Below are 111,161 nucleotides of genomic sequence, written 5' to 3'. Positions count from 1 at the left end.
CCGCCCTGGTCCGGCGGGTTTTCTTTTTTCTGAAATGGAGACATCTCCCATGCCCAGCACGAATCCTCGCAGCTACGACGCCGCCCCTGCACGCAAGGTCGCCTTTATCGGCCTGGGCGTGATGGGATACCCAATGGCCGGCCACCTCGCCCTGGCGGGCCATGCCGTGACCGTCTACAACCGCACCGCCACCAAATCAGCGGCCTGGTGCGAAGAGTTTGCCGGCACCTCGGCGCCGCGCCATGCGCCAACGCCCCGCGAAGCGGCCCAGGGTGCGGACATCGTCTTTTGCTGCGTGGGCAACGACGATGACCTGCGCTCGGTCACGCTGGGGGCCGATGGGGCGTTCGCCGGCATGCAACCCGGCTCGGTTTTTGTCGACCACACGACGGCATCGGCGGAAGTGGCGCGCGAGCTGTCCGGCGCCGCGCGCACGCTGGGCCTGCAGTTCATCGATGCGCCGGTGTCGGGCGGCCAGGCGGGCGCGCAAAACGGTCAGCTCACCGTGATGTGCGGTGGCGAGGCCGCCACCTTCGACAGCGTCAAATCCACGGCGCTGGCGTTCTCGCGGGCCTTCACCCGCGTCGGCGACAGCGGGTCGGGCCAGTTGGCCAAGATGGTCAACCAGATCTGCATCGCCGGCATCGTCCAGGGCCTGGCGGAGGCCATTGCCTTCGGCCAGCATGCCGGTTTGGACATGCCGCTGGTGCTGGACGTGATCGGCAAGGGCGCCGCACAAAGCTGGCAGATGGACAACCGGGGCAAGACGATGGTCGAAGGCCGTTTCGACTTCGGCTTTGCGGTCGACTGGATGCGCAAGGACCTCGGTCTGGTGCTGGATGAATCGCGCCGCAACGGTGCACGTGTGCCGGTCACAGCCTTGGTGGACCAGTTCTATGCGGATGTGCAGCAGCACGGCGGCAGCCGCTGGGACACTTCCAGCCTGATTACCCGCCTGGGTCGCAAGAAGTCGGCATAGAAAGCCGCAGCCAGGAGCCTTGATGGGGCCCCTGTCAACGCGCTGGAAACTTTGAAAAGCTTGTGAGGACCGCGTCTCGGCGTGGCCCACTCGTTTGGCAGGCTTATCGGATCGGCGTATCGGGCGAGGCGTCCGTCGTCACGGGTGCAGGCCGTTGCTGGGCAAAGCCCCGTTCCAGATCCTGCTGCGTGATGATTTCAAACACGCGCACCACCTTGCGCACGCCGTTCACGCCGCGGGCGATGTCGGAAGCGCGGTCCGCCTCGCGCTGCGTGACGCGCCCCATGAGGTACACCGTCTCGCGCTCGGTGACCACTTTGTAGGCACTGGCGAAAAGATCCTTGGCATCGACGAAACTCGCACGCACCTTGCCGGTGATGAGCGTGTCGTTGGACCGCTGCGTGAGCGAACTGGCGCCCATCACGCCCAGGTCGTTGACGACGGAGCGCACATTTTCGACCGCCAGAACGGCTTGCTCGATCTTCTCCTTGTCCTGCACGGTAGGCACTTCACCGGTCAGCAGGACCTGGCGGTTGTAGCTGGTAACGTTGACATGCACACGGTCGCCGAACGTGTCGCGGATGCGGTTGGCTGCACGCAACTCGATGCCCTCGTCTTCCACCTGAATGCCGGTCGTGCGGCGGTCCGAGGCCATCATGCTGCCCATCACGGCCGCGCCCCCCACCACGAGCGGGGCGCAGGCAGACAGGCCTGCGCTCAAAGCCCCGAGGGCCAGCAAAGTGCACGTCAGGCGCGTGAAGCGTGTCATAGGGAATGTCATAGCGGTATCTCCTGTTCACCAAGTAATTGGGCATCCACGCCGTCGCACAGGCAATGCAGGACGAGCGAGTGCACCTCCCGTACGCGTGCTGCGCGGTCGTGAGGAACGGCAATCAAGACGTCGGTTTCGCGCAGCATGCTCGCCAGCCGGCCCCCGCTGCGCCCTGTCAGGGACACCACGGTCATATCCCGTTCATGCGCCGCGTCGCAAGCAGACAGCAGTGAAAGATCATTGCCGCTTTCTGTCAAAGCCAGCAACACGTCACCGGCCTGCCCCAGCGCGCGGATCTGGCGCGCCAATGCGTCGATGTCAGGGCCTTCAAGACCGCCGGGTGTCCAGATCGCGTCCGGAGCCAATGCCATGGCAGCGAGCTCGGGACGCTCCCGCTCGAAGCCTGCCACGCACAGCGCGGCGAACTGCTGCGCCTGCGCCGCCGCCGGACCGCTGCCGCAAGCGAGCACCTTGCCACCGCTGGTGACGCAAGCCAGAACGGCTTGCACCGCGGAAGCGATGGGATGGCTCAGGGTTTGCGCGGACTGGTATTTGAGGTCGGCGCTGTCAATGAAATGCTGTTGGATGCGTTGCTCGAGCATGAGGCGCCGATGATACCTGCGGGGTCGGCGTCCTTTCGCTCAAGCATTGGAGGCATGCGTAAAACACTGCATCCGTGCGATGCATTGCCTGGCAAGTGCTATTGGGCTTCAAAGGCGCCGCGCAACCATTGCACGGACTCGCCTTCTACCAAGACGGCATCGAAGCGGCACGGCGGCGGCGCCGGCAGGCGCATCAAATAGCAACGCGCCGCGAACACGATCCTCTGCTGCTTGACTCGCCCGATGCTGGCGCCCGCGCCGCCGAAGGCTTTGCTGCCCCTGCTGCGAACTTCCACGAACACCATCGTCCCGTCGCGATCCTGGACGATCAGGTCGATCTCCCCGCCCCCTCGCCCCGGCGTTCGATAATTGCGTTCGACCAGCCGCAGTCCAGCGGCTTGCAAGTGGGCCAAGGCGCGGTCTTCGGCGGCGTTGCCGACCGCAAGCGTCGTGGCTGCCGGTTTTTTTCCAAGGAATTCCATTGAGCGCCTCTTTCGCATCAGCCCTGAACGCCGCACGCGACGCGGCAGCTGCGCAGCATTATCCGCAAGGGGCTTTGTACATCGTGGCGACCCCCATCGGCAATCTGGCCGACATCACGCTGCGGGCGCTGCACGTGCTGCAACTCGCCGACACCATCGCCTGCGAAGACACCCGCCACACCCAGTCATTGCTGCGCGCCTATGGCGTTGATAAAACCAGCAGCCAGTTGCTGGCAGTGCATCAACATAACGAGGCAGAAGCATCGCAAGCAGTCATCGAGCGACTGCGCGCGGGGCAGCGAGTGGCTTACGCCAGTGATGCGGGAACTCCTGGCGTCAGCGATCCAGGCGCCCGGCTCGTGACGGCCGTGCATGCTGCTGGACTTCGGGCCGTGCCCCTGCCAGGGGCCAGCAGCGTGACCGCAGCTTTGAGCGCTGCGGGCGCGGTGGCCATCGACGCCGAAGGCTTTGTGTTTGCTGGATTTCTCCCCACCAAAAGCGGCGAGCGTTCTGTGGCGGTGCAGAAACTGTCGACGGAAAGCCGATGCGTCATTTTGCTGGAGGCACCGCACCGCATTGCCGAATTGGCGCAGACCCTCGCGATACTGGGAGACCGCCAAGTCACTCTTGCGCGCGAGATCACCAAACAGTTCGAGGAAATCGCCACCGTTGCCGCACATGCATTGTCTGCATGGCTGGCCGAAGGGCCGCAACGAACTCGTGGCGAGTTCGTCGTTTTGCTACACCCACAGATGGCCCAGCATGACGACGGCGATAGCCTTCGAATCTTGAAATTGCTGATGCAGGAGCTGCCGCTCAAAACGGCTGTGAGATTGGCAGCGGAGATCACGGGCGCGTCGCGCAACACCCTTTATGAATCTGCCCTAGCCTGGAAGCAAGAAAACGGATCAGCGAATTAACGCAGCAAATGAAGAGGTATGCGTTATCCGAAATGAAAGAACCTCAAGGGCTTCTCATTCAAGCCACGGTGTAGGCCAATCCAGAGGCCACTCCACCAAACAGATCGCCTTCGATCTGGGGAACTTCGGGGAAAGCGGCTTTCAGCGCTGAGCGCAGTGGGCGCAATGCGGAAGAACCACCGGTGAGATAGATGGCATCCACACCATTCGCATCCAGACCTGCCGTGGCCAAGCATTCGCGGGCACAGTCGACAATCTGATGCAGAGGTCCATCCAACTGCACCGCCAGCACATCCGGAGACAGGGAAGCTTGCAGCCCCGATTCCAGCCACTCCAGCGTGATCGGCTCAACCGAGTCTTTTTGTGAGACAGCGATCTTTGCCTGCTCCACTGCGTTAGCCAGACGATGTCCCCAGCGCTCGTTAAGGACCTCCATAAGACGGTCATGCAAGCGCAAGTCCAGATAATCATTGCGCAACGCCTGGGCTTCGCGCAATGCCTTGGCGCCGTACAACCACTGAATCAAGTGCCATGTCGACAGATCAAAAAACACGCGGCTCGGCACCTCGCGTCCACTCGGTCCGATGTGCCGCAATCCGAGGAGAGGCATGACCTGGGAACGGCTCAGCCGTTGATCGAAATCAGTGCCTCCAAGGTGCACCCCTGATGTCGCAAGAATGTCTGAACTCCGATCCACTTTGAGAGCTCGCTCTGGGCTCAAGCGGACGATGGTGAAATCCGAGGTACCGCCACCAATGTCCACCACGAGCACCAACGCTTCCCGCGTGATTCGTTGCTCATGGTCCAAGGCCGCCGCAATGGGTTCCAGTTGAAAAGAGACATTGGTGAAGCCGGCATCCATTGCAGCTTGGCGCAAAGCATCTTCCGCCTGCGCATCACGTGCCTCATCGCCGTCCACAAAATGTACTGGTCTCCCCAGGACGACACGGTCAGGCATGCCGCCCAACGCTTGCCTGGCCTGACCTGCCAGAGTCCGCAGGAACAACGCAATGATGTCTTGGTAGCTCACCATGCTCTGATGAACTGCCGTCTTGTCTTGGAGCAATGCGCTGCCCAGCAAGCTCTTCAACGACCGCATCAACCGGCCTTCCGTACCCGAGAGATATTGGGCTATTGCATCGCGACCGATATGCGTTCGATGGTCTTCCGCGTTGAAGAACAAGGCTGTAGGCAATGTGGTCGCGGCCCCCTCCAGAGGTAATAGCTGCACAGTAGCACGGCCTCGCCGCAGCGCCATTGCCGAATTGGACGTGCCGAAATCAATACCTAAAGTGGTTTCGTCTGAGGATGCCATCGCGTATAGAAAGAAGGACGCATCCAGTCACCCAAAATCAGGTGAGAAGCAGGCGTGAATTGAACAAGAATGCGGGCAATGCGCCAATATCGCGAGTTCAGCGGTGAACCACTCTGCGAAACAAGCATTGCACCCGCTCAGTGAATATGGGACAACGAACATACGTCGTTCAAACAAGAATAGGCCTGCCAAATGACTTTCGCAAAAACAAAAAAGCCCACTGGTTAGTGGGCTTTTTTGACGGCTGCTAAGCCATGTTGGTTGCGCGAGGAGGATTTGAACCTCCGACCTTTGGGTTATGAGCCCAACGAGCTACCAGACTGCTCCATCGCGCGGCAAGAGATGAATTATATACTACTTTTAAGCTTCTGTAGAAACGTTTGCGGTTTCTGCCGATTTTTCTGCACGTTCCACCAATTCAACAAAGGCCATAGGAGCGTTATCACCCACACGGAAGCCCATCTTCAGAATGCGGGTGTAACCACCTGGACGTGCTTTAAAGCGGGGGCCCAGCACATTGAAAAGCTTGGTCACGCTGTCCCGGTCACGCAGACGATCAAACGCCAGACGGCGATTGGCCAGGGTATCTTCCTTGGCCAGCGTGATCATCGGCTCGACCACACGGCGAAGTTCCTTAGCCTTGGGCAAAGTGGTTTTGATGGCCTCATGCTCGATGAGCGAGTTCATCATGTTTTGCAGCATCGCAAGACGATGCGAGCTGGTGCGATTGAGTTTACGAAGTCCGTGTCCGTGACGCATGGTGCTTTCCTTATGAATAATTAAATCGGGCAGCCGTATCAGGTACTGCCCAAGGCACTGTTCCCCCAGGGAACCAAAAATTATAACTTAGCGCTTGTCGAGGCCCGCTGGCGGCCAGTTCTCAAGCTTCATACCCAAAGTCAAGCCGCGAGAGGCCAGAACTTCCTTAATCTCATTGAGCGACTTCCGGCCGAGGTTAGGAGTCTTGAGCAACTCGTTCTCCGTCCGCTGGATCAAATCACCGATGTAATAGATGTTCTCGGCCTTCAAGCAATTGGCGGAACGTACCGTCAATTCCAGCTCGTCCACTGGACGCAGCAAAATAGGATCGAACGTCGCATTGCCGCGAGGGCCGGCAGGTGCATCGAAAGCGGCAAGCTCGCCACCTTCCAATTGCGCGAATACGGCCAACTGCTCCACCAATATCTTGGCAGAGGCACGAACTGCATCTTCCGCCGTAATGGCACCATTGGTCTCGATTTCCACAACCAGCTTGTCGAGATCAGTCCGTTGCTCCACACGAGCACTTTCAACGGTATAGCTCACACGCTTCACAGGTGAAAACGAAGCATCCAAAACAATACGGCCGATAGACTTGGTCGACTCGTCCGCATACCGGCGGAGATTGCCTGGCACATAGCCGCGACCTTTTTCCACCTTGATCTGCATGTCCAGTTTTCCGCCTTGCGACAAATGCGCAATCACGTGGTCTGGATTGACGATCTCCACATCATGTGGCGTCTGGATGTCGCGAGCAGTTACGACGCCTTCGCCATCTTTGCGCAGACTCAGTGTGACTTCGTCCCGGTTGTGGAGCTTGAACACCACACCCTTGAGGTTTAACAGAATATTGACGACATCCTCTTGCACGCCATCAATCGACGAGTACTCATGCAACACACCTGCGATCGTGACTTCCGTTGCTGCATAACCCACCATGGACGAAAGCAGAACACGGCGAATGGCGTTGCCAAGCGTGTGGCCGTAACCCCGCTCAAATGGCTCTAGTGCCACCTTGGCACGATTGTGTCCAAGCTGTTCGACATTGATTGCCTTGGGTTTCAGCAAATTGGTTTGCATTCAGACTTCCTCTCAATACCCCCAGCTCGTTACACCGGTAAGGCTGGTGAAGCGCCTATACCGCGATGCCTCGCGGTATAGGAACAATTTTCTCGAACGTGCGCTAAAAATTAGCGCGAATAGAGTTCAACGATCAGGGATTCGTTGATGTCGGCACCGAATTCGTCGCGATCCGGCACCTTCTTGAACACGCCTTCTGCCTTGTCGGCATTGACCTCAACCCAAGCGGGCATGCCGACTTGTTGAGCCAATTGCAGCGCTTCAATCACACGGCCTTGCTTTTTGGACTTTTCACGCACAGCCACCACATCACCGGTCTTGACGAGGTACGAAGCGATGTTGACCGAATGGCCATTCACCGTGATTGCCTTGTGCGAAACCAATTGGCGCGCTTCTGCCCGGGTAGATCCAAAGCCCATGCGGTACACCACATTGTCTAGCCGGGACTCCAGCAGAAACAACAGATTGGCGCCAGTGTTGCCCTTGCGGCGGTCAGCAGCTTCGAAGTAACGACGGAACTGCTTTTCCAACACGCCATACATGCGCTTGACCTTCTGCTTTTCGCGCAGTTGCAGGCCGTAATCGGACGTGCGAGCACCGGAAGTGCGGCCGTGCTGGCCAGGCTTGGAATCGAACTTGGACTTGTCAGCGATAGAACGACGTGCGCTCTTCAAAAACAGGTCGGTACCTTCACGGCGGGAAAGTTTGGCCTTGGGGCCGAGGTAACGTGCCACTTGAGCTTCCTTGTGTCATCTGCCGCAAAAAAATTGCGGGAGCCATCAATGCGCTAGGCTATCGATGGCGGTGGGCTTCAATAAAAAATTAGATACGACGACGCTTTTGAGGGCGGCAACCATTGTGGGGAACCGGCGTCACATCGGAGATCGACGTGATACGGATGCCCAGTGCGCCCAACGCGCGCACCGAAGATTCGCGGCCAGGACCAGGGCCCTTGATTTCCACATCCAGGTTCTTGATGCCTTGTTCGATGGCAGCACGGCCAGCGACTTCGGAAGCCACCTGGGCAGCAAAGGGAGTCGACTTGCGCGAACCCTTGAAGCCCTGACCACCCGACGAAGCCCACGACAACGCATTGCCTTGGCGATCCGTGATGGTAATGATCGTGTTGTTGAAGGATGCATGCACGTGTGCAATACCGTCCGACACATTCTTACGAACCTTTTTGCGAACACGCTGCGAGGCGTTATTGGCAGGAGATTTAGCCATAGTGATCTCTCAATCTCTTTATTTCTTCAGAGCCGCTGCGCCCTTGCGCGGACCCTTGCGGGTACGGGCATTGGTGCGCGTACGCTGACCGCGCATGGGTAAACCACGACGGTGACGGAAACCGCGATAGCACCCGATGTCCATCAATCGCTTGATGTTCATCGTGGTTTCGCGACGCAGGTCACCCTCTATGGTGAACTGTGCGATTTGATCGCGAATTTTTTCCAGATCGGCATCCGTCAGATCCTTGATCTTCTTGGAATACTCGATACCGGTTGCTTCGCAGATCTTGCGAGCGCGAGTGCGACCAATGCCAAAAATGGCGGTCAAGCCGATTTCAGCATGCTGATGCGGCGGAATGTTGATGCCAGCGATACGTGCCATATGCGTCCTCTAATACTTTCAATCAACCTTGGCGCTGCTTATGGCGCATGTCCGTGCAGATCACGCGCACCACACCCTTGCGGCGGATGATCTTGCAGTTGCGGCAGATTTTTTTGACCGAAGCCGAAACTCTCATTTCATTCTCCTAAAACTCGTCTGTTCGTCCCGGCCACTGCGCGGAACACAAATTGCGCCCGCGATAAATCGAAGGGCATCAATAAACCGTATTCACCCAGGCCAACCCGCCACTATAGCGCATTCGCCAGGATTCCACTTGTCGAATGTCAGCTTCCAGGTGTTGCCTTGAAGTTGGCCTTCTTGAGCAAAGACTCATACTGCTGGGACATCATGTAGTTCTGCACTTGAGCCATGAAGTCCATGGTGACCACCACGATGATCAACAAAGAGGTACCGCCAAAATAAAACGGTACGTTGTACTTCAGGATCATGAACTCTGGGAGCAAACACACAAAAGTGATGTACACAGCTCCTGCGAGTGTCAAGCGAACCAAGATCTTGTCGATGTAGCGAGCCGTTTGTTCTCCAGGACGAATCCCAGGGATAAAGGCCCCGCTTTTCTTCAGATTGTCTGCAGTCTCCCGGCTGTTAAACACGAGGGCTGTGTAGAAAAAACAGAAGAAAACGATCGCCGCAGCATAGAACATCACATAGATCGGCTGTCCTGGCGTCAAAGCACCGGAAATGTCGCGCAGCCATCGCATCGACTCGCCCGCACTGAACCAGTTCACTACCGTTGCAGGCAGCAAAATGATCGAGGAGGCAAAAATTGGCGGTATCACACCTGCCATGTTGAGCTTCAACGGCAGATGGGACGACTGGCCACCATATACCTTGTTGCCCACTTGGCGCCTTGCGTAATTCACAAGGATCTTGCGCTGCCCACGTTCGACGAACACCACAAAGTAGGTCACTGCGGCCACAACCAGCACGATAAAAATCGCTGCCAAGATGCTCATGGCACCTGTACGCACCAACTCCAGCAATCCACCAATCGAACTAGGCAAACCTGCAGCGATGCCTGCAAAGATCAGGATGGAAATCCCATTGCCCAGCCCCCGTTCCGTGATTTGCTCACCGAGCCACATCAAGAACATAGTGCCTGCAGTAAGACTCACCACCGCCGTCATGCGAAAGCCAAAACCGGGGCTTAACACCAAGCCTGCCGAACTTTCCAGTGCCACTGCAATGCCCAGCGACTGAAAGAGTGCAAGTCCTAGCGTTCCATAACGCGTGTATTGCGTGATCTTGCGCCGCCCAGCTTCGCCTTCCTTCTTCAACTGCTCGAACGTCGGGATGACATAGGTCATCAGCTGCATGATGATCGATGCCGATATGTAAGGCATGATCCCCAGAGCGAACACTGTGAAGCGCGAGAGTGCTCCACCCGAGAACATATTGAACAGATTCAGAATGCCGCCTTGCTGGCCACTGAACAACTGTTGCAGTTGCGCCGGATCAATGCCCGGCACAGGAATGTGCGCTCCGATGCGGTACACGACCAACGCAAGCAGCAGAAAAACCAGCCGGCGACGCAAATCGCCGAACTTCCCGGTCTTCGCAATTTGAGCTGCGTTAGTAGCCACGAATGCGTTCCTTCAGGACCAAATCAGGCGAGGCTGCCGCCGGCAGCTTCGATGGCCGCCTTGGCGCCCGCCGTCGCACCGATACCAGTCAATTTGACGGACTTGCTCAGTTCGCCGCTCTTGATGATCTTCACGACCTTCACGAGTTGACCCACCAAACCGGCGCTTTTCAGCGTCAGCAGGTCGACCTCAGCGAGATCCAACTGATTCAGCGCTGTCAATGTCACTTCTGCGTTGAACTTCAGCAGATGAGACTTGAAACCCCGCTTGGGCAAACGACGTTGCAAAGGCATTTGACCGCCTTCGAAGCCCACCTTGTGGTATCCACCCGAACGCGATTTCTGGCCTTTGTGACCGCGACCTGCGGTCTTGCCCAAACCAGAACCAATGCCGCGACCGACACGGCGCTTGGCGTGCTTGGCTCCGTCTGCGGGCTTGATGCTATTGAGTTCCATCATCAATCTCTCAGAGGACTTTGACCAGATAACTGATCTTGTTAATCATGCCGCGCACTTCGGGGCTATCCTGCAGTTCGCTGATGCTGTTCAGCTTGCGCAGGCCCAGACCGCGAACGGTCGCGCGATGCGATTCCTTGGTGCCGATAGGGCTGCGCACCAGTTGAATCTTGACGGTTTGTTGCGTAGTCATTTGATCAACTCCGTTCAGGCGAAGATGTCTTCGACCGACTTGCCGCGCTTGGCTGCCACGTCCGAAGGGGTCGTGGAATGAACCAATGCGTCGAAGGTGGCGCGAACCATGTTGTACGGATTCGAAGAACCATGGCTCTTAGCCACGATGTCCGTGATTCCCAGCACTTCGAATACAGCGCGCATAGGGCCGCCGGCGATGATGCCGGTACCCTTGGGGGCGGGCGCCATCATAACGTGGGCTGCACCATGGTGACCCGTCACTTGATGGTGGATGGTGCCGTTCTTGAGCGACACCTTCACCAGGTTGCGACGTGCTTCTTCCATGGCTTTCTGCACGGCTGCAGGCACTTCTTTCGACTTGCCCTTGCCCATGCCGACGCGTCCATCACCGTCGCCTACCACAGTCAGTGCAGCGAAACCGAGAATACGGCCACCCTTCACGACTTTGGTCACGCGGTTCACCGCGATCATTTTTTCGCGCAGACCGTCGTCTTGACCTTCGCTCTGCACTTTGGGTTGAAATTTAGCCATTTTGTACTTCGCTCCGCTTAGAACTGCAGACCTGCTTCACGTGCAGCGTCGGCAAGAGCCTTGACGCGGCCGTGATAGGCGAAACCTGCACGATCGAATGCAACCTTTTCAACGCCAGCAGCCTTCGCCTTTTCAGCGATGCGCTTGCCGATGGCCTGAGCGGCGGCGGCATTGCCACCCTTGCCCGAACCGCCGAGCGTCTTGCGCACTTCGGCCTCTGCCGTGGATGCACTGGCCAGCACCTTGCTGCCGTCGCCGGAAATCACGCTGGCATAGATATGAAGATTCGTGCGATTCACCGTCAAACGTGCCACGCCTTGCTGCGCAATGCGAATGCGGGTTTGGCGCGAACGACGAAGACGCTGCTCTTTCTTGGTCAACATGTTGCAGCTCCTTATTTCTTCTTGGTCTCTTTGATCGTGACTTTTTCGTCCGAATAACGGATGCCCTTGCCTTTGTAGGGCTCTGGCGGACGAACAGCACGGATCTCAGCGGCCAATTGGCCGACGCGCTGGCGGTCGGCACCCTTGATCACGATTTCGGTCGGGGTCGGAGTTGCAACCGTGATGCCTGCAGGCATTTCGAAATTCACGGGGTGCGAATAACCGACGTTCAGGTTGAGCTTGGCACCTGCAGCCTGGGCCTTGTAACCCACGCCAATCAGGTTCAGCTTCTTTTCGAAGCCCTTGCTAACGCCCACCACCATGTTGTTGACCAACTGGCGGATCGTGCCGCTCATGGCATTCGCTTCGCGAGACTCGTTGACAGGCTCAAAACTGAGCTTGCCATCCTTGTTGGTAACCTTCACCAGTGCGCTTTGGGTCAAGAACAGCGTGCCGCCCGTACCCTTTACACTGATTTGGTCGTCCTTGATGGACACATCCACACCTGCGGGGATGGTCACCGGCATTTTTCCTACACGGGACATTCAGTTTCTCCTCAATGCCACGTTTAAGCGACGTAGCAAAGCACTTCGCCGCCGACACCGGTAGCGCGCGCTTTGCGATCGGTCATCACGCCCTTGGGAGTCGTGACAATTGCCACACCCAGACCGTTCATGACTTGCGGGATGGAATCACGGCCCTTGTACACGCGCAGACCTGGACGGCTGACACGCTCGATACGCTCGATCACCGGACGACCGGCGTAGTACTTCAGTGCGATTTCAAGTTCGGACTTGCCGGCTTCGGTCTTGACCTGGAAGCCGTCGATATAACCCTCGTCCTTCAGCACTTGTGCGATGGCGATCTTCACTTTGGAAGATGGAACCAGCACAGTAGCCTTGGACACCATTTGCGCGTTGCGAATGCGGGTCAGCAAGTCAGCGATGGGATCACTCATGCTCATGTTGTATCTCTCCTGCCTGCTTACCAGCTGGCCTTGGTGACACCGGGGATGTCGCCAGCGAAAGCCAGTTCACGGATCTTTGCGCGAGCCAGACCGAATTGACGGAACGTGCCACGTGGGCGACCGGTGATTTCGCAACGGTTGCGCTGACGCGTCGGGTTGGCATTGCGTGGGAGCTTTTGCAGACCCAAACGGGCTGCTTCACGCTCTTCATCGCTGCGCTTCATGTCACTGGCGATCGCCTTAAATTCCGCATACTTCACTGCGTACTTGGCGGCCAATTTTTCGCGCTTCAGTTCGCGCTGGATCAAAGCTACTTTAGCCATACGCTGCCTCAGTTCTTGAACGGGAAACGGAAACCAGCGAGAAGCGCCTTGGCTTCTTCGTCGCTCTTCGCCGTCGTGGTGATGCTGATGTTGAGACCGCGCAAGGCATCCACCTTGTCGTACTCGATTTCAGGGAAAATGATCTGTTCCTTGACACCGATGTTGTAGTTGCCACGGCCATCGAAGGCGCGGCCAGAAATACCACGGAAGTCACGAACGCGGGGCAGTGCCACGGTCACGAAACGGTCCAGGAATTCATACATCTGAACGCCGCGCAGCGTGACCATGCAACCGATGGCCTGGCCTTCGCGGATCTTGAAACCGGCGATGGCCTTCTTGGCCTTCGTCACCACAGGCTTTTGGCCGGCGATCTTGGTCAGGTCAGCGACGGCGTTGTCCATCACCTTCTTGTCCGACACGGCTTCGCTCACGCCCATGTTCAAGGTGATCTTCGTCAGACGCGGAACTTGCATCGGCGAGGTGTAACCGAACTGCTTGGCGAGTTCGGGCGCGATTTTTTCGCGGTAGTGTTGTTGCAGTCGTGCCATGTTGACTCCTTAGGCCGCCTTGATTTCCGAGCCGCTGGACTTGAACACGCGAACGCGCGAACCATCCGCTTGCACCTTGATGCCCACGCGATCAGCCTTGCCGGTAGCCGCATTGAAGATGGCCACGTTGGACTGATGGATCGGCATGGCCTTTTCAACGATACCGCCCGTCGTACCCTTCATGGGGTTCGGCTTGACGTGCTTCTTGACCAGGTTGATACCGTCGATGACGAGATAGGAGTCATCCTTGCGCAGCGACACCGTGCCGCGCTTGCCCTTGTCGCGCCCGGTGAGCACAACGATTTCATCGCCCTTGCGAATCTTGTTCATGGCGCGTCCTCAGAGAACTTCAGGAGCCAGGGACACGATCTTCATGAACTTCTCGGTACGCAGTTCACGCGTCACGGGTCCAAAGATGCGAGTGCCGATCGGCTCCAGCTTTGCATTGAGCAACACTGCTGCGTTGCCATCGAATTTGACGAGCGAACCGTCCCCACGGCGAATACCCTTCGCCGTACGAACGACCACTGCGCTATAGACCTCGCCTTTTTTGACGCGGCCACGCGGAGCGGCTTCTTTGATGCTCACCTTGATGATGTCGCCGACACTGGCGTAGCGACGCTTGGAACCACCCAGCACCTTGATGCACAGGACGGACTTCGCGCCGGTGTTGTCAGCAACGTCTAACCGAGATTCTGTCTGGATCATTTCAATATTCCCAACTTGCACCAGCAGGATTGACAGCCCCAGAGAACGTCTCAAGGGCCGAAGATCAGCCAGTCAGTCTTGGGCCCGTCGTCCATGCCGCAAACCATTTGCAGCACTTCCCGCTGGGCAGAAACCTCGCGCTTGAAACGCGAAGCCCACGATTTTGTCAAAAAAGGAAACGTGCGTCAAGCGCTTCAGAACGGGACCGTCAAATACTGGGCCGCGAGCGCCTGAAATACCGCGAGCTGGGGATCGATATCCAGCTCTTCGTGAAGAATCTCCGCCACGCGGGGGGCCAGACGGGCGGCCAGCGCCGCGTCGAGAAAGAGCAGGCGGCTGCGCCGTGCCAGCACATCTTCCACGGTGCGCGCGTATTCGTAGCGGGCCGCGAATCGCACCATGCCTTCAGTGAGGCCCTCCGCCAGAACCGCATCGCTCCCCGGCAGGCTTGCGATGAATGAGGCCTCGCTGCCATAGGAGTGGAGCCCCTGCGCGGCGCTGATGCGATGCTGCACTGCCGCTTGCGGCGAGCCCACCAACGGAAGCCGGCGCGTGACGCCATTCGGACGCTCCGGCAGCAGCCCGGCAGTGAAGCATTTTTGCAACACATCTTCGGCCATGGCCCGGTAGGTGGTCCACTTTCCGCCGGTCACGGTGACCAGTCCGCTGGCGCTGGCGATCACGGTGTGCTCGCGGCTGATGCTTTTCGTGTTGTCTCCATCGTCATCCTGCGGCTTGACCAGCGGGCGAAGGCCCACCCAGATGCTGCGCACATCGGATGCGGCCGGGGCGCGTGTCAGGTACCGGGCGGATTCGCTGAGGATGAACGCCACCTCTTCCTTGAACGGAAGCGGCTCCCGCGCCAGGTCCTGCCGGGGACTGTCAGTCGTTCCGAGGATGACCTTGCCGAGCCACGGCACGGCAAAAAGCACCCGTCCGTCGGCCGTCTTGGGCACCATGAGGGCATGGTCGGAGGGCAGGAACTCCCGGTCGACCACGATGTGCACGCCCTGGCTGGGAGCCACGATGGCTTTCGCGGGGCGCCCCAGTGCGGCAGCGTCCTGCTGGCGGAAAGCGTCCACCCAGACACCCGTCGCATTGACCACGCACTTCGCCTGCACGGCGTAGGTGTTGCCGGTTTCCCGGTCTTCGCAGACGAGGCCGCAGACCTTGCCCGCTTCGTGCACCAGTTCACGGGCGGAACAGTAATTGACGAGCAGTGCGCCGCGCTGAGCGGCCGTGCGGGCCAGCGCGAGCGCCAGCCGGGCATCGTCGAATTGCCCGTCCCAGTACTTGACCCCGCCTTTGAGCCCTTCCTTGCGCGCCGTGGGCAGCAGCCGCAACGTGCTCTCGCGGCCTAGGAATTCGGTAGCGCCCAGGCCGGCCTTGCCAGCCAGAACGTCGTAGGCCTTCAGTCCCATGCCGTAGAACGGCGTCTCCCAGTAGCGGTAGGACGGCATCACGAAAGGCAGCGGCTGCGCCAGGTGGGGAGCGTTGTTCAGCAGCGTGGTGCGTTCGTGCAGCGCTTCACGCACCAGGGAAATGTTGCCCTGGGCCAGATAGCGCACGCCGCCGTGCACGAGCTTGGTCGCGCGGGAAGACGTGCCCTTGGCAAAATCGTGCGACTCGACCAGGACCACGCTGAAACCCCTTGCGGCGGCGTCCAGCGCCACACCCAGCCCCGTTGCGCCCCCCCCGATGACCACGAGGTCGTAGAGACGGGGTTCGGCCAGCCGAGCCAGCAATTCGGAACGCTTGGTGTACAGGGGAGGGGTCACGGTATTCATGGGGTCGATTGTCCATGCGTCGCGGAAAAACCGAGGGTTAACCCTTGATCTGCCGCAAAAACAAATCCGCCCAGGCCCTTGAAGACAAGGACGAGGGCGGGCGGTGGGCGAATCAGGCCAGCGGTGCGTGGGCGCCGGCCCATCCTGCCGCGTCAGCGCACCTTGCCGTCCTTCCAGGCCTGCAGCAGGCGGTCGTAGGCAATGGTTTCGCCCTTCGGCTTTTCATTGGCCAGCTTGGCCCACGGAGCGGCCTTGTCGCTCAGCCACTTGGCAGGGTCGCCCTTGGGGTTGAGCTTCGGAGCGCAATGGGCCATGCCGGCACGCTCCAGGCGGGCCATGACCTGGTCCATCTCGTCGGCCAGCGTGTCCATGGCGCCCTGCGGGGTCTTTTCACCCGTGACGGCCTGGGCCACGTTCTTCCACCACAGCTGCGCCAGCTTGGGGTAGTCGGGCACGTTGGTGCCGGTGGGCGACCATGCCACTCGGGCCGGGCTGCGGTAGAACTCGACCAGGCCGCCGAGCTTCGGCGCCATGTCGGTCATGGCCTTGGACTGGATGTCGCTCTCGCGGATCGGGGTCAGGCCCACGATGGTCTTCTTGAGCGAGACGGTCTTGGCGGTCACGAACTGGGCATAGAGCCAGGCCGCAGCCGTCTTGTTGGCGTCATGGCCGCTGAAGAACGACCACGAGCCCACGTCCTGGTAGCCGTTTTGCATGCCGGGCTTCCAGTACGGGCCGTTGGGGCCCGGGGCCATGCGCCACTTGGGCGTGCCGTCGGCGTTCACCACGGGCAGGCCGGGCTTGACCATGTCGGCCGTGAAGGCGGTGTACCAGAAGATCTGCTGGGCGATCTGGCCTTGCGCGGGCACGGGGCCGGATTCGCCGAAGGTCATGCCCATGGCTTCCTTGGGCGCGTACTTCTTCATCCAGTCGACGTACTTGGTCAGGGCATAGACCGCTGCCGGCGAGTTGGTCGCGCCGCCGCGGGAGACCGAGGCGCCCACGGGCGTGCACTTGTCGTCCGCCACGCGGATGCCCCATTCGTCGATCGGCAGGCCGTTGGGCGTGCCGATGTCGGCCGCGCCGGCCATGGACAGCCAGGCGTCGGTGAAGCGCCAGCCCAGGGACGGGTCTTTCTTGCCGTAGTCCATGTGGCCGTAGATGGCCTTGCCGTCGATGGTCTTCACGTCGTTGCTGAAGAACTCGGCGATGTCTTCGTAGGCGCTCCAGTTGAGCGGCACGCCCAGGTCGTAGCCGTACTTGGCCTTGAACTTGTCCTTCAGGTCCTTGCGTTCGAACAGGTCGGCGCGGAACCAGTACAGGTTGGCGAACTGCTGGTCGGGCAGCTGGTAGAGCTTGCCATCGGGCGCCGTGGTGAACTTGGTGCCGATGAAGTCCTTGAGGTCCAGCCCGGGGTTGGTGAACTCTTTGCCCGCACCCGACATGTAGTCGGTCAGGTTCATCATCTTGCCGTAGCGGTAGTGCGTGCCGATCAGGTCGGAGTCGCTGATCCAGCCGTCATAGATCGACTTGCCGGACTGCATCGAGGTCTGCAGCTTCTCGACCACGTCGCCTTCCTGGATGAGGTCGTGCTTGACCTTGATGCCCGTGATTTCCTCGAAGGCCTTGGCCAGGGTCTTGGATTCGTACTCGTGGGTCGTGAGCGTTTCAGACACCACCGAGATTTCCTTCACGCCCTTGGCCTGAAGCTTCTTGGCCGCTTCGATGAACCACTTCATCTCGTCCAGCTGCTTGTCCTTTGCGAGCGTGGACGGCTGGAATTCGCTGTCCACCCACTTCTTGGCTTCCGCCTCGCCGGCCATGGCGTTGCCCGCCAGGACCGCGACGGCCAGTGCCAGTGCCGAATACCGCATCTTCATAGTGCTTGTCTCCTGATAATCAGTTGAATCGACTCCCCTATGCATTCCAGCGACTGCCGGGCCGGGGGATGAGTCGGGCCGGCAGCAGAGAAAAAACCGTGGACTGGCGCGTGGGCCCCGTCCGGACTTCGTCAACCCTTGCGCAGGATGAGCACCAGCAGCGCCATCGACAGCACGAAGCTGATCCAGATCGATGGCTCGGCCGACAGCGAGAACCACTGCACCAGATGGCCGCTGATGCCCACGAAGATCAGGTTCACGTAGGCGGCGGTCAGCAACCCGATGAACAGGCGGTCGCCGCGCGTCGTCGCCAGCGGCAGAAAACCCTTGCGCATGACCGTGGGGGACTTCACTTCCCACACCGCCATGCCGGCCAGCATCAGCACGATGCAGACAAAGAACACGGCCACCGGGGTGGTCCAGGCCATCCACTCAAACATGGGCACCTCCCTGCGCGGCTTCGGCACGTCCCGCCAGGGTGACGCAGCCGGTTACCGGGCGAAGCGCGTTCGACGGCTGGCGCCGGCCCCGGAAGGCACGCGCAATCTGCAAAAAATGGGTCTGGTTCATCGCTCTGCCCTCTCTCATGTCAGACGCGGCCCATCGCGAAACCCTTCGCGATGTAGTGCCGCACGAACCAGATCACGATGGCGCCCGGCACGATGGTGAGCACGCCGGCCGCGGCCAGCGTCGCCCAGTCCATGCCGGAGGCGCTCACCGTGCGCGTCATCGTCGCCACGATGGGCTTGGCGTTCACGCTGGTGAGCGTGCGCGCCAGCAGCAGTTCGACCCAGCTGAACATGAAGCAGAAGAACGCCGCCACGCCCACGCCGGCCTTGATCAGCGGCAGGAAGATGGTGAGGAAAAAGCGCGGAAAGCCGTAGCCGTCGATGTACGCCGTCTCGTCGATCTCGCGCGGGATGCCGCTCATGAAGCCTTCCAGAATCCACACCGCCAGCGGCACGTTGAACAGCAGGTGGGCCAGCGCCACGGCGATGTGCGTGTCCATCAGCCCCACGGTGGTGTAGAGCTGGAAGAACGGCAGCAGGAACACGGCGGGCGGCGTCATGCGGTTGGTCAGCAGCCAGAAGAACACGTGCTTGTCGCCCATGAACTGGTAGCGCGAGAACGCATAGGCCGCCGGCAGCGCCACGGTGAGCGAGATCACCGTGTTCATGGCCACGTAGATCAGGCTGTTGATGTAGCCCGAGTACCAGGATTCGTCGGTGAAGATGGTCCTGTAATTGGCCCAGGTGAACTCCTGCGGCCAGAAGGTGAACGTGGACAGGATCTCGGCGTTGGTCTTGAAGCTCATGTTGACCATCCAGTAGATGGGCAGCAGGGCGAAGACCAGATAGGCCAGCAGGAAGATCGTCCGCTTGCGGAACCGGCGCTCAGGCATGATTGCTATCTTTTTCATAGCTACACGCCTTAGTAATGCATGTGCTGGAGGCAGATTTGATCATTGATGCATTCATGTTCAGTGCTCCACCTCGGGCTGTTGGGTGCCCACGCGCTGCATCCAGTTGTAGAGGATGAAGCACAGCAGCAGGATGATGAAGAAGTAGATGAGCGAGAAGGCCGCCGCGGGCCCCAGGTCGAACTGGCCCACGGCCTTGGTCGTGAGGTACTGGCTCAGGAACGTGGTGGCATTGCCCGGGCCGCCGCCGGTCAGCACGAAGGGTTCCGTGTAGATCATGAAGCTGTCCATGAAGCGCAGCAGCACGGCGATCATCAGCACGCCGCGCATCTTGGGCAGCTGGATGTAGCGGAACACCGCGAACTTGCTGGCGCCGTCGATGCGCGCGGCCTGGTAGTACGCATCGGGAATCGACCGCAGGCCGGCGAAGGCCAGCAGCGCGACCAGCGGCGTCCAGTGCCACACGTCCATCAGCAGCACGGTGAGCCAGGCGTGCGTGGCGTTGCCGGTGTAGCTGTATTCGATGCCCAGCTGCTGCAGCACGCGGCCCATCAGCCCGATGTCCGCCCGCCCGTAGATCTGCCAGATCGTGCCGACGACGTTCCACGGAATCAGCAGCGACAGCGCCACCACCACCAGCACGGCGGACGACCTCCAGCCCTGCGCGGGCATGGACAGCGCCAGCGCGATGCCCAGCGGAATCTCCACCAGCAGCACCGCCAGCGAGAAGGTGATCTGCCGCAGCAGCGCCGCGTGCAGTTCTTCGTCGCGCATCACGGCGGCGAACCACTCGGTGCCGACGAACACGCGCCGCTCGGGCGAAATGATGTCCTGCACCGAATAGTTCACCACCGTCATCAGCGGCAGGATGGCCGAGAAGGCCACGCACAGAATCACCGGCAGGATGAGGAACCAGGCTTTCTGGTTCACGGGCTTGGTCGTCGTGCTCATTGGATGCCTTCGTGCTCTGCACTGCGCAGCGGATCGCTGCCGGGGCGCCGGACGGCGTGCGTCGATGCGGCGGTCATGGCAGCAGTGCCTCGTTCTGGTAGTAGCAGGTGTGGTCGCCCACCACCTGCAGCCACACGGTGTCGCCCGGTGCGGGCAGCTGCGCTTCGGGCACGAACCGGGCCTTCAGCGTGTGCTCGCCCACGCGGGCGGTCAGCATCTGGTAGGTGCCGATGTCCTGCACCTGCGTGACGGCGACGGGCACGGCGCCGGGCTGGCCGGCTGCGGCAAGCCCCAGGTACTCGGGCCGGATGCCGATCTGCAGCACGCCTTCGGGCAGCGCCCGGGGCAGCGCGCCGAGCGCATGGCCCGCCACCTGCAACTGGCCGCCAGCGGCTTGCGCAGGCAGAAAGTTCATGCCGGGCGAGCCGATGAAGTGGCCGACGAAGACGTGCTCCGGCCGCTCGAACAGCGCATCGGCCGAGCCCACCTGCACCGCGCGGCCCCGCGTCATCACCACCACCTGCTCGGCGAACGTGAGCGCCTCGACCTGGTCGTGCGTGACGTAGATCAGCGTGAGCTTGAGCTCGTGGTGGATCTGCTTGAGCTTGCGGCGCAGCTGCCATTTGAGGTGCGGGTCGATCACGGTGAGCGGCTCGTCGAACAGCACCGCCGCCACGTCGGAGCGCACCAGCCCGCGGCCGAGCGAGATCTTCTGCTTGGCATCGGCCGACAGGCCGGCCGCGCGCTGGTCGAGCTGGCCGCTCATCTCCAGCATCTCGGCGATCACGCCGACGCGCTGCTTGATCTGCGCCTCGGGCACCTTGCGGTTCTTGAGCGGAAAGGCCAGGTTCTCGGCGACGGTCATGGTGTCGTAGATCACCGGGAACTGAAACACCTGGGCGATGTTGCGCTCCTGAGGCGTGGCGCGCGTCACGTCGCGGCCGTCGAACAGCACGGTGCCGTGCGAGGGCACCAGCAGGCCCGACATGATGTTGAGCATGGTGGTCTTGCCACAGCCCGAGGGGCCGAGCAGCGCATAGGCGCCGCCGTCCTCGAACTCCATCTTGAGCGGCAGCAGGGCGTAGTCGCCGTCCTGCTGCGGGTTCGGCTTGTACGAATGCGCCAGATCCAGGCTGATGCGTGCCATGTCAACGCCCTCCCTGGCGCACGGGCGCTCGGGCCAGCAGGCCGTCGGCGCCGAAAACGTAGATCTGCTGCGGGTCCAGGTGCAGCGTGATCGGCGCGCCCAGCTCGAAGTGGTGCACACCGGTGAGCTGCGCCACCAGGCTGCCGACCGGCGTGGCCGCATGCACGAAGGTGTCGGAGCCGGAGATTTCCGCCAGCTCCACCGTGCCCGAAAAGGCCAGGTCACCCGGGCGAGGCTGCACGCGCAGGGCACTGGCGCGCACGCCCACGGTCAAGCCGGCTGCAGGCAGGCCCGGCGGCAGAGGCACCGCCAGCAGCGGGCCGCCGGGCACCTGAACGCCCTGCACGCCATCGGCAGACGCCGCGCTGGCGGGCAGCAGGTTCATGGGCGGGTCGCTGAACGCGCGGGCGACCTCCAGCGAGCACGGCGCATGAAAGACCTGCGCGGTCGGGCCGTATTGCAGCAGCCGCCCTTCGGACAGCACGGCGGTGTAGCCGCCCAGCAGCAGCGCCTCGGCCGGCTCGGTGGTGGCGTACACCACGGTGGACTGGCCGGCGGCGAACAGCTGCGTCAGCTCGTCGCGCAGTTCTTCTCGCAGCTTGTAGTCCAGGTTGACCAGGGGTTCGTCCAGCAGCATCAGCGGCGCGCCCTTGGCCAGCGCCCGGGCCAGCGCCACGCGCTGCTGCTGGCCGCCCGACAGCTCGGCCGGATAGCGATCGAGGAACATGTCGATGTGCAGGCGGGCGGCGATCTCGCGCACCCGGGCGTCGATGTTCTTCTCGCCCCGCAGCTTCAGCGGCGACGCGATGTTGGCCGCCACCTTCATCGAGGGGTAGTTGATGAACTGCTGGTACACCATGGCCACGTTGCGCTCGCGCACGGGCATGCCCGTCACGTCCGCCCCGTCCACCCGCACCCGGCCTTCGGTGGGCGTGTCCAGCCCGGCCATGATGCGCATCAGGCTGGTCTTGCCGGCCTGGGTGGCGCCCAGCAGCACGGTGACCGCGCCGCTTTGCAGCGCCAGGTCCATGTCATGCAGCCAGGTCTGAGCCCCTACCCGCTTGTTGATGCTCTCAAGTGCCAGCTGCATGCAGCTACCCCATTTCCATGACCGAGCCGGGCGCAGCGCGTCCGGCCGAATCTTCGTTGTTCGATTGCGATCATTCTTGTTGTTTTGTGATCGTTTTTAATCAAGGTTTACCCTTGTTTGATTCGTTTTCGTTCGCTTGGAATCAGGAACACTCACGCTCGTCCGCGCTGGTTCGGTGTCCGAAAGCCCGGCGCAGGCGAAGGCGAAGGCGATTGCGAAAAAGAGCCATGCCGGCACGGCATCGGCCCGGCGGGATTCCGGGTTTTCCCCTGTGTCGCAAACGCCCTGCTCGGTATTCACACCCTTTACCGCTTGAAACATTGCCCCTAGTCTCGGCCTTCATTCACGAGCGCTGGCGGTGTCGGCGGCGCTCCTATCCAACTTCGTATCTGGGAAATGTCATGAAGAAAATGCGCGTGCTGTCGGTGGCCGTTCTTGCTTGTATCTCGTCGGTCGCCATGGCACAAAGCACGTCGGGCATGGCCGGCAGCAGCAGCCTCAACATGTACGGCATCGTGGACCTGGGCGTCAGCCACGTGACCGGCGGCCCCGGCGGCAACCAGACCCGGCTGATCAGCGGCAACATGGAAGGCTCGCGCCTGGGCTTCAAGGGCAACGAAGACCTGGGCGGTGGCTACCGCGCGATCTTCACCATGGAAGCACGGATCGAGGCCGATACCGGCGACACCAGCAACCGCCCCGTGTCCCTGGGCAAGCTGCCAGACCGGCTGAGCACCGCGACCTCGCTGGGCCTACCGGCGGCCCTGCAGCCCGCAGTGACCGCCGTGGCCAATCAGATCGGCGCCAACATCGGCGTCAACCTGAACAAAACCTTCTTCGACCGCCAGATCTTCAGCGGCCTGGTGACCCCGTTCGGCGCCTTCACGTTCGGCCGCCAGTACACGCCCGGCTACCTGGCCACCGGCAACTTCGATGCGATGAGGACCGAGTCCAGCCTGTCCCTGGGCCAACTGGTGGCGATTCCGAACTCGTTCGACATCCGGGTCAGCAACTCGATCCAGTACGCCCTGCAAAAAGACGGCCTCACCGCCACGGCCATGTACGCCGCCGGCGAGGTGGCGGGCAAGCCGAGCGCGCGGCGCCTGCTGGGCATCATGGCGATCTACAAGGGCAACGGCTATTCGTTAGGCGGCGGCTACAACACCCGCAACAACGAACTGGGCGAAAAATCGCTCACCACCGGCGTCCTGGGTGCCACGCTGGACATCGGCCCAGGCACGCTGTCCGGCCAGTACGCCGTCATCAAGGACGATCACCCGAGCGACCTGTCCACCATCGCAACGAACCTGTCGGCCAACCCGGCCACGGCGCCGGTGGCGGGCCTGGTGCAGAACGCGTTCATCCAGGGCTTCAAGCAGGACGCGCGCCTGTTCCAGGTCGGCTACCGCATCACCAGCGGCGTGCACATGGTGACCGTGGCCTACAACAACATGAACGACAAGCGCCCGTTCAATGCCGACCGCTACTCCTACGGCGCGGCCTACACGTACGCGCTGTCCAAGCGCACCGACGTGAGCGCCGTGCTGACGCACCTGGAAAACAAGAACACCTCGCAGGACTTCCTGGGCGGCAACGGCTTCATCGGCGGCGTGGCGGCAGCCCCCGGCAAGGACGTCAACAGCGTGGCCGTGTCGATTCGCCACCGGTTCTGAACCCTGCGACCTGCGACCTGCGCGAACTTCAGCCAGGAATCCCCCGCAAGGGGGATTTTTTTCGTCCCGGCTTTACCGATAGGGGGCATTGCCCGGTTCGATCCGGATCGAGGCTGTTGCTTTGCGCTCGTTTCCCATCAAGGTTTACCCTGGAGCCGTTCGTTTTGGTTCGCTTTAAAGTCAGGCCCTGACCTTTTGCGCGCCCCGCGCAGCCATGCATGTCCAATTCGCGTCGCCGCCAGAACCTTCAGTGAACACCAATCCCCGCCAACTGCGCCTGCTCGAAGAGGTGCGCACCCGCCAATCCACCACGGTAGAACATCTGGCCGACACGCTGGGCGTGACGCTGCAGACCGTGCGGCGCGACGTGCAGCGGCTGACCGAACAGGGCTTGGTGCGGCGGTTCCACGGGGGCGTGCGGGTGCCGACCTCGACCGTCGAGAACCTCGGGCACACGCAGCGCGAAACGCTGCATGCCGACGGCAAGGCCCGCATCGCGCGAGCCGTTGCCGCCCAGGTGCCCAATGACTGCTCGCTGATCCTGAACATCGGCACCACCACCGAAGCCATCGCCCGCGCGCTGATGCACCACCGCGGCCTGCGCGTGATCACCAACAACCTGAACGTGGCCGCCATCCTGAGCGGCAAGCCCGACTTCGAAGTCATCGTGGCCGGCGGCGTGGTGCGCTCTCGCGACCGCGGCATCGTGGGCGAAGCGGCGGTGGACTTCATCCGGCAGTTCAAGGTGGACATCGCGCTCATCGGCATCTCGGGCATCGAGCCCGACGGCTCGCTGCGCGATTTCGACCTGCGCGAGGTGAAGGTGGCGCAGACCATCATCCGGCACTCGCGCGAGGTCTGGCTGGCCGCCGATGCCAGCAAATTCAATCGCCCGGCGATGGTGGAAGTGGCCACGCTGCCGCAGATCGGCCGGCTGTTCACCGACGCGCCGCCGCCCGAACCCTTCCCGGCCCTGCTGGCCGACGCCCAGGTGCAATGCACCGTGGCGGAATGAACCGCGCCCCGCACGGCCCCACAGAACCTTCGCACCATGACCTACCTGCTCGCCCTCGACCAAGGCACCTCCAGTTCCCGCAGCATCGTGTTCGACGAGCGCGGCCACATCGTCGCCCAGGCGCAGCTGGAGCTGCCCCAGATCTACCCGCAGCCCGGCTGGGTCGAGCACGATCCGCGCGAGATCTGGCGCACCCAGCTGGCCACCGCGCGGCAGGCGCTGGCCCAGGCGAATCTGAAGGCCAGCGACGTGCGGGCGCTGGGCATCACCAACCAGCGCGAGACCACGGTGCTGTGGAACCGGCGCACCGGCGAGCCCGTGCACCACGCCATCGTCTGGCAGGACCGCCGTGCCGAGCCGCTGTGCGCCGAGCTGCGCGAGCGCGGCCTGGCCGACACCATCCAGGCCAAGACCGGCCTGCTGATCGACGCGTATTTCTCGGGCACCAAGCTGCGCTGGCTGCTGGACCACGTGCCCGGCGCGCGCGCCCAGGCCGAGCGCGGCGAGCTGGCTTTCGGCACCGTGGACAGCTGGCTCATCTGGCAGCTCACGCAGGGGCAGGTGCACGTGACCGACGTGAGCAACGCCGCGCGCACCATGCTGTTCAATGTGCGCACCAACCAGTGGGACGACGAGCTGCTGGAGCTGCTGCAGATCCCCCGTGCGCTCACGCCCGAGGTGCGGCCCTCCAGCGCCCACTTCGGCGACACGCACCCCGAGCTGCTGGGCAGCGCGCTGCCCATCGGCGGCGTGGCCGGCGACCAGCAGAGCGCGCTGTTCGGCCAGGCCTGCTTCAAGGCCGGCATGGCCAAGAACACCTACGGCACCGGCTGCTTCATGCTGATGCACACCGGGCAGAAGTTCCAGACCTCCACCAACGGCCTGCTCACCACCAGCGCGGCCCAGATCGGCACGGCGCCGCCCGGCGCGGCATCGCTCAGCCTGGCCGGCAGCACGCCCGAATTCGCCATGGAAGGCAGCGTGTTCGTCGGCGGCGCCGTGGTGCAGTGGCTGCGCGACGGGCTGCGCGCCATCTCCGCCAGCAACGAAGTGCAGTCGCTCGCCGAAAGCGTGCCCGATTCGGGCGGCGTGATGATGGTGCCGGCCTTCACCGGCCTGGGCGCGCCCTACTGGAAGCCCGACGCACGCGGCACCATCACCGGCCTCACGCGCGGCACCACGCTCGCCCACATCGCGCGGGCGGCGCTGGAGAGCATCGCCTACCAGAGCGCCGCGCTGCTGCAGGCCATGAGCCGCGACGCCGTGGCCGCCGGCGGGGCGCCGGTGAGCGAGCTGCGCGTGGACGGCGGCGCCTGCGTGAACGATCTGCTGATGCAGTTCCAGGCCGACCTGCTGGGCATTCCCGTGGTGCGGCCCGCGGTGATCGAAACCACCGCGCTGGGCGCGGCCTACCTGGCCGGCCTGTCCAGCGGCGTGTACCGCAGCACCGACGAACTGTCCGACCTGTGGCGGGCCGAGCGCCGCTTCATGCCCACGCTGGGCGCCCCCCGCACCCGCGAACTCATGGCGCGCTGGGAGCACGCCGTGCGGCAGGCCTCGCTCGACTGAAGGCAGCGCCGCAACTGCACTGGCCGCGTTCGCGGCATGCCGCCGGCGTGGAAGTCCCCCGGCGCGCGCCCGGCTGAAGGCTCCGCGCCATCCGGCGCAGGCCGTGCGCGTCAATTTCGGCCAGGGCTCCAATGCTTCGCATGCGCCCGGATGCCCGGCCACTCCTCTTCCTAGGATAGAGCCCGATAGCGAAAGCTATCCATGCTCGCGCCGCGTTGTCCAATGCGGCTCGTTTCTCTACGCCGGGCTCATCCGGCACAACATCCTCTCGGGCTAGGAGCCACCAATGGGCGCTATCAAAAACCTGCAATTTAAACCCACCAACCTGACGGGCGGAGTCAGTTCCCTGCCCGCGAACCGCAGCCAGGCAGGGCGCGAAGCCAGCGCCACGCTGGCCGGCCACATGCGCTCCAGCGGTCAGGACACGGTGAACATGAACGACCTGATGAAGCTGGCCCGCAACGAGGACGGCAAGACGCCTACCAATGTCTCGGATGCCGCCAGCTTCATGGTGTCAAACCCCAAGCTGTTCTCTGCGCTGGAGTCGCGCGACGACGCGGCGGGCACGCGCGACGGCATCGCCAGCGTGGACAGCTTCGATCGCGCCGCCAACGGCGCCTTCGACGACATGCTGAACGAGAAACCCCAGATGTCTCCCCAGATGCTGGCCAAGTTGGGCGTTAAGACCATGCCGGACCACGAGGTCAAGGAAACCCTGAACACGTTCCGCGCCGGCAGCCCCGACAAGCAACTCACCCCGCAGACTTTGTACCAGCTGTCGCAAAGCCCCGCGCCCGACGCGCCGCCCGCGCTGGCAGAGGCAGCCAGCCGCGCACTGCAGAACCCCAAACTGCTGCAGGAACTGGGCTTGAACGATGGCCCCGGCGCACCGCGCAAAACGCCGGAGCCCTCTTCGGCAGCGTTCGACATGAGCAAGGCCCCAGCCAACTTGAAACCCGCCGCCTGAGCCAGGCCGCGAGGCCACGGCACGCTACCATCCTGGTGACCCAGGCCGCGAAGCTCCCACAGGGAGCTTTCTTCGTTGTGAGGCCGGCTTTCCAACCAATGCACGCCATGACCTCAGACACCCACGCCTTCACCCCTTCCGAGCAGTCCGCCATCGCCTTCATCGGAGGGGGCAACATGGCCAGCGCCATCATCGGCGGGCTGATCCGCCAGGGCATGCGGCCCGGGCAGATCGAAGTGGTCGAGCCCTGGGCCGAGGCCCGCTCCGCCCTGCTGTCGCAGCACGGCATCGCCGCGCACGAAACGGCCGGCCCCGCGCTGGCACGGGCCGGCACCGTGGTGTGGGCCGTCAAGCCGCAGACCTTCAAGGAAGCCGCCCAGCCCGTGCGCGCCCACACCGGCGCCGCCGTGCACCTGAGCGTGGCGGCCGGCATCCGTTCGGACAGCATCGCGCAGTGGCTGGGCAGCGAGCGCATCGTGCGCGCCATGCCCAACACGCCCGCGCTGATCGGCAAGGGCATGACGGCGCTGTACGCCCGACCGCAGGTGACCCAGGCCGAGCGGGCCTCGATCGAGCGGGTGATCGCGACGACCGGAGAATTCCTGTGGGTGGAGAACGAGCCGCAGCTCGATGCCGTCACCGCCCTCTCGGGCTCGGGCCCGGCCTATGTCTTTCGGTTCCTGGAAGCGATGACCGAAGCCGGCGCCGCCATGGGCCTGAGCCGTGACCAGGCGCACCAGCTGGCGGTGGCCACCTTCGCCGGAGCGTCCGAACTGGCCCGCCGCTCGGACGAGCCGCCCGAAGTGCTGCGCCAGCGCGTGACCTCCAAGGGCGGCACCACCTACGCCGCGCTGCAGTCGATGGAGCAGGGCGAAGTGCCCCAGCGCTTCATGCGCGCCCTGGAAGCGGCGCGTTCGCGGGCGCGGGAACTGGGCGACGAGTTCGGCGCCTGAGCGCCAGCGCGGGTGGGCGCCACGCTGGATTCAAGCCAAAATGCCCTCCAGCACAATAAGTACTAGGGCATAGTGCTACAAAATAAATAGCAATCTACCGCAGCGCGTAACCCACGGCGATGCCAGCGAACAGCGTGAACCCGATCCAGTGGTTCTCACGGAAGGCCCGAAAGCACCCTTCGCGCGTGCGGTGGCGAATCAACGCGAAGTGCCACGCCACCTGGGCCAGCACGGCGCCGACCGCCAGGTAAAACGCCACGCCCAGCCCCAGCGGCGCCAGCGAGATGCCCCAGAAGGCCACCAGCAGCAGGTAGAACGCCAGGATGGCCGCCACGTCGAAGCGGCCCAGGGTGATGGCCGAGGTCTTCATGCCGATCTTCAGGTCGTCGTCGCGGTCCACCATGGCGTATTCGGTGTCGTAGGCCAGCACCCAGAACAGGTTGCCCAGCACCAGCCACAGCGCCAGCCAGGGCACCTCGCCGCGCACGGCGGTGAACGCCATCGGAATCCCCATGCTGAACGCCACGCCCAGCACCGCCTGCGGCATGGAAAAGAACCGCTTGGTGAACGGGTAGAGCACCGTCACCGCCAGCGCCGGCACCGACCAGGCGATGGTCACGGCGTTGGTGGTGAGCACCAGCGCGAAAGCCACCAGCGCCAGCACCGCGCCCACGGCCAGCGCCTCGCGCGGGGAGACGGCGCCGCTCGTCACCGGCCGCTGCGCCGTGCGCTTGACGTGCCGGTCGAACCGGCGATCGGCCACGTCGTTCACGCAGCAGCCCGCGCTGCGCATGAGGACCGTGCCCAGCGTGAAAACAATCAGCAGGTGCCAGCCGGGAAACCCGCCCGCCGCGACCCACAGCGCCGACAGCGTGGGCCACAGCAGCAGCAGCCACCCCGCGGGGCGGCTCCAGCGGATCAGATCGAGGTAGAGCGACAGGCGCGATGGCGTCGGGGCGGAGAGCTGCATGGCGCTGAAAAAATGGGGGAAGGAACGTAAAAAAGAAGGCGCGGGGGCGCAGAGAAACGAAAACGCCCGCACGGGTGGGCGGGCGCTGGGCGGACCGGGCCATGTGAGGCCCGGCCGGCTTACTCTTCCAGGAGCGAGCGCAGCATCCAGGCGGTCTGCTCGTGCACCGTCAGGCGCTGGGTCAGCAGGTCGGCCGTGGGTTCGTCGCTCGCCTTGTCGGCCACGGGGAACAGTTCGCGCGCCGTGCGGGCAACGGCCTCATGGCCTTCGACCAGGATGCGCACCATCTCGAGTGCGTGGGGCGGCTCGGTCGGCGCGTCGGGCAGCGACGTGAGCTTGCCGAACTGGGCATAAGAGCCGGGCGCCGAATGGCCCAGCGAGCGGATGCGCTCGGCCACCGGGTCCACGGCGTTCCACAGTTCGGTGTACTGCCCCATGAACATGGTGTGCAGCGTGTTGAACATGGGGCCCGTCACGTTCCAGTGGAAGTTGTGGGTGGTGAGGTACAGCGTGTAGGTGTCGGCCAGCAGGCGCGACAGGCCTTGCGCGATGGCCGCGCGGTCCTTGTCGCTGATGCCGATGTTGATGCGCGGTGCGCCCACGGCGCCGGCGCGGGCGAGAGGGGTCTTGGGGGTTTTGGCCATGGAGAACTCCTTCGGGTGCTGAACTGAACAATGCGTTGCCGCTGTGTTTGCCGGCCCGGCGCGGCCCCGCCGTGAGAGCGGGGCCCGGGCGTCCGGGCGCCCGAAACACTTTAGCGCATGCGCCGCGGCGGGGCGCCGCTCGGGGTCACTGCATCTGCGGCAGGTTGCCGATGCGCACCAGCATCTCGGTGAACATCTGCATGTCGGCGTCCAGGTCGGCCACTTCCTTGAATTCCTTGGCGTTGTGGGCGGTGTACTTCTTGCCCGGCATGGCGGGGCCGAAGTTGATCGCGTTGGGCATCAGCTTGGCCGTCGTGCTGCCGGCCGTGGGCACGGGCTTGGCTTCGAGGCCGGTGGTGTCGCCGAAGGTGTTGAGCAGCGTGGACAGCCACGCGCCCTTGGGATCGCGCGCCATCCATTCGCCCTGGCTGTGGTCCACCTCGACCGCCACGCCCGCCTGTGCGCCCCACGACTGGATGCGCGCCGCCGTGGCCTTCGTCAGCACCTCGGCCGTGCTGCCGCGCGGCATGCGCACGTTCACCAGCACATCGACCTTGCCGTCCTTCTCGCGCACCAGATTGGGCGACATCGTGAGCGGGCCCATGAAGTCGTCGCTGTACGCCAGGCCCATCGTGCGGCCCAGGTAATCGGTGCCGTACAGGTCGGCGATGTAGCGCACGGCGCTGGCGTAGCCGTTGGCGGCCAGCGGCACGCCCGATTCCTGCAGGAACAGCGCCAGGCGCGGCAGCGGGTTCACGCCCTCTTCGGGGCGCGAGCCGTGGGCCGAGGTGCCGGTCACCTTCACGTTCACGGCAGCGGTGTCCTGCACGATATCGATGGTGAAAGGGCCGCCCTGGGCCGCGTACTTGGCGATGAACGCCTCGCGGGCGGCGCCCAGGCGCTGCGCGGCGCCGGCCAGATCGCCGCCCGAAAGGCGCGCGGTGGCGGTCTGCGGCACGGCGTTGGCCGAAGCGGCGCCCATCATCGCGGCGATGGTCACGGCACCGGCCGGCGCAGCGGTGGCGGCGGCCAACGGGAACGAGGCGCGCAGCGCGCCGGAGCCCTTTTCGGCGACCACGGCGGGGTACTTGCTGTCCAGCACGATGTTGTAGTCGGGCAGCGGTGTCTTGGCGCGGTAGTACTTCATCGCGTCGCCGCCCGTTTCCTCGGTCGTCTCGACCATCAGGCGAATGGTGCGGGCCATCGGCAGGCCGCTGTCCTTGACCGCCTTCATGGCGTACAGCACGGCGGCAATCGAGCCCTTGTCGTCGATGGCGCCGCGCCCGTACAGGTTGCCGCCCACCCGCGTGAGCTTGAACGGGTCCAGGCGCGTGCCGTCGTCCAGCACCCATTCGTCGGCCACCACGGGCACCACGTCGGCGTGCGTGAGGATTCCGAACTCTTGCGTGCCCGTGCCGGGCAGCTTCACCTCGAAAATGCGGTTGTCCACATTGCGGTACTGCAGGCCGAAGTCCTTGGCCATGCCCTCGACCAGCGTGCCGAAGGCGATGATGGATTTGTCCTCATGCGGCGGCACCTTGTCCGAGCGCACCGTGGGAATCGCCACCATCTTGGCCGTCGTGTCGATCACCGCCGTGTGGTGGTGCAGGCGGTTGTACAGGCCCAGCAGGCGGCTGATGTTCACCAGATCGTCGCCCGCCAGCGCGGCCTTGGACTCATAGGCCTTCACGCTGGGCTGCAGCGACGGGTAGGTGCGCACGGCGCGCTCCAGGAACGCGCTGAAATCGCCGCTGGGCGCGCCCGTCTCGGCGACCACCAGGCGGTCCAGATCGGGTTTCTTGAACGTGCCCGCCAAGGGCGCGGAATCGGTCGGCGCGGTCATGCTGGTGCAGGCGGAAAGGCCCAGCGCCAGGCAGGCCGCCATCAAAAGCTTCTTCATGGGATGTCCTTGGATTGCGGAGAGCGCGGCGCCGGGCACGGGCAGCATGTGGCGCAGCCCGGGCACGGAACGGGTGGAGGATGCCCACCGGCCGCGCGCGGGGCGAGTGTAGCCCTGCGCCGGGGCGTTTTGGTGAACGCGGCGCGGCACGGCCCCACCCAGGCAGCGTCCCCTGCAGCCTTTATGAAAAAAGCCGCGGCGTCAGGACAGGCGCGTCACGCCCGGCAGTTCGCAGGCATACACCGCGTTGCGCAGCGCCGCGATGGCCTCGTAGCGGGTGAAGCTGCGGCGCCAGGCGAGCACCACGCGGCGCGTCGGCGGCGGGCTGCCGTCTTCTTCCTGGATGGGCAGGTAGCGGATGTGCGTGTCATCGCTCTTTCTGCGGCGCGAGCCGGTGTGCAGCGCATCGCGCGGCACCGACAGGCGAGGCACCAGCGTCACGCCCATGCCGGCCGACACCATGTGCTTGATCGTCTCCAGCGACGAGCCTTCGAACGTGCGCCGGATGCCCTCGGCATTGCTCGCATAGCGCGCGAACTCGGGGCAGACTTCGAGCACATGGTCGCGAAAGCAATGGCCCGCGCCCAGCAGCAGCATGGTCTCGCTCTTGAGCTGCGCGGCGGAAATGGATTTCTGTTCGGCCAGCGCGTGGCTGCTGGGCACGGCCGCCATGAAGGGCTCGTCGTACAGCTGCGCCATCGCCAGGCCCGTGTCGGGGAACGGCTCGGCCATGATCGCGCAGTCGATCTCGCCCGTGCGCAGCATCTCCAGCAGCTTGACGGTGAAGTTCTCCTGCAGCATGAGCGGCATCTGCGGCGTGCGCGCGATGGCTTGGCGCACCAGTTCGGGCAGCAGGTAGGGGCCGATCGTGTAGATCACGCCCAGGGTGAGCGCACCGGCCAGCGGGTCCTTGCCGCGCTTGGCGATCTCCTTGATGGCGGCGGCCTGCTCCAGCACGCTCTGCGCCTGGCGCACGATCTCGTCGCCCAGCGAGGTCACCGACACCTCGCCCGCGCTGCGTTCGAAGAGCTTGACCTCCAGCTCGTCTTCCAGCTTCTTGATGGCCACCGACAGCGTGGGCTGCGACACATAGCAGGCATCGGCCGCGCGGCCGAAGTGCTTCTCCCGGGCCACAGCGACGATGTATTTGAGTTCCGTGAGGGTCATTGTTGGATGCGGATTGGCGAACGCGACATTGTGCGCTGAGATGAAACCCCTATCGGCGACCTGCGGCCGACGAGTTCCATCGGGTGGAAGAAACTTTACCCAGGGTTCACATTGGGTTGCGGGCCGGGCGGGGGCACCAGGACGTGTATTTCACGCCCGCGAAAACGCTGCAGGCCGAGACATGCGTTTTGTGCGACCAGGCGCTTGCCAGTGCCTTCATCGCGCTTTCCTTCATGACCGAATAGCCCCCATGCCCTAGAAAATCATGGCTGCTTTGCTATTAAAAATATAGTGCGCAAAATGTGCCTGATCAAACCTTGGCTGCAGCGAGCCGTCGGCTCAGTGGATGGATTCCGTCTTTGTTTGAAGTCCGGGACATTCGTACTTCACAGCCGCGCATTGCGATGGAAATTGCTGCTGGCTCGGTTGCGCCATCAGTCAAAGTGATTTGCCGCATAAACAGGCTTTGTTGCACAAGCCCGAAACAGGCCGAGAGAACCCCAACCCCAACCCCAGACGCAGCTACGCCATGGCAGGCACAGCCACCGTGGTCGGGCACCCCAGTTGCGTGAAGCGGTTGAGCAGCGCCACCCGCACGTGCAACTTCTGTGACCTGACGCTCGAACGTGCGTGCCATTACCCGCTCTCCCAGGCGCTTGAAGCAATGCATCTTGGTCTCCACCAGGCTTCTTCGGTGGTAGCCGCTGCACTTCTTGCAAAGGCTCCCCCCCAGCCTCTGGCAGGCCCGCAGGGCTTCGTTGCGCACCGCCGCTCCCATCGGAGTCTCTTTCCACGGCTTGCCGTTCTTGCGCGGCGGTGTCGGTGACCTCGATGGCACGTATCTCCAGTGTCTTGGCATCGATGCCCAGATGCACCTTGCGCCACTGCCTGCGGTACTCGGCGCCGTGTTTCTTGCGTTTGCATTCACCTTCGCCCAGGAACTTGATCCCGGTGCTGTCCACCAGCAGGTCCAGGGCCGTGCTGCTGCGCCGGTAAGGCAGCCGCACCTGCAGCGTCTTCTGGCGACGGCTGAGGGTGCTGAAGTCGGGTACCCGCCAGTCCATGCCTGCCAGGCGCAGCAAGCCCTGCACCAACCCCAGGCTCTGGCGCAGGGCCAGACCGAACAGGCACTCGATGCTCAGGCAAAACTCAATCGCCGCATCGCCGAAGATGGGCTGGCGACCGCGTTTGCCACTGGCCGGCGCGTACCACTGCATGTCCTTGTCCAGCCAGATCGTCAGCGATCCTCTCGCTTTGAGCGCGGCGTCGTACGCCGCCCAGTTCGTTGTCTTTTAGCGCTGCTTGGCGCCCCTTGGGTTCACTCATCGGCATAGGCTAACCGTTCGACTGGCCGTGTTTGTGCAACAAAGCCCATCCAAGTAGTTATCGCCCCTTTAGTGCTTACCTCTATCTTAAAAAGCCTAAAACAGTAGCTCACCCAATCTGAGTCGAAGAATCCAAGTCATGACCATTCGACTTCAAATTAATAACACATCCTTCGTAGCCATAAACAATCAGACCGTCTTCAACCTGCTCAAACTCTAGAATTCCTTCCATCGTTTCATCAGACGTATGCACAAGGATTTCAATGCGGGTGCCAGGAGCAATTTGAAACTGCTCCGCCCAAGGCTCCAAAAATATCCTTACATCTTTACCAGAGCTATTGACATAGATTAATTTTTGCACCAGTCTCATAAATCACCTCATTAACTCAAAAATTCTATCCATAAGCTGCGCTCTATTTTGAGCAGTGACATTATTCGCATTGCGAGAAAATTCATTGGCATAAAAATTACGCCATTGAATAGCCATATCCCTGGTCAATCCTTGCGCCTGCATTTGGCCAACCACTCCGCCATTGATAGATTCGATCCGGGTCAACGCGCCTTGTGGACCGCTTCCCCATCCAATCAATTCTCTGCCAAACTGCGACTTGGTTATGCCACTCGGTATTGCAGGGGCGACTATTTTTGCAATAGAAGGATTAGTTATGCCTTTAATCATTCCGGGCCCAACGCAAATACTCGGCCCGCCGCCCGTGGAAATACATCCCCCATCATCCACACGGGGCTGCTGAAACATCGGCGAGCAACTTGACCCGTTGTCCAGCAACGGAGAGTCTCCATACCCTCCACCCGGCATCACGCTCGCCAATCCAGAAGGATCGACGAGATTCGTCGGCGTGCCACCTGCATAAAGGTAGCGATTCCACCCCCCTCCAGCCCAATCGGATCGGCCTGGATGTACCGCCCACCTTCCCGGTCGTAGTACCGGTTCAGGTTGTACGCCAGCCCCGTCTCTTCATCCCACACCTACCCCGGATACTGCAGGTCGAAATTCACCGCTTCGCTGTAGTTTTAGCGCCCTGCCCGCTCTGCACGTAGCCCGTCGCCCCGGTTATCTTGGAGGCTCATAGTTACCATTTAACCACCAAACTTCAGACTGCATGTCCTTTGGAATATCATCCTCCGGCTCTAATCCCATCTGCTCAATAGTTTCAAACCAAACATCTCGCAAAGAAGCTGGTAATTTTTTTCCGCACCACGGGCAAAACGTCATTAGCTGATAACTTCCTCCATTCCCATATAAAATTCCATACTCCCTAAATTTCGAAACAAACTCCAAACTCAAATCCCCCGAAAGCACATGACTTTTCATGCTCTCGCAACAGTGCTGAAAATTCTTTATCATTTTATAAACCCTTAAGAAGTCGCCCAGCAACGGCAGGCTTGTGCATTTCACCATTCATAGGATTCATTGAACCCAAATGACCTCCAGATCGGTTGTAAACCTCAATATCACCGTGAGTATGATCCCACTGGTAATATTGTTTATTTTTTCCAGTCTCTCCATTGGTACGAATATTATTTCGATAATTATTCATGCCATTCCAAATGGGGCTTTCACTGGGGGATTCACAAAATTTACTAACGCGGGATGTAGATGGTAATTTCGGAGTTGTCATCCGGCCACCGCCACCTACTCCGCCACCATTGCCCTCAAGCGGCATCAGGTCCAAAGGATCACGGATTCTTCTGACCAGTCCGTCCGGATCAACATAAGACAGCGGATCAGCATCCACATAAAGAAACCGATTCCACCCCCCATCCAGCCCAATCGGATCGGCCTGGATGTAACGCACTCCCTCCCGGTCCTAGTACCGATTCAGGTTGTACGCAAGTCCCGTCTCGTCATCCCACACCTGCCCCGGATACCGCAGGTCGAACTTCACCGCCTTTACATAATTGACGCTGCATTAATTGATATTCAGATTTTCTGGCTAGTATTTTTTGATCGGCTTTTCAAGCAATTAATACTTCCGCGATCACCTATAACTATTACCCCCTGCTCACCATTATCCATTGGACCAAAAAACCTAAGAAAAAAAGCTGCGCAATTGACGGCACAATCGAGAATTGCATCTGGAATATTACCTCCGGGCAAACACTCCCAGCCATTAGATAGGGCAGCCTTGATTTCATCAACTCCTACGCCCTCATCAACAACAATTACCCATGATGTGCATCGCTCCAAGATTTCACACCTCAAAAGCCATTCGTTGTTTTTTATGGGTGCAACTCCATAATATTTAACCCGATTATCGTCAACAACGCCCCACTCTACCCCCTCTTTTGGGCGTTGCTCGATGCCAGATAAACTCCAAAATTTTTTGTAGTTAGCAATTCTGGAATTCGGTTGCCATGCATCATGACCGGAAATAAAAAAGCAATTCTTATGCGGCCAAACCTCTTTAATCAAGAGGCAAACGGAAAATAATGCCAAATATTTATCGAGCTTTGATGCTGAAAGCTCCCCCCCAACAAGCCCCCTGATTTCCAACCTCGACAATATCGAGCAATTCCAGCCGGACTTTTCAAAATCTATTATCATAATCAATAATCAAAGTGGCGGCCACACATATCATTGAAGTGCGCGCCTCTATTTTGCGGATTATTAACTCCGAAATTATGTCCGCCAGCATCGTCTCTTATATTAATGGTTTTCATTTTCCCATCTGAAGAAGGAATTTCAAACTCATACTCACGTCCAGGTTGAGGGTTGCCCTTCTTGTTAAGGTTCGGTCTAACTGCCAATGGCTGCTGACTCGTAGGAACCCCATTAAGCCGCTTGGCTTCATTAAAAGCCCCGCTTCTTCCACTTCCCGGGGGCGAGAAGTTGGCAGGTCGCGTCCCACCACTTCCACCGCTGCTTAATCCCGCTCCACCATTGCCTTCAAGCGGCATCAGGTCCAAAGGATCACGGATTCTTCTGACCAGTCCGTCCGGATCAACATAAGACAGCGGATCAGCATCCACATACAAGAACCGATTCCATCCCCCCTCCAGCCCAATCGGATCGGCCTGGATGTACCGCCCACCTTCCCGGTCGTAGTACCGGTTCAGGTTGTACGCCAGTCCCGTCTCTTCATCCCACACCTGCCCCGGATACCGCAGGTCGAACTTCACCGCTTCGCTATAGCTGGTGGCACCTTGCCCGCTCTGCGCATAGCCGGTCGCCCCGGTCGTCGGGTTCGCCTCTCCGAACCCCGTGATCAGCCATTGCCACACGACCTGCCCCTGCGTGTTGGTCAGGCGCCGGGGCGTGTTCAGGTGGTCCGCATCGATGGCATACAGCCTGCCATTGATCTGCGCCGCCACCGGCATCGGCCCGCTGGCCGTGGGCAGGTAGATGACCTCCGTGCTGTCCATCTCCCCAGCTGGTGCTGCGCTGTTGCCGCTCCTGCGATTGCCGTACTGGCCCAGCACGGTGCTGCCGATGCCGTCTTCCGCATACACGGTCTGCTGCGTGATGGCGGGGTTGTTCGCCCCGGACAGCCTCGCATCGCTCTTGAACACCCGCTGGCCCAGGGCGTTGTACGTGTAGCTCACGGCCAGTGCGTTCGCCGGGTCGGCATTCAGCCCGGCCTTGGCGATGCGGCCGTCGCTGCCGTAGTGCAGGTAGTTGTCGCCCTTTCTGGTGAGCGAGCCGGTGGCGTCATGGCTGTAGGCCACGGTGCTGGTCTGCGCACTGCCGCTGGCGGGCTGGAACGTCTGCGTGTAGTTCTGCAGCCGGTTGCTGCCGCTGACGGCGACGTAGTTGCGCTTGAGCGTGGCCATGCCCGCCGCCGTGGTGCTGGTGTAGTAGCTCTGGCTGCGGTTGCCGTTGGCGTCCCACGCGTAGCCGCTGGTGTTGGCGCCCAGGGTGTCGCTCAACGCGCTGCCCGTGGGTAGCGTGAGGCCGGCTGGCGCGCTGTGGGCGCTGGCGGTGAGCCGGCCCGTGGCGTCGTAGGTGTTGGCGCTGGTGATCACGGCCTGCTGCGCGCCCGTGGCGCCCCGCAGGGCGTGCCGCTGCTGCACCTGGGCCAGTCGCCCGGCGCTGTCCCAGGCCAGTTGCGGCAGCAGCCGGCTGGCGGCCAGCTGGCCCGCCACGGTGTAGCTGCGCTGCTCCGCCAGGCCGGGCGCGGGCCCGAACGCCGGCCACCTCCAGCCGGTGGGCTGGCCCAGCGGGTTCCAGGTGATGGCGGTGAGCAGCGGCTGGCCGTTCCATTGCAGCCCGGTGAGCTGGCCCGTGGCGTCGTACTGGTATTGCAGCTTCTTGCCGCTCGCGTAGGTGAGGCTGGCGATCTGCCCGGCTCCGCCATTGCGGGCGCCGTCCGGCCCTGCCGGCACATAGGCCTGGGCCAGGGTGCGGCTGTCGCCCCCGTTGGCACTGCCCAGCACCTGGGTGCGGGCGGTGGCCCGGCCCAGCGGGTCGCGCTGCCAGCGCGTGGTGACGCCCGCGTCCTGGATTTCGCTCAAGGCCCCGATGCTGGCCTGCGGCGTGCCGGGGGCGTTGTAGCTGGCACCCGTGAGGTCATATTTCCACACGCTTTGCCTGCCGTCCTTGAAGAGGATGCGCGTCAAGCGCCCGCCTGCGTCCCGCGTGAGCGCGGTGGTGCGGGCGAGCGCATCGCTCACCTGCGTGGGGCGGCCCAGCGCGTCGTATTGCACGTTCACCGCGCCGCTGTCGGCCGAGGTCTCCCGCGTGGCGTTGCCCCGGATGTCGTTGGCATACGCGGTGGCCACGCCAGCAAAATCCTTGGCGCCCTGCACCGCGCCCAGGCCGTCGTAGGTCAGCGAGGCGACCTTGCCCAGGGGGTCGGTGATTTCCGCGACGCGGCCCAGGGGGTCGGTGGCGTACCGGTAGCGCTGGCCCAGGGCGTTCTCGGCGGTGAGGTGCTCGCCGTTGGGGCCGTAGGCGTAGCGGTCCACCTGGTTGCCCGCCTTGACGGTCTCCAGCTGGTTGGCGGCGTTGATGCCCCGCTCCTGGCGCCACACGGTCTGGCCCGTGGCGTCTTTGACTTCCTGCAGGATGACGTTGTTGAACAGGTCGTACCCATAGCTGCCCGAGGCGCCCCGGTTGTCCTTCCACGAGGCCAGCCGGTGCGCGCCGTCGTAGGCGTAGTCGATCTGGTAGCCGTCCGGCTGCGTCGTGCGCGACAGCTTGCCGATGGCGTTGTACTCGTAGTTCCAGCGGAGCTCCAGCGCGCTGGCGTAGTTGAGCAGGCCCCAGGGGTTGCGGCCATAGGTGTACTGGATTTCCAGGCCGTTGGGCAGGCGCTTGCCCACCAGGCGGCCATCGCTGTAGCTGTGGTTGGTGCGCCGCCCGAACGGGTCGGTGGATTCGAACACCAGGGGCGTGTCGCTGTGGTAGGTGTAGGTGCGCCGCACGCCCAGGGCATCGGTTTCTGCGGTGACCAGGCCACCCTTGTATTCCCATCGGCGCACGGCGGCCTTGGCCGCGCCGTCGGGCAGGCTGGCGTCGTACACCCGCTCGGTGAGGACGTTGCCGTCCGCGTCGTAGGTGTATTCGGTGACGCGGCTGCCATCGGTGACCTTGACGGGCAGGCGGTAGGCGGGGTGCCACTGCGTGGCGATCCGGCGCTCCTGCGCGGTGCCCTTGGCGTGGGTGGCCAGCAGGGGCAGCTGGCGGTCGTTGTCCCATTCGTAGGTGGTCTGGCGGCCAGCGAAGTCCACTTCCGCCGTGACGAGGCCGGCGGCGTTCTGCACCCGGCGGTTGATCGCGCGGTAGGCCAGCCCCGGCGCCGACGAGGCGCTGGTGACGGCCAGCGCCTTGTTCTGCACGGTGTAGCCGTACCGGCGGCTCTGGCCCAGCGGGTCTTTGACGCCCACCTGGCCGGAGGCGATGTCGGTGTAGTCGAACTGGTGCGCCAGCGCGTCGCCCGCATGCGCGGCCCGGAGCGTGCGGCCCAGCGCGTCGTAGCTGAACTGGGCGAAGCGGTTGCCGTCCTCATCGACGATGGCGGTCAGCAGAAACGGGTTGCCGCTGTCTTCGTACAGGTAGGTCTTCTGGTACTTGTCCTGCAGGCGGGACCACACCAGCCGGTCGCCCACGCCTTCCTGGTAGCTGTACTGGTAGGTGGTGGTTTTGTAGTCGGGGGTGATGATCTGCTCGATCTGCCGCTGGCCCCAGACGAGGGTGAGGGTCTCGCCGAAGGCATTGGTGATGGTGGTCAGGCGCCCGTAGGTGTACCCGTAGGTGGTGACCCAGCCGTTGCGCGCCTTTCGGCTCAGGAGCTTGCCCGCGCTGTCGAAGGTGAGCACGGAGTCGTCGCTGGCGTTGCGAAAGCGCCACAGACCATCGGCCTGGGACAGGGTGTCGCTGCGCTGATCGCCCACCCAGTCCTGCTGGGCGCCTGCGCGCTGAAAGCCCCGTTCCTCGCCGTTGCCGAAGATGACGGTCGCAACGCCTTCGGACACCCGCAGGCTGATGGCGTGGTTGTGGCCCCACTGGCGGCCGAAGCCCCGGCTGGCGCGGGCGGCGTCCAGTGCCCAGTGGCTGCGGTAGATGCGCACGAAGTCCAGGCTGCCGCCCCACGGGTCCTGGTGGTCCACGATCTCCTGGAAGTTCTCGCCGGTGGCGGGAATGACGGGGTCGCCCACGCACATGCCGTCCTGCCCGCCCGGAAAGGCGGAGACGCCCCGGTAGCCGTCGCCGGGCGGCGGCACCGGGGGCGGTGGCGGCGGCAGGGGCGGTGGGGGTGGGGGAGGAGGTGGCGGCGGCGGGGGTGGGGGCGGGGGCGGTGGTGGCGGATCGGGGTCGATCCATTGCTTGGGGCCGCACCAGCCGCTGGTTTCCGAATCGCGGACATCCCCGCGTTCCGCGCCCAGGCACACGCAGGAGAATTTGTCGGTGGCGATGTCGTATTTGGGCCGGCTTTCGGTCCAGCCCGCCGGGTTGTAGAGGTATTCGGGGTGCTCGTTCTTGGGCCGGTTGCAGATGGGCGCGATGCCGGGGCCAAATCCCTCCACATGCTCGCAAGGATCGGGGCCCAGGGAAGGAATCCCTGTACAGAAATTGCGCCCATAGCTGGACCGCGCGCAAAACTGGGTCGGCCCATATTCGGCTGGCAACGCGCCGCACACGCCCGCCACCGTGCTGGACAGGACCGTGTATCGCATCACCGGCGCCAGCGGGGCCTCTTCGTCGATGCCATACCCAAACGGCTTGCTTCTGTCGATCTCCCCTGCCTCTGCCACGCCCCAATAACCCATGGCCTGCAATGCAATGCAGGCGGCCCATACGAACCTCATGAATCCCCCTCCCCGTTTGATGTTGAGTTACGAATCCTATCGACTTTCCAGAAACTCGCCTATTCAGATACAGAGAGTTACACCACATCGGGGATGCATCGAAAATGCCTCCCGTCTTTTTTCGTTCACGCCTTCAGATAATCCGACTTGCCCCCGAGCCAGCGCATCACATGCCGCTCGGCCAGGGCCGGAAACCGGTCCAGCATGTGCGGCGCCAGCTCCCGCGCCCATTCCAGCAGCACCGTGTCGGTGGCCAGGTCGGCAAAGCGCAGCAGCGGTGCGCCGGACTGGCGGGCGCCCAGGAACTCGCCGGGGCCGCGGATGTCCAGGTCGCGGCGGGCGATCTCGAAGCCGTCGCTGGTCTCGGCCATGGCCTTCAAGCGCTCGCGGGCGGTCTCGCCCAGGCGGCCGCTGTCGTTGGTGGAATACAGCAGCACGCAGGCCGACGCCGCCGCGCCCCGCCCCACGCGCCCGCGCAGCTGGTGCAGCTGCGACAGGCCGAACCGCTCGGAGTGCTCGATGACCATGAGCGAGGCGTTGGGCACGTCCACGCCCACTTCGATCACGGTGGTGCTGACCAGCACGCCCGTCTCGCCGCTGGTGAACTGGGCCATGACGGCTTTTTTCTCGGCGCTCGGCATGCGCGAGTGCAGCAGGCCGACCTTGACCGGGGGATGCCCCCGCGCCAGATCGCCTTGCAGCGCCTCGCTCAGATCGGCATGGGTGGCGGTGGCGTTGGACAGGTCCAGCGCCTCGCTTTCCTCGATCAACGGGCACACCCAGTACACCTGCCGGCCCGAGGCGACCTGGGCGGCGATGCGCTCGATGACTTCGTCCTTGCGGCTGTCGGCGATGAGCTTGGTGACGATGGGGGTGCGCCCCGGAGGCAGTTCGTCGATGGTGGACACATCCAGGTCGGCGTAGTAGCTCATGGCCAGGGTGCGCGGGATGGGCGTGGCGCTCATCATGAGCATGTGCGGCTCCATGCCCTGCCCTTCGAGCTTTTGCCGCAGCGCCAGTCGCTGCGCCACGCCGAAGCGGTGCTGCTCGTCGATCACGGCCAGGGCCAGGCACTGAAAGCGCACCTGTTCCTGGATCACCGCGTGGGTGCCGACGACCAGCGCGGCCTCGCCGCCTTCCACCAGGGCGAGCATGGCGGCGCGCTCCTTCTTCTTTTGTCCGCCGACGAGCCAGGCCACGCGCTTGCCGCGTGCGGCCAGCAGCGGCTCCAGCCAGCCGACGAGCTTGGCGAAGTGCTGCTCGGCCAGGATTTCGGTGGGCGCCATCAGCGCGCACTGCCAGCCGGCGTCGATGCACACGGCGGCGGCCAGCGCGGCCACCACGGTCTTGCCGGAGCCCACATCGCCCTGCAGCAACCGGTGCATGGGCACGGGCCGGGCGAGGTCTCGGGCGATCTCTTGCCCCACGCGGCGCTGGGCGCCCGTGAGCCCGAAGGGCAGAACGGCCAGCAGTTGCTCGGCCAGGGTCAGGCCGCCGCTCTCCGGTGCCGGCGCCTGCAGCACCGGGGCGCGCAGCCGGGCCCGTTCGCGCTTGGATTGCTGCTGCGACAGTTGCTGGGCCAGCAACTCCTCGGCCTTGAGCCGCTGCCAGGCGGGATGGCTGTGGTCCTGCAGCGTGGCGATGGCGACATCGGGCGTGGGATGGTGCAAAAAAGTGAGCGCCTGCCGCAGATTCCACAACGGCTCCAGGCCGTTTTGACCATACGCCCGGCCCACCGGCGGCTCCACGCCGGGCGGCAGCGTCTCGGACAGCTCCACGCGCTGCAGGGCGCCCACGATGGCGCGGCGCAGGTAGGCCTGGGGCAGTTGCGCCATGGTCGGGTACACGGGGGTGAGCGCGGCCGGCAGATCGCCAGTGGCCGTGCGAAAGGCCGGGTGCAGCATCTGGCGCCCCCAGAAGCCGCCCTTGACCTCTCCCCGGATGCGCAGGCGGGCGCCCACGGCCAGGGTTTTCTGGTGCGAGGGATAGAAGCTGAAGAACCGCAGTTCGCAAGTGCCGGTGCCGTCGTCCACCTGCACGAGCAGTTGGCGGCGGGGGCGCAATTGAACTTCGCTGGAGACGACGGTGGCCTCGATCTGCACGGTGTCGCCGTCGCGCACGTTGCGCAGGGGGGTGATGCGCGTTTCGTCCTCGTAGCGCAGCGGCAGGTGCAGGGCCAGGTCGATGTCGCGCACCAGCCCCATTTTCTGCAGGGCTTTCTGGGCGGGGCTGGGCGCCGGGCGGGCGGGCGCAGCACCGGCGCGCCCGGGCGCGGCCGCGCTCGCGGCAACCGCCCGGGCAGTGGCGGCGGCGCTACGGTCGGTCATGGCAAAGGGGAGCGGGCGCGAACATTGCGCAAAAGGGAAGGACCGGCATGGGCAGAAAAGGCTAACATGCCAGCGCCGTCGTTCGGCGGTTTTTGCGGACGCCCCAGCGTTACCACCGGTCCCATGCTCAAGCGAATCAGCGTCCAACATCTTGCCCTGGGCATGTACCTGCATCAGTTCTGCGGTTCGTGGATGGACCACCCTTTCTGGCGCACGGGCTTCGTGCTGCAGGACCCCGCTGATCTGGCACGCATCCACGGCACCGCCATCGCCGAGGTCTGGATCGACGTTTCCAAGGGGCTGGACGTGGCCTCCGACGTGGCCACCACGTCGCCCGAAGAGGCCGAGGCACGGCTGGATACCGACTTCAGCGAGTTGCAGGAGATGCCGGACCTGAAGATTGCGCCCGCCCCGGCGTCCGCCCCGTCCCCGCGCATCCGTTCGCTCGCCCCGACCTTGATGGCCGAAGAATTGGGCCATGCGGCCTCGATCTGCAACCATGCCCGCCAGGCGGTCTCGTCGATGTTCCACGAGGCGCGCATGGGCCGCGCCGTGGATTCGAGCGATGCGCGCAGCCTGGTGCAGGAGATTTCCGATTCGATCACGCGCCACCCCTCCGCCCTCATCAGCCTGGCGCGGCTGAAGACGGCCGACGACTACACCTACATGCATTCGGTGGCGGTGTGCGCGCTCATGGTGGCCCTGGGCCGCCAGATCGGCCTCGATAGCGCGCGCATCCGCACCTCCGGCCTGGCGGGGCTGATGCACGACATCGGCAAGGCGGCGATTCCGCTGGCGGTGCTGAACAAGCCCGGCCAGCTCACCGACGAGGAGTTCGACATCGTGCGCGGCCACTCCGAGCACGGCTATCGCATGCTGCTGGAATGCGGTGGCGGCGTGGAGGACGAGGTGCTCGACGCCTGCCTGCACCACCATGAAAAGATGGACGGCTCGGGTTACCCGCACCGCCTGCCGGCCGAGCAGATCAGCCTGACCGCCCGCATGGCGTCGATCTGCGACGTGTACGACGCCGTCACGTCCGACCGCCCGTACAAGCGCGGCTGGGACCCGGCCGAATCGCTGCGGCGCATGGCCGAGTGGACCAATGGGCACTTCGACCCGCGCCTGTTCCAGGCCTTCGTGAAGAGCATCGGCATCTACCCCGTGGGCTCGCTCGTGCGGCTGACCTCGGGGCGCATCGGCGTGGTGATGGAGCAGGCCGCCTCGCTCGTGTCGCCGCGCGTGAAGGTGTTCTTCTCCACCAAGTCGGACCTGCGCATTCCGCCCGAAATCGTCGATCTGGCCCAGCCCGGCTGCCCGGAGAAGATCGTGGGCCGCGAGGATCCCGACAAATGGCGCTTTCCGGACCTGAACGAGCTGTGGACGGGCATGGCGTCGGTGCCGCGCTGAGGCCTCGCGCCACACTGCCGCTCGTACGGTCGCCCATCCGTCGCCCATAACTCCGCCTGCAACCCCGCCTGTACCGCCCATGCCGAAGATGCCCGGGGCCAGCAACGATTGCGCCCGCGCCGTGCGCACCTACGCGATGGTGGAGCGCTCCAGCCACCTCGATTTCGACATCCGCGACCAGAGCGGCCGCGCCCCGCTCACGCAGCCGCACAAACACGAGTATTTCCAGATCCAGGTCAACCTGGCGGGCAGCACGCAGCACCAGATCGGCGGCGTGACGCGGCCCTTCACCGCGCGAACCCTGAGCTTCGTGCTGCCGCACCGCATGCACTGGGTGCCGCACCCGCCGGGCACGCGCTGGCTGTGGTGGTGAACTTCAGCCAGCGCTTCCTGTGGCCCGCGCTGGCCGTGGACCCGCTCGACCTGGAAGACGTGCCACTGGCGCTGGCGCCCTTTCAGTTCCAGGAACACCTGGACTTCACCTTCGACGAAAGCGGCTTCGAGGCCGTCAAGGCGCTGCTGGACAACCTGCAGCGCGAGAACGCGAGGTGATCGCGTTCCTGCGGCTGCACAGTTGGTACCAGCCGCAGCGATCGGCGCTTCGGCCCGCCAGGGCGGTCGCGGGCGCACCCCGCCCCAGGGGCCATGGGACAATCGCGGGCTGTTTTTGATCGTTCTTTTCTTGGAACGGGCTCGTCCGGCCCTCAAGCACCATGTCCCCCAGCCCTCGCGTTTTCACGCTCAGCGATTTCGACTTCACGCTGCCCCCGCAGCTCATCGCCCAACACCCCGCCCCCGAACGCAGCGCCTCGCGCCTGCTCGACGGCCGCAGCACCGAGCCGGCCGACCGGGTCTTTCGCGACCTGCCCGGCCTGCTGCGCGCGGGCGACCTGCTGGTGTTCAACGACACGCGCGTGGTCAAGGCCCGCGTGTTCGGCGAAAAGGCCAGCGGCGGCAAGCTGGAGCTGCTGATCGAGCGCGTGCTGACGGGCAACGAGGTGGTGGCGCACATGAAGGTGAGCAAGAAGCCCCTGCCCGGCGCCGTGGTGCACCTGGCGGGCGGGCTGGCCGGTGGCGGCTTCGACGCCACGCTGCTGTCGCGCTGGCCCGAGGACGATGGCCCGCTGTTTCGCTTCGCGCTGCGCGGCCCCGCCGGCGAGACGCCCTACGACCTGATGGAGCGGCACGGCCACCTGCCGCTGCCGCCCTACATCGAGCGCCAGCAGGAAGGCGGCGACGACCCCGATGCGGCCGAGGATGCGCAGCGCTACCAGACCGTCTTCGCCCGAACCCCCGGCGCCGTGGCCGCGCCCACGGCGGCGCTGCACTTCGATGCGGGCGTGCTGGCCGACCTGGAGGCCCGGGGCGTGGAGCGCGCCAGCGTCACGCTGCACGTGGGCGCCGGCACCTTCCAGCCCGTCAAGACCGAGAACCTGGCCGAGCACCAGATGCACAGCGAGTGGTACGAGGTGCCCCTGGCCACGCTGGCTGCGCTGGAGCGCTGCCGCCAGCGCGGCGGCCGCGTGGTGGCCGTGGGCACGACGACCGTGCGCACGCTGGAATCGTGGGCGCTGAGCGGCCAGGCCACGGGCGACACGCGGATCTTCATCACCCCCGGTTTCGGCTTTCGGGTGGTGGACGTGCTGGTCACCAACTTCCACCTGCCCAAGAGCACGCTGATGATGCTGGTGAGCGCCTTCGCGGGCTACGAGCACGTGATGGGCCTGTACCGCCATGCCATCGCGCAGGGCTACCGCTTCTTCAGCTACGGCGACGCCATGCTGCTGCAGCGGCCCCAGCCGCCTCGGTAACCCCGCAAAACATCCAGCCGACCGAGCGCCAGCCGAGCGCCCACCGCGCGCCCCGTCCCATGGAACCGCCGCCGGACACGCACACACCGTCCCTTCATTCCTTGCGAAGCCGCAATGCAGCCCTGGCGGGCATCGGCTTGACGGTGGCGGCCTGCGCGTGCTTCGCGGTGCTCGACGCCACGACCAAGTGGGTCAGCACGGCGGTGCCGCTTTTCATGGCGCTGTGGCTGCGCTACCTGTTCCAGGCCGTGCTGACAACGGCGTTCGTGCTGCAGCGCGAAGGCGTGGCGGTGCTGCGCACGCGGCAGCCGCGCTTCCAGGCGCTGCGCGCGGTGTTGTTCGCGGCCACGAGCCTGTTCGGCTTCATCAGCATCCAGCACTTTCCGCTGGCGGAGTTCACGGCCATCGTGGCGACCACGCCGCTGTGCGTCACCCTGGTGGCGGCGCTGTGGCTGCAGCAGCGCGTGAGCGCACCGCGCTGGGTGCTGGTGGCGATGGGGCTGGCGGGCACGCTGGCCATCATCCGCCCCGGGGGCGAGGCCTTCACCTGGGCCATGCTGTGGCCGCTGTGCCTGCTGGCCACCGGCACGGGCTACCAGGTCATCAGCAGCAAGATGGCCGGCCAGGAAAGCCCCGCCACCACGCAGCTCTACACCGGCTGGCTGGCCGCTGCGCTGGTGTCCGCGGGCGTGCCGTTCGTGTGGACCTCCATCGCGGACCCGTGGCTGTGGGCCGGGATGTTCGCCATGGGCCTGTCCAGCGCGGTGGGGCACATGCTGTTGCTGCAGGCGTATGCGCGCACCACGCCCGTCACCATCGCGCCGTTTCTCTACAGCCAGATCGGCTTCGCCATGCTGGCCGGATGGCTGGCGTACCGGCACGTGCCGGACCTGTGGTCGCTGGCGGGCATCGCGGCCATCGCGCTGAGCGGGGCCGCGAGCGCTTGGCTCACCGTTCGCGAAACCCGCTGAACCGGGTCAAAGCGCATTGAATCGGCGGCTTCAAGCCTTTCGTGCCACTGCCGCCGTATCCATTGCCTTCAGTGCTATTGATTCAATAGCAAATCAAAAGGCGACCGCGTGCCCGTCCTTGCGCGAGTCCGAGCCTGCGATGTAGATGCCGCCTTCGCGCAGCACGAGCTGCGCGCCGCCGAACGCGAACACGCCCTGGCCCGTTTCCACGGTGACCTCGTGCCCGCGCGCGCGCAGCTCGGCCAGCACGGCGGGATCGAACCCCGGCTCCACGGCCACGCCCTTGCCGCCCGTGACGCGCCAGCGCGGCGCATCGGCGGCGGCCTGCGGGTTCTGGCCATAACGCAGCACGCGCAGGGCCATCTGCACATGGCCCTGCGACTGCATAGGGCCGCCCATCACCCCGAAGGCCATGCGCGGCGTACCGTCGGCATGCATGGCGAAGGCCGGAATGATGGTGTGCGACGGGCGCTTGCGCGGCGCCACTTCGTTGGCGTGGCCCGGCACGGTGCTGAAGCCATGCCCCCGGTTCTGCAGGCTGATGCCGGTGCCCGGCACCACCACGCCCGAACCGAAGCCCATGTAGTTGGACTGGATGAACGAGACCATCATCCCCGACGCATCGGCCGCGGCCAGGTACACCGTGCCCCCGCGGCGCGGCGCGCCATGGCCGGGGTCGCCCGCACGCGCGGGGTCGATGCTGCGGGCGCGTTCCAGCAGGTAGGCCGGGTCCAGCAGATCCTGGGGCGCAATGCGCATGGCGTCGATGTCGGCGTTGTGTTCGTACAGGTCGGCCAGCGCGAGCTTCATGGCCTCGATGCTGGCGTGCACCGTCTCCACGTCGTCCACGGGCCGCGCGCCGATGTTCACGGCATCGAGCATGCCGAGCGCGATGAGCGCGGCGATGCCCTGGCCGTTGGGCGGAATTTCATGGATGACCGCATCGCCGAAGGGCTGGCTCACCGTGCCCACCCAGTCGGCCCGGTGGGCGGCCAGGTCGTCTTCGGTCATGGCGCCGCCGTGGGCCTTCGAATGGGCGGCCATCTGCTGCGCGAGGGTGCCGCGGTAGAAGGCTTCGCCCTCGGTCTCGGCGATCAGCTCCAGCGTGTTGGCATGCGCATCGCTTCGGAAGATCTCGCCGGCCTGCGGCGCGCGGCCGCCGGGCATGAAGCATTCGGCAAAGCCCGGCTGCGCCCCCAGCTTGGCCGCGCCCAGGCCCCACAGCGTCGCGATGATGGGCGAGACGGGAAAGCCGCCCCGCGCGTACTCGATGGCGGGCTGCGCCAGCTGCGCGAACGGCAGCTTGCCCAGACGCCGCGACAGCGCGACCCAGGCCGACACCGCGCCGGGCACGGTCACGGCGTTCCAGCCCATTTCGGGAATGCCGCCGCGCTGCGCGAAATAGTCGGGCGTCCACGCGGCCGGCGAGCGGCCCGATGCATTGAGGCCATGCAGCTCCTTGCCGTCCCACACGATGGCGAAGCCGTCGCTGCCGATGCCGCAGCCGGTGGGCTCGACCACCGTCAGCGCCATGGCCGTGGCGATGGCGGCATCGACCGCGTTGCCGCCCGCCATCAGCATGCACAGGCCGGCCTGGGCGGCCAGCGGCTGCGAGGCGGAGACCATGTTGCGGCCCATGACCGGGCTGCGCTGGGAGGCATACGGCTGGCCCCAGTCGAGGGAGCGGGCGTTCGGTGGGGTGGCGGTGGTGCTTGGGCCGGTCATGGTGTGTCTCCTTGTGGCTTGATCGTTCAAAAGGCTTGAAAGCGAAGGCCGCTCATTGTTCCAGGGTGATCTTGCGCTGGCGGATCACGGCGGCCCAGCGGGCGCTGTCGGCCTGCACCATCGCGGAGAACTGCGCCGGCGTGCTGGGCGCTGCAGGCTCCACGCCCAGCTTGGCCAGGCTGGCGATCACGTCCGGGGCCTGCATGGCTTTCGCGAACGCCTGGTGGATGCGATCCACCAGTGCGGGCGGCGCGCCGGCGGGCGCGTACACACCGAACCAGGTCACCGACGAATAGCCCGGCAGGCCGGATTCGGCCAGCGTGGGCAGTTCGGGCGCGAGGGCGCTGCGCTGCTCGCTGGTCACGGCCAGGGCCCGCAGGCGGCCGCTCTTCACATGGGGCATGCCGGTGGGAATGGAGTCGAACAGCACGTGCACCTGCCCCGTCGCCAGGTCGGCAATCGACTGGGCCGTGCCCTTGTAGGGCACGTGCGTCATCTCGATGCCGGCCTGCGAGCTGAAGGCTGCCGCGTTCAAATGCACGATGGTGCCGTTGCCGCTGCTGGCGTAGTTGAGCTGGCCCGGGTGGGCCTTGGCGTAGGCGATCAGCTGCGCGACCGACTTCACCGGCAGCGAGGGCGTGACCAGCAGCACGCTGGCGGCGTCCGCCACATGGGCCACGGGCGTGAAGTCCTTGCGCGCGTCGTAGGCCAGGCGCGGCATGAGGTGGGGCGAGATCGCGTGGGTGCTGCTGGTGGTCAGCAGCAGCGTGTAGCCGTCGGCAGGGGCCTTGGCGGCTTCGGCCGCGCCGATGGTGCCGCCGGCGCCCGGGCGGTTGTCCACCACCATCTGCTGGCCGAGGTCCTGCGACACCCGCTGGGTGACCACCCGGGCCACCAGGTCGGTGGCCCCGCTGGCCGGAAAGGGCACGATCACGCGAACCGGGTGATTGGGCCAGGCCTGCGCCCGCGCACCCGCAGCCAGGGCCGCCAACGACAAGCCTACGAACAAACAGCGGCCGACATTCACCCATCGCATGGAAATCCTCCGGTTCAGTGGCGCACACCGCCACAAAAGGGTCATCTTAGGAATCCACGCTCTGGCTGACCACCAGCAAATCGGCAAACCCCCTTGCCAGGACGGCAAAGCAGACCATACTTTGCAGCTTGCCCGGCAAACCCGGCTCGCCCCGAACGCCTCCTGGTTTCTTTCCCTTTTTCCTGTTTTTCCCCATGCGCGCCCACTTTCTGCAAGACACCGCGCTGCGCTACTTTCTCGAAGTGGCGCAGTGCGGTTCGCTGACCGAAGCCTCGGCGCGCCTGCACGTGGCCGCCTCGGCCCTGAGCCGGCAGATCGCCGGGCTGGAAGCGCAACTGGGCACGCCGCTGTTCGAGCGCCACCCGCGCGGCATGGTGCCGACGGCGGCGGGCGAGATCCTCGCCACGCATGCGCGGCGCACCGGGCTGGACGCCGAGCGCGCGCTGGGCGAGATCGGCTCGTTGCTGGGGCTGCGCGCCGGACAGGTGCGGCTCGCCACCTCGGACGCCTTCGCCAACGAGCTCGTTCCCCGGCTGTGCGTGGCGTGTTCGTGGCGCACGGTGGCGGCGTGTCGGTGTCCAGCGAGATCGCCACGCGCGACGGCGCCGCGGCGGGCGCCATCGTGGCGCGGCCTCTGAGCGACCCGGGCATGGACCTGCGCGACATCGAAGTGCAGACCCTCGCCGGCCGAGCCCTGCCCGTGGCTGCGCAGGCCTTTCTGGAAAGGCCGAAGGAGCAGCTGCCGCAGTCGTAACGGCTGCTCATGGCGGGCGGAGGGGCGGGCGGAGGGATCAAAGGCCGGCCATGCGAAGCTGCATCGCTTTCAGCACCTCGGCGTCCAGCACGCCCCGGTGCACGCTGTGCAGGGCGTTGTTCAGCAGCTCCCAGGTCGGCCCCTTGCCGCGCTGATCGGCGGTCTTCACATGGAAGGCGTCCAAAGCGTCGAAGGACACGGAGCGGCAAGCCTTTGCCGTGATCGGTGCCCTGGCATGCAAATGCGCGTACAGCGCAGGCGCAGGCCGGCCATCCGCAAGCTTGCCCGTGTCGAGCTTCACTTCGAACAGGGTGCCATGCCGGTCGTCGGGATCGCCCAGCGAAGGCAGTTTCCGAGGAGCGCCGACCAGCACGCCGGGTTCTTGCCCCGGCCCTTTCGCGTCCATCGCCATGTTCAACAAGTGCGAGACATGCTTCAGATCCGGGTACGGGAAAGTCTTGATCAGATCCACCCCGATGGCGTCGATGGACCGGTGCAGGCCATCGATCGCTGCGATGCGCTCATCCAGCGCCTGGAGCGTCTGTGCCACCGATGCCGCCTCCGCAACGCCCGCCGCCGCCAGCTGCTCGCGCCGCGCCCGCCACTGGCCCCGTTCGCCGAACCATCCATCGAGCACCTGCCGCATCTGCCGCGCGGCGCTCAGCGGTTCGCTGCGCTGCTCCATCGCGGCGCCGAGCACCGAAATGTCCTTGTGCAGCGACTCGCCCAGTGCCAGCAGATCGCCAGGCGCCTGCAGTCTGCCCGGCTTTGGCGCGGGGAATGCCTTCAAACGCTCTTGCGCCAGTTCCAGCACGGCGGTCTGGCGCGAGGACAGCGCCGGGCCAGCAGGGACCGGGCGTGCCCCCTGTGCCGCCTTGCTGCGCCCGGAGGACTTGCGGGCCTTGCCCGCCCCGGAGCGCTTGGGCTGCGGCGCAGAGGCCAAGGCCACGGACTCATCCGGCACGGGTGGATCCCGCGAATCGTCGAGGGGCAGCGCGGCGGCATCGCGCCCCGTCGACTGCCCCAGGAACGTGGTGCCTTCCAATAGCTTTCCGGTGGCGTGGGAGACCTTGGGCGCCTGCAGCACCGCATCGCACTGCTGGGCCAGCGCACCGATGGCCACCACCAACTGCCTGGCGAATTCGAGAACTTCGGGCTGCGACGAACCGGTTGCGCCATCGAAATGGCGGCTCGCGAGCACGATGAAGGCGTCGGCGTGTTCGCGCAACAGCAAAGCACCGTTTTCCAGGCGGCTTGCCAGTACTTCCTGCCGGGGAACGCGAGCGTCCTGCAGCAGATCAATCGCCGTGCCGTCCGACAGGTTCGCCCCACAGGTCAGCAGCGCGACGATCTCTCGCAGGATCTCCGTGCCGTTCATGCCTTCTGCAACCACCATGCGATTGCCCAGTGTCCAGATCTGCTCCTTGTGCAGATCGAACGCCTTCATCCGCAGCTTCGTGAGCATGAGCACGGAGTCTTTCAAGACCCCGATCAGACCCGGCCAGGCTTTGAGATGCGCTGGGTTGCCCAGTTTTTCGACCACTTCGGAAGTGGCTCGGAGGCAAGGCTGTATTGCCTGGATGGCGAGCTCGACCTGGCCGAGGTAGGCATGCAGGTCCCGGTCCAGGGCCGGCAGGTCCACCGGCTCCGATTGCGCCTGTAACATGCGCTGCGAAAGCGCTTTACCCTCCTGGACCGGCAATGGGGGAAGACCGTCCACCCATCCGATGGCCAGCGCCGCGCGCTTTTGGTAAAGGTTCACGAAAGACTTTCGTCCGTCTTCGCTGGTCCGCTGAAGTTCGGTCAGATCACCGAACGCGGCAATGCCGCGATCCGCCCATTGAAAAGCCGTCAACAGCGTCCGCTGCCGGTTATCGGCCGTGATGAGGCCCCGCGCGCACAGCGCATCGAAGGCCTCGAAATAAGCCATTGCGTCGTCGACGATTTTTCCGGCGGCGATGGCGGCCTGCTTTTTTTCCCACTTGTCGATCCGCTGTTGCTGCACCGGCGTCGGTGTCCGCTGCACGGGCAACGGCGCACGGGGCGCAGGCGATCCCGAACTCGCGGCAGCGTTGCTGGCCCGGGGAGCGAGGTGCTCCATCCATCCGCTGGATGCGCCCGCCGAAATGCCGCCGTGCCGCGAGGCGGCGGCAGACGGCTCGGCAGCAGGGCTCTGATGCCCTGCCGCACGGTGCGCCCCTGGCGCCCGATGTGTTCTTGCGGATGGCACGCATTCGCCGGACATGGCCTACCCTTCGAATTCGGTGTGACCAGGCTGCACGGCTCAGCCCTTCATGCTCTTTTGCAGATCCATCAGCACCTGATCCGTCAAAGCGCCACGGTGGACCGGTCCCAGCAGGGCGGCATTGAGGGCTTCCCATTTGGGGCCCAACGCACGCTGTTGGGCGGTCTTGACATGCACCGCGGCCAAATCGCCGGGGGCAATGTTGGCGATGGCATCGGTGCCGACCACGTTCTTGGTATGGAAGTGCACATACAGCGGCGCTGCGGGCTGCCCGTTCGCCAAAGGCTTCACGGCAAGGCGCACTTCGAACACCGTACCGTGATCGTCGTCCGGATCGCCTTTGGACTGCAGCTTCCTGACCGCCCCCTCCGGCATGGCCTCGCCCGAGTTCAGCAGCATCGACACATGGCTCGCCCCCGGAAGGGCGTATTGCTTCACGAGATCGATCTCCAACGCCTGGACCTGATCGTGCAGGGCCTGCACCTGCTCAGCGCGCTGGGCCACCTCGTTTCGCAGCTCGACCGTCTTCGGGTCCAGCCCCGCGCCATTCAGCGCGTTGAGCTGCGCGCTTCGCAGCGCCCAGCCGCCGGGTTGGCCAAACCAGCCCGCCAAAGCGCGCCGCATCATCTGGGCGGCGTTGACGGGATCGGTGCCGTCGTCCAGCGCCGCGCGAATTTCCGAGGTGTCCCGGTTGACTTGGGCCCCCAAGGCGAAGAAGTCGAACTTCGCTGCGGGCTGCGCCGATGGCGGCTTGCGAAATTGTTTGACGCGTGTTTCCGCCAGCTCGATGCGCACCTGCTGCTCCAGCGACAAAGCCACTTTCCCCGTCGGCGCGGACAAGGCTGCTGGCGCCGATTGCGAGGCTCTTGCATTTCTGCGGGATTTGCGGGGGGGCCTGGGGCCCGCCGTCTGAGCAGCCGGTTCGGAAGCCGATGCTTCCTGCGCCTGAACGGCTGGCTCGTCCTGCTCGATCGGCTCCTCCTGCAATGTCGTTTCCTGGCCTTCCACCGTCAGGCCATGGATGCGCTCCGCCATCTGCGGTGAAAGCTTTTTCGCCTTCATCACCTCGCCGAGTTCGTCGGCCAGCATTCGGATGCTGGCGGCCAATTCCAGCGCCGCCCTGCCGACTGGCGATGCCGCCAGATCCTGGTCAGGCGGCAAATGCCGGGTCATCTGCGTGAGGTGATCATGCGTGTGGCGCTCCAGCACCTTCACGTAGTTTTGCAGCCATGCCTCCTGGCGGGGAAGGGGGCCGACGCGAGCATCCTGCAACAAGTCCACCACGCGGCGCATGCGCAAGACATCGCCGACGAACCCCTTCTGCATTTTCAGCGTCTGTTCGCTCATGCTTCCGGCATCGTCGGCCTGCGTCAACACGATGACGCTCAGCATCACCCGATCCACGTGCGAGTCGATGGCGATGAGCCGGGCCTTGGCCGTGCCCATCACCGCGACCTTGAGCGTCGTCGCAGCGTCGAGCGTCGAATCGAACGCCTCTCGCTTGCCGAGGGATTCCATGGTTTCCGCCAGGGCTTTGGCACAGGGCTCCAACTCTTCGAGTTGTGCCCTCGATTGCTCGACATAGCCGCCGAATGCCGCCTGGAGACGCGCTGCGTCGGGGTGGAACACAAGCTCCTGCACCAATTGTTCGACGTCGGATTTCGGCGTGGTCATGACCATCCGGTAGGCAGACAGCGCCCGTTGCTGCTGGATGAACATCGGGATGCGTGGCCCCGCTTTGTGCAGTTGGGCCATCGTCAGTTTCCCCAGCGCCTCCATGGCCGGCTCGGCTTTGCCGAAAGCGATGGATGACGTCCTGCGCATCGCCGGAGCATGCGTCTCCAGCGACATGCGATCTGAGAGGTCGTTGTAGTTCTGAAGATATTGAACCGCCTGGTCGATGGTCTCAGCCGCCGCCTGGGCTGCGGGTGACGGGCGCGACAAAGCCGTTTCCACGCCACTGCGCCGCTCGGGCGCGTTGGCACGGGGGCGCTGTGCAGCAGCACAGGAAGAGCCACCCGCCTCTGCCCCGCCACGCGGGCGCAAGGTGTCCGAAGGCCCGCCCTGATGGACGGCGGAACCGCGCTGCCGCGCGGCCGATGTGCCGTCCGGGCCTGCCGCCCCCCGCGAGGGCGGTGTCGTGGCAGGATGGGACGGTGCCCCTGCGGCTCGGCCGCGATGGTTCACATTTCCGGAGGGCATGGAAAACCTTGACGAAGTAAATCTACAGTCTGAAGGATGGCTGCAGCACTGCGGAAAGGCTTTCAAAATCCGAACCGGCTCGGGGCCTGGCGAAGCGCAATGTCGAAAGTGCAAAGTGCAAAGTGCAAAGTGCAAAGTGCAAAGTGCAAAGTGGACCACCCTCCACCCATCGGCACGAACCTCACACGCTCTTCGTGCTGGGCTGCGGACAAGCCGCAGCCGTCTTCGCTGCGGCTATTTCCCGGCGTGCTGCTGGCGAAACTCCCGAGCCTTCCCGAAGTGCCCGCAACCGATGAACGGCACCGGTGGCCGCAGGGCGGACAGTGGCGACGGGTGGTTCGCCGTGAGCACCAGATGGCCCCGGTCGCCCGGAATCCACGCGCGCTTGGACTGGGCGTGCGAGCCCCACAGCATGAAGACGACCGGCCGGTCGCCCTCGGCCACGTGGCGGATCACCGCGTCGGTGAGCTCTTCCCAGCCCTTGCCGGAGTGGCTGGCGGCCTGGCCCTCTTCGACGGTCAGGCATGTGTTGAGCAGCAGCACACCGCTCTTGGCCCACTTGACCAGGCTGCCGCCCGGCTCGGGCCAGGCGGGAAAGGGCGTGTCCAGGTCGCGCTGCATCTCCTTGAAGATGTTGCGCAGCGAAGGAGGCAGCTGCACGCCGGGCGCCACGGAAAACGCCAGCCCCTCGGCCTGCCCCCGGCCGTGGTAGGGGTCCTGCCCGAGAATGACCACGCGCACTTGGTCGGGCGGGGTCAGCTCCAGCGCGCGCAGCGGCCGGGGCGGGAAGATGGCAGCGCCCGCTGCCAGCTGTGCCTGCAGAAAAGCCAGCAGCGCCTGCCCGCGCGGGCCGGCGAAAAAAGCATCCACCAGCGGCTGCCAACCGCCGGCCACGGGCCAGTCGGCGGGGTCTGCGCTCTGCAGCTGGGTGGGTTGCGTTGCGGAATCATTCATGGTCAAAACGGCCTCCAGAGCAATATCATCTAGGGCATATAGCTATTAAATTAATAGCAATCGAACCTGTCAGGCAAACAGCTTGGCCAACGCCTCGCCCGGCTCCGGCGCCCGCATGAAGGCTTCGCCGACGAGAAAGGCATTCACGCCCGCGTCACGCATCTGCCGCACGTCGGCGGGCGACGAAATACCCGATTCGGTGACCAGCAAGCGATCGGCCGGCACGTTCTTTTGCAGCGCCAGCGTGGTGGACAGCAACACCTCGAAGGTGCGCAGGTCGCGGTTGTTGATGCCCACCAGCGGCGTCTTCAGGCGCAATGCGCGGTCCAGTTCGGCCCCGTCGTGCACCTCCACCAGCACCGCCATGTCCAGGCTGCGGGCGATGGCTTCGAACTCGGCCATCTGGGCGTCGTCCAGGCAGGCGGCGATCAGCAAGATGGCATCGGCGCCCATGGCCCGCGATTCGTAGATCTGGTAGGCGTCCACCATGAAATCCTTGCGCAGCACGGGCAGCGGGCAGCTGGCCCGCGCCTGCTTGAGGTAGTCCGGCTCGCCCTGGAAGAACTGCCGGTCGGTCAGCACCGACAGGCACGCGGCGCTCACCTTGCCGTCGCCCTCGGCGTAGCTCTGGGCGATGTCGGCGGGAATGAAGTCCGCGCGCAGCACGCCCTTGGACGGGCTGGCCTTCTTGACCTCGGCGATCACCGCCGCCTGGCCCTTGGCTATTTTCGCGCGCAGGGCCCCTGCGAAATCGCGCGTGAGCACACGGCTTTCCGCGTCCGTGCGCATGGCGGCCAGCGGCGTTTTCTTTTGCGCCGCGGCGATTTCCTCGCGCTTGACGGCAATGATCTTGTTCAGGATGTCGGACATGGTCTGGTGCCTTTTCCGGGCTCTTCGGAGCCCCGTTTTCTGACGTTAACTCAACGAATGGGGACAGGTGCCGCACTTGGCATGGCAGTGCCCGACGGCGTGGGGGCCTTCAACCGGCTGCCAGCGCGTGTGTGCGCGCAACCAGCTGATCCAGCTTGGCCAGTGCCGCGCCGCTGGCGATCGCGGTCCGGGCAAGGACGATGCCATCGGCGATGGAGTCGGCCACGTTGGCCGCATAGAGGGCGGCGCCGGCGTTCAGGCAGACGATGTCCTGCGCGGGGCCGGGCTGGCCGCGCAGCACGCCCAGCAGGACATCGCGCGACTGCTCGGGGGTTTCGACCTTCAGGGTGCGATTGCTGGCCATGGCCAGGCCGAAATCCTCGGGGTGGATCTCGTATTCGGTGATCTCGCCCTTCTTCAACTCGCCCACCAGCGTGGCGGCGCCCAGGCTGACCTCGTCCATGCCGTCGCGGCCATAGACGACCACGGCATGCTCGGCGCCCAGGCGCTGCAGCGCGCGCACCTGAATGCCCACCAGGTCGGGATGGAACACGCCCATCAGGATGTTGGGTGCGCCGGCCGGGTTGGTGAGGGGGCCGAGGATGTTGAAGATCGTGCGCACGCCCATCTCCTTGCGCACGGGCGCCACGTTCTTCATGGCGGGGTGGTGGTTGGGTGCGAACATGAAGCCGATGCCCACCTCGGCGATGCAGCGCGCGATGGCCTCGGGCGGCAGGTTGATGTGTACGCCCAGCGACTCCATCACGTCGGCGCTGCCGCTCTTGCTGGAGACGCCCCGTCCGCCATGCTTGGCCGTCTTGGCGCCCGCCGCGGCGGCCACGAACATGGCGCAGGTGGAGATGTTGAAGGTGTTGGCGCCGTCACCGCCAGTGCCCACGATGTCCACCATGTGCGTGGTGTCCGGCACGTGGACCTTGTTGGAGAACTCGCGCATGACCTGCGCGGCGGCGGCGATCTCGCCGATGGTTTCCTTCTTGACGCGCAGGCCGGTCACGATGGCGGCGGTCATCAAGGGCGAGAGCTCGCCGCGCATGATGAGGCGCATCAGGTGCAGCATCTCGTCGTGGAAGATTTCGCGGTGCTCGATGGTGCGCTGCAGCGCTTGCTGGGGGGTGATGGTCATGCCGTGGTCTCGAATGAAGGGCTCGAAAAGGGAGTAGGCGAAAAGGCGGTGCGTGCTCTTTGGCGCCGCCTCAGGCACCGGGCCGTTCGGAGAGCGCGAGCCGGATGCCGAAGCCGATGAACATGGCACCCGCCACGCGGTCGAGCCATTGCATGCTCTTTTGGACCATGCCGCCACGGCGCGCCATCCAGCCCGCAGCGAGCGCCCAGCCGGCGTTGACGGGAATGGCGTTCACATTGAACAGCACGCCCAGCAGCACGAAGGCGAGCGCCTTGTTCTGCATGTCCGGCGCGATGAACTGGGGCACGAACGCCAGAAAGAAGATCGCGGCCTTGGGGTTGAGCACATTGGTCCAGAACCCGCCGAGAAAGACCCTCTTCAACGGCGCATGCACCGCAGGCGCGGCCCGCGCGGCCGCCAGTGCGGCGCCGCTGCCGGTGTCGCCGGACGCCTTGGCAAACAGCATGCGCACGCCCATCCACACCAGGTAGGCCGCGCCCAGCCACTTGAGCGCGGTGAATGCCGTGGCGGATGCGGCGAGCAAAGCGCCCACGCCCACGGCCGCCGCGGCGATGTGCACGAAGCACCCCGCCGTGATCCCTAAGCCCGCCACGATGCCGGCGCGCACGCCGGACTTCAGGGCGTTGGTGACGATGTAGAGCACGTCCGGCCCGGGAGTGAGGTTGAGCAGCCAGCCAGCGGCGATGAACACGAGGAGCTGGTGCGTATCGATCATGGCCGTGCCTGCAGGAAGTTGCGCAGCATGGCGTGGCCGTGCTCGGTCAGGATGCTTTCGGGGTGGAACTGCACGCCTTCGATGTCCAGCGTCTTGTGGCGCACCCCCATGATCTCGCCGTCGTCGGTCCAGGCCGTCACCTCCAGCTCGTCGGGGCAAGTGGCCCGCTCGATCGACAGAGAGTGGTAGCGGTTCACGGTGAACTGCTCGGGCAGGCCGGCGAACACGCCCTTGCGGGTAGTGGTGATGACACTGGTCTTGCCGTGCATCAGTTCCTGCGCCCGCACGATGGTACCGCCGAACGCCGCGCCGATGGCCTGGTGGCCCAGGCACACGCCCAGGATGGGCAGCTTGCCGGCGAAGTGGCGGATGGCGGCCACCGAGATGCCGGCTTCGGCCGGAGAGCACGGGCCGGGGGAGATCACGAGCCGGTCGGGGGCGCGCTCGGCAATGCCCTCCAGCGTGATCTCATCGTTTCTGAACACCTCGACTTCGGCGCCCAGCTCTCCGAAGTACTGGACGATGTTGTAGGTGAAGCTGTCGTAGTTGTCGACCATCAGCAGCATGGCTTGAACCTCTTGAATGCATGGGGTGCCTGCCCGGCCCCCGTTGGGAATGTCCGCCCCGGTGCACGGGCCGCCTGTCCGGGCAGGCTCGTGGCTGCCCGGGGCAGCGAGGAGAAACTGGGTGGGATGCGCGCCGCCTGGGCGCAGCAGGGAGTCAGTTCGCAGGCTTGCGCCAACGAAGGTCAAGGAGTGCCGCCAGGCAGGGACGCGGATGAGGCATGGCGGCGATTATCACCTGACCGCATGCCCTCCCCGCCCGTGTTCAGCGGGCCGTCGGCGCTGGCTCCGCATGGCCGCGCTGGCACGCCCGGCCATGGCGGCGGCAGATGCCGCATCAAGGGCACATCGGTCTCAGCGGCCGGCGCCGCTTCGCATAGCCGCAATCCGCATCGCATGACAAACCTTTACACGGGGTTCACACGCGGAAAGTCGGAACCTCCGCGTTGGGTCCTGCAACCGCCCCTTTTTCCTGAGAAGGCCGTTTGCCGTCCAGTGCTTTTTTCATCAACTGCAAAGGGGTCAATCCATGGGTGCGATCAAAAATGCCTTCAAGTCAATCGTGAAGGGCATCGAAAAGGCGGTCCAGGGCGTAGGGCAACTGGCCAAGGGCCTTGCCACGCTCGATCTGAAAGGGGCCGCAGCGGGCCTCAAGAAAATCGGGGAGGCCGGCGGGGATCTGGCACGTGGGGTCATCAACCTCACGCCAGCGGCCATGGCGGCCAACACGTTACTGGACGGGGCCCTCGACAAAGTGCTCAAGAAAGCGCAAAGCGTCGTTAAGAACGTGGTGGACACCGCCGTGGACAGCGTGGAGGGCGGCCTGTCCAATATCAAGAAAGGCGCCATCGGCTTTGCCAAAGGCATCGCCAAGGGCAACCTGGCACAGGCCATGAACGGCATCAAAGACCTGGCCCTTGGCGCGATGGAAACCGCCTCCAACTTCGGGCCTGGCGGCATCGCCAAGAACGTGGCGCGGCTGGCGGTGGACGCCACCATCGATCTGGCCACGCAAGAGGTCACCAAAGTGGCCGCCAAGGCCCTGGACCCCAATGGCACGTCCATGCTGGGCGGACTGGCGGTGGACACCATCGGCGCGGCGACCAGCGGCGGGCTCGGCGCTTCGCGCGCAGGCCGTTTCGCAGACGGCGAGAGCTTTCGCAAGGTGCCCGGCGACATGCCCGACGCCCCGCGCGGCGCCACGCGCCAGAACGGCGACGACATGGGCGGGCCGCAATCGCCGGCCACGCGCCAAGGCACTGACGGCATCTCCGACACCAGCCTGACCAGCACCCGCCGGGATGCGGACGAGCTGATCGAAAGCCGGCCGACCGGCTTCCGCCAGGGCGCACGGGATGCGGCAGAATCCGCCGCCCGCGATGCCGTGGACACGGTCATCCAGAGCGCCATCGACAAGCTGATCCTCAGCATCCAGCAGGCGCTCGACCCCAACGGCAACTCGGCCGTGGTGGGCACCGGCACGAACCTGCTGGGTGACGCGGCGCGCGACGCCGCGAGCACCGGCGTGCAGACCCGCGGACGCCGCAGTTCCGACACGCCGGGACCGACCAGCCAGGGCCCGAACGGCAGCAACGGCCCGCAAGGCGTACAGCCGCAGCAAACCCGCCGCGAAGCCATCAAGGAGTCGGTGCAGAACTCGGCGTACAACGCCATCGACATGGCAATCCAGGCAGCGGTACAGGCCGCCCTGTTCACGCTGATCCCCAAGCTGGGCCTGAACCAGAACAACGCGCTGGCAGCACTCGGCCAAGGCGTGCTGGAAGACACGCTGTCCAACGTGAGCAGCCCGCGCAACGCCACGGGCGCGCGTTCCGGCGGCAAGCAGATGGCCATGGACCTCAAGCAAGGCCTGCAAAGCTCGATCCAGGACAAGCTGATGGGCGTGGCGGATCAGGCCATCCAGAACATCGTGGGTCAAGCGCTCTCCAATGCGCTGCAGCCCCTGGGCAACTCGCCTTTGACCCAAGGCCAAGGTGGCAGCGGTTTTGGGGCAGGCTCCGGCAACCCGCTGGGCAGCCTGGGCGCAGGCTCCGGCAACCCGCTGGGCAGCCTGGGCGCAGGCTCCGGCAACCCGCTGGGCAGCCTGGGTGCAGGCTCCAGCAACCCGCTGGGCAGCCTGGGCGCAGGCTCCGGCAACCCGCTGGGCAGCCTGGGTGCAGGCTCCGGCAACCCGCTGGGCAGCCTGGGCGCAGGCTCCGGCAACCCGCTGAGTAGCTTGCGCGAAGGCATCCAGAGCACCATGCAATCCGTCGTCAACGACGTGATCGGCGGGGTGATCCAATCGGTCGTGGACACCGCCACCAAGGGCGCTGCGGCGGGCCTGTTCCCGGAAAAGGGTGCGCTCAAGCTGCCTTCGATGCAAAACAGCCTGCCGATCGATGCCTCGGGCCTCGGCCTGGACAAGGTCGCGGGCAAGCTGCCGATGGGTGGGGGCAGCGTGTCGATCGACCTGCACATGCACATCCGCGCCTGACGCGCTTCACAACCCCTCACTCTTTTGAAAAGGCAATGACCATGGACGACTCCAATGTTCACGAAGATCCCATCGCAGCCTTGGCCGTCTCCCTGGTCAACGCCATTCGCGAGAACCAGCTGGACGAGGCGGAAACGATGCTCGAAGAGCTGAATGCGCTGAGCCCGGACACCGAGGAGCACCTGATTTTTCCGGTGCTCATCGCGATCCAGCGCGGCTACACGCAGGAAGCTCTGCAGTACCTCAACTCGCTGGGCGAGGACACCGCGCCGGAACTGAAGGCCCTGTGCCTGAACATCATGGGCGACCCGACCTGGCACTACCATGCGCAAAGCTGCCTGGAAAGCGAAGACGAGCACGTGCGCAAATCCATGCGGGAGCTGCTGCAGCTGGAGCCCGAGATGGCTGGCGAGCACGCCTGAGAGCCAGGCCATGCTGAGACTCTCCCCAAAAGCCGACCTGGGCGTCTTCTACGACGCGGATTCGGACCGCTACCGGGCCGGATCCGCCAAGGATTACACGCAAACGGTGACCCGCGACGCCTTTACCGCGTTCTATGCCGACTGCCCCTCCATCGGCTTCGAAGCCGATGGCGCGCCGATCGGCGGCATCCTGTTCGATGGCGAACAGGCCCACATCGCTGTGCTGCCGCGCTACCACGGCCTCTGGGCGCTGCTGCTCAAGCCAGCGCTGCAGTGGCTGTTTTCGCTCAAGGCCGAAATTCTGGTCGCCGTCGAAAGCGACAACCACCGTTGCCTGCGCTTCATGGAGCGGCACGGCTGGCAGCGCGTCGAAGCGCAGGGCGACGACATCATTTACCGGATCACGGCGCAGGGCGGCCTGCGCAAGACCGAATACCCAATTGCGGCCAACCGCAGCGCGCTGGCTGCGGGGCTGCCGGCCCCCTTTCTCACCGGAGCATCGCCATGCCTTCACCCTCATTGAGAGCCGCCACGCCACCGCCGCAGGCATGGGGCGCCGGCGCCCACCGAATCGTGCCCAACGGCGGCGTGGGCGTTCGCCTTCGTCTGGTGTCCATGGTGCAGCCACCCATCTTCCTGGACGACGGGTTTCCTCGATCTTCCGGGCTCTGGGTGTCCAGCAACCTGTTGCTGCCCGGCTGCGAAAGCGCATTGACCCAGCGCCACATGGCCTTGCAGGGTCTGCTGGTGCGGCTGGAAACGCTGGCGGGCGAGGAAGGCCGCTCGCTGAACCGCGCGCTGCGGCTGCTCTCGGACAACCAGCTGTCGCAGGTGCATGCCAACAGCGCCGACTTCGAACGCCTGCGCCTGCCTGCCGCTGCAGCGGGCGACACCGCCCACGGCAGCGCGGCGATCGCCTGCATCGACGAGGAACGCGAGTGGCTGCTGGTGGACGCGCAGCAAGGCTTTCAGCCCGGCAGCGTCTCCCCGTCGCCGGCCTTGATCGCCTCGCTGGTGAGGCTGGCCGAAGTGCCTGCGCACGCCCGCCGCAAACTGGTGGACGCGGGTGACCCGGCAGGAAACATCGAGTCCGCCAAGCCGCTGGTGCTCGAAGCGGCACGCGCATTCGCGCAGCAAGGGCTGGGCGATACGAAAGTGCAGCTTTCAGCACAAGCCCTCGCCCTGGCGGACCAGTTGAGCCCGGTCCACCTGATCCAGTGGCTGCTCACGGACGCGGCGCTGCCATTTCGCGACAAGGCACTGCCGACCTGAAAGCCATCTGCCAAGCCTTGCGCAACGCGCAGGCAAGCAAAAAAGGGCATGGAAATCATTGATTCCATGCCCTTTTCTATTTTTCGCTTCTGCCAGGCGTTCGCCGCGCCAGGGCAATGAAAAAGGGCCGGCAGGCATTGCACGGCCCTTGAGGGAAGCACGGCGGATCAGCGCACAGCGGGATAGCGGTCGAGCACCTTGCGCACGTAGTCCTGCGTTTCACGATAGGGAGGAATCTTGTACCCATGCCGAACGACCGCGCCCTCGCCCGCGTTGTAGGCGGCCAGCACCAGGTCGGTCTGGCCGCTGAACTTGTCGGCCAGGAACCGCAGGTAGCGCACACCGGTTTCGACATTCACGGCGGGCGTGTACAGGTCCGCACTCGAGGGGGCGCCGAAACGGGCCGCCGTGGCGGGCATCAACTGCATGAGGCCCAGCGCCCCCTTGGGAGACCGCGCATTCGGCGAATAAGCCGACTCCACCTCGATCACGGCCTGCACCAGGTGCGGGTCGATGGCATGGCGGGTGGCAGCCGACTCGATCACCGGCCACAGCGCTTCATGGCGCCACCGCGGCGTCACCATGGCCGTGGGCCACAGCGCGCCTGGCGCGCGTGAAGCAACGGCTGACGCCGAAGCAGCGCGCGGCGCGCGGATCACCCGCACGCTCGCGACTGCGGCCGGGTCGGCCGCCGAGTCGTCCGGATCCACCGGATCGGCAGGGGGATCGGGCAGTTCCACGGCCCGGCACTGCCCGACGATGGCCGGATAGCGCTTGGCGATGTCGAACGCCACGCGCACCGGGTCGGAGTCGGTGCCCTTCACCCAGCAGTCGTAGGCGATGAGCGCGTTGGCGCCGCACGCCTGCAGCGCCGTCGCTGCCACCAGCGCATGGCGCTGCCAGCGCACCATCACAACAGGCCCAGGTGGCGCAGCACCGGGGCACGACTGGCAAAGAAGCGGCCTGCGCTGTGCGCCAACTGCTTGGCCGGCACCTGGCCATCGCCATCGCCTTCGAACTGAGGCCGCATGGCGTGAACCATGTCGTCCACAGTCAGCGCGCCCTGATAGGCAGCGCGAATCTGTGCCAAGGCAATCGTTGACCAGCCCATGGCCCGGCCACTGGCACTGCAGGAAAGGTAATGCAGGCCATCCTCGGCAGGGCGTTGCATGACAGCCGTGTTGAAACGGCGCACAGAATCCCGTGCACTGTCTCGCAATGCCACAGGCAGCGCCGGATGCACCTGGCCTTCGTCCTCCAGCAGCAACAGTGCATCCACGATGTAGTCCGCATCCAGTTGTTCGAGCCCAGGCCGGAGCGACAGTTCTCGGGCAGTCGCAGGACCTTCGGACAACGCATCCAACAGACGACACGTAGTGGGCGCATCCATGTAGGTCGTGGTCCCTGCGACCAGAGGGCCCGTTATTCCCTCACTTCGCGCAGTTGCCAATAGCCAGCCCCTGTCTTTCCGAAATTGCGCGGTTTGTGCCGCACTCGCGCGCGACGCACCGCGGGTGTAGAGGTCCCAACGGAAAGACTTGTTCAGAACGAAGTCGCGCATCGTCTCGCGCAGTATCGGATCGCCAACTGAACTCAGCAGGTCTCGTGTTGGTTGGGAAAGGATCGCGTTGTCCACCTGTTCAGACAACAAGGCAGGAGCAGCGAATTCAAGGCCCACATCCGCCATCTCGCTGGCAACTTGGTGAAAATGCATGGGGTGCCAATCCGGGTTGAAATACTCATGCGCGGCGTAGTGTGGATCGAGGCTTCGCAAGCCGCCCAAGCGCGCCCGCACCGAGATATCCTGCTCGAAGTACATCGGATTCACGCGCGCGAAGTCATCCAGAAAATCGAGGGTCTGGGACAGGCGCTCGACCGGCGTTGCGCCGACAGAAACTTGACGCAAACCGTGCAAGTTGACCAGTTCCCGCAATGGCATCTGGGCAGCCCAGCCGGGAAGCGCGTTGTAGCTGACATAAAACGTCCCTCCCGGGCGCAAGCGTTCTGCGATGAACCGCAACACCATTTTGCGTACCTTCGGCGATATCCAGGAATACACGCCGTGCATGGAGATGATGTCCATCGGGGGCAGATCACGATCCAGTAGTTTTTCGAAGGAATCTTCGAATACCTCTACGTTCGTCAAGCCTGCGTCCTTGGCCAATTGGCTCGCATAGGTGACATGTTCACGATTGAAGTCGTTGCCGTAAAAGCGCATGTGTGGGAAGCACGCAGCATGTGCGACCAACGGCAAGCCAAAACCCATCCCCAATTCAAAGCAATTGAGAGGGGCCGAAAGATCGGGCCCACACACACCGCGCGACTCCAGAGCCACGCTCATCTGTGCAGGAGAAAGGACGCGGTAATAGCCCCGCGTATAGGGTTCGCTGCGCAAGTCAAGCACGGCAGGCTGAGATGATTTCATCGGTCTTCTCCTTGGAAATTGAGGCGGTGACGGGGAGCGTGCAAATCCGCTTTCGTGAGGGCACGAACGGCTGCGCCTATTGCAACTGCATCGGGCAGCAACGCTGATCCAATAGTCGAAACGATGGCCGGAAAGGCGAAGCACACGACTCACAACCCCTGTAAGCGCTATGCCGATCGATCGCCTCGGAAAGAAATTGGGAGAGGCTCCAGAGCCCTTGGCATGCAGCCTTCGCACCCCCGTCCGTCTGTTCGCCTGCACGAGCGTACCGGTGGCTTGCCCCTCCTACTCTTCGTTTGCCAGCCCAACAAACCGGAGTACGCGTTGAAGTCCACCGCCCCCATCCCACGCAAGCCACCCGCCTTATCGGCCTGCGGCATGGGAGCCGTTCACTGCGACACCTTCGCCGCTGTGCTGCTCGCGCTGTCTATCACCGGGAGTGCCTTTGCACAGCCCTCGCCGAGTTACATGAAGATGTCTCAGCAACTAGGTAGCCTGTCTGGCCTCCCTAACGCCGCAAGCCCGTTCACCGCCTTGGCCCCGGCACGCCCACAAAGCGATGCCTCCGTGTCCACCCGGCCCGTGGCCATACCATCCGCAAGGGCGACGTCGCTGTCGTCAGCGCCCAGTCTGCCCATGCCGCCCAGCGCCTCGGAAATGGCACCCTGGGAGAAAGGCCGCTTCGTCTATAGAGCGGAGAACAAGCGGATCTCGGACGTGCTGCAGGACTTCGCTGCCAGCCGGGGAACCCCCGCCATCGTGGCTGACGGCGTGGAAGGCGTGGTCAACGCCAACTTCGATCTCAAGCCACGGGAATTCCTGGACAGCGTCTCACGCGCCTACAACCTGCTGTGGTACCACGACGGCTCGGCGCTGTACTTCTATCCGGGCCGCTCCTTGCAAAGCCGGATGTTCCGGCTCAAGGGCTTCAACCGCGAACAAGTGGCCGAACTGCTCCAGTCATTCGACCTGGGCGACAAGCGCTACCCCATCCGCTTCAACGAAGCCAACAGCACACTTTATGCGTCTGGCCCGCCACGCCACCTCGAACTCGTGAGTTCTGCTCTAGAGGCGCTCGATGCAGGCGTGACCGACAACAATGCCCGCACGGTCAGGGTGTTTGGGCTGCAGTTCGCCTCTGCAAGCGACCGGGCAGTTGGCAATTCCACCGTGCCAGGCGTAGCAACCATGCTGCGCAAGCTTTATGGTGAACACGACAAAGACACCCCCAATACCACCCCGCTGGTACGCCTCATGGACAAGGACGGTGACAGCACGCGCAAAAAACTCGGCGCTTACATTCCCCTGCCTTCGGCCAACCAATTTCTGCCACCGCTGCCGCGCGCTACCAACCAGGACGCCAGCACGCCGGCCTCCGAACTAAGGCCGCTGACGCCCCCTGCGAAGAACCCCGAAGAAGACAATCAGCCGCGCTTCGAGGCCGACGAGGGCACTAACTCGGTCGTGGTTTACGGACGCGCCGATCGCATGGCGGAGTTCGAGACCCTGATCCGCAGGCTCGACCAAAAGCCCCAGTTGGTCGAACTGGAGGCCACCATCATCGAGGTCAACTCCGACAGCGTGGATGCGCTTGGCGTGAACTGGACTTTGCGAGGCAGCGACACCAACATCAGCATGAACCTGTCCAACAGCCTCATGCCTGCCGCCGCGCTGGGTACGATCGTCGCCGACGCGGGCCGCCATCTGCTGGCCCGCGTGAACGCCCTGCAGGGCGAGGGCAAGGCCCGCATCCTGTCCAAACCGTCCGTCATGGGCGTCGCCAACCGAACCGCCGTCATGCGCGAAAAACGCGTGGTCACGGTTCGCGTGGCCGGTAACCTGGAAGCCAACCTGTTCCAGATCGAGGCCGGCACGCTGCTGGAGATGACACCGCAGGTCACCCGCATGGACGGCAGCAACAACATCAAACTCACGCTCTATATCGAAGACGGAGCGTTCGAGACGAACGTGGTGGACCAGGTCCCCATCGTGAAGAAAACCGAGATCCGCACCGAAGCCCATGTGCGCGAAGGCGAGAGCCTGCTCATCGGGGGTATCACCGTGGAGTCGGAGCAGTCCCAGAACAACGCTGTTCCCGGACTTTCCAAGCTGCCGCTGGTAGGTGGAGCATTTCGCAACAACGAGCGCCAGACGCAACGCACCGAGCGGCTTTTTCTGATCACGCCACGCCTTCTCAATCACGGCTCGCCAGCTCCTGTCGCTTTTTTGAACGAGGTTCGTAAGCCATGAAGCAGCTTCGCATATTGACCGGCCAACATGCCGGAGCCCAGATAAATTTGACCTCAACGCGCTACTTGGTCAGCGCGGAGGACGCAGCAGATATCCAGCTCACCGACTGGACTTCAGAAGCGATGTTGATCGAAGCGGGAGAAGACGGAATGATTCAGTTCGCGCTGTCACCACAAGGCACGGCCAAGGCCTCCCTGCCCATGAACGACTTCGTTCCCCATCGCATGGGCGACATCGTGCTGTGTACCGGCCCCGCCGACGCGGCCTGGCCCGCCAGCGTCGATCTGATCGCGCGCCTCGGCCAGATCACCGTTGCTGCCGCGCCAAAGGGCCGCAAGGTTTCCCCAGTGGTGCTGTCCGCCGTCGTTGGCACCGCCCTGATGACGGCAGCGCTGAGCGCTGCGGTCGCACCGCTGAGCCCACCAAGCCGCGACCGCGCCACTACCGAAGCCCCGAACCGGGAACAGCCACCGCAAGAACCCCTCCTGGTGCGGGTGCAGCGCGCGCTGGCCACCACCCCGATCTCGGGCCTGGAAGTGATTCCGCAGGCGGATGGCGTGACGGTGCGCGGCCTGCTGGCCGAGTCTTCGGACGCGGACACGGTGCGCCAGTTGCTGGCCCCCTTCAAGCGAGAGCGCGTCGTGCACGCCTATGTCACCGCCACGGAAGTGGAGCAGAGCATCGCCGACGCCATCGCCCGGCCCGGCGTTCGCATCCACCACCTGGGCGAAGGCCGCTTCAACGTCACGGGCGACACACAGAACCTTTCGGCCCTCAAGGACAGCGCCACCCGCATCGCCGCCGATCTGGCGCCGCTGGTCAAGCGCATCGACGTGAGCGCATCGGAGTTGCCGCCTGCAGGCGTCAAACGCATGAGTGCGCTGATGAACACCGGAGATCTGCAGTACGTGCAGACGCGCGACGGTGTGAAGCACCTGTCGCCACCGAATGCCGAGGCACTGGCTGCCAACGACTGGTCGATTTCCCGTTAACCCTCACCCAACGAACGCCAACACCATGACTGCTTCCAACGAAACCATCATCTTCAGCGACCTCGCCAACCTGGACCAGGCGCTCACCGAGGACAAGAGCGGCGACCGTGCGCGGGCAATGATCCGCTACTTCGCCGAGATCGCGGATGAAAGCAGCGCGATGCTGAAAGCGACTCAGATGGATGAGGAGCGCCAGCTCGTCTCGCAACTGATCCAGGCGTTCTACGCTTCGCAGCGTGTGATCCAGCGGATCTGGGAAACCCTGCACGGCACCGCCCTGGCGGTCTGAGACAAAAGGAGCCTCTCCATGCTGATCCTCGAAGCACCAACCGCGACCAAGAGCGCATACCCGGTGATCTACCGCAACCTTATGACCGTGGGCTTGCTGGGCACGATGTACAGGGTGGGCGAAGACGCGCAAACCATCCACGCCACTGTCGAGATGACGCTCGAAGATGCACACGGCTACTCGCTGTATCGAACCGTTGCCATGGCGATGGCCGGCCATTTGGACGAAGCGCGGGAGGCCTTGGCATCACGCATCGAGGAAGAGCCTCAGAACGGTGAGAACAAGATCGCTATGGCCGTAGCAATGCTCTTTGGCGGCGATCGAGGTTGGCGCTACTGGATCGATAACGTGCTGGCAACCCACACAGACCAAGAGGCGCGCGAAGCAGCCCTCGGAGTGCTCAAGTACGTAAGCCGGCAGGACCGAAGGGTGGCCCTTCATTAACAGAATTGGCATGCCGGCATCCCGCCGACATGCCTCAACGAACGAAAGTCACACGGTGTGACCTTCAGCAACGCGGAATTTTCCGCATTTTTAGGAGCTTAGATATGTCGAATCGTACCAACGGCAGTAACGGCGCTGACAGCAAGACAAATGACCTGATTGATGCAATGAATAAACAGCAAGACAATTCAACTGCCATTACAAAGGCGCAAATCAAGAACCAAGAGAAACAAGCAGAGAACAACGTACGCTCGTCCATGGCGGAAATGTACGGAAAGAGCGCGAAGGGCAATGCCGACAAAATGGCATCACAAGCATAAACGCGCCGTGCCGCGCCTTGCCGCGCCGTACATCGGCAATCTGCCGACGGCGCGGCGGCGCCTCCGCCCTTGACCTAATTTGCGAGCAGGCTCAATACCTCAAACTCGATTCAATTAGTGCTTTGAGGTCACCATGAAACGGCGTACAACTCGTGTCGATTTAATTTGCGGAGTGGAAAATGATTGCAGCACCAAATGGAAAGACGCAAGGGCTGATAAACGATATGGATCGACAGCAGAAAATTTCAGATGATTTGACCAACGTGCAAATCAAAGAGACTTTGAAAAAGGCCAGGAGCACATTGATATCTTCTGTTGCCGAAACCTTCCAAAAACACTCTAAAAGCATTACCGAAAAGCTGGCACAAAGCGCAAACTAATAGCATCAGGCCTTACGGATAAAAAATCCAACTTCCATGGACTTCGAACATCCTCTAATCAAGACCGCAGGCGATGGCCCATTCACCACCACGATCGTGGTCGTTTTGGCGTGCGTTTCGTGCTTTATATTGACAACCGCCGAGGCGGACCATGCACCGAAGTTGGCGCAAGGATGCAAGCGGCTCCATGCCACACACCTTATAGAAGGAGTACTTCATGAACCCGCAATTTGAGCGCAAGGAATTTGTCGCCGCGTTAATCAGACTGGTCTATCAGGTCATCGAAAAAGACATGCCGGACGAAGCGTCGGACCTTTTAGCCGGAATTCGCATACTGCGGCCAAAACTTGCGGAACTCGATATCACCGCCGGCTGGATCGCCTTTCGCCGCGGCGCTTATAGTGAATGCCTCCAACTGGTGCGCCGCTTCGAAAACCATCCCACGGAATGGGATTCAGCGAAAGGCATGATTGCCAACTGCCAATTCCTGCTCCGCGACAAGGGATGGATGATTACCCTGAACGAGTTGGAGCAAGGAAATGCCAGCCCCTTCGCACTCCAGTTGGTAAGTGCACTGATCAAACACAGAGACAGAGTTGCTGGAAACTTCCAGGACACCGCCGAAGCACAGGGCACGGCCGAAACCGCGAGTGCGCCTATCTTCCAGATGCCTTTCATGTTTATGCGTGCCTGAGCCCATTCATTCTTGGAGAATTCACCATGGCCCCCATCGGCAGCATTGGCGAGGCATCCAGTGCCTTGATCGTCGAACAGTCATCCGCTCCAACGATGAGCATGAACGCCCTCGCGGAAAAATTCGCCGGCATGATGAAAGACGCGCCGCCACTGTCTTCCGTAGAGATCGAAGGTCCGTCCACACTGGGCAAGATGTTGATTAATCAGGACGAGTCCATGCGCAAGGGAATGCAGGACACCGCAGCACTCGTGCAGGCGACCATCGAACAGCCCCTTGGGGCGGACCTTACACAGTACCAAGTCGCGCTGATGTACCAGTTCGCCGGCACCCACTTCCAGATCCAGGCGATGAGCAGCCTTGCGCAAACCACCAAGAACGGTCTGCAGACACTCATGCGCAACCAATAACCCCCTCTAGCGAAGACACCATCATGGCGCCATCCCTCTGCTTTCGCGCAGCGACATACCGCCAGTTCGCGCGCCGCGCACTCGTTCCGCTGCTGCTGCTGCTGGCCCTCACCGGCTGCAAGACCGACCTGTACACCAAGCAGACGGAAGGCGATGCCAACGACATGGTGGCGGCCCTGCTGGAAAGCGGTGTTCAGGTCAACAAGGCAACGACCGATGCCGGCAAGACCTGGAACATCCAGGTCGAGCAAGGGGACGTGGTGCGCTCGCTGACGGTGCTTCGCTCCTATGGCCTGCCCCGCGAGCGCCACGTGACGCTCGGAGAGATGTTCAAGAAAGAAGGACTCATCTCCACGCCCACCGAAGAGCGCGTGCGCTTCATCTACGGCGTGGCGCAGCAGCTGGAGGCCACGCTGTCGCAAATCGACGGCGTCGTCACGGCACGCGTTCACATCGTCCTGCCCAACAACGACCCGCTGGCGTCCGCCGTGAAGCCGGCGAGCGCATCGGTCTTCATCAAGTACCGCGAGAGCGCCAACCTGGCGGGCCTGGTCGCGGGTATCAAGAACATGGTGGCACGCAGCGTCGAGGGCCTGTCGTACGACAACGTGACCGTCACGCTCGTGCCGGGCATGCCCCTCAGCCCTGCCGTGGCGAAGGCGGAAGCCGACAACAACATGCTCTGGATCGCACTGGCCGCAGTGTTGGCGTTGCTGGCCGCAGCAGGGGGTTGGCTGGCCTGGAAGCGCCCGGCCTGGCTGCCAGCCGCGCTGCGCCGCAAAGCGCCCGCCGCGGCGCAGCCCACGGACACGGCAGTGACCGCACCCGTCACCAAGGTGTCCGGTGCGGCGGCAGGAGCACCCGCATGACCACCCAACACGCATCAACACCACCCGCACGGTGGCTGCCATGAGCCGCGCCCTGCAGCTGGCATCGCTGGCGCAAGCGCTCCAGATGCGGCTGGAGGCATTGCACGACGGTGTGGACCCGAGTTGGCGCGCACCGCTCGGCTTGGCGCAATCTCCTCTCGAATGGGACCAGGGCCCTGTGGGACAGCGCATGTCGATTGCGCTGTATGAACGCAATTGCGGTCCTTTGCCGCCCTTGTCGTCGCTGGAGCATCCAGCCAGCCGCTTGGCGCTCCTCGACAGAACCCAGATGCTGTCGCGCCTGTGCGCGCTCGCTCTGCTGGGACGGCCCGGCGTCCTGCGCTGCTGCGTCGAGCGCAACTCGCGGGCAGCGCTGCAGCAATGCCTGGGCCCTGCCTACACCGCGCTGCGCGGCCTTCAGGAAGGTACGCCGGTCGCCAGCGACGTGGCCTCATGGTCGCCCCTGACCTGGGCCTGGGTGGGCTACCGCGAATTGGTGCGGGAAGGCGCTTGGCCGGACCGGGGCCTTCGCCGGCTGGCCCGTCTGTCCCTTCCCCTTTCGCGCGAAGACGAGCCACGGGCAAAGCAGGTTCCCGCCCCGCTGACGCCGGTGCATGCCCGGCTGGAGCGGCTGGAATCCCTTTTCGAGGCGAAACCATGCTGATCTGGTCCACTCCCAACGGTGCCCATCTGCGCACGAACGATGGCATCGTCCGCTCGCATGAAATTCCTACCGTGACCGGTGTTCTCGGATTGCTGGAGAACGTGCACAAAGAGTGCGACGCGATCCGGCAAAAAGCATTGGATGACGCACGGAATGCGGTCGATGCCGTGCAGCGATCGACCGCAGCCATCTTGCAGGAGACGCAGGACGCAGCCCAAGCCATGGTGGAGCAGGCCCGCGAAGAGGCGGCGGCTGAACGCGAGCGGGGCTATGACCACGGCGAGCGCAAAGCGGCTGCGCGCTGGCACGGGCGCTTTGAGCAACTCAAGGCCTCGCACGAAGAGGCCTGGCAGGCGATGGACACCAAGCTGGCTGGCGTCGTGGCGCTGGCGGTCGAACGCATCGTGCACTCGGAATCGCGCGAAGCCCTGTTCCAACGGGCCTTGTTGACGGTGAAAGATGCCCTGCGGCAAGCTGGCACCGCCGTTCTTCGCGTCCACCCCGACGAGGCTCGGGCCGCGCACACCGCCATCGCCGCAACCGCCACCGGCCTGAAAGATCCCCAGATACGCATCGAAACCGATGCCTCGCTGGAGCTTGGCACCTGCATCTTCGAATCCGACATCGGCCGGCTGGACACCAGCCTGCACATCCAGCTCGCGGGCGTTCGATCGGCCCTGGAGCGAGCGACCCGGTTGGCCATGGCCAATGCATCGCCGGAGGCGAGCATTGCGCCCGACCCGGAAGAGCTCGATTTCGACTTTGCCTTGCAAGACGGGCAGGATGAGCCACTCCCGGCCGCGGATCACGACGAATCGCTGGAACTGGACGATCCCCAGGAGTCCGAGCCCCTGCTGGACGCCGAAGCGCCCTGGCTGGATGAAGCCCAGGACGATCTGCCGCAGGCTGAACCGGAAACCGAAACAGAGTCAGAGTCAGAGTCAGAGTCAGAGTCAGAGTCAGAGTCAGAGTCAGAGTCAGAGTCAGAGTCAGAGTCAGAGCCAGAGCCAGAGGCCGATGCGGCTCCATCCGCATGGTTCTCGTCGGTCGTCCCCATGGATGGGGACACCACGCAATGGTTCGAGTCCCTGGACCCGATGAACTCAACCGTCCACGACGACGAGGAAATGCACCATGCTTGAAGTTTCCGGACTCCCTCAGTGGATGGAACGCGAAATCGCCACGGCGACGATCGTTCGCCGCAGCGGCAAGGTCGTCGAAGTGATCGGAACGCTCATGCGCGTCACCGGGCTGGATGCCAAGCTCGGTGAGCTGTGCCATGTGCTCGACGAAAGCGGCGGCTTGCTGCAGGCGGCCGAGGTGATCGGCTTTGCCAACGGCCAGAGCATCCTGTCGCCCTTCGGCTCGATCCTGGGCGTGCGCGGAGGCTCTGCCGTGGTCGGCCTGGGCGAAGTGCTCTCGGTGCCCGTGGGCCCCAAGCTGCTGGGCCGCGTGATCGACAGCCTCGGCCAGCCCATCGATGGCAAGGGCCCGCTCGACTGCCTGGAGCGGCGTCCGGTTTTCGCCTTGCCGCCGACGCCCATGGAGCGGGAGATGATCGAGCATCCGTTGCCCACGGGGGTGAAGGCGATCGATTCCCTCCTCACCCTGGGCGAAGGCCAGCGGATGGGCATCTTCGCCCCCGCAGGCGTGGGTAAAAGTACGCTCATGGGCATGCTAGCGCGGGGGACGGAGTGCGACATCAGCGTGATCGCGCTGATCGGTGAGCGTGGCCGCGAGGTGCGGGAGTTCGTCGAATTCATTCTGGGCGAGGAAGGCATGGCGCGCTCCGTGGTGGTGTGTGCCACCTCCGACCGGTCATCCAGCGAGCGTGCCAAGGCTGCCCATGTCGCAACGGCCGTGGCCGAGTACTACCGCGACCAGGGCCTGAAGGTCTTGCTGATGATGGATTCGCTCACCCGGTTTGCCCGCGCACAGCGTGAAATCGGTCTGGCGGCAGGCGAGCCGCCCGCCCGGCGCGGCTTCCCGCCCTCGGTGTTCGCGGAAATTCCGCGGCTGCTCGAACGAGCCGGCATGGGTGCGGTGGGCTCGATCACCGCGCTCTACACCATCCTTTATGAAGACGAGAGCGGGGGCGATCCCATCTCCGAAGAGGTGCGAGGCATTCTGGACGGACACATGATTCTTTCGCGCAAGATCGCGGCACGCAATCAGTACCCGGCCATCGATGTGCTCGGCAGCCTGAGCCGCGTGATGTCGCAGATCGTGCCCAAGGACCACCAGCAGGCCGGAGGCCACTTCCGCCGCCTGATGGCGAAATACGACGAAATCGAGCCCCTGGTGCAAATGGGCGAATACAAGCCCGGCAACGACGCCCTGGCCGACGAGGCCATGCAGAAGATGCCGCAGATTCTCGAGTTTCTGAATCAGGCCACGTCGGATCTATGGGAGTTCGATCGCTCGGTCGACGGCTTGGCGCAGATCGCCAGCGGCTGACACCCGGTTGCCGCCACGTGCGGCATGCGCGCGGTGCCAGACGACTGCAGGGAAACCTGTGGGCCCTCAGGCACTGCGGCGCGGCCACAGGCTCGCCACCGAGCCCAGCGCGATGCGGCCGAACCCAGGCGCCGTGCGCAACGCGAAGCGTGCGCACTGGCCGAGCAATCCCAGTCCGCTGAGCCGGCCGCTTCGGATGTCCCGCCACAATAGCTGTGCCATCAGGCGGGAAAGATCCATGCCCAGATACAGCGCGGCAAGGACCAGGCATGCCGCGCGCTGCCCGTACCCCACACCCAGCGCACGCCCCACATCGCCCGCGACATGGCGGTGCCCGATCTCTTCCTGGCAGTGCCAGCGCCAAAGCCGCGCTTCGCGCCCATCGCCCTGCAGCCAGGCCGCGCCCTTCAGCACCTGCGCCGACAGCAGCGCCGTCAGGTGCTCGAAAGCCTCGGCCAGCGCAAGGCGGGTACACAGCGGCAAGCTGGCCAGCTCCTGAACGGCCGACGCCACCCGGCCCTCCAGCGCGGCCACAGGCACCCCCGATTGCGCCAAGCGTTCGTTGTAGCGCCGGTGCGCGCGCTGATGCGAGGTTTCTTCCCGGACAAAGCGCAACGCCTCATCGCGCAAGGACTGCGCCGATGCGCCGGACCAATCGCCGGCCTGGATCGCATCGGTGACGGCATCGATCACGAACGCTTCGCCGGAAGGCAGCAGCAGCGACAAGGCATCGAAGAATCGCGTACGGAACAAGTCACCGTTCCACGGTGCGGTGCCGACTGATTGCACCGTCATAACAAGGCCCCGGCCCAGTTCGCGGCCCGGCGCAGCAGCGTGAACGGCACCACCCGCCACAGGGGCCAGGCGCCGGCCAGCGGGATGCGCCCGCGCAGCAGCACCCCATGGTCCAGCGAGTCGAAATGCGGAAAGTAATCAGGCCGCACCCCCACGATTTCACGAAAACCCTTGCGGTGGTAATAGCGCAGCTGTGCATCCACGGGCAATCCGCTGCGGCGCGAATGCACATAGGCATGCGCATCGGGCGCGCGGCCCTCCTGCAATGCTCGGCGCAAACCGGGCACGGGGGACCCCAGGTAGATGTCCTGCCACCCTTGACGAAGTGCATGCGGCCAGAAGAAACGGATCAATTGGCAGGCGGCCTGGGGATCGACACTGGTGAGGCTGATGCCGAAAAGGCTGCGGGTGTGCGGCGCGCGCAAGGACTGCGCGGCACAGTCCTGCCAGGATCGCGAAGCCGCCACGGCATCGCGGCACACGGGCTTCATGAAGAGCGAAGCGAGCGCTTGTCCGGTCTGCGGGCAGAAAGCGCCGACGCACAGGTCAGGATGGGCGAGGATTCGATCCCGCAGCGCGCTTTCATCGGCAGCCTGCTCGGCGGTCCACTGCCGCGCTTCCAGTTGCATCAATTGCGGGATGTCCTCAAGGCCAAGGAAGCGCGCTTGCGGCAGTGAGGCACCACGCGCTGCGCCAAGAGCCGCGGCCCCGGCGTTATTGCGCCGCGCCGTCCAGGAACCCACCAGCGCGCTGCGCCGAATCTGCAGATCGAAAGACATGAGGGCCGATGATGTGCAGGCTGTGTGAAACGCTGATGACAACCGCGCGGGGCTTCAGCGCTGCGCCCCTCGCTTGGCAAGCGATCGCTTCGCATGGGGACCGTGTCAGCGCAAGGCCGTTGCCTACCCTGGGGCATCCCGTCAACCGCGAGAACGCCATGAACAGCCTCACCCTGAAAAGCCCCTCGACAGCACTGCGCCCGGTAGCGGGCGGCCTATTCGCCTGGCTCGGCGCCATGGCCTCGAACACGTACCGCCTGCGACGGGCACCGGACCTCCACCCAGGTACCAAAGCGCCCACGCACCCTGCACGCCAGGCAGCAGCCCGCCATGCGGAGCAGCCAGTGCGCGATCTGTCCGAAGGCATGGATGGGGCGCCTGTGGTGCGTGACACGCAGGGCTTGCTGAACATCTGCGAAGACGGCCTTTTCCCTGGATTGCGCAAGATCGTGCTGCGCGGCGAGTTCAGCGATGCCGATCTGCAGCACCTGCCCGGCTCGCTGCAGGAATTGGAACTGCTGCATTGCAAAGGCATCACGTCCAACGGACTGGCCCAGCTATGCCAGCTGGACCTGATATCGCTCACGGCGCGCCATCTGCACATCGACGCAGCGGGAGCTGCGATCCTTGCGGGGCACCCGACCCTGAAGCGCCTGGACCTCAGCCACAACCCGATCGGCAACGAAGGCGCCCGGGCGCTGGCCTGGCACCCCGGCCTGCGATCACTCAGCCTGAATGACTGCAGCATCGGCGACGCCGGCGCGGCGGCTTTGGCAGCCAGCCAGCATCTGCAGGCGCTGGAGTTGCGCAGCAACCCTGCGCTGGGGGTGACAGGCATCCGCGCATTGGCCCACAACAGTTCCTTGCAAGCGTTGGACTTGAGCGACAACCGCCTGCGAGACGAGGCGGTTGCTCCATTGGGCGGCAACCGCAGCCTGACGCAGCTGTCCCTGGGCGGAAACCTCATCGGAGAGGATGGCGCCCGCAGCCTTGCCGCCCATGCGCGGCTGGAGTCACTGAACCTGCAACGCAACCGGCTGGGCGACAAAGGGGCAGGGGCTTTAGCGCGCATGCCCCGGCTGCACACCCTGATCGCCTCGGGCAACGGCATCGGTACGGCAGGGGCGCAGGCGTTGGCCCAACATGGCACGCTGGCCTCGCTAGACCTTCGCCACAACCCGATCGGCGATGCCGGCGCACAGGCTCTGGCCGAAGCGCCAGCGCTGGCCAGCCTGGACCTGGGCAGTTGCCAGGTCGGCAACGCGGGCGCTTGCGCGCTGGCCCGCTCGCGCACGCTCAGCCGCCTGGTGTTGCGCAACGACATGGCGGGCAACGTGCAGATCACGGAAGCAGGAGCGCGGGCGCTGGCAGCCAGCCCGGCCCTGACGGAAATCGACCTCGAAGGCCACCAGATCGGCTCGGGCGGCGCACGAGCACTGGCTGCCAACCTTCGTCTGCAAAAACTCAATCTGGCGCGCAACCGGATCGGCGAGTCCGGTGCGCATGCATTGGCGGGCAACCGCACGCTCGCATCCTTGGACCTGTGGAGCAATCCGTTCTCCGAGCGGGGAAATCGTGCCTACGCACAAACCCATCGGGCCTTGCAAGCCGCACTGGGCTGAGAAGACCACCCGACACCCTCCCGCACTGCTGCAGTGGCGCGGAGGGGGCAGGAAAGACCAACTGCTTCGGTCATCGATGCAGACCGAGGCACTCTGCTGAGGCAGCCTCGATCTCGCTCCCAGCACTCATTCAGCCTTCAGTTTCGTCCAGCTTTCCAGATGGGCATCGTGGTTCAGGGCCCGTATGGCCTGATCGACCCGCGCCTGAATTTCCGCGACATCGGGTTGCTCGCTGCCAGCGCTGGCCGCCCCCTCTCGGAGCAGCGTCTGCGCGATCTTCAAATCATGCGCAGAAGGCTCCGCTCGGGAACCAAGCCCAGCCAATACATCAAAAGCCGTGCTCAGATAGAGCGCCTCATCATTGCCTGCCATCGGAATTCCATCCCTCAGCCGGGCGGCGTCGATGGCCAGCTGCGTTTGCAGACTGAGGGCCTGGTTTTGCAAACGCACCCGCTTGTTGTCGCGCCAGGCGTCCAGCGAATCGCTCAGATTGTGAGACGTGCCGCCGAGATACTCCTTGCAGGCCTGCCAGACGAAATCATTGGAAGAACTCTGTCCCGCCTGCTGAAGCATGTAGCCCTGCGACCGCAAGGATTCGCCCGATAGCGCGGAATTGGAGCCACCCCGCCCCAGCTGCCCGACCAAGGATCCGATGCCCGTCGAGGCAACGCTTGCCATCACATTGGAGGCAACCGAGCGACCCACATCGCTCAGCCGGGCTCTCACGTCGTCCCCGCTGGGCAACAGCGATCCGCTGGTGCGCCAGGGCCCGATCCAGAAGTGCTGCGTCAGATCCAATGTTTCCTTGGCGACCTCCAACCCGTAGTTGCCCAAACCAGAAATGTCGGAGAGCCCGGCTGCGGGCATTTCGGGATGCGGGAGGCTGGTCGCGAACACATTCGCCTTGTGCGCTCCGCCCACCAGATCGTCCAGATGGGTGTAGGCCGCAGACTTGCCCAATCCCAGTGCCAGTTTGGTTACACCCCCTCCCAACCCGGACGCCCAGAGCGAATGGGAAAACACCAGGGCGGGGTTGGTGAACGCATGGATGGGCATCACGTGACGGCGCAGTACGTTGAAGCCTGCGGTCATGAGCGGCTGGGCCAAGACGCCCCACTGCTTGCCATCCAGCGCCGACTGCAGCGATGCCACGGATTTGCGGCGCAGTTCCACCTGGGCCTTGAGCTCGTTCATCGTCGGCAGGTCGAGCCTGCCACCGAGCGCGCCGGCCGTAGCCGGCTTCCAGAACTGCTTTTCTCCATTGACCACACGCAATTGCACAGGACAGGGATCTGGAACCAGCACCTTGGGATCGATGGCCTTGAACTGCGGGAAATTGGCCAGCGCCGCACGCCGGTCCATCGCCGACAGCAAGGTGGTGTCGATCATGTGCGCGGTCAGCCCGCCGATTCCGCCGCCGGCGAGCGCGGGGTCGTATTGATTGCTCAGTTCCCCGATATTGACCGACTGCCCTGCCGCATTGAGGCCGGAGCGGGGCCCGATGGCGGTGGCCATGGCGTTGGTCGCGGGCGAGCGAGCCATCGAACTCAGCAGTTGACGGGCAAAGTCGTACCCTGCGGGCAACGCTGCGTCACCGATCTTGATCGAGTAGCCCCCGACGCCCGCAGCTTCCTGGGCGTCGGCCCTGTCGGCGGCCCATTGGCGGTATTGCGCCGCCATGTCTCGCTGCTCGGCGGTATCGTCCAGTAAAGGCATGTCATCCAATGCCGCCATGACCCTCCCTCCCGCGGTCGGCGGCACGGGCTGATCGAGAGCGAGGGCGTCGTTGGATACGGCAGCTTCAGAGGCTGCCGTATCGATGATGACCTCCTGCATGCGCACTACCGTCTCGACAGTTTCCGTCGGCCCCGTCTGCGGTGTCGGCAGCGGCCGCGCAGTCTGGTGATCGGAGGCGGCATCCAGGGCAATGCCCACGACCGTCCCGACCCCCTGCGCCACGAGGCGCCCGCCCGATTGCACGGTCTGAGCGATGGCGGTCAACCAGCCTTGCGGCGCTACGGTGTCGTGTCCCACGCTGGTGCCTTCGGTGAAAGGCATGTCGATGGCCACGTCGCCTGCCGACGATGCAACCGCGTGGCTGGCCGAACCTGTCGCCTCAAACCCCATGCCACGGTTGGGCAAAGGCGTGCGGCGCAACGGGCCATAGGGTTCGGAAGAGGCAGGCGAGTTGCGTGGAGTCAGGCGATCGTGGTCGGTCCGATGGGATCGGGAGACGTTGATCGAGCGCTGGGACGAAGCCTCGTCGGCGCCGGACTGGACAGGGGCCGTCCGGACGCTTCGGGCGCTGGCATTCAGTGGGTCCATGGGAAATATCCTTGGGTTCCGGAGTTCGTGAATGGGGAATACAGAGACAGGGAGGACCCATGCTAGGCCGTCCCAGAAGCCGGTGCGGCTTCTTCCAGCAGTGCCTGCAGCACGCTGACGGCCAGGCGGTTGAGCATGTCCATCGAGGTCGCCGCGTCTTGCGGGGATTCGATCCACGACAGCGAGCTGAGCTGCAGCAACCCTTCGGCGGAAGCGCCAAGGTACCCGCCGAACTCTTTCAGGATGGCGGCCTGCAAGGTGAGCAGTTTCAGCACCTCAGCACCGGCAAGCTCCTGCGCAGCGATCGGCAAAAGCACTTCAGGAAGGACTCCCGCATGCTCGGCATGAAGATGGAACCGGCAGGCCAGGCCGGCAGGTCCTTTGACGACCTGAGGCGCCACCATAGAAAACCGGTCAACCACGGGCACGCCGATGTGCACCGCCAACTGCGAAAGAAAATCGACTTGAGCGCGCGTGGCCGTCTCGGGCAGCGGATTCGAGGGGATGGCGTTCATGGAAAGCTCCAAGAAGGGTTGAGAAGCGGAAACCGGCTGGGGCGGCCGCTACGAAACACATGTATCGCAAGGCACCCGTACGGGAGGAAGCCGGTGCTTCGACGCAAAAAAATGGCTGCGGCAGCCATCGCATGAGCGACCGGCGGAACAGGCATGCGCCTGACTGCGGTGGTCGCTGCATTGCATCGGCGGCACGCAGCCATGAAAGCCAAGGAAAGCCGCCGGCAAAAAGCGCGGCGGGCTTTCCAGCCGCTATGCATCAGCCCGTGAACTCCTTCGTGCCACGGCTCTTGGCACCTTCCACTTGCACGGAGGCGGGCGCCAGCACATCGTTCGGAGCATCAGGAATGATGTTGTTGGACAGCTTGATGTTCGCCTGCGTCGCGTCGGTGCGCACCACGGCTTCCTTGACGTTGTTGATCGTCGAGTTGGAGATCGAAATGTCGATCGGGAAGTCCTTTCCACCGTTGGTGCGAACCAGCTTGCTGGTGCCATCGAAGAAGGAGTTGTCGATGGAGAAAGAGCCGCCATGGTTGAGCTGGAACGTCTTGTCGGTAGCATTCGCCGCGCCGCCGTTCTTGAACACCACGTTGCCTTCGCCCTTCATGGTCATGAAGTCTTCGCCCACGTCGCGGCCGAACACCCCGTCGAGCGTGGCATCGCCCTTGGTGTGAATGCCATCGGCACCGGAGATCTGCACGTTCTTGAGCGTTGCACCCGGCTCCAGGATGAACACGGGCTTCTGGTTCTCGCTCTGGCCGCCGTCTCCCAACGCAGGGCCGGCCTTGTAATGCACGTTCTTGCCGTCGAACACTTCGCCCGCCTTGACGACGATGGGTTCATTGACGGTCTTCTCTCCGCTGGCAGGCGGAATGCAGGTGACCTTGCCGCCAGAGCCCGATCCGGTCGTTGGCGTGGTTTCCGGAGGCTTTGAGCCAGTGGAAGGTTCCGTCGTGGAAGGCTTTTCGGTCGGAGGCTTTCCGGCACCACCATCGCCAGACGGCTTCGTGCCGCCGCCGCCCGTGGAAGGCTGGGTTCCACCGCCGCCGCCGCCCGTGGAAGGCTGGGTTCCACCGCCGCCGCCGCCCGTGGAAGGCTGGGTTCCACCGCCACCGCCACCCGTGGAAGGCTGGGTTCCACCGCCACCCCCACCCGTGGAAGGCTGCGTTCCACCGCCACCGCCACCCGTGGAAGGCTGCGTTCCACCGCCACCGCCACCGCCACCCGTGGAAGGCTGCGTTCCACCGCCGCCACTTCCAGAACCACCTTCGGACTCTTCGGGCTTCTTGCCGGTCAGGAGTTCGATCAGTTTTTGCAGCAGTTCCATCAACTGCTGGGTCACGTCTTGTGGGCCCTCATTTTTCTGCCCTCCCTTGGTGAGCTTTTCCAGCGCGCTGCTGTCGCCATTCATGAGGGATTCGACCAGTTGCTTGAGCAGGTCACCGATCGAACCCTGGCCTTGTGCCGAGCCATTGGCCCCGCCTGCTTCACCGGTTTCTCCGGTTTCGCCCGTCTCGCCACTGCCTTCGGCACCGCCAGCTTCCGTCGAACCGCCAGCGCCTTCGCTGCCGCCGGAGCCACCGGTATTGCCGGAACCGCCCGTCTTGCCACCTTGCAGCATTTCCAGGATCTGCGTGAACACTTGAAGCAGTTGTTGAATCGGAGACTGGGCATCGCCGCCTTGTGCGCCGTTCGCACCGCCCGTCTCGCCTGCTCCGCCTGCTCCATTTTTTTTGCCCAGATCTTCGACCGCACCCGATCCGCCCTGCAACAAGGCTTCGATGAATTGCTTGGCCAGATCGCCGACGCCGGTGGCGCCCGAATTGCCGCAGCCACCACCGGTCTTGCCCGTGCCGCCAGAGGCGTCGGACGACATTTTTTCCAGCAACTGGCGCAGATAGGCCTCGCCCAGTTGCTCCATCAGATTGCCACCGCTACCACCTTCCTTGCCCATCTGATCGAGCGTGCTGTTGCCGCCACCGCCGAGCTTGTCGGCGATGCCGCTGGCCAAACCGTTGGCCGAATTCTTGTTCGAGCTCTGCTCCATGGCCTTGGCCATTTGCTGAAGCAACTCACCAAACTGTTGGATGAGCCCGGCGATTCCCTGGCTGTTGCGGGTACCGGAGCCTTTGCCTGCACCTTCCGCACCTTCCGCACCGCCTGCACCGCCTTTGCCCGACGCGCCTTCCGTGCCGCCGGGCTTGTTATCGCCTTCCTTGTCCGTGGCCTTCATGACCTGCTGCAGCATCATCAGGACCACCAACTGAAGCAGGCTGTCCTGCAGTTGCTGGGACGAGTTTTGAGACTGACCGGACTGCAAGTCCTGGGGTTGGATCCGGGTAGCGCTGGTTTGAAAATTGACTGACATGCTGACTCCTTAAGGCACAGGGTGATGAAAAGTGACTACCCACCGCACGGTGGCTCAGACACGGGAAAAGCGGCGGACGGCTCCACCGGATTGAAGGAAATGGCTGGGAAAGAAATGAAGAAACCCACGATCCAATGTGGTGGCGACCGAATGGACACATAGTGGGAAACCCCTGCGCCGCGGCGAGCGCAGATCAGGCACTGCGCGCGGGGCGCCACCGGGGGCGGCGTGCGTGGCGGCGGCTCGGCATGCCGTCGCTGGGCCAGCGCCTGCCCCAGGCTGGCGGCCAGCGCCAGACCGGGAGAGCGCCGGCGCAGGGGCAAGGAAAACGCCAAGCATTCAGCCATGGGGCACCGCCAGTGACGGCGCCAGCGAAGGAGGGGCAAGCGAGGGAGACAACAGGCGCTTGATGCGCTCGGCCACCGGGCGCAATGTCAGCTGCGGCCGGACCTGCTGGAAAAACACGCCCACCAGTAGCACGAGGAGCAGCATGGTCGTTGCGCCCTTGATGGGCTGCGCCAGGCTGTTGGGCTCCAGCTTTTCAGCAGCCTTTCCCAGCAGGCCGATGCCCAGGTCGATCAGCATCAGGATCACGATCACCGGGCCGGCGATCTTGAGCACGGTTTCGGCGTAGTTGGTGACCTCCGTCGGCAGGAAGCGCTCCATCAGGACGGGCCAGTTGGGCATGAGGCCGGTCAAAGGCCACCATTCGTAGGAATCGAAAAGCAGTCCGACGAAGACCAGCATGCCCCCCAGCATGTAAAAGCCGACGATGGCCAGTTGGGACAGCAGATTGCCTACCGGCGTACTTTGCTGACCGCTGAGCGGATTGGTCTGCTGGATGTTGTTGTAGCCGGCCTGGTTGTCGATCAGCATCCCGACGCTCTCGGCCACCCAGAACACGGTGCCGACCGCAAAGCCGATCAGCATTCCGATCAGCCCCTCCTTCACCACCAGCACCACCATCTCCAGGATCGTCACGGACTTCAGCATTTCAGCGGGCTGGCCCCAGGCCACGAATGCACCCAGCACGATCACCAGTCCACTGCGGGTGCGCCCATAAAGCAGCGTGTCGTTGGTGGCGGGCATCACGAGCATGGCGACATAGATGCGCGCCGTGGACATGGCCAGCACCGCGATGAGGCCCTTGATGTCCAGGGCGAACTGGAAAAGGTTCAGCCCCTGCTGAAATGAGGAATCCATCTCAGGCCTTTGCGCCGCCAGCGAGTTGCAAACGGCTGCGCGCCGCTGCGCGGGTGCCGGCCAGCATTCGGGCGACGGCTGTTTCTTCTGCCTCTTCGTCTTGGGCATCTTCCTGGGCGCGCTCGGCATCCTGGATGGCTTTTTCAAGACGGAGTTCAGTGCCTTCCAGTTGCTGGGTCGCCCGCCGCAGCGCGAACTCGCGTTCGGCCACGCGCTGGAGGGCGGCCTCCACCTGCTCTGCGGCACGCCGGGTTTTTTTCGCGGCGTCGGTGGTTTGCCCTTCGGCCTCCTTCACCAGCATTTGCAGCGTGACCACCTCCTGCGCATGAAAGCCCTGTGGTCGCGTGGTGGTCGCGCCCAGCCGGTCGCGCACAGCCTGCTCGGCCTGCTGCACTTGCTGCTCCTCGGACACGGCAGCTTCGTGCGCAGCCTGGTCGCTGTCGCGCTGCCGGGCACTTTCCTGCAATGCTGCCTCGCCCTGCTCGACACGCCGCTTCTTCAGGCGCACGAGGATGCGCAACCCCTTGATAGTGCTCATGGATCCTCTCCAGTGGCCGAACGACATCGAACGGCTATCTGGAGGCAAGACTAGAAGTGCTCGGCCCTTCGCCACAGTCCATGGCCGAAGGCAATCACGGCCAAGCGAACGTTGGCACGCAACAGAAGGTTCGACCGCCGCCGCATTCGCCTGCAAGGGCAAGCACTTCGCATTGCCCGCACGGCAGCGCTTGTACAGAACTAGATTGCGTGGACCCTATCGCATCCCGCGACCACCGAGCCCACCATGTCAGAAAAAACGGAAGAAGCCACCGACAAGAAGCTCATGGACGCCCGCAAGAAGGGCGAGGTTCCCAAGAGCCAGGACTTGGTGGCCGCAGCCATTCTGATCGCTTCGCTCCTCGTCTTGATGGGCGCCGGACCCATGCTCTACGACCACGTCGCGAAGGTGGTGAAGACCGCCGTGCACCAGGGCATTCAGGCAAAAGACACCCAGCAGGTGATGGCCCTGATTTCATCCATGGTGCTGGACGGAGCGATTGCGGCTTTTTCCCTGGTGGCCGTGTCGGTGCTGGTCGCCGTCATCGCGATGATGGCCCAGGTCGGCGTCATCATCTCGTTCGAAGCCATCCAGCCGAAATTCGAGAAACTGAATCCTGCCGAGGGTCTCAAGAAACTGATCAACTTGCGCTCGCTCGTCGAGCTTGCCAAATCGATCATCAAGGCGGTGGCGCTGGGTGCCGTGATCTGGCAGATCGTTCTCAGCCTCGTGCCCCTGATCGTGGGCTCGGCCTATCTGTCGGTCGATGGCGCGGGGCAGGTGGCATGGAGCTCCATGCTGCGGCTGGTGGGCTTTTCCTGCCTCGTGTTCCTGATCATCGGCCCGGTGGACTTCGGCATGCAGCGGTGGCTGTTCATGCGCGATCAGCGAATGAGCAAGGACGACATCAAGCGCGAGCGCAAGGACAGCGATGGCGACCCCCACGTCAAGGGCCAGCAGAGAGCATTGCGCGACGAGCTGGCCAACAGTCCGCCACAAGAACGCGTTCCGGGTGCAACGGTGGTGGTCACGAATCCCACGCACTACGCGGTGGCGCTGTTCTACGAAGAAGGCGTGACGCCACTGCCCATCATCGTGGCCAAAGGCATGGACGATCAGGCTGCGATGATCCGCGGCCTGGCGACCGCCAACCGCGTGCCGATCATCGCCAACCCGCCTTTGGCACGGGCACTTCACCGCCTGCCGCTCAACCAGCCTGTCTCCGAGGACTTGCTCGAAGCCGTTGCCGTGGTGCTGCGCTGGGTGGCGGACCTCGATCAGCTCAGCAGCAACGCGGCTTGGTCTCCCCCTTCCGCCTGACCAGACTCTCACCTCCAGGAACATTCCATGACCAAACGCTTCGACTCCACCCTGGTCAACGACGTCACGATGGCGGGCTTTCTCGTCGGCGTGATCGCACTGATGATCCTGCCGCTGCCCACGATGCTGATCGACGCATTGCTGGCCATCAATCTCACGGTGAGCATCCTGCTGCTGATGACGGTTCTGTTCATTCCGGATGCGCTGTCTCTCTCGACCTTTCCTTCTCTGCTGCTGTTCACCACGCTGTTTCGGCTGGCATTGAACATCGCTTCCACCAAAGCCATCTTGCTGCACGCAGACGCCGGCCATCTGATCGAAAGCTTCGGGCAACTCGTGGTGGGGGGCAATCTGGTGGTGGGGATCGTGGTGTTCCTGGTGATCACCATCGTGCAATTCATCGTGATCGCCAAAGGGTCGGAGCGCGTCGCGGAAGTCGGAGCCCGCTTCACGCTGGACGCCCTGCCCGGCAAGCAGATGAGCATCGATGCAGACCTGCGTGCCGGCCTGCTGACACCGGACGAGGCCAAGCGAAAACGGGCGCATCTGGGCATGGAAAGCATGTTGCACGGCGGCATGGACGGAGCCATGAAGTTCGTGAAAGGCGACGCCATCGCCGGGCTGATCATCACGATGGTGAACATTCTCGCCGGGGTCGTCGTGGGGATCATGTACCACAACATGACCGCCGGTGAAGCCGCTAACCGCTTCGCGGTGCTGTCCATCGGCGACGCGATGGTGTCGCAGATTCCTGCGCTTTTCATCTGTATGGCAGCCGGTGTCCTGACCACCCGCGTGACGGACGAGCACAAGACCAAGCCGACCTCCCTCGGCGAGGACATGACGGAGCAGCTGACCCGCAATCCACGCTCGATGTACCTGGCGGCCGCCCTCACCGTGGGCTTCGGCTTCATTCCAGGCTTTCCCTTGATTCCGTTCGCGCTGCTGGCGGCGGGGCTGGTGTTCGGGGGCCATTTCCTGACCAAGAAGCGCCTGCGGCTCGCAGGCAATTCGCTGTCCAAACCGATTGCAGCGCTGATGCGCGAAGGTGCGAAAGGCGACGCACCTTCCATCCAGCAAAAGGCGCCGGAGTTTGCCAAGCCGCTGTCTATCCGCATGTCGGAAGCGCTGGGAAAGCTGATCGACGCCGAGCGGCTCAACGCGGCATTGAACAAGGAGCGAGAAGGCTTGCAATCACGGCTGGGCCTGCCGTTTCCGGGTGCCGCGATGTGGGTGACCTCCGATCTGTCCGGCCTGCGCTACGAGGTGCTGATCAACGACGTGCCTGTCGCGCAACCGGAGTTGCCGGGCCGCATGCTGCTGCTTCTGGACCCGCAATCGCCGCTGGCCGCCTCGGCGCAGAGCCATGGTCCCGCGCTGGGAAACGCGGCTTCACTCTGGATCGCGCCCGAAGCCGTGCCCGCTGCCCAGCGAGAGGGCGTGTGCATCGATGTGGAACAGGTGATCGCCCGTGAGGTCATGGGCATGCTGCAGCGGCATGCCCACCTCTTCATGGGGGTGCAGGAAGTGCAGTGGGTCATGGAGCGCAGCACGCCGGAGTATCCGGGTCTCGTGGCGGAAGTACAGAAGATCATGCCCCTGCAGCGCATGGCCGAAGTGCTGCGAAGGCTGCTGGAAGAGCAGGTTCCGATCCGCAACATCCGCAGCATCTTCGAGAGCCTGATCGTCTGGGGTCCGAAAGAGAAAGACCTGTTGCTGCTCACCGAATACGTGCGATCCGACCTGGGCCGCTATCTCGCCCACGAAGCCACGAGCGGCCAGCGGCACCTGTCGGCCATCCTGCTGGATCCGGACATCGAGCAGGCCATCCGCGGCTGCATCAAGCCGACGCCGGCCGGCAACTACCTCGCCATGTCGCCCGACGATGCACGCGATCTGACCGAACGCATTGCAGCGGTTGCCGACAACGCCAGGCAGCCCGGCGTGGCGCTGGTGACCTCCATGGACATTCGCCGCTACGTGAAGAAGATGATTGAAAGCCGCCTGGACTGGCTGCGCGTCTACTCGTTCCAGGAACTGGGGACCCAGGTGGAATTGCGGCCCATCGGCCGGGTTTCCTGAGGCACGCGGCAATGGCATCCCTCCAGCGTCCCGACCATGTCTTGCGCAAGGTCGCGCATCCAGCCGCCGCCACCGCCGCGGTACTGCCACGCCCGAACGCACAAGAGCGATTTCGACGTGAACTGTTTCCACCCGCCGTGCCCCAGCCAAGCCCTGGCGAAGCGGATGCGGCCGAGTTCGCCGACGCATTTTTCCCCTCCCTGGAGGGGCTACAGGCCGATCCGCCCGACTCGGACGACGAAGAGCGCGGTGAACGGCAAGGTTCGCAAGACGAGCCGCCTCAGGAAGACGAGCGGGACGGTGCACCGGCACAGTCCGGTGCGCCGGCCGCAGCGCCTGAGGCGCAGCCTCAGCCGCCGCCACGCTACTTTTTCATCCAGGGCGATACCTTGCCGCCCCCGTTGGCACATGCCCCATCCGCAGCGGAGCCGGGGGAAGACCTGCCAGGCGATCGTCCGCCGGTCCAAGGCGCAGGAGCGATGGGGACCGCCACCGACGCGCAGCCGCCGAAATGGTTGATCGACACGGCGCAGATCATTACCGATCTGTGCCGGCGCGCGGATCCGGCCTTTCAATCGCTGTCCGTCACGGTGCCCATGGACCCGCAAGTGCTCCCGGATTGCGAACTGGCTCTGGGGCTTTCGTCGTATGCCATGACGCTTCGCTTCCACACAGTCTCATCCGAGTCGCGCCGCCTAATCTCATTACATCGCGATCAACTGCATGGGTTGTTGTCCCGCCTGAGCACGAACCCGCAACGCAGCATCGACATCGACCTGGAATGACCCTTGAACACAGTCAAGCCGCCGGCTTCCCCCACCAATGACCTTGCCAGGTATCTGCCGTCCGTGGATCAGGGCGAGGCGCGGCTGGCACGGGTAGTCTTTGATCGACGGTTCATACGCTGGGTTCAGGCACTGACGGGCAATCCCGGAGCCGTGGTCAGCCGGGCACCCGATGTTCCCGCCAAACGCATTGACATGGCATTCCAATGCGCGCAGGGCTCTCTGAGCCTTTGCGTGCCCACGGCAGACTGGCCCGCCCTGGAGATGGCTGCGCGCCTGCCGGAAGCCGCGCTGGCGCGTGACGTCGCCCAATCGTTGATGGTCAAGACGCTGGCACCTTTTCAGGCCGGGCTGCCAGGGCTCGTTCTTCATGGCATGGACCTCGGCAAAGGGTCGGCTCCCTTCGAGGTCGTGGCGCGGAACCGGCGCGTCGGCCTGCAGGCCATGGACGAAGCGATGGCGGGGCAGATCCAGGCACTGCTCAGTGCGTCGATACCAGCGAGCGCCAACCACCTTTTCGCGTTGCGTGTCGCCTGCCGCATTCGCCTCGTTCGCAAGGCGTTTCGTTCCGCCGACCTACAGTCGATCGGTTCGGGCGACGTGCTGCTCACCGGTTTGTCTGCCGCCGCGTCGGCATCCCTTCATTGCCACTTGTCTTTTGGAATGGGCGCCTCCATGGAAACCACCGCACAACTCGATATCGACTCCCACCAAGCCACGCTGGACGCTGCACCGCAGGCCGGCAGTGCCCCCATACCGGAGAGTGCGCTGCCGGAGGACAGCGACATCGGCACCGTCGGCCAGCTGTCCATCCCTGTGGCTTTTGAAATCGATAGCGCCCGCGTGCGGCTGGACGACCTGGCCGCCTTCGGCCCCGGCTCGGTCATCACGCTGGACACCCCAGTGCGGGACGCCACCGTGCGGCTCGTGTGCCACGACCAGGTGGTGGGCATCGGTCGCCTGATCGTCATTGGCGAACAGCTCGGCGTGCGCATCGAACGCATGGGCATCGGCCAGACCCCTGACGCCACGCAAGCGCTGCCATGAGCCCGCTGTCGCCCGTACAGGGGCTGGACCCCACCTCGCTTTTCATCGCCCTCATGGCGTTGGCCTTGCTTCCATTCGCGGCCATGGTGGTGACGTCCTATACCAAGGTCGTGGTCGTGCTGGGATTGCTGCGCAACGCGCTGGGCATTCAGCAGGTTCCGCCGAACATGGTGCTCAACGGCATTGCCATCATCATTTCCATCTATGTCATGGCACCGGTGGCCATGGAGGCCGCCGACAAGATCCAGGCAGCCCCGCCCAGCTCGCAAAGCTCGAACACCCAGCAGATGCTGATGGCGGCATCCGCCGCCAAGGAGCCGTTCCGCCAATTCCTGGTCAAGCATGCCCAGCCTACTGAAAAAGCGTTTTTCTTGAAGTCCGCACAGGCGATATGGCCCCAGGAGCGCGCGAAGGCCTTGCTGGCCGACGACTTGATCGTGGTGGCTCCGGCGTTCCTGCTCACGGAATTGACGGCCGCTTTTCGCATCGGCTTTTTGCTGTACCTGGCTTTCGTGATCGTGGAGCTGGTCATCGCCAACGTGCTGCTCGCCATGGGCTTGTCCCAGGTTTCACCCACCAACGTCGCCATTCCGTTCAAGCTCTTGCTGTTCGTGGTGCTCGACGGATGGTCCCAGGTCATGCACGGCCTGGTACTGACCTACCGATAACTGAAAGGAGGCTGCCATGACACACGACAATATTGTCCAATTGACCTCTGAGGCGCTGATGCTGTGCCTCATTCTTTCCATGCCCGCCGTCGCTGTAGCGGCCGTCGTCGGGTTGCTCGTGGCGCTGGTGCAGGCCGTGACGTCGCTGCAGGATGCCGCCATTTCGCAAGGCATCAAACTGATCTGTGTCACGGTCACCGTGGCGGTCACTGCGCCCTGGGTCGGCACCACCGTGCTGCAATTTTCTCAAAGGCTGCTGGCAGCCACGTTCACGCCATGACCCCGGGCGGCCCTCAATTCCGCAGCATGCAGCAGGCGCTGCGGCTCAAGCAACAGCGACTGCGGGAACACAACCATTTGCAGGCGCAAGCGGCATTGGCGCAGCGTGAGCAGTCGGCACGCAATATGTCCGTGGCGCAAGGCCGCTTCGGCGACTATGTCTTCAGAACCGTGCCTCGCCCGCCGCTGCCCTTGCCGCCGAAACAGAACAGCCTTCCCGGTCAGCCCGATGCGCCGCTGCCGATGCAGGAAACCATGGCTGAGATCTTGCAGACCGACTCGGAAGAAGCCGACGATCGGCTGGGCAATGCGGATCGGTTGAAGGCGGTGAGCGATGACGATCGAGGAGAACGCAACCCGAGATCCCGGGAATCACTCAAGGAAGCGGTCAGCGAGCCAGCGTCCCAGGACAGCTTTCTTCGTGGCGAAAAAAAGGCCCAGGACAACGAAGGCGACTCCCGGGACAGCTCGGGCGGAAACCAATCTGGCTCTGGCTCTGGCTCTGGCTCTGGCTCTGGCTCTGGCTCTGGATCGGGATCGGGATCGGGATCGGGATCGGGATCGGGATCGGGATCGGGATCGGGATCGGGATCGGGATCGGGCAAAGGCGACCAGGGAAATTCACGCGACAACCGGTCAGGGCGATCCGGCCGATCTTCGCTGTCAGGCACCATCGCGGCGGCCCTGGACGTGGTGCGGCAACGGTACACCGGTACGGCACAGGATCGGGCTGCGGTGCTGACCCAGCAACTGTGGCAGTACAGCAGGGCGCCCCATTTCGAAGCCAGCGCTGCCCGTGGCATGGCAGAAGTCGCCGTTTATCTTCAGAACCACAGCAGCCGGGGAGCATTGAGCAACCTGCAGCGGGTGAAGATCAAACTGTTGCAGTGCGGGGGGCCGACAGCAGACGCTGCCAGCGACACCACGCGGATGAAAGATCAAAAAGCGCTGGTGCCGCTGAAGTTGTTGAGCACCGACACTCCAAGAACGGAATCCCAGGCAAAGACTGCCGCGGACCGAAGTTTGCAGATCAGCCAAAACCTTTCGAGACGGGTACGCCCATGAGCCTTGATCAATACAACCAACTAGTCACCGAACTGTGCGAGGCCATCGACCTGCCGGACGCCGAAGCGGTGCTCGCGCAAGGCTGGATCGAAGTGGAAGGATTTGAAATCCTGATGTCCCACTACGAGAACGATCCGGCGGCCATGTACCTGAATTTTCACTTCGGCATCGTCACAGCGGGCCGCACGCTGACCATCTTCCGGTTGCTGCTGGAGGCCAACCTCACCGTGTATGCCCAGGATCAGGCACAAGCGGGCATCAATCCCGACAACGGAGGCATCATCCTGATCGTGCGCGTGCCGATGACGCCGGAAATCAACGGTACCTGGCTGGCGGAAACGCTCACGCACTACACCGAGCACGGACGCTACTGGAAAGACAACGTGCTGAGCTCCACCGACGAAGCCTTCAATGGCATCTGCGCTGGTGACTACATCTGGTTGAAGGTGTGAGGGTACCGCGCGCAATGGCCGCGTCCCTCACGCCCCACGGAGCGCGCTACCAGTAGAGCGCGGTGTATTCGTTGCCCACCGCCTCCGTGCCCTCATGCGACAACAGCCGGTAACCCCGTCCATAAGCGGCCTGAACGCGCAGCTTGCAGCCGGCCTCCCGCAGCTTCGTGCGGAGTTTGTAGACGTGCTGCTCCAGCGTGCGCTTGTTGGATTCGACCGAGCGCCCCCAGACTTTGGCAATGATGGTCGGCAAAGACACCACCTGGTTCGGCTTGGAGAAAAGCAGGCACGCCAATTCGCATTCCCGGTGCGTCAACCCCACGGTCTTGTCGCCGTGCACGATGCAGAGCCTGGCCGGATCGAGCCGGCAGCCATCCACATCGATCGGGTGGGCCGCCTGGAAGGCCTGCGCTTCCATGTGTCCGCGCAGCCGGGTCTTGAGCTCATCGTGCCCGACACGCGAAAGGCTGATGTAGTCGACCGCACCGCAAGCCAACGCGACGCCGAAGCCAGCGTGCAGTTCCGCGCCGACGACCACGACCGGAATCTGATCGGACACACAGGTTTTGATGAGGCCCAGATCTTCTGCCAACGTTCCTCCGCAGTCTTCAAGGATCACGGCATCGAACGCCTGTTGCCTCACTTGCATGCGAAACGCAGTGATGCTGACGTGCAGCATGGCTTGAATCCCCCCCCGGGAGAGCAGCTCCACCAGGAACTGATTCACCGTCGATCGACGCGAAAGCAGAGCAACGTTCATGGAATCCCTCAACGCAAAATTGATATCGACAAATGGCGGCGCTTCGAACGCGGCCCCCTGGCTTGATGAGCTGGTCGTTGGTGCCGGCTGAAGATCATTTGGTTGCAACATGTGGTCACATATTTTGCAACTTATCTCTTAATTTCTGCGGAACAGAATCGGCGAAATGTTCTCCGCAGTATGCACTTTTGGCAGGCCAATTACTTATAGACAATAACTATTCAACGTCATAGCTGCCACTTATCAGTTCTGGCATGTGGTTTTCTTCTCTCAATTCACTGTCCAAAACCTGTGGCTTCACGCGCCCCTAGACAACCCTTTCCCATCAATTTCAACAAAAGGCTTTCTTTCTGAATCCACCGCTGGGAGAGCTGCGTATCACCGCTCAGTCACCGAGGAAGGCGCTACATCACTCTAGGTAGCCTGGGTGAACGTGGGTGCAATGCCTGGATGAAAAACGGATGACCATGAGATGAATAGGGGATGAACATCTTTCCAGCGCTTGAGCAGACATGCGTCCAACGGTATCCGAAGCCAATCACCGCCAAACGTGCCAAATGGCAAAAGTTGAGGATTCAACGTAAACAAGTTGAGCTTTGCTTTGGGCGGCTTTCCTAGCATCGAGTGGTCATCAACCAAAGGCGCGGCGCCCTCCGCGAACCACCATGCTGCTCTCACTGCTGTCGTTGTCTTGCCAGCGCGCCCAGGCCCAGGCGCCAGAACTTTCAAACCTCATTCAAGCCACGCGCATCAAGGACGCTGCAGGCATTGGCCGCCGCCGCCTGGAGCGCAGCGGCCGCGATACCGGCTCGGCCCACGAAGGAGCGCTTTTGGGCCGCAGCCTTCTGCTGGTCGGCATGGAAGAAGCAGCGAGCGAAGTCTTTCATCAGCAGTTGAAGGCTTATGACCAGGTGTCGCGCAGCAATGTGCGCTGGCAATCGGCCCTGGACCAGGCATGGCTCTTTCACCATCTGAACAAGCCGGCGCGTGCCGTGGCCTGCTGGGCGATCGTCGCCGGGGACCACGACGCTCCGGTCGAACTGCGCGTGGAAGGCCACTGCGGCAAAGCCATGTCGCTGCAAGCCCTGGGCCAACATGCGGAAGCCCTGGCCACGGCACGCCAGGCCGAGGTGCTCTGCCAATCCGGCAATGCCGAGATGCTGGAGCCCCATGCCCGCGCCATCCGCCTGGAAGTGCTGGCCCGGGTCCACCTGCTGCGCCATGAAGAACTGGCGGACCATGCGCTGTCGGAGTCCGCGGTCGCGCTGGCTCGCGATCTGCCCACCCAGTCCGAGATGGTGGCGGAGCTGACGGCGCTCGAGTCGTCCACCAGCGTGTCTCAACTCCTGCGGGCCCGCCTGGCCTACCTGCGCAGCGGTTTGCTGGGATTGCAACCGGCTGGCCGGCAAGAGGCGATCTCTGGCTTCGTCCGCTGGCTGCGTGAACACGAATTGGCGGGGCTCGAATCGCAGGTCAGGGTGGAAGCCTGCCTGGCGCTGCTGACCGATAAAGCGGCCACGTCGGCCCGCGATGTCATTCAGACGCTGGCCAGCATCGAGCGCGAGGTCGATCGGCACCCCTATGCCTCCGACATTCAATACTGCCTGTCCAAGATCCACATGGAAGAGGGACGGCTCGGCGAATCACTGCGCCAATACAAGCGGCATGTGGCCCAGGCGATGCGGGTGGTGCACAACACGGTTCTTGCCCGCATGAACAACGCGGCTTCCAGCTTGCCGTCCCAGGCGCAAGACACCACCGGATTGCGCCTTCCGCCCCGCTACCGTGCGGCCTACCGCTACATCGTGGAGCACCTGCACGACGCCAACCTGTCGGTACGGGAAATCGCAGGCCGCCTGGGCGTGACCGAACGCGCGCTGCAACTGGCGTTCCGCAACCACCTGGGCATGACGCCTGCCGAGCTGATCCGGACCGAACGCGTGAAACGCATCGAAGACGAACTGCGCGAGATGAGCGACACCGGCGGGCGCGCGCACATGCTGGATGTGGCTTCGCGCTGGGGCATCTGCAACCGATCGACGCTGGCCAATGCCTTCAAGCTGTCGGCTGCCCGGCCGGTCGATGCGCACTGAGGCGACGCCCCACGGAGCGCCGACGCGGTCCGCCGCCGCTCCCCTATTCGGAGGCCGCCTTCTTGGCGCCCTGTTCGAGAAGCCGTGCAAACTCCCGGTGCTCGTAGGCGATGTAGGTTTCCATCATGCTGCGGTAGATGGCCTCGATCACCTCGGGCACCCCACCTTCCGCCTCGGCGCGCTCCCGCACCCTTTTCACGATGAACTCGATGCGGCCCTCGTCCCGCACCTGGGATTCACGCTGCTTGTTCAACGCGGCCTGCGTCATGTAGCCGCCGCGCTCCACCAGCAGCGGCACGAGGATGTCGTCGAGCGCGTCGATGCGCGCGCGCACTTGCTCCATGCTGCTGCAGGGCTCCACTTTGTCGATCGCCCGGGTCATTCCAGTCCTTCCTCTACCAATTCAGCGGCACGCAGCAGGGCGCGCGCCTTGTGTTCCGTTTCTTTCCATTCCAGCTCGGGCACCGAGTCGGCCACCACCCCCGCAGCCGCCTGCACATAAAGCATGCCGTCCTTCACGATGCCGGTGCGGATGGCGATCGCCACATCCATGTCCCCGGCATAGCTCAGATAGCCGCAGGCACCGCCATAGAGACCGCGCTTGACGGGCTCCAGGCGGTCGATCAGTTCCATCGCGTGGACCTTCGGCGCGCCCGTGAGCGTGCCGGCCGGAAAGGTCGCCTTCAACACATCCATGTTGGTCATGCCGTCGTTGAGCAGCCCCTCGACGTTGCTCACGATGTGCATCACGTGGCTGTAACGCTCCACGGCAAACGCCTCCGTCACCTTCACGGAGCCCGTCTTGGCGATGCGCCCGATGTCGTTGCGGGCCAGGTCGATCAGCATCACGTGCTCGGCCCGTTCCTTGGGATCGTTGACCAGTTCGATTTCCGTCGCCTTGTCGCGCTCGGGCGTCGCGCCGCGTGGCCGCGTGCCGGCAAGGGGGCGGATGGTGACCTTCTGGCCCTCCGGCGTGCTTTCCTGGCGCACCAGGATTTCCGGCGATGCCGACACGATGTGAAAGTCGCCCATGTGGTAATAAAACATGTACGGCGACGGGTTCAGTGATCGCAGCGCGCGGTACAGCGACAGCGGCGACTCGGTGTAGCGCTTGTGGATGCGCTGGCCCACCTGCACCTGCATGAAGTCGCCCGCGGCAATCAGCTCCTTGGCAGCGTCCACCGCAGCCAGATAGTCGGCCTTGGCGAAGTCGCGCTGGGGCGGGTGGCTTTCCGTGGGCTTCACGACCGGTGCCGCCACCGAATACTTGAGCTGGTCTTTCAAGCCGCGCAAACGCTGCTTGCCTTTGGAATACGCCTCGGGCTGCGACGGGTCTGCATAGACGATGAGGTACAGCTTGCCCGACAGGTTGTCGATGACGGCCAGCTCTTCGCACTGCAGCAGCAAGATGTCGGGCATGCCCATCGTGTCGGGCGGGCACGTGGCCTCGAGCTTCTTTTCGACGTAGCGCACCGCGTCATAGCCGAAATACCCGGCCAGCCCGCCGCAGAACCTCGGCAGCCCTGGCCGCAACGCCACCTTGAAACGCTTCTGGTACGCCTCGATGAAGTCGAGCGGGTTGCCGCCGGCCGTTTCGACCACCTCGCCATCGGTGACCACCTCGGTCTTCGCCGCTGCGCCGAAACCCGTCGCACGCAGCAACGTCCGCGCCGGCAGGCCGATGAAGCTGTAGCGGCCAAAGCGCTCGCCGCCGACCACCGACTCCAGCAGAAAGCTGTATTTGCCGCCATCCTTGCTGTAGGCCAGCTTCAGGTACAGCGACAGCGGGGTTTCCAGATCGGCGAAAGCCTCCGCGATGAGCGGAATGCGGTTGTAGCCTTCGCTGGCGAGGCTCTTGAATTCAAGTTCTGTGATCACGGGGAATTCCCATTCGAGCGGCGCCAGGGAAGAGATCGGCGCCGCGGTTCATTGCGATCGGCCCTGCGGGGGGCCACGGGTGCAGCTGGGATTGCCCCAGGTGCCTCAGGTGTTCGATGCGGAAGGCCTGCGCCAGGGCCAGGCTCCCCGGTCGCTGCAACCTGTGATGAACACGTGGTGAATGAACATGGGGCGAAAGTGTAGCAAAGCAGTCTGGCGTGCTCGCCTTGCGACAGCGCTGTCACGCCGCTTTGCTCGAAAACCCTGTTGTGCAGGCCCCGGCCGGCATCGACCATAAAAAGAACGACCGTTCTTTTTTGGAGTTGCCATGATTTCTTCGCAGCGTTGGCTGGCGGCCACCCTCGTCTCCTTCGCCGCCCTTTGGGGCACGGCTTCGGCCCAGGTCGTCACCGTGGCCGGCGTGAGGTACGACGCGGCCATGCCGTTGCAAGGCACGCCGCTGGTGCTGAACGGCGCGGGCATCCGCTACAAGGCCGTGTTCAAGGTGTATGCCGCAGGCCTGTACCTGGAAAGAAAGGCCGGCTCGCCGCAGGAAGTCGCCGCCTTGCGCGGCCCGAAGCGGTTGTCCATCACCATGCTGCGCGACATCGATTCCGCCGAACTGGGCAAGCTTTTTTCCCGCGGCATGGAAGACAACATCGACAAGGCCTCGTTCTCGCGCCTCGTGCCGGGGGTGCTGCGCATGAGCCAGATCTTTTCCGAGCACAAGAAGCTCTCCGCCGGCGATACCTTCACCGTGGACTGGCTGCCGGGCACCGGCACCGTGATCAGCGTCAAAGGCGTGGTGCAAGGCGAGCCCTTTCGCGCGCCTGAATTCTTCAATGCACTGCTGGGCATCTGGCTCGGCGAGCGCCCGGCAGACTGGAAGCTCAAGGACGCGTTGCTGGGCAAGACGGCCGGATGATGCCGTTGAACGGCCCTTTGATGAAAAGCGATGATTTGCTATAAATTTAATAGCAATACCCCCTAGAGAATATTGTGCCAAGCCGTGATTTGGCCCAATTCACAAAAACCGCCATGCCGGGCAGCAGCCCTGATTTCTGAAAATCTTTTCAGCCGCCTGTAACCCGGGGCGCCTTGCGCCCGAACTACTGACGAGGCCCGAACGCCGGGCCCTCTTTCAGGAGCATTCATGGCGGCAACCGACACATCACAGCCCATCCATCCCTGGTGGATTCGCGCCAGCCATTGGCTGAATGCCTTCGCGGTGCTGATACTGATCGCCAGCGGTTGGCGCATCTACAACGCCGCGCCGTTCTTTCCCTTCACGCTGCCCAAGGCGCTGACCCTGGGAGGCTGGCTCGGCGGTGCCTTGCAATGGCATTTCGCTGCCATGTGGCTGCTGGCAGCCAACGGCCTGTTCTATCTGGCGATGAACCTCGGCAGCGGCCGGCTGGCGAGCAGGTTCTTTCCCGTGTCGCCGCGCGCGGTGCTGCGCGATGCCAAGGCGGCTTTGCAGGGCAAGCTCTCTCATGCCGACCCGCGCCGGTACAACAGCGTGCAGCGGCTGGCCTACCTGTTCGCCATGCTGGACCTTCTCGTGTTGGTGCTGTCCGGGTTGGTGCTGTTCAAATCCGTCCAGTTTCCCGTTTTGCGGGAATGGCTGGGAGGCTACGAATTCGCGCGCCGCATCCATTTCGTGGCCATGGGCCTGCTGGTCGGATTCATCGCCCTGCACGCGGTGATGGTGGCCCTGGTGCCGCGCACGCTGCTCACCATGCTGAGCGCCGGGCGCAAAGGGAGCGCCGCATGAACCTCTTCAAACGCCGGGATGCGCCCAAGGTGGATGCCGACCTGGCCATCGCCGATGCACGCAAGCTCCTGGAGCGCCGCATGGCACCGGCCGCGCGCCGCAACTTTCTGCGCGGCGGCCTGACGCTGGGCGGACTGTCTCTGCTCACCGGCTGCAGCATCAGCGACAACGAGGATGTGGAGGCCGTGCTCCACCGCATATCACGCCTCAACGACCAGGCCCAGGGCTGGCTGTTCGACCCGAACCGGCTGGCGCCCACCTATCCCGAATCCATGATCACCCGGCCCTTTCCCTTCAATGCCTATTACGGCGAGGACGAGGTACGGATCGTGAAGGAAGAAGGCTATCGACTGGAAGTGGCCGGCCTCGTGGCCGACAGGCACGGCTGGACTCTCCCGGAACTGCGTGCCCTCGCGCAGCAGGACCAGGTCACTCGCCACATCTGCGTGGAGGGCTGGAGCGCCATCGGAAAGTGGGGAGGGGTGCCTTTCGGCGACTTCCTGCGGCGCATCGGTGCCGACCTGGGCGCGAAGTACGTCGGCTTCAAGTGTGCGGACGACTACCACACCAGCATCGACATGGCGACCGCCTTGCACCCGCAGACGTTGCTTGCGCTCACTTACGACGGAGAGCCGCTGCCTCCGAAATACGGCTTTCCCATGAAGCTGCGCATGCCCACCAAGCTGGGCTACAAGAACCCGAAACACATCATGGCGATGTTCGTGACCAATACCTATCCCGGAGGCTACTGGGAAGACCAGGGCTACAACTGGTTCGGCGGCAGCTGAGCGATCTGGCTCGGCGCCGCAGACGGCGCGGCCGTACCCGACCACGGGTGCGGCCTGATTTTCATCACCACTCTTGAAGGACTTTCGACATGAACAAGCTCAATACCGCCCTGCTCGCAGCCTGCCTGGCCGCAGCCTCCGTCTCCGCCATGGCTGCGGACGACATGATGAAAAAAGACCCCATGGCCAAGGATTCCATGGCCAAGGACGCGATGTCGAAAGACGCCATGAAGAATGAAGGCATGAAGAAAGATGCGATGAAGAAAGACGGCATGAAGCATGACTCCATGGCCAAGGATTCCATGGGGAAAGACGCGATGAAGAAGGACGAGATGAAAAAGGACGAGATGAAGAAGTAAGCACCAGCTTGTAATGCTCGCCGCGGCACCGAAGCCCGTGTACCCTGCGGCTGCCATGGCACCACCACCGCCGCAAGACTCCCCGCACCTGCAGACCGAACTGCGCCTGCGAAGCCTGATGCTTGCCGGATTGGAGGGAGATGCGGCGGCGTACCGGCAATTCCTGCAGCAAGTGGCCACCCGCCTGCGGTCCTTCTACCGCCGGCGGCTGTCCGGTTGGCCCGACGATGTGGAGGACTTGGTGCAAGACACCCTCCTGGCCCTTCACAACCAACGCCACACCTACGAGCGCACCCAGCCGCTGACGGCATGGGTACACGCCATCGCGCGCTACAAGACCATCGATCTGCTGCGTGCGCGCCAATCGCGCGAAGCACTGCACGACCCTCTGGACGACGATGAGCCCAGCCTCTTCGACAATGCCGCAGACACGGCCGCCGAGGCTCGGCGCGATCTCGCACGCCTGCTTGCCACATTGCCCGACCGCCAGCGCCTGCCCATCGAACACGTCAAGCTGCACGGACGCTCGGTATCCGACGTGGCGCTGGAAACCGGCATGACGGAATCCGCCGTGAAAATCGGCATCCACCGGGGCCTGAAAGCGCTGGCGCGCCGCATTGCATCCGCCTCCCCATCCACGGCGAAGCCAAAGGCCTCCCCATGAAAACCGACGACCTGATCCATCTATTGGCAACCGACACCATGCCGGTCCCGCGCCATGTCGCGGCCAGTCGGCTCGCGCTCGCCTTGCTCGTCTCCGTGCCGGCTTCGGGCCTGCTGATGCTGTATGCCCTGGGGCTCAATCCAGCACTCGGCCAGTACGCCACGCTTCCCATGTTCTGGGTGAAACTGGGGGCTCCGCTGCTGATGGCGCTGGCCGCGCTGCCGCTGGTCGCCCGGCTCGGAAAGCCGGGCTCCGACACTCGCCATGCATGGCTGGCCTGGGCCGCGCCGATCGGCGCGGTGTGGGCTCTGGGAGTGACGGCGGCGTGGCAGGCCCCTGCTGCGGAACTGCCGACCCTGGCGCTCAGCCGCACCTGGCGCGTGTGCGCTGAAAACATCGCGATGTTGTCGCTACCGGTGTTCCTGGCCGCGATCTGGGTGCTGCGGGGCATGGCGCCCGTGCGCCCTGCATGGGCCGGCGCAGGGGCCGGCGCCCTGGCAGGGGCGATCGGCGCCACGGTCTACGCGTTGCACTGCCCAGAGCTTGCCGCACCGTTCATCGCCATCTGGTACGTCCTGGGCATGTCGCTGCCTGTGGCGGCAGGTGCCGCGTTGGGCCCTCGGCTGCTGCGCTGGTAGCCCGCCTTTTCCCTTCGCGGGGGAATGTCAAAGGACGGGTCCCAGCGCCTCCAGCGAGTCGACATAGCCATCGGCATCCACCGTTTGCACGGGCTGGCCGTGGTTATAGCCGTACGTCACCAGCACCACCGGGCAACCGGCTGCACGGGCCGCCTGGGCATCGTTGCTGGAGTCGCCGATCATCACCGTGCGCGCGGGCGCCGTGCCCAACGCCTCGCACGTCTTGAGCAGCGGCAACGGGTCGGGCTTCATGCGCTCGAAGGCGTCGCCGCCGAACACGGTTTCAAAGAAGCCGTCCAGCCCCTTGGCCTGCAGCAGCGACACCGCGAAGGCAGTCGGCTTGTTGGTAAGGCATGCCAGGCGCAAGCCGCTCCGGCGCAGCGCCTGCAATCCGGCAACCACGCCGGGGTACAGCGTGGCGAACTGCCCGTTGACGGTCAGATAGTGGCGTTGGTAGCTCTCCCAGGCCAAAGGGTAGGTTGCTTCTATTTTTATAGCAATATCCCCTAGTGGATATTGCGCTAGCACGTGATTCAGCACCGATCGAATCAGGTGCTGCGATCCCTTGCCGACCATGCGTTCGATGGGTTCGGCTGCAATGCCGGGCAGTTCCAGTTCGCGCAGCATGCGGTTGATCGCCTCGGAGAAATCACCGAGCGTGTTCACCATGGTGCCGTCCAGGTCCACGATCGCCGCATCGGCTTGGGCAGAGGACAACGGAATGAAGTGAGAGGCCATGAAATGGGAGTTTGCAACGCCGAGCCACGAATTTCGCAGGCCCGAAGCGTGACGTTGGAAAAAGCGAGGGGTGACGCATTCTGCTGCGAAAGGAGACCGGCCCGCCTTCACACGATGGGCTAACGCGTGTAGTCGCCGCTGCTCTCCGGCTGGTAGTGGATCGCCACGATTTGCGCGGCGCAATGCTCCCCGCCGGGCGTGAGCCATCGGGCGATGTCCCCGACCTTCAGGCCCAGCAAGCTGCCGCCCACCGGGGAGAGCACGGAGATGTAGCCCGCGGCCGGCTCGGCATCGCCCGGATAGCAGAGCGTGAGCACTTGGCGCCGGGACGTGTGCACATCGACGCATTCGAGGCGGGAATACATCGTCACCACGTCAGCGGGTATGTCGCGTGGGCCGGTCACGTCCACGCCTTCCAGCATTTCGGAAAAAGCGGACGGGGCCTGCTCGCGAAGGAGCTTCGTGAGACGAGCGAAATCGAGGTCGGTGAGCGTGCGCTCGCCGTGAACCACTGCATGCATGACAGCACTCCATCAATGCGGCGCCGGGGAGAGAAAGGCGTCCGCTGCCGCGCGAGGCTGGTGCCCGGCGGTGAAGGGTTGCGCTGAAGGGTGAGTGCGACCGCCGGGCTCAGGAATGTGCGGGCGTCAGCTGCCGCCGGGCCTTCTTTGTGACCACCAGCGCGAACGGCGCTGCAAAAGGCAGCGCCGCAGCGGCGTGGGAACACATCAAGGCAGTCGTCATGCGCCCCATCTTATCGGCCTGCGCCGATTCGGCAGCATGCATCGGGAGTGCCCTCACGGTCCTTGCCAGATTGCCGGCGGCTCTTGCCATGCCCGCCGGCATGAAGCATGAGAGGGGCCCCAGCAAAGGCTCATCGCAGGCCTTTTCCGGGCCTCCGGTTGCCAGGCACGGGTCATGGCCGTGGCCCGCCCAGCGGCGCGGATGCGGTCAACCTTCCGTGAAACTCACGGCCTGTGTTCCGCGCCGCTTCGGCCGCACGACCACCGTTCCCGCCAGCTTGTCGTGCCAGCCCTGCTTGCGGCCATCGAACGCCACCCACAGCAGTCCCAGGAAGAGCGGAATCGCGGCAGCGAAATACGCCAGGTAGCGGCCGACGGACTGCCCGGTCGTCATCGGCTTGCCGGTCACGGCGTCCACCACGCGGGCGCCGATGGCCATCTTCCCCGGCGTGGCCTGCCGGCCCATCCAGAACAGCACGACCGCAATGGCCGGCAGCACCCACGAAATGACGAAATCCGCAGGCCCCAGGACCAACTGCTCGGATTCGAAATATTGCCACCCATAGAACCACACCAGCAGCGGCACCGTCACGGCGACCAGCAGCACGGTGTCGATCAGCGTCGCGCCGACACGCGCCCAGAAACCGACGTATTCGAGATCGGAAAAGCCGTTGTGGTCGTCCATGGAGTCGTTCTTTCTGAAGGGTCAATGCACTGCGGATTCTGGCAGTGATCGCTTGCCCCGTACTTGCCGTGATTCAAACGGCGAAAACGATAGGCGTCAGTGCGCCTGGTGGGCGCAGAGGGCCTGAGCGCTCAGGCAGCCTTCTTTTCGGCGGCATTCTTCTTCGCTGCGGTGGTCTTGGCGCCTGCTTTCTTGGCCGGCGCTTTGGCGGGGGCCTTCCGGGAAGACTTGGAGCCACCTTTCAGGCTTCGCATGAGCAGCGCGGTCAGGTCGATGACTTCGCCGGTTTTCGGCGCGTATTCCTCCGGGTCCAGCACGGTCTTGCCCTCCCCGGCCTTCGCCTTTTTCTCCACCAGTTTCATGACCTGGATGCGGAACTCGTCCTTGAAGTCGGCGGGGTTCCATCTGCCCGACATTTCCGAGACCAACTGCTTGGCCATCTTGAGCTCAGCTGCGCTGACATTTTTCTTGCCTGCGTCGGGCAAATCGAGGGTGTCCAGCGTTTTCACCTCATCACCCCAGCGCAGCCAAGTGCTGCTTCGTTGCGATGACGACTTTCGCCAGTCCGATCTTGCCCGTGGCGATCAGCGTTTCGCGGAGCAGCGCATAGACTTTGTCGCTCTTGTCGATGGGCGCGACGTAATAAGGCCGCTCCAGAAAGATGAAGGGCATTTCGTTGGCATCGATGAAGCGCTCGATCTCGATGGTCTGGGTCGTTTTGGGGAAGACCGCTTCGATTTCTTCGGGGCTGATGACGACATATTTGCCGTCTTCGTATTCCACGCCCTTGACGATGTTGTCCTTGTCGATTTCCTTGCCGGTTCTTTTATTGATGCGCTTGTAGCCCACCGGGTCCATGGACCGCTTGTCCCGCCAGTCGAAATCCACGCCTTGCTCGGTCGCGGCGGTGTGGAGTCCGACAGGGATGTGGACAAGGCCGAAGGTAATGGCGCCTTTCCAGAGGGTGCGGCTCGCAGTTGCCATGTTGTCTTCTCTTTTTGATCGGGGAAACCCGTTTGGCCAGAGTGTCACGCGCCCTTTGGGTGCTTTTTGTAGGCGGCTGCTTATCTGAACGGTAGGCCTTGTCTCCAAATCGAAGGCCCGGCCCAGCTTGCCCGGGACTTCTTGTTCGTCTGTGCCGCTCGGGGGGTGGCGATCTGCCTTGTTCGGCGGTATCTTCGCCATCAAGCGCCCATCCTCTGAAATGACCTCCGTTCTGCGCCCCATTGCCATCCATGTGGAAGAGCCCGCCGCCGGGACCTTCCGCTGGGTGTTGATCGAGCGCGACGATGGCAGCGGTACCTGGGCGCCCATCCAAAAATCCGGGGCTGCCACCGACACCTACCGGCAGGCCATGGCCGATGGCCTTCTTGCCTTGCAATCCATGATCGAAGACCTGGACGTCGGCCCCCGGCTCACCGCGCAGAAAGATATCCCTGCGAACCATCACCGATCCGACGACGCTGCATCGGCGGATGACGCCGAGGAAGCGCAGCCGCGCACTGCCAGGCCCACCCTGTTCGGCTTCGGGTCGGCGCGCTGAGCCGCAGTGCTTCCAGTCAAAGGTCCAGCTCGGCCAATCGCATCGCGATCTTCCTCTGCACGAACGGCACATGCCCCAGCCATCCCAGCGCCGCGTTGCGCGCCGCGCGCGCAAGCGGTGAAGACGCGGTGGCCACTCTGGTCATGGCATCGGTGGTGCCCACGATGCTCTTCGCAATCGTGTGCCGGCGCGCGGCCCACGCCTTCAGGCCCTCATGGTCCCCCTGCCGCAGCGCCTGCAAAAGGGGCTCCGCCAATGCGGCCGCGTCCTGAACGCCGGTGTTCATCCCCTGACCGCCTGCGGGACTGTGGACATGCGCCGCGTCTCAGTTGCTGGCGGCGGTGCGCGGCCTGGGGTGTGCGCCCGCAGAAGCGAAGAAGCGCGCCGCGCTCATTGCGTCGCAAATGCTGGGGGTCGCTTTGGTGCGGTATGTGCTCGAACTGCCCTCCGCATCGCTGGATCGACTGACCTGGATCCGGGCGGTGGGGCGCACGGTGCAGCGCTACCTCACCGAGCCGCTGTGAAGCCGTAAAGCACCCGGGATTCGGCAAGCCCGGTGATGCAGAATGCCCACCACCTTGAACCGAAGGCCCATCGATGACAACGCTTTCAAAAATCCTCGGAACCGACTTTCCTCTCATCCAGGCGCCGATGGTCGCCATCTCCGGAAGCGCCATGGTGATCGCCGTGAGCGAAGCGGGCGGCCTGGGGTCTCTGCCGGGGGCGGGGCTGACGCCCGACGCCATGTGCCGGGAAATCGCGGCGATCCGAGCCGCCACGCGTCGCCCTTACAACGTCAATTTTTTCTGCCATGCGCCGCCGGAGCCGGACAAGCAGCGCGAAGCCGTCTGGCGCCAGGCGCTCGCCCCTTACTACGCAGAGTTCGGCCTTCGCTCGGAAGACTTTCCCCCGGGGGCCGGGCGCCATCCGTTCAATGCCGAAGTGGCCGGACTGCTGGAGGAGTTTCGCCCGCCCGTGGTCAGTTTCCACTTCGGCCTGCCGCCGCAGGACCTGCTCAAGCAGGTGCGGGGTTGGGGCTCGAAAATCCTCGCCTCGGCCACCACGGTGGACGAAGCGGTCTGGCTCGAAGAGCGCGGTGTGGACGCCGTCATCGCACAAGGCCTGGAGGCAGGCGGGCACCGTGGGCATTTCTTGTCGCATGACCTCACGAAGCAGTCGGGCACGTTCGCCCTGCTTCCGCAGATCGTCGGCGCCGTCCGGTGCCCCGTGATCGCTGCCGGGGGCATCGCGGACGCCAAAGGCGTTGCCGCAGCGATGGCGCTCGGGGCTTCGGGCGTGCAAGTGGGGACGGCTTACATGCTGGCGAAAGAAGCCACCACGAGTGCCGTACACCGTGCCGCCCTGAAAAGCGAAGCGGCGCGCCATACCGCGCTGACCCACCTGTTCACCGGCCGCCCGGCGCGCGGCATTGTGAACCGGCTGATGCGCGAGGTCGGCGCCATGGACCCGGCGGCGCCGGAGTTCCCACTGGCAACCGCTGCGCTGGCCCCGTTGCGCGCCAAGGCGGAAGCGCAAGGCTCGGGCGATTTTTCACCGCTCTGGTCAGGACAGAACGCCAGCGGCTGCCGGGAAGAACCCGCTGCAGCGGTGACCCATGCGCTGGCCCAGGGGTTTCGCTGAACGGCAGCTTCCCGACCGCTACCCGATCATTTTCATTCGCGCCATCGACCCGAAGCGGCACCCATGAAGATTCCAGCCCTGCCTTTTACCGCGACGGACTGGTCGCTCATCGAACCGACCGAACACCCTGGAGAAACCGGCACGGCCCATTGGCGCACGCTCACCGTGGGCGACATCCGCATTCGCAGGGTCGACTATTCCGCGGGCTATCTGGCCGACCATTGGCGCGACCGTGGGCACATCCTGTTCGTGCTGGAAGGCACGCTGGATACCGAACTGAAGGATGGGCGCCGTTTCACGCTGTCTGCCGGCATGAGCTATCAGGTGTCCGACTTCGGAGATGCAGCCCACCGCTCGTCCACGGACACCGGGGCCAAGCTCTTCATCGTGGACTGAACGAAGGGAAGGGGCTCAGCGGCGGGCGGCCTGCCCGCACCGGCGCTGCGCTCCGTCCGACAGACGCTTGCCCCGTGCAACCCCTACGCTGCAACCCTCGCTCTCGCCAGAACTTTGCTGGCGATTACAGGGCTGTATCGATCAAAAGGGTTTCACCATGCCGTTCTCTTTTCGCAGATTTTCCCTCGCGGCCACCTCCGCTTTGCTCGCTGCCGCCGCAGGCGCCGCCCATGCGGCACCGGACGAGTCAGCGAGGGCGCGATACGAGCGCGACCGCCAGGCCTGCCTGAGCGGCAACACGCAGCAATCGCAGGCCGTGTGCCTGCAGGAGGCCGGCGCTGCGCTGGAATCCTCACGCGCGGGCCAATTGACCGATGCCGCAGCGCCCACCCAGCAGAACAATGCCGTGGAACGGTGCGATGTCTTCAAGACGCCGGATGACCGGGCCGCCTGCCTGGACCGCGTGAAGGGCCAGGGCGCGGTATCGGGCTCGCCCGCAGCGGGCGGCGTGCTGCGTGAAAGCACCACGACCACCATCACGCCGGCACCGGCGACCCGCTGATCCAGCGGGCCATGGCCACCGCGCCCGCGGCCGGGCCGTCAGGCCAGCTGCGTGCGCATGGCGCCGATCACGCCAGCGTAGTCGGGCTTGCCGAAGATGGCGCTGCCCGCCACGAACGTATCGGCACCCGCATCCGCCACGCGGCGGATGTTGTCGGTCTTGATGCCGCCGTCCACTTCCAGGCGAATGTCCTTGCCGCACGCGTCGATGCGGCGGCGCACGGCTTCGATCTTGCGCAGCGCCGAGTCGATGAAGCTCTGGCCGCCGAAGCCGGGGTTCACGCTCATGATGAGGATGAGGTCGATGTCGTCGATCACCCAGTCCAGCACATCCAGTGGCTGGGCGGGATTGAAGACCAGGCCGGGCTTGGCCCCCTTGGCGCGGATGGCCTGCACGCTGCGGTGCACGTGGGCCGAGGCGTCAGGGTGAAAGCTGATGTAGTCGGCGCCGGCATCGGCGAAGGCGGCGGCCAGCGCGTCCACGGGCTGGACCATCAGGTGCACGTCGATCGGCACGGGCTGGCCGTCGGGCGTCTTGGCGTGCGGCTTCAACGCCTGGCAGATCATGGGCCCGAAGGTCAGGTTGGGCACATAGTGGTTGTCCATCACATCGAAGTGAATCCAGTCTGCGCCAGCGGCGATGACGTTTTTCACTTCGTCGCCCAGGCGGGCGAAATCGGCGGACAGGATCGAGGGGGCAATGCGGTAAGTGCGGCTCATCCCCCGATTGTCGCAGCAGGCCGTCGCCCGGCCGCCACCAGGGGCGCGGGCACAGGTACCATTGCGCCCATGCCGAAGTACCAGTTCCAGGCCGAGGTGCGCCCCCAGTACCTGCCCGAGCAATCCGCGCCCGATGAGGGCTTTTATGGCTTCGCTTACACGATCACCATCACGAATACGGGCGATATTCCCGCCCAGCTCATTTCCCGCCATTGGGTCATCAGCGACGCACGCGGCCACACCGAA

The 111,161-nt window shown here is 64.1% G+C and carries 114 protein-coding genes, 1 tRNA gene and 5 pseudogenes (1 of these 120 only partly in view); 50 read left to right on the top strand and 70 right to left on the bottom strand.

Annotated elements, in window-relative coordinates; translation table 11 throughout:
- Nucleotides 1–49 precede the first annotated feature (49 nt).
- Nucleotides 50–979, top strand: a complete 930-nt coding sequence (locus tag AVHM3334_RS03475) for an NAD(P)-dependent oxidoreductase (RefSeq protein ID WP_284409662.1) — start codon at nt 50–52, stop codon at nt 977–979.
- 103 nt (nt 980–1,082) lie between these two features.
- On the opposite strand, the gene AVHM3334_RS03470 is transcribed toward AVHM3334_RS03475, so the two are convergent.
- The 3 genes from AVHM3334_RS03470 to AVHM3334_RS03460 all read right to left on the bottom strand — a co-directional run bounded on the left by AVHM3334_RS03470 (nt 1,083) and on the right by AVHM3334_RS03460 (nt 2,835).
- A complete protein-coding gene (locus AVHM3334_RS03470; RefSeq protein ID WP_502869840.1) occupies nt 1,083–1,760 on the bottom strand; it encodes a BON domain-containing protein in 678 nt (225 codons plus the stop codon).
- Nucleotides 1,757–2,353 (bottom strand): SIS domain-containing protein, encoded by a 597-nt coding sequence (locus AVHM3334_RS03465; protein ID WP_284409660.1) that lies wholly within the window; start codon nt 2,351–2,353, stop codon nt 1,757–1,759. The genes AVHM3334_RS03470 and AVHM3334_RS03465 overlap by 4 nt, the downstream gene beginning before the upstream one ends.
- 98 nt (nt 2,354–2,451) lie before the next feature.
- Complete coding sequence (locus AVHM3334_RS03460) at nt 2,452–2,835, bottom strand: YraN family protein (RefSeq protein WP_284409658.1); 384 nt, start codon at nt 2,833–2,835, stop codon at nt 2,452–2,454.
- On the opposite strand from AVHM3334_RS03460, the gene rsmI reads away from it, so the two are divergent.
- Nucleotides 2,835–3,755 (top strand): 16S rRNA (cytidine(1402)-2'-O)-methyltransferase, encoded by a 921-nt coding sequence (gene rsmI, locus AVHM3334_RS03455; protein WP_284409656.1) that lies wholly within the window; start codon nt 2,835–2,837, stop codon nt 3,753–3,755. The genes AVHM3334_RS03460 and rsmI overlap by 1 nt on opposite strands.
- 58 nt (nt 3,756–3,813) lie before the next feature.
- Here the strand turns inward: rsmI and AVHM3334_RS03450 are convergent, their stop codons facing one another.
- The 26 genes from AVHM3334_RS03450 to AVHM3334_RS03325 all read right to left on the bottom strand — a co-directional run bounded on the left by AVHM3334_RS03450 (nt 3,814) and on the right by AVHM3334_RS03325 (nt 22,509).
- Complete coding sequence (locus AVHM3334_RS03450) at nt 3,814–5,070, bottom strand: Hsp70 family protein (RefSeq protein WP_284409654.1); 1,257 nt, start codon at nt 5,068–5,070, stop codon at nt 3,814–3,816.
- 258 nt (nt 5,071–5,328) lie between these two features.
- Nucleotides 5,329–5,405 (bottom strand) — tRNA-Met (locus tag AVHM3334_RS03445).
- A gap of 25 nt (nt 5,406–5,430) precedes the next feature.
- Complete coding sequence (gene rplQ, locus AVHM3334_RS03440; protein ID WP_284409653.1) at nt 5,431–5,829, bottom strand: 50S ribosomal protein L17; 399 nt, start codon at nt 5,827–5,829, stop codon at nt 5,431–5,433.
- A gap of 87 nt (nt 5,830–5,916) precedes the next feature.
- The gene (locus tag AVHM3334_RS03435; RefSeq protein WP_092744841.1) at nt 5,917–6,909 is read right to left on the bottom strand and encodes a DNA-directed RNA polymerase subunit alpha; all 993 of its coding nucleotides are present in this window, start codon (nt 6,907–6,909) and stop codon (nt 5,917–5,919) included.
- Nucleotides 6,910–7,019: 110 nt separating this feature from the next.
- The gene (gene rpsD / locus AVHM3334_RS03430) at nt 7,020–7,643 is read right to left on the bottom strand and encodes a 30S ribosomal protein S4 (protein ID WP_284409651.1); all 624 of its coding nucleotides are present in this window, start codon (nt 7,641–7,643) and stop codon (nt 7,020–7,022) included.
- Nucleotides 7,644–7,731: 88 nt separating this feature from the next.
- Nucleotides 7,732–8,136 (bottom strand): 30S ribosomal protein S11, encoded by a 405-nt coding sequence (gene rpsK / locus AVHM3334_RS03425; protein ID WP_092744839.1) that lies wholly within the window; start codon nt 8,134–8,136, stop codon nt 7,732–7,734.
- Between the two features lie 18 nt (nt 8,137–8,154).
- Nucleotides 8,155–8,520 (bottom strand): 30S ribosomal protein S13, encoded by a 366-nt coding sequence (gene rpsM / locus AVHM3334_RS03420; protein WP_092744838.1) that lies wholly within the window; start codon nt 8,518–8,520, stop codon nt 8,155–8,157.
- Between the two features lie 22 nt (nt 8,521–8,542).
- Complete coding sequence (gene rpmJ, locus AVHM3334_RS03415) at nt 8,543–8,656, bottom strand: 50S ribosomal protein L36 (protein WP_011793797.1); 114 nt, start codon at nt 8,654–8,656, stop codon at nt 8,543–8,545.
- Nucleotides 8,657–8,804: 148 nt separating this feature from the next.
- A complete protein-coding gene (secY, locus tag AVHM3334_RS03410) occupies nt 8,805–10,124 on the bottom strand; it encodes a preprotein translocase subunit SecY (protein ID WP_092744837.1) in 1,320 nt (439 codons plus the stop codon).
- Nucleotides 10,125–10,147: 23 nt separating this feature from the next.
- Nucleotides 10,148–10,579, bottom strand: coding sequence for a 50S ribosomal protein L15 (rplO, locus tag AVHM3334_RS03405; protein WP_092744942.1), 432 nt, complete (start codon nt 10,577–10,579; stop codon nt 10,148–10,150).
- A 10-nt stretch (nt 10,580–10,589) separates the two neighbouring features.
- Complete coding sequence (rpmD, locus tag AVHM3334_RS03400) at nt 10,590–10,772, bottom strand: 50S ribosomal protein L30 (protein ID WP_056670941.1); 183 nt, start codon at nt 10,770–10,772, stop codon at nt 10,590–10,592.
- Nucleotides 10,773–10,786: 14 nt separating this feature from the next.
- Nucleotides 10,787–11,305, bottom strand: a complete 519-nt coding sequence (rpsE, locus tag AVHM3334_RS03395) for a 30S ribosomal protein S5 (protein ID WP_092744836.1) — start codon at nt 11,303–11,305, stop codon at nt 10,787–10,789.
- 17 nt (nt 11,306–11,322) lie between these two features.
- Complete coding sequence (gene rplR, locus AVHM3334_RS03390) at nt 11,323–11,688, bottom strand: 50S ribosomal protein L18 (RefSeq protein ID WP_092744835.1); 366 nt, start codon at nt 11,686–11,688, stop codon at nt 11,323–11,325.
- Nucleotides 11,689–11,699: 11 nt separating this feature from the next.
- Nucleotides 11,700–12,233 carry a 50S ribosomal protein L6 gene (gene rplF / locus AVHM3334_RS03385; protein ID WP_092744834.1) on the bottom strand — a complete coding sequence of 178 codons (534 nt, stop codon included), beginning with the start codon at nt 12,231–12,233 and terminating at the stop codon, nt 11,700–11,702.
- A 23-nt stretch (nt 12,234–12,256) separates the two neighbouring features.
- Nucleotides 12,257–12,652, bottom strand: coding sequence for a 30S ribosomal protein S8 (gene rpsH / locus AVHM3334_RS03380; protein ID WP_005793636.1), 396 nt, complete (start codon nt 12,650–12,652; stop codon nt 12,257–12,259).
- Between the two features lie 20 nt (nt 12,653–12,672).
- On the bottom strand, nt 12,673–12,978 hold the full coding sequence (rpsN, locus tag AVHM3334_RS03375; RefSeq protein ID WP_284409644.1) for a 30S ribosomal protein S14: 306 nt from the start codon (nt 12,976–12,978) through the stop codon (nt 12,673–12,675).
- Nucleotides 12,979–12,986: 8 nt separating this feature from the next.
- Nucleotides 12,987–13,526 (bottom strand): 50S ribosomal protein L5, encoded by a 540-nt coding sequence (rplE, locus tag AVHM3334_RS03370; RefSeq protein WP_092744832.1) that lies wholly within the window; start codon nt 13,524–13,526, stop codon nt 12,987–12,989.
- A gap of 9 nt (nt 13,527–13,535) precedes the next feature.
- On the bottom strand, nt 13,536–13,856 hold the full coding sequence (gene rplX, locus AVHM3334_RS03365; protein WP_092744831.1) for a 50S ribosomal protein L24: 321 nt from the start codon (nt 13,854–13,856) through the stop codon (nt 13,536–13,538).
- A 9-nt stretch (nt 13,857–13,865) separates the two neighbouring features.
- Nucleotides 13,866–14,234 carry a 50S ribosomal protein L14 gene (gene rplN / locus AVHM3334_RS03360; protein WP_025596343.1) on the bottom strand — a complete coding sequence of 123 codons (369 nt, stop codon included), beginning with the start codon at nt 14,232–14,234 and terminating at the stop codon, nt 13,866–13,868.
- Nucleotides 14,235–14,428: 194 nt separating this feature from the next.
- Nucleotides 14,429–16,021 carry a glycerol-3-phosphate dehydrogenase/oxidase gene (locus tag AVHM3334_RS03355; protein ID WP_284409639.1) on the bottom strand — a complete coding sequence of 531 codons (1,593 nt, stop codon included), beginning with the start codon at nt 16,019–16,021 and terminating at the stop codon, nt 14,429–14,431.
- A 152-nt stretch (nt 16,022–16,173) separates the two neighbouring features.
- The gene (locus AVHM3334_RS03350) at nt 16,174–17,901 is read right to left on the bottom strand and encodes an ABC transporter substrate-binding protein (protein WP_284409637.1); all 1,728 of its coding nucleotides are present in this window, start codon (nt 17,899–17,901) and stop codon (nt 16,174–16,176) included.
- Between the two features lie 131 nt (nt 17,902–18,032).
- Nucleotides 18,033–18,341, bottom strand: coding sequence for a DUF2160 domain-containing protein (locus tag AVHM3334_RS03345; protein ID WP_284409635.1), 309 nt, complete (start codon nt 18,339–18,341; stop codon nt 18,033–18,035).
- 149 nt (nt 18,342–18,490) lie between these two features.
- Complete coding sequence (locus tag AVHM3334_RS03340) at nt 18,491–19,303, bottom strand: carbohydrate ABC transporter permease (RefSeq protein WP_284409688.1); 813 nt, start codon at nt 19,301–19,303, stop codon at nt 18,491–18,493.
- 78 nt (nt 19,304–19,381) lie between these two features.
- Nucleotides 19,382–20,272, bottom strand: a complete 891-nt coding sequence (locus tag AVHM3334_RS03335; RefSeq protein WP_092744826.1) for a carbohydrate ABC transporter permease — start codon at nt 20,270–20,272, stop codon at nt 19,382–19,384.
- Nucleotides 20,273–20,345: 73 nt separating this feature from the next.
- Nucleotides 20,346–21,419 (bottom strand): ABC transporter ATP-binding protein, encoded by a 1,074-nt coding sequence (locus AVHM3334_RS03330; RefSeq protein ID WP_284409630.1) that lies wholly within the window; start codon nt 21,417–21,419, stop codon nt 20,346–20,348.
- A 1-nt stretch (nt 21,420) separates the two neighbouring features.
- Nucleotides 21,421–22,509, bottom strand: a complete 1,089-nt coding sequence (locus AVHM3334_RS03325; protein WP_284409628.1) for an ABC transporter ATP-binding protein — start codon at nt 22,507–22,509, stop codon at nt 21,421–21,423.
- A 401-nt stretch (nt 22,510–22,910) separates the two neighbouring features.
- Between AVHM3334_RS03325 and AVHM3334_RS03320 the strand changes: the two genes are divergently transcribed.
- The 5 genes from AVHM3334_RS03320 (at nt 22,911) to proC (ending at nt 28,686) form a co-directional block, all read left to right on the top strand.
- The gene (locus AVHM3334_RS03320; RefSeq protein WP_284409624.1) at nt 22,911–24,182 is read left to right on the top strand and encodes a porin; all 1,272 of its coding nucleotides are present in this window, start codon (nt 22,911–22,913) and stop codon (nt 24,180–24,182) included.
- Between the two features lie 250 nt (nt 24,183–24,432).
- The gene (locus AVHM3334_RS03315; protein WP_284409622.1) at nt 24,433–25,197 is read left to right on the top strand and encodes a DeoR/GlpR family DNA-binding transcription regulator; all 765 of its coding nucleotides are present in this window, start codon (nt 24,433–24,435) and stop codon (nt 25,195–25,197) included.
- A gap of 36 nt (nt 25,198–25,233) precedes the next feature.
- Entirely contained in the window at nt 25,234–26,766 is a 1,533-nt protein-coding gene (gene glpK / locus AVHM3334_RS03310) for a glycerol kinase GlpK (RefSeq protein WP_284409620.1), read from the top strand.
- A 286-nt stretch (nt 26,767–27,052) separates the two neighbouring features.
- On the top strand, nt 27,053–27,733 hold the full coding sequence (locus tag AVHM3334_RS03305; RefSeq protein ID WP_284409619.1) for a hypothetical protein: 681 nt from the start codon (nt 27,053–27,055) through the stop codon (nt 27,731–27,733).
- A gap of 107 nt (nt 27,734–27,840) precedes the next feature.
- Nucleotides 27,841–28,686: a pyrroline-5-carboxylate reductase gene (gene proC, locus AVHM3334_RS03300; protein WP_284409617.1), complete on the top strand. Its 846-nt coding sequence runs from the start codon at nt 27,841–27,843 to the stop codon at nt 28,684–28,686.
- A 94-nt stretch (nt 28,687–28,780) separates the two neighbouring features.
- Here proC and ubiA read toward each other — a convergent pair whose 3' ends face one another.
- The 13 genes and pseudogenes from ubiA to recG form a co-directional block, all read right to left on the bottom strand.
- A complete protein-coding gene (gene ubiA, locus AVHM3334_RS03295) occupies nt 28,781–29,656 on the bottom strand; it encodes a 4-hydroxybenzoate octaprenyltransferase (protein WP_284409615.1) in 876 nt (291 codons plus the stop codon).
- A 119-nt stretch (nt 29,657–29,775) separates the two neighbouring features.
- A complete protein-coding gene (locus tag AVHM3334_RS03290) occupies nt 29,776–30,300 on the bottom strand; it encodes a Dps family protein (protein ID WP_284409613.1) in 525 nt (174 codons plus the stop codon).
- A 145-nt stretch (nt 30,301–30,445) separates the two neighbouring features.
- Entirely contained in the window at nt 30,446–32,200 is a 1,755-nt protein-coding gene (locus AVHM3334_RS03285; RefSeq protein ID WP_284409611.1) for a dipeptidase, read from the bottom strand.
- A gap of 201 nt (nt 32,201–32,401) precedes the next feature.
- Entirely contained in the window at nt 32,402–33,367 is a 966-nt protein-coding gene (locus AVHM3334_RS03280) for a LysR substrate-binding domain-containing protein (protein WP_284409610.1), read from the bottom strand.
- Between the two features lie 522 nt (nt 33,368–33,889).
- Nucleotides 33,890–34,693: pseudogene (locus AVHM3334_RS03275) on the bottom strand (IS5 family transposase).
- A gap of 108 nt (nt 34,694–34,801) precedes the next feature.
- Nucleotides 34,802–35,062, bottom strand: a complete 261-nt coding sequence (locus AVHM3334_RS03270; protein ID WP_284409609.1) for a hypothetical protein — start codon at nt 35,060–35,062, stop codon at nt 34,802–34,804.
- Between the two features lie 3 nt (nt 35,063–35,065).
- On the bottom strand, nt 35,066–35,371 hold the full coding sequence (locus tag AVHM3334_RS03265) for a DUF4951 domain-containing protein (protein WP_284409608.1): 306 nt from the start codon (nt 35,369–35,371) through the stop codon (nt 35,066–35,068).
- Nucleotides 35,372–35,508: 137 nt separating this feature from the next.
- Entirely contained in the window at nt 35,509–35,679 is a 171-nt protein-coding gene (locus AVHM3334_RS23855) for an RHS repeat-associated core domain-containing protein (protein ID WP_349816605.1), read from the bottom strand.
- A gap of 85 nt (nt 35,680–35,764) precedes the next feature.
- Nucleotides 35,765–36,058, bottom strand: coding sequence for a DUF6980 family protein (locus AVHM3334_RS03260; protein ID WP_502869839.1), 294 nt, complete (start codon nt 36,056–36,058; stop codon nt 35,765–35,767).
- 1 nt (nt 36,059) lies between these two features.
- Nucleotides 36,060–36,509, bottom strand: a complete 450-nt coding sequence (locus AVHM3334_RS03255; protein ID WP_284409606.1) for an RHS repeat-associated core domain-containing protein — start codon at nt 36,507–36,509, stop codon at nt 36,060–36,062.
- Between the two features lie 125 nt (nt 36,510–36,634).
- Entirely contained in the window at nt 36,635–37,258 is a 624-nt protein-coding gene (locus AVHM3334_RS03250) for a hypothetical protein (protein ID WP_284409605.1), read from the bottom strand.
- A gap of 2 nt (nt 37,259–37,260) precedes the next feature.
- Nucleotides 37,261–41,961: an RHS repeat-associated core domain-containing protein gene (locus AVHM3334_RS03245; protein ID WP_284409603.1), complete on the bottom strand. Its 4,701-nt coding sequence runs from the start codon at nt 41,959–41,961 to the stop codon at nt 37,261–37,263.
- 125 nt (nt 41,962–42,086) lie between these two features.
- On the bottom strand, nt 42,087–44,288 hold the full coding sequence (gene recG, locus AVHM3334_RS03240) for an ATP-dependent DNA helicase RecG (RefSeq protein WP_284409601.1): 2,202 nt from the start codon (nt 44,286–44,288) through the stop codon (nt 42,087–42,089).
- Between the two features lie 123 nt (nt 44,289–44,411).
- On the opposite strand from recG, the gene AVHM3334_RS03235 reads away from it, so the two are divergent.
- The 4 genes and pseudogenes from AVHM3334_RS03235 to AVHM3334_RS03220 all read left to right on the top strand — a co-directional run bounded on the left by AVHM3334_RS03235 (nt 44,412) and on the right by AVHM3334_RS03220 (nt 48,480).
- Nucleotides 44,412–45,698 carry a cyclic di-GMP phosphodiesterase gene (locus AVHM3334_RS03235; protein WP_284409599.1) on the top strand — a complete coding sequence of 429 codons (1,287 nt, stop codon included), beginning with the start codon at nt 44,412–44,414 and terminating at the stop codon, nt 45,696–45,698.
- A gap of 88 nt (nt 45,699–45,786) precedes the next feature.
- Nucleotides 45,787–46,241: pseudogene (locus AVHM3334_RS03230) on the top strand (AraC family ligand binding domain-containing protein); the annotation flags it as partial.
- A gap of 170 nt (nt 46,242–46,411) precedes the next feature.
- Complete coding sequence (gene queA / locus AVHM3334_RS03225; protein ID WP_284409597.1) at nt 46,412–47,509, top strand: tRNA preQ1(34) S-adenosylmethionine ribosyltransferase-isomerase QueA; 1,098 nt, start codon at nt 46,412–46,414, stop codon at nt 47,507–47,509.
- Between the two features lie 59 nt (nt 47,510–47,568).
- Complete coding sequence (locus AVHM3334_RS03220; RefSeq protein ID WP_284409595.1) at nt 47,569–48,480, top strand: DMT family transporter; 912 nt, start codon at nt 47,569–47,571, stop codon at nt 48,478–48,480.
- A gap of 93 nt (nt 48,481–48,573) precedes the next feature.
- On the opposite strand, the gene AVHM3334_RS03215 is transcribed toward AVHM3334_RS03220, so the two are convergent.
- Together AVHM3334_RS03215 and AVHM3334_RS03210 are read right to left on the bottom strand one after the other, a co-directional pair.
- Nucleotides 48,574–50,205, bottom strand: a complete 1,632-nt coding sequence (locus AVHM3334_RS03215; protein ID WP_284409593.1) for a gamma-glutamyltransferase family protein — start codon at nt 50,203–50,205, stop codon at nt 48,574–48,576.
- A gap of 52 nt (nt 50,206–50,257) precedes the next feature.
- On the bottom strand, nt 50,258–51,241 hold the full coding sequence (locus tag AVHM3334_RS03210; protein WP_284409591.1) for a tripartite tricarboxylate transporter substrate binding protein: 984 nt from the start codon (nt 51,239–51,241) through the stop codon (nt 50,258–50,260).
- A gap of 194 nt (nt 51,242–51,435) precedes the next feature.
- Here AVHM3334_RS03210 and AVHM3334_RS03205 point away from each other — a divergent pair.
- Nucleotides 51,436–51,995: pseudogene (locus tag AVHM3334_RS03205) on the top strand (LysR family transcriptional regulator).
- Nucleotides 51,996–52,032: 37 nt separating this feature from the next.
- Here AVHM3334_RS03205 and AVHM3334_RS03200 read toward each other — a convergent pair.
- The 7 genes from AVHM3334_RS03200 to AVHM3334_RS03170 all read right to left on the bottom strand — a co-directional run bounded on the left by AVHM3334_RS03200 (nt 52,033) and on the right by AVHM3334_RS03170 (nt 60,712).
- A complete protein-coding gene (locus tag AVHM3334_RS03200; RefSeq protein ID WP_284409588.1) occupies nt 52,033–54,096 on the bottom strand; it encodes a T3SS effector XopP-like protein in 2,064 nt (687 codons plus the stop codon).
- A 183-nt stretch (nt 54,097–54,279) separates the two neighbouring features.
- Nucleotides 54,280–56,196 (bottom strand): T3SS effector XopP-like protein, encoded by a 1,917-nt coding sequence (locus AVHM3334_RS03195; protein WP_284409586.1) that lies wholly within the window; start codon nt 56,194–56,196, stop codon nt 54,280–54,282.
- A gap of 480 nt (nt 56,197–56,676) precedes the next feature.
- Nucleotides 56,677–57,396 carry a uracil-DNA glycosylase gene (locus AVHM3334_RS03190; protein WP_284409584.1) on the bottom strand — a complete coding sequence of 240 codons (720 nt, stop codon included), beginning with the start codon at nt 57,394–57,396 and terminating at the stop codon, nt 56,677–56,679.
- Nucleotides 57,397–57,465: 69 nt separating this feature from the next.
- Nucleotides 57,466–58,266, bottom strand: a complete 801-nt coding sequence (gene trpC / locus AVHM3334_RS03185) for an indole-3-glycerol phosphate synthase TrpC (RefSeq protein WP_284409582.1) — start codon at nt 58,264–58,266, stop codon at nt 57,466–57,468.
- A gap of 109 nt (nt 58,267–58,375) precedes the next feature.
- Nucleotides 58,376–59,410 (bottom strand): anthranilate phosphoribosyltransferase, encoded by a 1,035-nt coding sequence (trpD, locus tag AVHM3334_RS03180; RefSeq protein ID WP_284409580.1) that lies wholly within the window; start codon nt 59,408–59,410, stop codon nt 58,376–58,378.
- Nucleotides 59,411–59,480: 70 nt separating this feature from the next.
- Nucleotides 59,481–60,146: a LysE family translocator gene (locus AVHM3334_RS03175; protein WP_284409578.1), complete on the bottom strand. Its 666-nt coding sequence runs from the start codon at nt 60,144–60,146 to the stop codon at nt 59,481–59,483.
- Nucleotides 60,143–60,712, bottom strand: coding sequence for an aminodeoxychorismate/anthranilate synthase component II (locus AVHM3334_RS03170; protein WP_284409576.1), 570 nt, complete (start codon nt 60,710–60,712; stop codon nt 60,143–60,145). Before AVHM3334_RS03170 ends, AVHM3334_RS03175 begins: the two co-directional genes overlap by 4 nt.
- A gap of 526 nt (nt 60,713–61,238) precedes the next feature.
- On the opposite strand from AVHM3334_RS03170, the gene AVHM3334_RS03165 reads away from it, so the two are divergent.
- From AVHM3334_RS03165 to AVHM3334_RS03150, 4 genes are read left to right on the top strand one after another with little or no spacing between them, the layout of a single operon-like run.
- Nucleotides 61,239–63,203, top strand: a complete 1,965-nt coding sequence (locus tag AVHM3334_RS03165) for a collagen-like triple helix repeat-containing protein (protein ID WP_284409574.1) — start codon at nt 61,239–61,241, stop codon at nt 63,201–63,203.
- A gap of 41 nt (nt 63,204–63,244) precedes the next feature.
- Complete coding sequence (locus AVHM3334_RS03160) at nt 63,245–63,625, top strand: HrpB1 family type III secretion system apparatus protein (protein ID WP_284409573.1); 381 nt, start codon at nt 63,245–63,247, stop codon at nt 63,623–63,625.
- A 10-nt stretch (nt 63,626–63,635) separates the two neighbouring features.
- On the top strand, nt 63,636–64,148 hold the full coding sequence (locus AVHM3334_RS03155; RefSeq protein ID WP_284409571.1) for a GNAT family N-acetyltransferase: 513 nt from the start codon (nt 63,636–63,638) through the stop codon (nt 64,146–64,148).
- Nucleotides 64,130–64,897, top strand: a complete 768-nt coding sequence (locus AVHM3334_RS03150) for a hypothetical protein (protein WP_284409569.1) — start codon at nt 64,130–64,132, stop codon at nt 64,895–64,897. The genes AVHM3334_RS03155 and AVHM3334_RS03150 overlap by 19 nt, the downstream gene beginning before the upstream one ends.
- A gap of 167 nt (nt 64,898–65,064) precedes the next feature.
- On the opposite strand, the gene AVHM3334_RS03145 is transcribed toward AVHM3334_RS03150, so the two are convergent.
- Nucleotides 65,065–65,808, bottom strand: coding sequence for a lytic transglycosylase domain-containing protein (locus AVHM3334_RS03145; protein WP_284409567.1), 744 nt, complete (start codon nt 65,806–65,808; stop codon nt 65,065–65,067).
- The gene (locus tag AVHM3334_RS03140; protein WP_284409565.1) at nt 65,808–67,322 is read right to left on the bottom strand and encodes a methyltransferase regulatory domain-containing protein; all 1,515 of its coding nucleotides are present in this window, start codon (nt 67,320–67,322) and stop codon (nt 65,808–65,810) included. The genes AVHM3334_RS03145 and AVHM3334_RS03140 overlap by 1 nt, the downstream gene beginning before the upstream one ends.
- A 567-nt stretch (nt 67,323–67,889) precedes the next feature.
- Here AVHM3334_RS03140 and sctC point away from each other — a divergent pair.
- The 12 genes from sctC (at nt 67,890) to sctN (ending at nt 77,091) form a co-directional block, all read left to right on the top strand.
- Entirely contained in the window at nt 67,890–69,572 is a 1,683-nt protein-coding gene (sctC, locus tag AVHM3334_RS03135) for a type III secretion system outer membrane ring subunit SctC (protein WP_284409563.1), read from the top strand.
- 47 nt (nt 69,573–69,619) lie between these two features.
- Nucleotides 69,620–70,564, top strand: a complete 945-nt coding sequence (locus AVHM3334_RS03130) for a secretion protein (protein ID WP_284409561.1) — start codon at nt 69,620–69,622, stop codon at nt 70,562–70,564.
- Between the two features lie 25 nt (nt 70,565–70,589).
- Nucleotides 70,590–70,853 carry a hypothetical protein gene (locus AVHM3334_RS03125; protein WP_284409560.1) on the top strand — a complete coding sequence of 88 codons (264 nt, stop codon included), beginning with the start codon at nt 70,590–70,592 and terminating at the stop codon, nt 70,851–70,853.
- Nucleotides 70,854–70,871: 18 nt separating this feature from the next.
- Entirely contained in the window at nt 70,872–71,297 is a 426-nt protein-coding gene (locus AVHM3334_RS03120; RefSeq protein ID WP_284409559.1) for a hypothetical protein, read from the top strand.
- A 104-nt stretch (nt 71,298–71,401) separates the two neighbouring features.
- Nucleotides 71,402–71,617 carry a hypothetical protein gene (locus AVHM3334_RS03115; RefSeq protein ID WP_284409557.1) on the top strand — a complete coding sequence of 72 codons (216 nt, stop codon included), beginning with the start codon at nt 71,402–71,404 and terminating at the stop codon, nt 71,615–71,617.
- 179 nt (nt 71,618–71,796) lie between these two features.
- Nucleotides 71,797–71,997, top strand: a complete 201-nt coding sequence (locus AVHM3334_RS03110) for a hypothetical protein (RefSeq protein WP_284409555.1) — start codon at nt 71,797–71,799, stop codon at nt 71,995–71,997.
- A gap of 217 nt (nt 71,998–72,214) precedes the next feature.
- Complete coding sequence (locus AVHM3334_RS03105) at nt 72,215–72,691, top strand: HrpB1 family type III secretion system apparatus protein (protein WP_284409553.1); 477 nt, start codon at nt 72,215–72,217, stop codon at nt 72,689–72,691.
- 26 nt (nt 72,692–72,717) lie between these two features.
- Nucleotides 72,718–73,101 carry a type III secretion protein gene (locus AVHM3334_RS03100; protein ID WP_284409551.1) on the top strand — a complete coding sequence of 128 codons (384 nt, stop codon included), beginning with the start codon at nt 72,718–72,720 and terminating at the stop codon, nt 73,099–73,101.
- A 23-nt stretch (nt 73,102–73,124) separates the two neighbouring features.
- Nucleotides 73,125–73,970, top strand: coding sequence for a type III secretion system inner membrane ring lipoprotein SctJ (gene sctJ / locus AVHM3334_RS03095; protein ID WP_284409550.1), 846 nt, complete (start codon nt 73,125–73,127; stop codon nt 73,968–73,970).
- Between the two features lie 40 nt (nt 73,971–74,010).
- Nucleotides 74,011–74,634, top strand: coding sequence for a type III secretion protein HrpB4 (locus AVHM3334_RS03090; RefSeq protein ID WP_284409548.1), 624 nt, complete (start codon nt 74,011–74,013; stop codon nt 74,632–74,634).
- Complete coding sequence (sctL, locus tag AVHM3334_RS03085; RefSeq protein WP_284409546.1) at nt 74,628–75,776, top strand: type III secretion system stator protein SctL; 1,149 nt, start codon at nt 74,628–74,630, stop codon at nt 75,774–75,776. The genes AVHM3334_RS03090 and sctL overlap by 7 nt, the downstream gene beginning before the upstream one ends.
- A complete protein-coding gene (gene sctN, locus AVHM3334_RS03080) occupies nt 75,769–77,091 on the top strand; it encodes a type III secretion system ATPase SctN (protein WP_284409544.1) in 1,323 nt (440 codons plus the stop codon). Before sctL ends, sctN begins: the two co-directional genes overlap by 8 nt.
- 66 nt (nt 77,092–77,157) lie before the next feature.
- On the opposite strand, the gene AVHM3334_RS03075 is transcribed toward sctN, so the two are convergent.
- Both AVHM3334_RS03075 and AVHM3334_RS03070 read right to left on the bottom strand, forming a co-directional pair.
- Nucleotides 77,158–77,844 carry a metal-dependent hydrolase gene (locus AVHM3334_RS03075; RefSeq protein ID WP_284409542.1) on the bottom strand — a complete coding sequence of 229 codons (687 nt, stop codon included), beginning with the start codon at nt 77,842–77,844 and terminating at the stop codon, nt 77,158–77,160.
- Nucleotides 77,845–77,882: 38 nt separating this feature from the next.
- The gene (locus tag AVHM3334_RS03070; protein WP_502869842.1) at nt 77,883–78,515 is read right to left on the bottom strand and encodes a hypothetical protein; all 633 of its coding nucleotides are present in this window, start codon (nt 78,513–78,515) and stop codon (nt 77,883–77,885) included.
- A 308-nt stretch (nt 78,516–78,823) separates the two neighbouring features.
- Between AVHM3334_RS03070 and AVHM3334_RS03065 the strand changes: the two genes are divergently transcribed.
- A complete protein-coding gene (locus AVHM3334_RS03065; RefSeq protein ID WP_284409538.1) occupies nt 78,824–80,287 on the top strand; it encodes a leucine-rich repeat domain-containing protein in 1,464 nt (487 codons plus the stop codon).
- Between the two features lie 126 nt (nt 80,288–80,413).
- Here AVHM3334_RS03065 and xopF2 read toward each other — a convergent pair whose 3' ends face one another.
- From xopF2 to AVHM3334_RS03040, 5 genes are all read right to left on the bottom strand, one after another.
- Nucleotides 80,414–82,612, bottom strand: a complete 2,199-nt coding sequence (gene xopF2 / locus AVHM3334_RS03060; protein ID WP_284409535.1) for a type III secretion system effector XopF2 — start codon at nt 82,610–82,612, stop codon at nt 80,414–80,416.
- 62 nt (nt 82,613–82,674) lie between these two features.
- Nucleotides 82,675–83,127 carry a hypothetical protein gene (locus tag AVHM3334_RS03055; RefSeq protein WP_284409534.1) on the bottom strand — a complete coding sequence of 151 codons (453 nt, stop codon included), beginning with the start codon at nt 83,125–83,127 and terminating at the stop codon, nt 82,675–82,677.
- Nucleotides 83,128–83,386: 259 nt separating this feature from the next.
- Nucleotides 83,387–85,495, bottom strand: a complete 2,109-nt coding sequence (locus tag AVHM3334_RS03050) for a pectate lyase (protein WP_284409533.1) — start codon at nt 85,493–85,495, stop codon at nt 83,387–83,389.
- 339 nt (nt 85,496–85,834) lie between these two features.
- Complete coding sequence (gene sctT, locus AVHM3334_RS03045) at nt 85,835–86,698, bottom strand: type III secretion system export apparatus subunit SctT (protein ID WP_284409531.1); 864 nt, start codon at nt 86,696–86,698, stop codon at nt 85,835–85,837.
- Between the two features lies 1 nt (nt 86,699).
- Nucleotides 86,700–87,236, bottom strand: coding sequence for a type III secretion protein (locus tag AVHM3334_RS03040; protein ID WP_284409529.1), 537 nt, complete (start codon nt 87,234–87,236; stop codon nt 86,700–86,702).
- Nucleotides 87,237–87,482: 246 nt separating this feature from the next.
- On the opposite strand from AVHM3334_RS03040, the gene sctU reads away from it, so the two are divergent.
- From sctU to AVHM3334_RS03000, 8 genes are all read left to right on the top strand, one after another.
- Nucleotides 87,483–88,556, top strand: coding sequence for a type III secretion system export apparatus subunit SctU (gene sctU / locus AVHM3334_RS03035; RefSeq protein WP_284409527.1), 1,074 nt, complete (start codon nt 87,483–87,485; stop codon nt 88,554–88,556).
- Nucleotides 88,557–88,583: 27 nt separating this feature from the next.
- Entirely contained in the window at nt 88,584–90,638 is a 2,055-nt protein-coding gene (gene sctV / locus AVHM3334_RS03030; protein WP_284409525.1) for a type III secretion system export apparatus subunit SctV, read from the top strand.
- Between the two features lie 41 nt (nt 90,639–90,679).
- Complete coding sequence (locus AVHM3334_RS03025; protein ID WP_284409523.1) at nt 90,680–91,423, top strand: type III secretion HpaP family protein; 744 nt, start codon at nt 90,680–90,682, stop codon at nt 91,421–91,423.
- Between the two features lie 195 nt (nt 91,424–91,618).
- Nucleotides 91,619–92,470, top strand: a complete 852-nt coding sequence (sctQ, locus tag AVHM3334_RS03020; RefSeq protein WP_284409521.1) for a type III secretion system cytoplasmic ring protein SctQ — start codon at nt 91,619–91,621, stop codon at nt 92,468–92,470.
- Nucleotides 92,467–93,138: a type III secretion system export apparatus subunit SctR gene (gene sctR, locus AVHM3334_RS03015; RefSeq protein ID WP_284409520.1), complete on the top strand. Its 672-nt coding sequence runs from the start codon at nt 92,467–92,469 to the stop codon at nt 93,136–93,138. Before sctQ ends, sctR begins: the two co-directional genes overlap by 4 nt.
- Nucleotides 93,139–93,154: 16 nt before the next feature.
- A complete protein-coding gene (gene sctS, locus AVHM3334_RS03010; RefSeq protein WP_284409519.1) occupies nt 93,155–93,418 on the top strand; it encodes a type III secretion system export apparatus subunit SctS in 264 nt (87 codons plus the stop codon).
- Complete coding sequence (locus tag AVHM3334_RS03005; protein WP_284409518.1) at nt 93,415–94,482, top strand: hypothetical protein; 1,068 nt, start codon at nt 93,415–93,417, stop codon at nt 94,480–94,482. Before sctS ends, AVHM3334_RS03005 begins: the two co-directional genes overlap by 4 nt.
- Nucleotides 94,479–94,934, top strand: coding sequence for a type III secretion system chaperone family protein (locus AVHM3334_RS03000; RefSeq protein ID WP_284409516.1), 456 nt, complete (start codon nt 94,479–94,481; stop codon nt 94,932–94,934). Before AVHM3334_RS03005 ends, AVHM3334_RS03000 begins: the two co-directional genes overlap by 4 nt.
- Nucleotides 94,935–94,980: 46 nt before the next feature.
- Here AVHM3334_RS03000 and AVHM3334_RS24005 read toward each other — a convergent pair whose 3' ends face one another.
- Nucleotides 94,981–95,229: a helix-turn-helix domain-containing protein gene (locus AVHM3334_RS24005; protein WP_502869841.1), complete on the bottom strand. Its 249-nt coding sequence runs from the start codon at nt 95,227–95,229 to the stop codon at nt 94,981–94,983.
- Between the two features lie 1,130 nt (nt 95,230–96,359).
- On the opposite strand from AVHM3334_RS24005, the gene AVHM3334_RS02990 reads away from it, so the two are divergent.
- Nucleotides 96,360–97,787: a helix-turn-helix domain-containing protein gene (locus tag AVHM3334_RS02990; RefSeq protein ID WP_284409513.1), complete on the top strand. Its 1,428-nt coding sequence runs from the start codon at nt 96,360–96,362 to the stop codon at nt 97,785–97,787.
- 43 nt (nt 97,788–97,830) lie between these two features.
- Here the strand turns inward: AVHM3334_RS02990 and AVHM3334_RS02985 are convergent, their stop codons facing one another.
- A complete protein-coding gene (locus AVHM3334_RS02985; RefSeq protein ID WP_092745220.1) occupies nt 97,831–98,169 on the bottom strand; it encodes a chorismate mutase in 339 nt (112 codons plus the stop codon).
- Nucleotides 98,166–99,665: an anthranilate synthase component I gene (trpE, locus tag AVHM3334_RS02980; protein WP_284409511.1), complete on the bottom strand. Its 1,500-nt coding sequence runs from the start codon at nt 99,663–99,665 to the stop codon at nt 98,166–98,168. Before trpE ends, AVHM3334_RS02985 begins: the two co-directional genes overlap by 4 nt.
- A 328-nt stretch (nt 99,666–99,993) precedes the next feature.
- Between trpE and AVHM3334_RS02975 the strand changes: the two genes are divergently transcribed.
- The 6 genes from AVHM3334_RS02975 to AVHM3334_RS02950 all read left to right on the top strand — a co-directional run bounded on the left by AVHM3334_RS02975 (nt 99,994) and on the right by AVHM3334_RS02950 (nt 103,888).
- Nucleotides 99,994–100,590 (top strand): chalcone isomerase family protein, encoded by a 597-nt coding sequence (locus AVHM3334_RS02975; protein WP_284409509.1) that lies wholly within the window; start codon nt 99,994–99,996, stop codon nt 100,588–100,590.
- A gap of 228 nt (nt 100,591–100,818) precedes the next feature.
- Nucleotides 100,819–101,439, top strand: coding sequence for a cytochrome b/b6 domain-containing protein (locus tag AVHM3334_RS02970; protein ID WP_284409507.1), 621 nt, complete (start codon nt 100,819–100,821; stop codon nt 101,437–101,439).
- On the top strand, nt 101,436–102,227 hold the full coding sequence (locus AVHM3334_RS02965; protein ID WP_284409505.1) for a molybdopterin-dependent oxidoreductase: 792 nt from the start codon (nt 101,436–101,438) through the stop codon (nt 102,225–102,227). The genes AVHM3334_RS02970 and AVHM3334_RS02965 overlap by 4 nt, the downstream gene beginning before the upstream one ends.
- Before the next feature lie 89 nt (nt 102,228–102,316).
- Nucleotides 102,317–102,586, top strand: coding sequence for a pentapeptide MXKDX repeat protein (locus tag AVHM3334_RS02960; protein ID WP_284409503.1), 270 nt, complete (start codon nt 102,317–102,319; stop codon nt 102,584–102,586).
- A 55-nt stretch (nt 102,587–102,641) separates the two neighbouring features.
- Entirely contained in the window at nt 102,642–103,250 is a 609-nt protein-coding gene (locus tag AVHM3334_RS02955) for a sigma-70 family RNA polymerase sigma factor (RefSeq protein WP_284409686.1), read from the top strand.
- Nucleotides 103,247–103,888, top strand: coding sequence for an NrsF family protein (locus tag AVHM3334_RS02950; RefSeq protein ID WP_284409501.1), 642 nt, complete (start codon nt 103,247–103,249; stop codon nt 103,886–103,888). Before AVHM3334_RS02955 ends, AVHM3334_RS02950 begins: the two co-directional genes overlap by 4 nt.
- Nucleotides 103,889–103,915: 27 nt before the next feature.
- Here AVHM3334_RS02950 and gph read toward each other — a convergent pair whose 3' ends face one another.
- The 5 genes and pseudogenes from gph to ku form a co-directional block, all read right to left on the bottom strand.
- Complete coding sequence (gph, locus tag AVHM3334_RS02945; protein ID WP_284409500.1) at nt 103,916–104,626, bottom strand: phosphoglycolate phosphatase; 711 nt, start codon at nt 104,624–104,626, stop codon at nt 103,916–103,918.
- Between the two features lie 119 nt (nt 104,627–104,745).
- Entirely contained in the window at nt 104,746–105,147 is a 402-nt protein-coding gene (locus AVHM3334_RS02940) for a GreA/GreB family elongation factor (protein ID WP_284409499.1), read from the bottom strand.
- A gap of 109 nt (nt 105,148–105,256) precedes the next feature.
- A complete protein-coding gene (locus AVHM3334_RS02935) occupies nt 105,257–105,412 on the bottom strand; it encodes a hypothetical protein (protein ID WP_284409498.1) in 156 nt (51 codons plus the stop codon).
- Between the two features lie 165 nt (nt 105,413–105,577).
- Nucleotides 105,578–106,054: an RDD family protein gene (locus tag AVHM3334_RS02930; RefSeq protein WP_284409497.1), complete on the bottom strand. Its 477-nt coding sequence runs from the start codon at nt 106,052–106,054 to the stop codon at nt 105,578–105,580.
- Nucleotides 106,055–106,185: 131 nt separating this feature from the next.
- Nucleotides 106,186–107,038, bottom strand: a pseudogene (gene ku / locus AVHM3334_RS02925) (non-homologous end joining protein Ku).
- Between the two features lie 220 nt (nt 107,039–107,258).
- Between ku and AVHM3334_RS02920 the strand changes: the two are divergent.
- Complete coding sequence (locus AVHM3334_RS02920; protein ID WP_284409496.1) at nt 107,259–107,597, top strand: hypothetical protein; 339 nt, start codon at nt 107,259–107,261, stop codon at nt 107,595–107,597.
- A 16-nt stretch (nt 107,598–107,613) separates the two neighbouring features.
- Here the strand turns inward: AVHM3334_RS02920 and AVHM3334_RS02915 are convergent.
- Nucleotides 107,614–107,910, bottom strand: a pseudogene (locus AVHM3334_RS02915) (FAD-dependent oxidoreductase); the annotation flags it as partial.
- Nucleotides 107,911–107,938: 28 nt separating this feature from the next.
- Here AVHM3334_RS02915 and AVHM3334_RS02910 point away from each other — a divergent pair.
- The 4 genes from AVHM3334_RS02910 to AVHM3334_RS02895 all read left to right on the top strand — a co-directional run bounded on the left by AVHM3334_RS02910 (nt 107,939) and on the right by AVHM3334_RS02895 (nt 110,196).
- The gene (locus tag AVHM3334_RS02910) at nt 107,939–108,121 is read left to right on the top strand and encodes a TetR/AcrR family transcriptional regulator (protein ID WP_284409495.1); all 183 of its coding nucleotides are present in this window, start codon (nt 107,939–107,941) and stop codon (nt 108,119–108,121) included.
- Nucleotides 108,122–108,194: 73 nt separating this feature from the next.
- Nucleotides 108,195–109,238, top strand: a complete 1,044-nt coding sequence (locus AVHM3334_RS02905) for an NAD(P)H-dependent flavin oxidoreductase (protein WP_284409494.1) — start codon at nt 108,195–108,197, stop codon at nt 109,236–109,238.
- 63 nt (nt 109,239–109,301) lie between these two features.
- Nucleotides 109,302–109,634, top strand: coding sequence for a DHCW motif cupin fold protein (locus tag AVHM3334_RS02900; RefSeq protein ID WP_284409493.1), 333 nt, complete (start codon nt 109,302–109,304; stop codon nt 109,632–109,634).
- Nucleotides 109,635–109,791: 157 nt separating this feature from the next.
- The gene (locus AVHM3334_RS02895) at nt 109,792–110,196 is read left to right on the top strand and encodes a hypothetical protein (RefSeq protein ID WP_284409492.1); all 405 of its coding nucleotides are present in this window, start codon (nt 109,792–109,794) and stop codon (nt 110,194–110,196) included.
- A 38-nt stretch (nt 110,197–110,234) separates the two neighbouring features.
- Here AVHM3334_RS02895 and rpe read toward each other — a convergent pair whose 3' ends face one another.
- A complete protein-coding gene (rpe, locus tag AVHM3334_RS02890; RefSeq protein ID WP_284409491.1) occupies nt 110,235–110,915 on the bottom strand; it encodes a ribulose-phosphate 3-epimerase in 681 nt (226 codons plus the stop codon).
- 69 nt (nt 110,916–110,984) lie between these two features.
- On the opposite strand from rpe, the gene apaG reads away from it, so the two are divergent.
- Nucleotides 110,985–111,161, top strand: the start of a protein-coding gene (gene apaG / locus AVHM3334_RS02885) for a Co2+/Mg2+ efflux facilitator ApaG/CorD (protein WP_284409490.1). The gene runs 231 nt beyond the window's last position; the window shows 177 of its 408 coding nt (coding positions 1–177); it begins with the start codon at nt 110,985–110,987; its stop codon lies beyond the right edge, outside the window.

The sequence above is a fragment of the Acidovorax sp. SUPP3334 genome, from assembly GCF_030159055.1.
Lineage (GTDB): Bacteria > Pseudomonadota > Gammaproteobacteria > Burkholderiales > Burkholderiaceae_C > Paracidovorax.
This window is presented reverse-complemented; position numbering and strand designations above follow the sequence as displayed.

Excerpts from the sequence above, each read along its gene's own strand:
- AVHM3334_RS03160 (WP_284409573.1), top strand. The coding sequence starts at position 63,245 with ATGGACGACTCCAATGTTCACGAAGATCCCATCGCAGCCTTGGCCGTC.
- AVHM3334_RS03290 (WP_284409613.1), bottom strand. The coding sequence starts at position 30,300 with ATGGCCAAAACCCCCAAGACCCCTCTCGCCCGCGCCGGCGCCGTGGGC.
- AVHM3334_RS02950 (WP_284409501.1), top strand. The coding sequence starts at position 103,247 with ATGAAAACCGACGACCTGATCCATCTATTGGCAACCGACACCATGCCG.
- AVHM3334_RS03305 (WP_284409619.1), top strand. The coding sequence starts at position 27,053 with ATGGGCGCTATCAAAAACCTGCAATTTAAACCCACCAACCTGACGGGC.
- AVHM3334_RS03465 (WP_284409660.1), bottom strand. The coding sequence starts at position 2,353 with ATGCTCGAGCAACGCATCCAACAGCATTTCATTGACAGCGCCGACCTC.
- AVHM3334_RS03285 (WP_284409611.1), bottom strand. The coding sequence starts at position 32,200 with ATGAAGAAGCTTTTGATGGCGGCCTGCCTGGCGCTGGGCCTTTCCGCC.
- AVHM3334_RS02895 (WP_284409492.1), top strand. The coding sequence starts at position 109,792 with ATGCCGTTCTCTTTTCGCAGATTTTCCCTCGCGGCCACCTCCGCTTTG.
- AVHM3334_RS03265 (WP_284409608.1), bottom strand. The coding sequence starts at position 35,371 with ATGATTAAAGGCATAACTAATCCTTCTATTGCAAAAATAGTCGCCCCT.
- trpD (WP_284409580.1), bottom strand. The coding sequence starts at position 59,410 with ATGACCATCACCCCCCAGCAAGCGCTGCAGCGCACCATCGAGCACCGC.
- rplR (WP_092744835.1), bottom strand. The coding sequence starts at position 11,688 with ATGTTGACCAAGAAAGAGCAGCGTCTTCGTCGTTCGCGCCAAACCCGC.
- AVHM3334_RS03090 (WP_284409548.1), top strand. The coding sequence starts at position 74,011 with ATGAGCCGCGCCCTGCAGCTGGCATCGCTGGCGCAAGCGCTCCAGATG.
- AVHM3334_RS03070 (WP_502869842.1), bottom strand. The coding sequence starts at position 78,515 with ATGCAACTGGAAGCGCGGCAGTGGACCGCCGAGCAGGCTGCCGATGAA.
- AVHM3334_RS03165 (WP_284409574.1), top strand. The coding sequence starts at position 61,239 with ATGGGTGCGATCAAAAATGCCTTCAAGTCAATCGTGAAGGGCATCGAA.
- AVHM3334_RS03260 (WP_502869839.1), bottom strand. The coding sequence starts at position 36,058 with ATGATAAAGAATTTTCAGCACTGTTGCGAGAGCATGAAAAGTCATGTG.
- AVHM3334_RS03125 (WP_284409560.1), top strand. The coding sequence starts at position 70,590 with ATGACTGCTTCCAACGAAACCATCATCTTCAGCGACCTCGCCAACCTG.
- AVHM3334_RS03250 (WP_284409605.1), bottom strand. The coding sequence starts at position 37,258 with ATGATAATAGATTTTGAAAAGTCCGGCTGGAATTGCTCGATATTGTCG.
- AVHM3334_RS02930 (WP_284409497.1), bottom strand. The coding sequence starts at position 106,054 with ATGGACGACCACAACGGCTTTTCCGATCTCGAATACGTCGGTTTCTGG.
- AVHM3334_RS03055 (WP_284409534.1), bottom strand. The coding sequence starts at position 83,127 with ATGAACGCCATCCCCTCGAATCCGCTGCCCGAGACGGCCACGCGCGCT.
- AVHM3334_RS03335 (WP_092744826.1), bottom strand. The coding sequence starts at position 20,272 with ATGAGCACGACGACCAAGCCCGTGAACCAGAAAGCCTGGTTCCTCATC.
- rpsE (WP_092744836.1), bottom strand. The coding sequence starts at position 11,305 with ATGGCTAAATTTCAACCCAAAGTGCAGAGCGAAGGTCAAGACGACGGT.
- trpC (WP_284409582.1), bottom strand. The coding sequence starts at position 58,266 with ATGTCCGACATCCTGAACAAGATCATTGCCGTCAAGCGCGAGGAAATC.
- AVHM3334_RS03200 (WP_284409588.1), bottom strand. The coding sequence starts at position 54,096 with ATGGAGCACCTCGCTCCCCGGGCCAGCAACGCTGCCGCGAGTTCGGGA.
- AVHM3334_RS02970 (WP_284409507.1), top strand. The coding sequence starts at position 100,819 with ATGGCGGCAACCGACACATCACAGCCCATCCATCCCTGGTGGATTCGC.
- AVHM3334_RS03350 (WP_284409637.1), bottom strand. The coding sequence starts at position 17,901 with ATGAAGATGCGGTATTCGGCACTGGCACTGGCCGTCGCGGTCCTGGCG.
- AVHM3334_RS02955 (WP_284409686.1), top strand. The coding sequence starts at position 102,642 with ATGGCACCACCACCGCCGCAAGACTCCCCGCACCTGCAGACCGAACTG.
- rpsN (WP_284409644.1), bottom strand. The coding sequence starts at position 12,978 with ATGGCTAAAGTAGCTTTGATCCAGCGCGAACTGAAGCGCGAAAAATTG.
- rpmJ (WP_011793797.1), bottom strand. The coding sequence starts at position 8,656 with ATGAGAGTTTCGGCTTCGGTCAAAAAAATCTGCCGCAACTGCAAGATC.
- AVHM3334_RS03340 (WP_284409688.1), bottom strand. The coding sequence starts at position 19,303 with ATGCCTGAGCGCCGGTTCCGCAAGCGGACGATCTTCCTGCTGGCCTAT.
- sctN (WP_284409544.1), top strand. The coding sequence starts at position 75,769 with ATGCTTGAAGTTTCCGGACTCCCTCAGTGGATGGAACGCGAAATCGCC.
- AVHM3334_RS02990 (WP_284409513.1), top strand. The coding sequence starts at position 96,360 with ATGCTGCTCTCACTGCTGTCGTTGTCTTGCCAGCGCGCCCAGGCCCAG.
- glpK (WP_284409620.1), top strand. The coding sequence starts at position 25,234 with ATGACCTACCTGCTCGCCCTCGACCAAGGCACCTCCAGTTCCCGCAGC.
- sctJ (WP_284409550.1), top strand. The coding sequence starts at position 73,125 with ATGGCGCCATCCCTCTGCTTTCGCGCAGCGACATACCGCCAGTTCGCG.
- AVHM3334_RS03475 (WP_284409662.1), top strand. The coding sequence starts at position 50 with ATGCCCAGCACGAATCCTCGCAGCTACGACGCCGCCCCTGCACGCAAG.
- AVHM3334_RS03270 (WP_284409609.1), bottom strand. The coding sequence starts at position 35,062 with ATGAGACTGGTGCAAAAATTAATCTATGTCAATAGCTCTGGTAAAGAT.
- AVHM3334_RS03215 (WP_284409593.1), bottom strand. The coding sequence starts at position 50,205 with ATGACCGGCCCAAGCACCACCGCCACCCCACCGAACGCCCGCTCCCTC.
- AVHM3334_RS03065 (WP_284409538.1), top strand. The coding sequence starts at position 78,824 with ATGAACAGCCTCACCCTGAAAAGCCCCTCGACAGCACTGCGCCCGGTA.
- rplE (WP_092744832.1), bottom strand. The coding sequence starts at position 13,526 with ATGGCACGACTGCAACAACACTACCGCGAAAAAATCGCGCCCGAACTC.
- AVHM3334_RS03100 (WP_284409551.1), top strand. The coding sequence starts at position 72,718 with ATGGCCCCCATCGGCAGCATTGGCGAGGCATCCAGTGCCTTGATCGTC.
- rpsH (WP_005793636.1), bottom strand. The coding sequence starts at position 12,652 with ATGAGCATGAGTGATCCCATCGCTGACTTGCTGACCCGCATTCGCAAC.
- AVHM3334_RS03105 (WP_284409553.1), top strand. The coding sequence starts at position 72,215 with ATGAACCCGCAATTTGAGCGCAAGGAATTTGTCGCCGCGTTAATCAGA.
- rpsK (WP_092744839.1), bottom strand. The coding sequence starts at position 8,136 with ATGGCTAAATCTCCTGCCAATAACGCCTCGCAGCGTGTTCGCAAAAAG.
- rpe (WP_284409491.1), bottom strand. The coding sequence starts at position 110,915 with ATGAGCCGCACTTACCGCATTGCCCCCTCGATCCTGTCCGCCGATTTC.
- AVHM3334_RS03460 (WP_284409658.1), bottom strand. The coding sequence starts at position 2,835 with ATGGAATTCCTTGGAAAAAAACCGGCAGCCACGACGCTTGCGGTCGGC.
- sctS (WP_284409519.1), top strand. The coding sequence starts at position 93,155 with ATGACACACGACAATATTGTCCAATTGACCTCTGAGGCGCTGATGCTG.
- AVHM3334_RS03280 (WP_284409610.1), bottom strand. The coding sequence starts at position 33,367 with ATGACCCTCACGGAACTCAAATACATCGTCGCTGTGGCCCGGGAGAAG.
- AVHM3334_RS03110 (WP_284409555.1), top strand. The coding sequence starts at position 71,797 with ATGATTGCAGCACCAAATGGAAAGACGCAAGGGCTGATAAACGATATG.
- AVHM3334_RS03330 (WP_284409630.1), bottom strand. The coding sequence starts at position 21,419 with ATGGCACGCATCAGCCTGGATCTGGCGCATTCGTACAAGCCGAACCCG.
- AVHM3334_RS03050 (WP_284409533.1), bottom strand. The coding sequence starts at position 85,495 with ATGTCAGTCAATTTTCAAACCAGCGCTACCCGGATCCAACCCCAGGAC.
- AVHM3334_RS03190 (WP_284409584.1), bottom strand. The coding sequence starts at position 57,396 with ATGAATGATTCCGCAACGCAACCCACCCAGCTGCAGAGCGCAGACCCC.
- rplX (WP_092744831.1), bottom strand. The coding sequence starts at position 13,856 with ATGAACAAGATTCGCAAGGGCGATGAAATCGTTGTGCTCACCGGGCGC.
- AVHM3334_RS03325 (WP_284409628.1), bottom strand. The coding sequence starts at position 22,509 with ATGCAGCTGGCACTTGAGAGCATCAACAAGCGGGTAGGGGCTCAGACC.
- AVHM3334_RS02985 (WP_092745220.1), bottom strand. The coding sequence starts at position 98,169 with ATGACCCGGGCGATCGACAAAGTGGAGCCCTGCAGCAGCATGGAGCAA.
- AVHM3334_RS02975 (WP_284409509.1), top strand. The coding sequence starts at position 99,994 with ATGATTTCTTCGCAGCGTTGGCTGGCGGCCACCCTCGTCTCCTTCGCC.
- rplO (WP_092744942.1), bottom strand. The coding sequence starts at position 10,579 with ATGGAACTCAATAGCATCAAGCCCGCAGACGGAGCCAAGCACGCCAAG.
- AVHM3334_RS03155 (WP_284409571.1), top strand. The coding sequence starts at position 63,636 with ATGCTGAGACTCTCCCCAAAAGCCGACCTGGGCGTCTTCTACGACGCG.
- AVHM3334_RS03470 (WP_502869840.1), bottom strand. The coding sequence starts at position 1,760 with ATGACATTCCCTATGACACGCTTCACGCGCCTGACGTGCACTTTGCTG.
- sctR (WP_284409520.1), top strand. The coding sequence starts at position 92,467 with ATGAGCCCGCTGTCGCCCGTACAGGGGCTGGACCCCACCTCGCTTTTC.
- gph (WP_284409500.1), bottom strand. The coding sequence starts at position 104,626 with ATGGCCTCTCACTTCATTCCGTTGTCCTCTGCCCAAGCCGATGCGGCG.
- AVHM3334_RS02905 (WP_284409494.1), top strand. The coding sequence starts at position 108,195 with ATGACAACGCTTTCAAAAATCCTCGGAACCGACTTTCCTCTCATCCAG.
- sctT (WP_284409531.1), bottom strand. The coding sequence starts at position 86,698 with ATGGATTCCTCATTTCAGCAGGGGCTGAACCTTTTCCAGTTCGCCCTG.
- AVHM3334_RS03435 (WP_092744841.1), bottom strand. The coding sequence starts at position 6,909 with ATGCAAACCAATTTGCTGAAACCCAAGGCAATCAATGTCGAACAGCTT.
- rpsM (WP_092744838.1), bottom strand. The coding sequence starts at position 8,520 with ATGGCACGTATCGCTGGCATCAACATTCCGCCGCATCAGCATGCTGAA.
- AVHM3334_RS03345 (WP_284409635.1), bottom strand. The coding sequence starts at position 18,341 with ATGTTTGAGTGGATGGCCTGGACCACCCCGGTGGCCGTGTTCTTTGTC.
- AVHM3334_RS03210 (WP_284409591.1), bottom strand. The coding sequence starts at position 51,241 with ATGCGATGGGTGAATGTCGGCCGCTGTTTGTTCGTAGGCTTGTCGTTG.
- AVHM3334_RS03040 (WP_284409529.1), bottom strand. The coding sequence starts at position 87,236 with ATGAGCACTATCAAGGGGTTGCGCATCCTCGTGCGCCTGAAGAAGCGG.
- AVHM3334_RS03005 (WP_284409518.1), top strand. The coding sequence starts at position 93,415 with ATGACCCCGGGCGGCCCTCAATTCCGCAGCATGCAGCAGGCGCTGCGG.
- sctL (WP_284409546.1), top strand. The coding sequence starts at position 74,628 with ATGCTGATCTGGTCCACTCCCAACGGTGCCCATCTGCGCACGAACGAT.
- AVHM3334_RS03175 (WP_284409578.1), bottom strand. The coding sequence starts at position 60,146 with ATGATCGATACGCACCAGCTCCTCGTGTTCATCGCCGCTGGCTGGCTG.
- rplQ (WP_284409653.1), bottom strand. The coding sequence starts at position 5,829 with ATGCGTCACGGACACGGACTTCGTAAACTCAATCGCACCAGCTCGCAT.
- AVHM3334_RS03220 (WP_284409595.1), top strand. The coding sequence starts at position 47,569 with ATGGAACCGCCGCCGGACACGCACACACCGTCCCTTCATTCCTTGCGA.
- ubiA (WP_284409615.1), bottom strand. The coding sequence starts at position 29,656 with ATGCAGCTCTCCGCCCCGACGCCATCGCGCCTGTCGCTCTACCTCGAT.
- AVHM3334_RS03450 (WP_284409654.1), bottom strand. The coding sequence starts at position 5,070 with ATGGCATCCTCAGACGAAACCACTTTAGGTATTGATTTCGGCACGTCC.
- sctV (WP_284409525.1), top strand. The coding sequence starts at position 88,584 with ATGACCAAACGCTTCGACTCCACCCTGGTCAACGACGTCACGATGGCG.
- AVHM3334_RS02935 (WP_284409498.1), bottom strand. The coding sequence starts at position 105,412 with ATGCATGCTGCCGAATCGGCGCAGGCCGATAAGATGGGGCGCATGACG.
- AVHM3334_RS02900 (WP_284409493.1), top strand. The coding sequence starts at position 109,302 with ATGAAGATTCCAGCCCTGCCTTTTACCGCGACGGACTGGTCGCTCATC.
- AVHM3334_RS03150 (WP_284409569.1), top strand. The coding sequence starts at position 64,130 with ATGCCTTCACCCTCATTGAGAGCCGCCACGCCACCGCCGCAGGCATGG.
- AVHM3334_RS03170 (WP_284409576.1), bottom strand. The coding sequence starts at position 60,712 with ATGCTGCTGATGGTCGACAACTACGACAGCTTCACCTACAACATCGTC.
- rplN (WP_025596343.1), bottom strand. The coding sequence starts at position 14,234 with ATGATCCAGACAGAATCTCGGTTAGACGTTGCTGACAACACCGGCGCG.
- AVHM3334_RS02965 (WP_284409505.1), top strand. The coding sequence starts at position 101,436 with ATGAACCTCTTCAAACGCCGGGATGCGCCCAAGGTGGATGCCGACCTG.
- sctQ (WP_284409521.1), top strand. The coding sequence starts at position 91,619 with ATGGCATTCCAATGCGCGCAGGGCTCTCTGAGCCTTTGCGTGCCCACG.
- AVHM3334_RS03320 (WP_284409624.1), top strand. The coding sequence starts at position 22,911 with ATGAAGAAAATGCGCGTGCTGTCGGTGGCCGTTCTTGCTTGTATCTCG.
- AVHM3334_RS03140 (WP_284409565.1), bottom strand. The coding sequence starts at position 67,322 with ATGAAATCATCTCAGCCTGCCGTGCTTGACTTGCGCAGCGAACCCTAT.
- recG (WP_284409601.1), bottom strand. The coding sequence starts at position 44,288 with ATGACCGACCGTAGCGCCGCCGCCACTGCCCGGGCGGTTGCCGCGAGC.
- AVHM3334_RS03120 (WP_284409559.1), top strand. The coding sequence starts at position 70,872 with ATGCTGATCCTCGAAGCACCAACCGCGACCAAGAGCGCATACCCGGTG.
- AVHM3334_RS03145 (WP_284409567.1), bottom strand. The coding sequence starts at position 65,808 with ATGGTGCGCTGGCAGCGCCATGCGCTGGTGGCAGCGACGGCGCTGCAG.
- rplF (WP_092744834.1), bottom strand. The coding sequence starts at position 12,233 with ATGTCCCGTGTAGGAAAAATGCCGGTGACCATCCCCGCAGGTGTGGAT.
- AVHM3334_RS03000 (WP_284409516.1), top strand. The coding sequence starts at position 94,479 with ATGAGCCTTGATCAATACAACCAACTAGTCACCGAACTGTGCGAGGCC.
- AVHM3334_RS03245 (WP_284409603.1), bottom strand. The coding sequence starts at position 41,961 with ATGAGGTTCGTATGGGCCGCCTGCATTGCATTGCAGGCCATGGGTTAT.
- AVHM3334_RS03115 (WP_284409557.1), top strand. The coding sequence starts at position 71,402 with ATGTCGAATCGTACCAACGGCAGTAACGGCGCTGACAGCAAGACAAAT.
- queA (WP_284409597.1), top strand. The coding sequence starts at position 46,412 with ATGTCCCCCAGCCCTCGCGTTTTCACGCTCAGCGATTTCGACTTCACG.
- xopF2 (WP_284409535.1), bottom strand. The coding sequence starts at position 82,612 with ATGGACCCACTGAATGCCAGCGCCCGAAGCGTCCGGACGGCCCCTGTC.
- AVHM3334_RS02940 (WP_284409499.1), bottom strand. The coding sequence starts at position 105,147 with ATGCATGCAGTGGTTCACGGCGAGCGCACGCTCACCGACCTCGATTTC.
- proC (WP_284409617.1), top strand. The coding sequence starts at position 27,841 with ATGACCTCAGACACCCACGCCTTCACCCCTTCCGAGCAGTCCGCCATC.
- AVHM3334_RS03355 (WP_284409639.1), bottom strand. The coding sequence starts at position 16,021 with ATGAATACCGTGACCCCTCCCCTGTACACCAAGCGTTCCGAATTGCTG.
- rpmD (WP_056670941.1), bottom strand. The coding sequence starts at position 10,772 with ATGACTACGCAACAAACCGTCAAGATTCAACTGGTGCGCAGCCCTATC.
- sctU (WP_284409527.1), top strand. The coding sequence starts at position 87,483 with ATGTCAGAAAAAACGGAAGAAGCCACCGACAAGAAGCTCATGGACGCC.
- AVHM3334_RS02960 (WP_284409503.1), top strand. The coding sequence starts at position 102,317 with ATGAACAAGCTCAATACCGCCCTGCTCGCAGCCTGCCTGGCCGCAGCC.
- AVHM3334_RS02920 (WP_284409496.1), top strand. The coding sequence starts at position 107,259 with ATGACCTCCGTTCTGCGCCCCATTGCCATCCATGTGGAAGAGCCCGCC.
- AVHM3334_RS03235 (WP_284409599.1), top strand. The coding sequence starts at position 44,412 with ATGCTCAAGCGAATCAGCGTCCAACATCTTGCCCTGGGCATGTACCTG.